At 71.6% G+C, this 110,267-nt stretch carries 113 protein-coding genes (2 of these 113 cut by a window edge); 60 read left to right on the plus strand and 53 right to left on the minus strand.

All coding sequences use genetic code 11. The annotated features are described in order from the left end of the window. Window positions 1-438: the beginning of a peptidoglycan-binding protein gene (locus ACGF3C_RS29650; RefSeq protein WP_393226991.1), read on the minus strand. The gene continues 672 nt to the left of window position 1, outside the view; only the first 438 of its 1,110 coding nucleotides appear in the window; it begins with the start codon at window positions 436-438; its stop codon lies off the left edge, out of view. A gap of 216 nt (window positions 439-654) precedes the next feature. On the opposite strand from ACGF3C_RS29650, the gene ACGF3C_RS29655 reads away from it, so the two are divergent. Both ACGF3C_RS29655 and ACGF3C_RS29660 read left to right on the plus strand, forming a co-directional pair. Beyond that, entirely contained in the window at window positions 655-1,767 is a 1,113-nt protein-coding gene (locus tag ACGF3C_RS29655) for a hypothetical protein (protein WP_357231429.1), read from the plus strand. A 243-nt stretch (window positions 1,768-2,010) separates the two neighbouring features. After that, entirely contained in the window at window positions 2,011-3,336 is a 1,326-nt protein-coding gene (locus tag ACGF3C_RS29660; protein WP_393226993.1) for an MFS transporter, read from the plus strand. A gap of 46 nt (window positions 3,337-3,382) precedes the next feature. Here the strand turns inward: ACGF3C_RS29660 and ACGF3C_RS29665 are convergent, their stop codons facing one another. The 8 genes from ACGF3C_RS29665 to ACGF3C_RS29700 form a co-directional block, all read right to left on the minus strand. After that, window positions 3,383-3,769: a hypothetical protein gene (locus tag ACGF3C_RS29665; RefSeq protein ID WP_357234086.1), complete on the minus strand. Its 387-nt coding sequence runs from the start codon at window positions 3,767-3,769 to the stop codon at window positions 3,383-3,385. 31 nt (window positions 3,770-3,800) lie between these two features. Beyond that, window positions 3,801-3,971 (minus strand): hypothetical protein, encoded by a 171-nt coding sequence (locus tag ACGF3C_RS29670; RefSeq protein WP_393226995.1) that lies wholly within the window; start codon window positions 3,969-3,971, stop codon window positions 3,801-3,803. A 3-nt stretch (window positions 3,972-3,974) separates the two neighbouring features. Continuing rightward, window positions 3,975-4,391 (minus strand): YchJ family metal-binding protein, encoded by a 417-nt coding sequence (locus ACGF3C_RS29675; protein WP_357234092.1) that lies wholly within the window; start codon window positions 4,389-4,391, stop codon window positions 3,975-3,977. Between the two features lie 23 nt (window positions 4,392-4,414). Further along, on the minus strand, window positions 4,415-5,182 hold the full coding sequence (locus tag ACGF3C_RS29680; RefSeq protein WP_393227170.1) for an SGNH/GDSL hydrolase family protein: 768 nt from the start codon (window positions 5,180-5,182) through the stop codon (window positions 4,415-4,417). 47 nt (window positions 5,183-5,229) lie between these two features. Then, complete coding sequence (locus ACGF3C_RS29685; RefSeq protein ID WP_393226997.1) at window positions 5,230-6,330, minus strand: magnesium and cobalt transport protein CorA; 1,101 nt, start codon at window positions 6,328-6,330, stop codon at window positions 5,230-5,232. A gap of 173 nt (window positions 6,331-6,503) precedes the next feature. After that, complete coding sequence (locus ACGF3C_RS29690; protein ID WP_355009077.1) at window positions 6,504-7,115, minus strand: class F sortase; 612 nt, start codon at window positions 7,113-7,115, stop codon at window positions 6,504-6,506. 86 nt (window positions 7,116-7,201) lie between these two features. Further along, window positions 7,202-7,687: a hypothetical protein gene (locus tag ACGF3C_RS29695; RefSeq protein ID WP_091406610.1), complete on the minus strand. Its 486-nt coding sequence runs from the start codon at window positions 7,685-7,687 to the stop codon at window positions 7,202-7,204. A 303-nt stretch (window positions 7,688-7,990) separates the two neighbouring features. After that, window positions 7,991-8,818, minus strand: coding sequence for an ArsR/SmtB family transcription factor (locus ACGF3C_RS29700; RefSeq protein WP_393226999.1), 828 nt, complete (start codon window positions 8,816-8,818; stop codon window positions 7,991-7,993). A gap of 144 nt (window positions 8,819-8,962) precedes the next feature. On the opposite strand from ACGF3C_RS29700, the gene ACGF3C_RS29705 reads away from it, so the two are divergent. Genes ACGF3C_RS29705 through rnhA form a run of 3 tightly spaced genes read left to right on the plus strand, consistent with a single transcriptional unit; the run spans window position 8,963 to window position 12,039 of the window. Beyond that, complete coding sequence (locus ACGF3C_RS29705) at window positions 8,963-10,219, plus strand: MFS transporter (RefSeq protein WP_393227001.1); 1,257 nt, start codon at window positions 8,963-8,965, stop codon at window positions 10,217-10,219. A 55-nt stretch (window positions 10,220-10,274) separates the two neighbouring features. Beyond that, window positions 10,275-11,555, plus strand: coding sequence for a lycopene cyclase family protein (locus tag ACGF3C_RS29710; RefSeq protein ID WP_393227002.1), 1,281 nt, complete (start codon window positions 10,275-10,277; stop codon window positions 11,553-11,555). Between the two features lie 10 nt (window positions 11,556-11,565). Beyond that, the gene (gene rnhA / locus ACGF3C_RS29715; RefSeq protein WP_091406604.1) at window positions 11,566-12,039 is read left to right on the plus strand and encodes a ribonuclease HI; all 474 of its coding nucleotides are present in this window, start codon (window positions 11,566-11,568) and stop codon (window positions 12,037-12,039) included. Between the two features lie 7 nt (window positions 12,040-12,046). On the opposite strand, the gene ACGF3C_RS29720 is transcribed toward rnhA, so the two are convergent. The 3 genes from ACGF3C_RS29720 to ACGF3C_RS29730 all read right to left on the minus strand — a co-directional run bounded on the left by ACGF3C_RS29720 (window position 12,047) and on the right by ACGF3C_RS29730 (window position 14,443). Next, window positions 12,047-12,283: a preprotein translocase YidC gene (locus ACGF3C_RS29720; RefSeq protein ID WP_355009073.1), complete on the minus strand. Its 237-nt coding sequence runs from the start codon at window positions 12,281-12,283 to the stop codon at window positions 12,047-12,049. Window positions 12,284-12,355: 72 nt separating this feature from the next. After that, the gene (locus ACGF3C_RS29725; protein ID WP_393227004.1) at window positions 12,356-13,243 is read right to left on the minus strand and encodes a pentapeptide repeat-containing protein; all 888 of its coding nucleotides are present in this window, start codon (window positions 13,241-13,243) and stop codon (window positions 12,356-12,358) included. Between the two features lie 72 nt (window positions 13,244-13,315). Then, the gene (locus ACGF3C_RS29730) at window positions 13,316-14,443 is read right to left on the minus strand and encodes a DUF5919 domain-containing protein (RefSeq protein ID WP_393227006.1); all 1,128 of its coding nucleotides are present in this window, start codon (window positions 14,441-14,443) and stop codon (window positions 13,316-13,318) included. A 43-nt stretch (window positions 14,444-14,486) separates the two neighbouring features. Between ACGF3C_RS29730 and ACGF3C_RS29735 the strand changes: the two genes are divergently transcribed. Both ACGF3C_RS29735 and ACGF3C_RS29740 read left to right on the plus strand, forming a co-directional pair. Beyond that, complete coding sequence (locus ACGF3C_RS29735) at window positions 14,487-15,095, plus strand: hypothetical protein (RefSeq protein ID WP_357224627.1); 609 nt, start codon at window positions 14,487-14,489, stop codon at window positions 15,093-15,095. Window positions 15,096-15,150: 55 nt separating this feature from the next. After that, complete coding sequence (locus ACGF3C_RS29740; protein WP_393227008.1) at window positions 15,151-15,753, plus strand: MBL fold metallo-hydrolase; 603 nt, start codon at window positions 15,151-15,153, stop codon at window positions 15,751-15,753. Here ACGF3C_RS29740 and ACGF3C_RS29745 read toward each other — a convergent pair. Together ACGF3C_RS29745 and ACGF3C_RS29750 are read right to left on the minus strand one after the other, a co-directional pair. Next, on the minus strand, window positions 15,726-16,466 hold the full coding sequence (locus tag ACGF3C_RS29745) for a B3/4 domain-containing protein (protein WP_393227010.1): 741 nt from the start codon (window positions 16,464-16,466) through the stop codon (window positions 15,726-15,728). The two genes, ACGF3C_RS29740 and ACGF3C_RS29745, sit on opposite strands and share 28 nt — an antisense overlap. A gap of 7 nt (window positions 16,467-16,473) precedes the next feature. After that, window positions 16,474-17,085 (minus strand): LysE family translocator, encoded by a 612-nt coding sequence (locus tag ACGF3C_RS29750; protein WP_357224614.1) that lies wholly within the window; start codon window positions 17,083-17,085, stop codon window positions 16,474-16,476. Window positions 17,086-17,147: 62 nt separating this feature from the next. On the opposite strand from ACGF3C_RS29750, the gene ACGF3C_RS29755 reads away from it, so the two are divergent. Together ACGF3C_RS29755 and ACGF3C_RS29760 are read left to right on the plus strand one after the other, a co-directional pair. Next, window positions 17,148-18,620 carry a PLP-dependent aminotransferase family protein gene (locus ACGF3C_RS29755; RefSeq protein WP_393227012.1) on the plus strand — a complete coding sequence of 491 codons (1,473 nt, stop codon included), beginning with the start codon at window positions 17,148-17,150 and terminating at the stop codon, window positions 18,618-18,620. Window positions 18,621-18,644: 24 nt separating this feature from the next. After that, window positions 18,645-19,355: a helix-turn-helix domain-containing protein gene (locus tag ACGF3C_RS29760; RefSeq protein WP_393227014.1), complete on the plus strand. Its 711-nt coding sequence runs from the start codon at window positions 18,645-18,647 to the stop codon at window positions 19,353-19,355. On the opposite strand, the gene ACGF3C_RS29765 is transcribed toward ACGF3C_RS29760, so the two are convergent. Next, window positions 19,337-19,915, minus strand: coding sequence for a dihydrofolate reductase family protein (locus tag ACGF3C_RS29765; RefSeq protein ID WP_357224605.1), 579 nt, complete (start codon window positions 19,913-19,915; stop codon window positions 19,337-19,339). The two genes, ACGF3C_RS29760 and ACGF3C_RS29765, sit on opposite strands and share 19 nt — an antisense overlap. A 307-nt stretch (window positions 19,916-20,222) precedes the next feature. Between ACGF3C_RS29765 and ACGF3C_RS29770 the strand changes: the two genes are divergently transcribed. After that, window positions 20,223-21,254, plus strand: a complete 1,032-nt coding sequence (locus tag ACGF3C_RS29770; RefSeq protein WP_393227016.1) for a poly(3-hydroxybutyrate) depolymerase — start codon at window positions 20,223-20,225, stop codon at window positions 21,252-21,254. A 27-nt stretch (window positions 21,255-21,281) separates the two neighbouring features. Here ACGF3C_RS29770 and ACGF3C_RS29775 read toward each other — a convergent pair whose 3' ends face one another. The 7 genes from ACGF3C_RS29775 to ACGF3C_RS29805 all read right to left on the minus strand — a co-directional run bounded on the left by ACGF3C_RS29775 (window position 21,282) and on the right by ACGF3C_RS29805 (window position 30,486). Further along, window positions 21,282-22,703, minus strand: a complete 1,422-nt coding sequence (locus ACGF3C_RS29775) for a DUF6297 family protein (protein WP_393227018.1) — start codon at window positions 22,701-22,703, stop codon at window positions 21,282-21,284. Then, a complete protein-coding gene (locus ACGF3C_RS29780; RefSeq protein WP_357224589.1) occupies window positions 22,700-23,317 on the minus strand; it encodes an ABC transporter ATP-binding protein in 618 nt (205 codons plus the stop codon). The genes ACGF3C_RS29775 and ACGF3C_RS29780 overlap by 4 nt, the downstream gene beginning before the upstream one ends. Window positions 23,318-23,363: 46 nt before the next feature. Then, window positions 23,364-25,703 (minus strand): hypothetical protein, encoded by a 2,340-nt coding sequence (locus ACGF3C_RS29785; RefSeq protein WP_393227020.1) that lies wholly within the window; start codon window positions 25,701-25,703, stop codon window positions 23,364-23,366. Window positions 25,704-25,744: 41 nt separating this feature from the next. Further along, entirely contained in the window at window positions 25,745-27,511 is a 1,767-nt protein-coding gene (locus tag ACGF3C_RS29790) for a hypothetical protein (protein ID WP_393227022.1), read from the minus strand. After that, window positions 27,508-28,785, minus strand: coding sequence for an extracellular solute-binding protein (locus ACGF3C_RS29795; RefSeq protein WP_357230556.1), 1,278 nt, complete (start codon window positions 28,783-28,785; stop codon window positions 27,508-27,510). The genes ACGF3C_RS29790 and ACGF3C_RS29795 overlap by 4 nt, the downstream gene beginning before the upstream one ends. Then, window positions 28,782-29,414 (minus strand): ATP-binding cassette domain-containing protein, encoded by a 633-nt coding sequence (locus tag ACGF3C_RS29800; RefSeq protein WP_357230559.1) that lies wholly within the window; start codon window positions 29,412-29,414, stop codon window positions 28,782-28,784. Before ACGF3C_RS29800 ends, ACGF3C_RS29795 begins: the two co-directional genes overlap by 4 nt. A 94-nt stretch (window positions 29,415-29,508) precedes the next feature. Then, window positions 29,509-30,486, minus strand: a complete 978-nt coding sequence (locus ACGF3C_RS29805; RefSeq protein WP_393227025.1) for a helix-turn-helix transcriptional regulator — start codon at window positions 30,484-30,486, stop codon at window positions 29,509-29,511. A 44-nt stretch (window positions 30,487-30,530) separates the two neighbouring features. Between ACGF3C_RS29805 and ACGF3C_RS29810 the strand changes: the two genes are divergently transcribed. Further along, entirely contained in the window at window positions 30,531-31,010 is a 480-nt protein-coding gene (locus tag ACGF3C_RS29810; protein ID WP_357230566.1) for a hypothetical protein, read from the plus strand. Next, window positions 31,010-31,468 carry a hypothetical protein gene (locus ACGF3C_RS29815; RefSeq protein ID WP_355009057.1) on the plus strand — a complete coding sequence of 153 codons (459 nt, stop codon included), beginning with the start codon at window positions 31,010-31,012 and terminating at the stop codon, window positions 31,466-31,468. Before ACGF3C_RS29810 ends, ACGF3C_RS29815 begins: the two co-directional genes overlap by 1 nt. 41 nt (window positions 31,469-31,509) lie before the next feature. On the opposite strand, the gene ACGF3C_RS29820 is transcribed toward ACGF3C_RS29815, so the two are convergent. Continuing rightward, window positions 31,510-32,682 (minus strand): low temperature requirement protein A, encoded by a 1,173-nt coding sequence (locus ACGF3C_RS29820; protein ID WP_393227027.1) that lies wholly within the window; start codon window positions 32,680-32,682, stop codon window positions 31,510-31,512. A gap of 26 nt (window positions 32,683-32,708) precedes the next feature. Beyond that, entirely contained in the window at window positions 32,709-33,128 is a 420-nt protein-coding gene (locus ACGF3C_RS29825) for a hypothetical protein (RefSeq protein WP_393227029.1), read from the minus strand. A 185-nt stretch (window positions 33,129-33,313) separates the two neighbouring features. Here ACGF3C_RS29825 and ACGF3C_RS29830 point away from each other — a divergent pair, with 185 nt between their 5' ends. Beyond that, window positions 33,314-34,402: an S-(hydroxymethyl)mycothiol dehydrogenase gene (locus tag ACGF3C_RS29830; RefSeq protein WP_393227031.1), complete on the plus strand. Its 1,089-nt coding sequence runs from the start codon at window positions 33,314-33,316 to the stop codon at window positions 34,400-34,402. Then, on the plus strand, window positions 34,399-35,028 hold the full coding sequence (locus tag ACGF3C_RS29835; RefSeq protein WP_357206612.1) for an MBL fold metallo-hydrolase: 630 nt from the start codon (window positions 34,399-34,401) through the stop codon (window positions 35,026-35,028). The genes ACGF3C_RS29830 and ACGF3C_RS29835 overlap by 4 nt, the downstream gene beginning before the upstream one ends. Window positions 35,029-35,065: 37 nt before the next feature. On the opposite strand, the gene tsaA is transcribed toward ACGF3C_RS29835, so the two are convergent. Beyond that, window positions 35,066-35,494: a tRNA (N6-threonylcarbamoyladenosine(37)-N6)-methyltransferase TrmO gene (gene tsaA / locus ACGF3C_RS29840; protein ID WP_393227033.1), complete on the minus strand. Its 429-nt coding sequence runs from the start codon at window positions 35,492-35,494 to the stop codon at window positions 35,066-35,068. 57 nt (window positions 35,495-35,551) lie between these two features. Between tsaA and ACGF3C_RS29845 the strand changes: the two genes are divergently transcribed. Then, the gene (locus tag ACGF3C_RS29845) at window positions 35,552-36,022 is read left to right on the plus strand and encodes a VOC family protein (protein ID WP_393227035.1); all 471 of its coding nucleotides are present in this window, start codon (window positions 35,552-35,554) and stop codon (window positions 36,020-36,022) included. A 564-nt stretch (window positions 36,023-36,586) separates the two neighbouring features. Next, window positions 36,587-37,300: a hypothetical protein gene (locus ACGF3C_RS29850; RefSeq protein ID WP_357235206.1), complete on the plus strand. Its 714-nt coding sequence runs from the start codon at window positions 36,587-36,589 to the stop codon at window positions 37,298-37,300. A 66-nt stretch (window positions 37,301-37,366) separates the two neighbouring features. On the opposite strand, the gene ACGF3C_RS29855 is transcribed toward ACGF3C_RS29850, so the two are convergent. Next, window positions 37,367-38,737, minus strand: a complete 1,371-nt coding sequence (locus tag ACGF3C_RS29855) for a hypothetical protein (RefSeq protein ID WP_393227037.1) — start codon at window positions 38,735-38,737, stop codon at window positions 37,367-37,369. A 188-nt stretch (window positions 38,738-38,925) separates the two neighbouring features. On the opposite strand from ACGF3C_RS29855, the gene ACGF3C_RS29860 reads away from it, so the two are divergent. The 5 genes from ACGF3C_RS29860 to ACGF3C_RS29880 all read left to right on the plus strand — a co-directional run bounded on the left by ACGF3C_RS29860 (window position 38,926) and on the right by ACGF3C_RS29880 (window position 43,361). Next, on the plus strand, window positions 38,926-39,240 hold the full coding sequence (locus ACGF3C_RS29860; protein ID WP_210785127.1) for a MazG-like family protein: 315 nt from the start codon (window positions 38,926-38,928) through the stop codon (window positions 39,238-39,240). A 435-nt stretch (window positions 39,241-39,675) separates the two neighbouring features. Further along, window positions 39,676-40,260 (plus strand): hypothetical protein, encoded by a 585-nt coding sequence (locus tag ACGF3C_RS29865; protein WP_393227039.1) that lies wholly within the window; start codon window positions 39,676-39,678, stop codon window positions 40,258-40,260. A 210-nt stretch (window positions 40,261-40,470) separates the two neighbouring features. Further along, window positions 40,471-41,442 carry a hypothetical protein gene (locus ACGF3C_RS29870; protein WP_393227041.1) on the plus strand — a complete coding sequence of 324 codons (972 nt, stop codon included), beginning with the start codon at window positions 40,471-40,473 and terminating at the stop codon, window positions 41,440-41,442. Between the two features lie 112 nt (window positions 41,443-41,554). Next, window positions 41,555-42,529: a pirin family protein gene (locus tag ACGF3C_RS29875; RefSeq protein WP_357233986.1), complete on the plus strand. Its 975-nt coding sequence runs from the start codon at window positions 41,555-41,557 to the stop codon at window positions 42,527-42,529. Window positions 42,530-42,692: 163 nt separating this feature from the next. Next, window positions 42,693-43,361, plus strand: a complete 669-nt coding sequence (locus ACGF3C_RS29880; protein ID WP_393227043.1) for a hypothetical protein — start codon at window positions 42,693-42,695, stop codon at window positions 43,359-43,361. A gap of 271 nt (window positions 43,362-43,632) precedes the next feature. Here ACGF3C_RS29880 and ACGF3C_RS29885 read toward each other — a convergent pair whose 3' ends face one another. Further along, window positions 43,633-44,298, minus strand: coding sequence for a DUF1345 domain-containing protein (locus tag ACGF3C_RS29885; RefSeq protein ID WP_393227045.1), 666 nt, complete (start codon window positions 44,296-44,298; stop codon window positions 43,633-43,635). 42 nt (window positions 44,299-44,340) lie between these two features. After that, a complete protein-coding gene (locus ACGF3C_RS29890) occupies window positions 44,341-44,613 on the minus strand; it encodes a DUF2795 domain-containing protein (protein ID WP_184186396.1) in 273 nt (90 codons plus the stop codon). 155 nt (window positions 44,614-44,768) lie between these two features. Here ACGF3C_RS29890 and ACGF3C_RS29895 point away from each other — a divergent pair, with 155 nt between their 5' ends. The 6 genes from ACGF3C_RS29895 (at window position 44,769) to ACGF3C_RS29920 (ending at window position 48,483) form a co-directional block, all read left to right on the plus strand. Continuing rightward, window positions 44,769-45,179: a DUF2267 domain-containing protein gene (locus tag ACGF3C_RS29895; RefSeq protein WP_393227047.1), complete on the plus strand. Its 411-nt coding sequence runs from the start codon at window positions 44,769-44,771 to the stop codon at window positions 45,177-45,179. 217 nt (window positions 45,180-45,396) lie between these two features. Then, window positions 45,397-46,422, plus strand: a complete 1,026-nt coding sequence (locus ACGF3C_RS29900) for a TerC/Alx family metal homeostasis membrane protein (RefSeq protein WP_393227049.1) — start codon at window positions 45,397-45,399, stop codon at window positions 46,420-46,422. A gap of 75 nt (window positions 46,423-46,497) precedes the next feature. Beyond that, window positions 46,498-47,097 (plus strand): sulfite oxidase-like oxidoreductase, encoded by a 600-nt coding sequence (locus ACGF3C_RS29905; protein ID WP_203124856.1) that lies wholly within the window; start codon window positions 46,498-46,500, stop codon window positions 47,095-47,097. A gap of 7 nt (window positions 47,098-47,104) precedes the next feature. After that, window positions 47,105-47,869: a ferredoxin reductase gene (locus tag ACGF3C_RS29910; RefSeq protein ID WP_357229153.1), complete on the plus strand. Its 765-nt coding sequence runs from the start codon at window positions 47,105-47,107 to the stop codon at window positions 47,867-47,869. Between the two features lie 34 nt (window positions 47,870-47,903). Further along, window positions 47,904-48,197, plus strand: coding sequence for a DUF6510 family protein (locus tag ACGF3C_RS29915; protein WP_355009041.1), 294 nt, complete (start codon window positions 47,904-47,906; stop codon window positions 48,195-48,197). A 55-nt stretch (window positions 48,198-48,252) separates the two neighbouring features. After that, window positions 48,253-48,483, plus strand: a complete 231-nt coding sequence (locus tag ACGF3C_RS29920) for a hypothetical protein (protein WP_393227051.1) — start codon at window positions 48,253-48,255, stop codon at window positions 48,481-48,483. A gap of 87 nt (window positions 48,484-48,570) precedes the next feature. On the opposite strand, the gene ACGF3C_RS29925 is transcribed toward ACGF3C_RS29920, so the two are convergent. Next, complete coding sequence (locus ACGF3C_RS29925) at window positions 48,571-48,978, minus strand: pyridoxamine 5'-phosphate oxidase family protein (RefSeq protein ID WP_357229132.1); 408 nt, start codon at window positions 48,976-48,978, stop codon at window positions 48,571-48,573. Window positions 48,979-49,113: 135 nt separating this feature from the next. Here ACGF3C_RS29925 and ACGF3C_RS29930 point away from each other — a divergent pair, with 135 nt between their 5' ends. The 4 genes from ACGF3C_RS29930 (at window position 49,114) to ACGF3C_RS29945 (ending at window position 54,065) form a co-directional block, all read left to right on the plus strand. Then, window positions 49,114-49,836, plus strand: coding sequence for a VOC family protein (locus tag ACGF3C_RS29930; RefSeq protein WP_357229135.1), 723 nt, complete (start codon window positions 49,114-49,116; stop codon window positions 49,834-49,836). Between the two features lie 60 nt (window positions 49,837-49,896). Continuing rightward, entirely contained in the window at window positions 49,897-50,424 is a 528-nt protein-coding gene (locus ACGF3C_RS29935) for a GNAT family protein (RefSeq protein WP_357229138.1), read from the plus strand. Between the two features lie 106 nt (window positions 50,425-50,530). Continuing rightward, a complete protein-coding gene (locus tag ACGF3C_RS29940) occupies window positions 50,531-52,684 on the plus strand; it encodes a glycogen debranching N-terminal domain-containing protein (RefSeq protein WP_393227054.1) in 2,154 nt (717 codons plus the stop codon). A gap of 79 nt (window positions 52,685-52,763) precedes the next feature. Continuing rightward, window positions 52,764-54,065: an NAD(P)/FAD-dependent oxidoreductase gene (locus ACGF3C_RS29945; RefSeq protein WP_357229144.1), complete on the plus strand. Its 1,302-nt coding sequence runs from the start codon at window positions 52,764-52,766 to the stop codon at window positions 54,063-54,065. A 36-nt stretch (window positions 54,066-54,101) separates the two neighbouring features. On the opposite strand, the gene ACGF3C_RS29950 is transcribed toward ACGF3C_RS29945, so the two are convergent. The 3 genes from ACGF3C_RS29950 to ACGF3C_RS29960 all read right to left on the minus strand — a co-directional run bounded on the left by ACGF3C_RS29950 (window position 54,102) and on the right by ACGF3C_RS29960 (window position 57,130). After that, the gene (locus ACGF3C_RS29950) at window positions 54,102-55,196 is read right to left on the minus strand and encodes an AI-2E family transporter (RefSeq protein WP_357229147.1); all 1,095 of its coding nucleotides are present in this window, start codon (window positions 55,194-55,196) and stop codon (window positions 54,102-54,104) included. 58 nt (window positions 55,197-55,254) lie between these two features. Then, a complete protein-coding gene (locus ACGF3C_RS29955; RefSeq protein WP_393227056.1) occupies window positions 55,255-56,049 on the minus strand; it encodes a spermidine synthase in 795 nt (264 codons plus the stop codon). Window positions 56,050-56,152: 103 nt separating this feature from the next. Next, window positions 56,153-57,130: a DUF2267 domain-containing protein gene (locus ACGF3C_RS29960; protein ID WP_393227058.1), complete on the minus strand. Its 978-nt coding sequence runs from the start codon at window positions 57,128-57,130 to the stop codon at window positions 56,153-56,155. Between the two features lie 200 nt (window positions 57,131-57,330). On the opposite strand from ACGF3C_RS29960, the gene ACGF3C_RS29965 reads away from it, so the two are divergent. Then, entirely contained in the window at window positions 57,331-57,645 is a 315-nt protein-coding gene (locus tag ACGF3C_RS29965; RefSeq protein ID WP_357233583.1) for a hypothetical protein, read from the plus strand. A gap of 72 nt (window positions 57,646-57,717) precedes the next feature. Here ACGF3C_RS29965 and ACGF3C_RS29970 read toward each other — a convergent pair whose 3' ends face one another. After that, complete coding sequence (locus ACGF3C_RS29970) at window positions 57,718-58,056, minus strand: STAS domain-containing protein (protein WP_357233580.1); 339 nt, start codon at window positions 58,054-58,056, stop codon at window positions 57,718-57,720. 210 nt (window positions 58,057-58,266) lie between these two features. On the opposite strand from ACGF3C_RS29970, the gene ACGF3C_RS29975 reads away from it, so the two are divergent. From ACGF3C_RS29975 to ACGF3C_RS29995, 5 genes are all read left to right on the plus strand, one after another. Further along, entirely contained in the window at window positions 58,267-60,024 is a 1,758-nt protein-coding gene (locus ACGF3C_RS29975) for a PP2C family protein-serine/threonine phosphatase (RefSeq protein ID WP_393227060.1), read from the plus strand. After that, the gene (locus ACGF3C_RS29980) at window positions 60,021-61,058 is read left to right on the plus strand and encodes a B12-binding domain-containing protein (protein ID WP_393227062.1); all 1,038 of its coding nucleotides are present in this window, start codon (window positions 60,021-60,023) and stop codon (window positions 61,056-61,058) included. Before ACGF3C_RS29975 ends, ACGF3C_RS29980 begins: the two co-directional genes overlap by 4 nt. A 117-nt stretch (window positions 61,059-61,175) precedes the next feature. Continuing rightward, window positions 61,176-61,523: an STAS domain-containing protein gene (locus tag ACGF3C_RS29985; RefSeq protein WP_393227064.1), complete on the plus strand. Its 348-nt coding sequence runs from the start codon at window positions 61,176-61,178 to the stop codon at window positions 61,521-61,523. An 85-nt stretch (window positions 61,524-61,608) separates the two neighbouring features. Continuing rightward, on the plus strand, window positions 61,609-62,055 hold the full coding sequence (locus tag ACGF3C_RS29990; RefSeq protein ID WP_355009026.1) for a response regulator: 447 nt from the start codon (window positions 61,609-61,611) through the stop codon (window positions 62,053-62,055). A gap of 114 nt (window positions 62,056-62,169) precedes the next feature. Continuing rightward, window positions 62,170-62,691, plus strand: coding sequence for an ATPase (locus tag ACGF3C_RS29995; protein WP_357232779.1), 522 nt, complete (start codon window positions 62,170-62,172; stop codon window positions 62,689-62,691). 24 nt (window positions 62,692-62,715) lie between these two features. Here ACGF3C_RS29995 and ACGF3C_RS30000 read toward each other — a convergent pair whose 3' ends face one another. From ACGF3C_RS30000 to ACGF3C_RS30010, 3 genes are all read right to left on the minus strand, one after another. Next, on the minus strand, window positions 62,716-63,567 hold the full coding sequence (locus tag ACGF3C_RS30000) for a hypothetical protein (RefSeq protein WP_357232777.1): 852 nt from the start codon (window positions 63,565-63,567) through the stop codon (window positions 62,716-62,718). A gap of 470 nt (window positions 63,568-64,037) precedes the next feature. Then, a complete protein-coding gene (locus ACGF3C_RS30005) occupies window positions 64,038-64,463 on the minus strand; it encodes an OsmC family protein (protein WP_124819422.1) in 426 nt (141 codons plus the stop codon). Between the two features lie 94 nt (window positions 64,464-64,557). Then, window positions 64,558-65,505 carry a serine/threonine-protein kinase gene (locus ACGF3C_RS30010; protein WP_393227067.1) on the minus strand — a complete coding sequence of 316 codons (948 nt, stop codon included), beginning with the start codon at window positions 65,503-65,505 and terminating at the stop codon, window positions 64,558-64,560. A 201-nt stretch (window positions 65,506-65,706) separates the two neighbouring features. Between ACGF3C_RS30010 and ACGF3C_RS30015 the strand changes: the two genes are divergently transcribed. From ACGF3C_RS30015 to ACGF3C_RS30035, 5 genes are all read left to right on the plus strand, one after another. Then, a complete protein-coding gene (locus ACGF3C_RS30015) occupies window positions 65,707-65,937 on the plus strand; it encodes a hypothetical protein (RefSeq protein WP_091408172.1) in 231 nt (76 codons plus the stop codon). 119 nt (window positions 65,938-66,056) lie between these two features. Next, entirely contained in the window at window positions 66,057-66,797 is a 741-nt protein-coding gene (locus tag ACGF3C_RS30020; RefSeq protein WP_393227172.1) for a response regulator transcription factor, read from the plus strand. Beyond that, window positions 66,775-68,274: a sensor histidine kinase gene (locus tag ACGF3C_RS30025; protein ID WP_393227069.1), complete on the plus strand. Its 1,500-nt coding sequence runs from the start codon at window positions 66,775-66,777 to the stop codon at window positions 68,272-68,274. Before ACGF3C_RS30020 ends, ACGF3C_RS30025 begins: the two co-directional genes overlap by 23 nt. A 44-nt stretch (window positions 68,275-68,318) precedes the next feature. Further along, window positions 68,319-70,577: an ArnT family glycosyltransferase gene (locus ACGF3C_RS30030; protein ID WP_393227071.1), complete on the plus strand. Its 2,259-nt coding sequence runs from the start codon at window positions 68,319-68,321 to the stop codon at window positions 70,575-70,577. Between the two features lie 2 nt (window positions 70,578-70,579). Continuing rightward, a complete protein-coding gene (locus ACGF3C_RS30035; RefSeq protein WP_393227174.1) occupies window positions 70,580-71,869 on the plus strand; it encodes a glycosyltransferase in 1,290 nt (429 codons plus the stop codon). 11 nt (window positions 71,870-71,880) lie between these two features. Here ACGF3C_RS30035 and ACGF3C_RS30040 read toward each other — a convergent pair whose 3' ends face one another. Continuing rightward, a complete protein-coding gene (locus ACGF3C_RS30040; protein ID WP_393227175.1) occupies window positions 71,881-72,726 on the minus strand; it encodes an arginase family protein in 846 nt (281 codons plus the stop codon). Window positions 72,727-72,926: 200 nt separating this feature from the next. On the opposite strand from ACGF3C_RS30040, the gene ACGF3C_RS30045 reads away from it, so the two are divergent. The 4 genes from ACGF3C_RS30045 to ACGF3C_RS30060 all read left to right on the plus strand — a co-directional run bounded on the left by ACGF3C_RS30045 (window position 72,927) and on the right by ACGF3C_RS30060 (window position 78,084). Continuing rightward, a complete protein-coding gene (locus tag ACGF3C_RS30045; protein WP_165947858.1) occupies window positions 72,927-73,076 on the plus strand; it encodes a hypothetical protein in 150 nt (49 codons plus the stop codon). Between the two features lie 17 nt (window positions 73,077-73,093). Continuing rightward, complete coding sequence (locus tag ACGF3C_RS30050) at window positions 73,094-74,524, plus strand: methyltransferase domain-containing protein (RefSeq protein ID WP_357232923.1); 1,431 nt, start codon at window positions 73,094-73,096, stop codon at window positions 74,522-74,524. Further along, window positions 74,517-76,568, plus strand: a complete 2,052-nt coding sequence (locus ACGF3C_RS30055) for a sulfatase-like hydrolase/transferase (protein WP_393227072.1) — start codon at window positions 74,517-74,519, stop codon at window positions 76,566-76,568. Before ACGF3C_RS30050 ends, ACGF3C_RS30055 begins: the two co-directional genes overlap by 8 nt. Window positions 76,569-76,800: 232 nt before the next feature. Next, window positions 76,801-78,084 carry a citrate synthase gene (locus ACGF3C_RS30060; protein ID WP_355009019.1) on the plus strand — a complete coding sequence of 428 codons (1,284 nt, stop codon included), beginning with the start codon at window positions 76,801-76,803 and terminating at the stop codon, window positions 78,082-78,084. Window positions 78,085-78,501: 417 nt separating this feature from the next. On the opposite strand, the gene ACGF3C_RS30065 is transcribed toward ACGF3C_RS30060, so the two are convergent. Both ACGF3C_RS30065 and ACGF3C_RS30070 read right to left on the minus strand, forming a co-directional pair. Then, a complete protein-coding gene (locus tag ACGF3C_RS30065; protein ID WP_393227074.1) occupies window positions 78,502-79,146 on the minus strand; it encodes a maleylpyruvate isomerase N-terminal domain-containing protein in 645 nt (214 codons plus the stop codon). A gap of 343 nt (window positions 79,147-79,489) precedes the next feature. Further along, the gene (locus ACGF3C_RS30070; RefSeq protein WP_393227076.1) at window positions 79,490-80,953 is read right to left on the minus strand and encodes a glycosyltransferase family 4 protein; all 1,464 of its coding nucleotides are present in this window, start codon (window positions 80,951-80,953) and stop codon (window positions 79,490-79,492) included. Window positions 80,954-81,268: 315 nt separating this feature from the next. On the opposite strand from ACGF3C_RS30070, the gene glgX reads away from it, so the two are divergent. From glgX to treZ, 3 genes are read left to right on the plus strand one after another with little or no spacing between them, the layout of a single operon-like run. Further along, window positions 81,269-83,386 (plus strand): glycogen debranching protein GlgX, encoded by a 2,118-nt coding sequence (glgX, locus tag ACGF3C_RS30075; RefSeq protein WP_393227077.1) that lies wholly within the window; start codon window positions 81,269-81,271, stop codon window positions 83,384-83,386. Window position 83,387: 1 nt separating this feature from the next. Continuing rightward, the gene (gene treY, locus ACGF3C_RS30080; RefSeq protein WP_393227079.1) at window positions 83,388-85,694 is read left to right on the plus strand and encodes a malto-oligosyltrehalose synthase; all 2,307 of its coding nucleotides are present in this window, start codon (window positions 83,388-83,390) and stop codon (window positions 85,692-85,694) included. Next, window positions 85,691-87,415 (plus strand): malto-oligosyltrehalose trehalohydrolase, encoded by a 1,725-nt coding sequence (gene treZ / locus ACGF3C_RS30085; RefSeq protein ID WP_393227081.1) that lies wholly within the window; start codon window positions 85,691-85,693, stop codon window positions 87,413-87,415. The genes treY and treZ overlap by 4 nt, the downstream gene beginning before the upstream one ends. A 208-nt stretch (window positions 87,416-87,623) precedes the next feature. Here treZ and ACGF3C_RS30090 read toward each other — a convergent pair whose 3' ends face one another. Further along, window positions 87,624-89,276 carry an HNH endonuclease family protein gene (locus tag ACGF3C_RS30090; protein WP_393227083.1) on the minus strand — a complete coding sequence of 551 codons (1,653 nt, stop codon included), beginning with the start codon at window positions 89,274-89,276 and terminating at the stop codon, window positions 87,624-87,626. A gap of 237 nt (window positions 89,277-89,513) precedes the next feature. On the opposite strand from ACGF3C_RS30090, the gene ACGF3C_RS30095 reads away from it, so the two are divergent. Together ACGF3C_RS30095 and ACGF3C_RS30100 are read left to right on the plus strand one after the other, a co-directional pair. Further along, window positions 89,514-89,894 carry a hypothetical protein gene (locus ACGF3C_RS30095; RefSeq protein WP_393227085.1) on the plus strand — a complete coding sequence of 127 codons (381 nt, stop codon included), beginning with the start codon at window positions 89,514-89,516 and terminating at the stop codon, window positions 89,892-89,894. A gap of 172 nt (window positions 89,895-90,066) precedes the next feature. Next, the gene (locus tag ACGF3C_RS30100) at window positions 90,067-90,387 is read left to right on the plus strand and encodes a hypothetical protein (RefSeq protein WP_393227086.1); all 321 of its coding nucleotides are present in this window, start codon (window positions 90,067-90,069) and stop codon (window positions 90,385-90,387) included. 88 nt (window positions 90,388-90,475) lie between these two features. On the opposite strand, the gene ACGF3C_RS30105 is transcribed toward ACGF3C_RS30100, so the two are convergent. Next, window positions 90,476-91,714, minus strand: a complete 1,239-nt coding sequence (locus tag ACGF3C_RS30105; RefSeq protein WP_393227088.1) for a DUF6357 family protein — start codon at window positions 91,712-91,714, stop codon at window positions 90,476-90,478. A gap of 4 nt (window positions 91,715-91,718) precedes the next feature. Beyond that, entirely contained in the window at window positions 91,719-92,372 is a 654-nt protein-coding gene (locus tag ACGF3C_RS30110) for a hypothetical protein (protein WP_357231254.1), read from the minus strand. A 140-nt stretch (window positions 92,373-92,512) separates the two neighbouring features. Between ACGF3C_RS30110 and ACGF3C_RS30115 the strand changes: the two genes are divergently transcribed. Then, window positions 92,513-92,860 (plus strand): GlsB/YeaQ/YmgE family stress response membrane protein, encoded by a 348-nt coding sequence (locus ACGF3C_RS30115; RefSeq protein WP_393227090.1) that lies wholly within the window; start codon window positions 92,513-92,515, stop codon window positions 92,858-92,860. A gap of 75 nt (window positions 92,861-92,935) precedes the next feature. Here ACGF3C_RS30115 and ACGF3C_RS30120 read toward each other — a convergent pair whose 3' ends face one another. Continuing rightward, the gene (locus tag ACGF3C_RS30120; protein ID WP_393227092.1) at window positions 92,936-93,679 is read right to left on the minus strand and encodes a TetR/AcrR family transcriptional regulator; all 744 of its coding nucleotides are present in this window, start codon (window positions 93,677-93,679) and stop codon (window positions 92,936-92,938) included. 78 nt (window positions 93,680-93,757) lie between these two features. On the opposite strand from ACGF3C_RS30120, the gene ACGF3C_RS30125 reads away from it, so the two are divergent. Then, complete coding sequence (locus ACGF3C_RS30125; RefSeq protein WP_393227094.1) at window positions 93,758-95,002, plus strand: DUF418 domain-containing protein; 1,245 nt, start codon at window positions 93,758-93,760, stop codon at window positions 95,000-95,002. A gap of 198 nt (window positions 95,003-95,200) precedes the next feature. Here the strand turns inward: ACGF3C_RS30125 and ACGF3C_RS30130 are convergent, their stop codons facing one another. Both ACGF3C_RS30130 and ACGF3C_RS30135 read right to left on the minus strand, forming a co-directional pair. Next, the gene (locus tag ACGF3C_RS30130) at window positions 95,201-95,734 is read right to left on the minus strand and encodes an RICIN domain-containing protein (RefSeq protein ID WP_393227095.1); all 534 of its coding nucleotides are present in this window, start codon (window positions 95,732-95,734) and stop codon (window positions 95,201-95,203) included. Window positions 95,735-95,843: 109 nt separating this feature from the next. Beyond that, window positions 95,844-96,920 (minus strand): glycoside hydrolase family 43 protein, encoded by a 1,077-nt coding sequence (locus tag ACGF3C_RS30135; RefSeq protein ID WP_393227097.1) that lies wholly within the window; start codon window positions 96,918-96,920, stop codon window positions 95,844-95,846. Window positions 96,921-97,054: 134 nt separating this feature from the next. On the opposite strand from ACGF3C_RS30135, the gene ACGF3C_RS30140 reads away from it, so the two are divergent. The 3 genes from ACGF3C_RS30140 (at window position 97,055) to ACGF3C_RS30150 (ending at window position 99,418) form a co-directional block, all read left to right on the plus strand. Then, window positions 97,055-97,387 carry a hypothetical protein gene (locus ACGF3C_RS30140; RefSeq protein WP_393227099.1) on the plus strand — a complete coding sequence of 111 codons (333 nt, stop codon included), beginning with the start codon at window positions 97,055-97,057 and terminating at the stop codon, window positions 97,385-97,387. A gap of 188 nt (window positions 97,388-97,575) precedes the next feature. Beyond that, window positions 97,576-98,160 (plus strand): winged helix-turn-helix domain-containing protein, encoded by a 585-nt coding sequence (locus ACGF3C_RS30145; protein WP_357231233.1) that lies wholly within the window; start codon window positions 97,576-97,578, stop codon window positions 98,158-98,160. A gap of 1 nt (window position 98,161) precedes the next feature. Then, window positions 98,162-99,418, plus strand: coding sequence for an MFS transporter (locus ACGF3C_RS30150; protein ID WP_393227101.1), 1,257 nt, complete (start codon window positions 98,162-98,164; stop codon window positions 99,416-99,418). 106 nt (window positions 99,419-99,524) lie between these two features. Here the strand turns inward: ACGF3C_RS30150 and ACGF3C_RS30155 are convergent, their stop codons facing one another. Continuing rightward, a complete protein-coding gene (locus tag ACGF3C_RS30155; RefSeq protein ID WP_393227103.1) occupies window positions 99,525-100,409 on the minus strand; it encodes a S41 family peptidase in 885 nt (294 codons plus the stop codon). Window positions 100,410-100,465: 56 nt separating this feature from the next. After that, window positions 100,466-101,131, minus strand: a complete 666-nt coding sequence (locus ACGF3C_RS30160; RefSeq protein WP_393227105.1) for a TetR/AcrR family transcriptional regulator — start codon at window positions 101,129-101,131, stop codon at window positions 100,466-100,468. Between the two features lie 101 nt (window positions 101,132-101,232). Between ACGF3C_RS30160 and ACGF3C_RS30165 the strand changes: the two genes are divergently transcribed. Then, window positions 101,233-102,147: an SDR family NAD(P)-dependent oxidoreductase gene (locus ACGF3C_RS30165; RefSeq protein WP_393227107.1), complete on the plus strand. Its 915-nt coding sequence runs from the start codon at window positions 101,233-101,235 to the stop codon at window positions 102,145-102,147. A gap of 58 nt (window positions 102,148-102,205) precedes the next feature. On the opposite strand, the gene ACGF3C_RS30170 is transcribed toward ACGF3C_RS30165, so the two are convergent. The 4 genes from ACGF3C_RS30170 to ACGF3C_RS30185 form a co-directional block, all read right to left on the minus strand. Continuing rightward, window positions 102,206-102,835: a VOC family protein gene (locus ACGF3C_RS30170; protein ID WP_393227109.1), complete on the minus strand. Its 630-nt coding sequence runs from the start codon at window positions 102,833-102,835 to the stop codon at window positions 102,206-102,208. Between the two features lie 39 nt (window positions 102,836-102,874). After that, a complete protein-coding gene (gene bla, locus ACGF3C_RS30175) occupies window positions 102,875-103,798 on the minus strand; it encodes a class A beta-lactamase (RefSeq protein ID WP_393227111.1) in 924 nt (307 codons plus the stop codon). 26 nt (window positions 103,799-103,824) lie between these two features. Beyond that, window positions 103,825-106,440, minus strand: coding sequence for a rifamycin-inactivating phosphotransferase (gene rph / locus ACGF3C_RS30180; protein ID WP_393227113.1), 2,616 nt, complete (start codon window positions 106,438-106,440; stop codon window positions 103,825-103,827). Window positions 106,441-106,623: 183 nt separating this feature from the next. Continuing rightward, entirely contained in the window at window positions 106,624-107,325 is a 702-nt protein-coding gene (locus ACGF3C_RS30185; RefSeq protein ID WP_357227286.1) for a DUF4396 domain-containing protein, read from the minus strand. Window positions 107,326-107,486: 161 nt separating this feature from the next. Between ACGF3C_RS30185 and ACGF3C_RS30190 the strand changes: the two genes are divergently transcribed. The 3 genes from ACGF3C_RS30190 to ACGF3C_RS30200 are packed head-to-tail and all read left to right on the plus strand — an operon-like array spanning window position 107,487 to window position 108,810. Then, window positions 107,487-107,669: a hypothetical protein gene (locus ACGF3C_RS30190; protein ID WP_393227115.1), complete on the plus strand. Its 183-nt coding sequence runs from the start codon at window positions 107,487-107,489 to the stop codon at window positions 107,667-107,669. 20 nt (window positions 107,670-107,689) lie between these two features. After that, on the plus strand, window positions 107,690-108,340 hold the full coding sequence (locus ACGF3C_RS30195; RefSeq protein ID WP_393227117.1) for a TMEM175 family protein: 651 nt from the start codon (window positions 107,690-107,692) through the stop codon (window positions 108,338-108,340). Window positions 108,341-108,354: 14 nt separating this feature from the next. Further along, window positions 108,355-108,810, plus strand: a complete 456-nt coding sequence (locus ACGF3C_RS30200) for a DUF5990 family protein (RefSeq protein ID WP_393227118.1) — start codon at window positions 108,355-108,357, stop codon at window positions 108,808-108,810. Here ACGF3C_RS30200 and ACGF3C_RS30205 read toward each other — a convergent pair. Beyond that, window positions 108,807-109,898 (minus strand): winged helix DNA-binding domain-containing protein, encoded by a 1,092-nt coding sequence (locus ACGF3C_RS30205; RefSeq protein WP_393227120.1) that lies wholly within the window; start codon window positions 109,896-109,898, stop codon window positions 108,807-108,809. The two genes, ACGF3C_RS30200 and ACGF3C_RS30205, sit on opposite strands and share 4 nt — an antisense overlap. Window positions 109,899-109,907: 9 nt before the next feature. After that, window positions 109,908-110,267, minus strand: the final stretch of a protein-coding gene (locus ACGF3C_RS30210) for a DUF418 domain-containing protein (protein WP_393227122.1). Its footprint extends 828 nt past the window's final position; only the last 360 of its 1,188 coding nucleotides appear in the window; its start codon lies beyond the right edge, outside the window — the gene reads right to left on this strand; it ends in the stop codon at window positions 109,908-109,910.

The following is a 110,267-nucleotide window of genomic DNA, read 5'->3' on the forward strand; positions in this document are numbered from 1 at the left end:
GATGGCCCGGCCGTTCTCACCCGGACAGTGCGCCGAGATCATCTGCCGGTCGCCGGCTTCGAGGCGCTCCAGGCTGCCCCGGCGGCCCTCCAGCACGTACCCGCCACGGCTCACTGTGAAGTGCTGGCCGGTGTCCGACCAGCCGTTGCCGTCCATGTGCAGGTCCTGGCAGTTGTGGGCCAGCTTGACGGCCTGCTCACGGGAGTAGTCGGTGACGTTCGGGAACGCCATGTGGTGCACGATGATCTTGTTGGTGGCGATGGCGCTCACCGACAGCGGGTCCTTCGGCGGGCGGGCGGCCCACTCGTCACAACTGATGATCCAGTCCAGGTCGGTGCCCGGCGCGGCCTGCGCCGCGCCCGGGAAGGCGAGTTCGCTCCCGACGACGGCGACCGTGGCGGCGCCGAGACCGGCCCGCAGCAGCGTCCGGCGATCCACTTCTGAATGGTCGACGTGCATTGCATCTCCTCCTGCGGCCGACGGCGGGGGGATGAAAAGTAGCTCCAGTGGCCGCACGCACTGCGGAGAATATTGCCAAAACTCGCCCGCGCGCTAGAGGGCCGACAGGCCTGATGATCACTTGTGTTTCCGCGTGTCGGGTCGGGGGTAGGTCGGGGCGGACCGTTCCGGCTGCCCCACTTAAGGAATGACCAGATGAGTGACAACGTCAGCGACGCGGTGGGCGACGCTCTCCGCTCGGTGATGCTCTTCCTGCCCAAGGCCGTCGCCTTCCTGGCGATCCTGGTGGCCGGATGGCTGATCGCCAAGGCCGTACTGAAGATCGTGGAGAGGGTCCTCGAACGGGTGGGCTTCGACCGCGCCGTCGAACGCGGCGGCATCCGCCGCGCGTTGAGCCGCTCCCGGTACGACGCCAGTGACATCGTCGCGAAGCTCGTCTACTACGCGCTGCTGCTGTTCACCCTTCAGCTCGCCTTCGGCATCTGGGGCCCGAACCCGATCTCCGACCTTCTCGGCGCGGTGATCGCGTGGCTGCCCCGCGCCTTCGTCGCGATCGTCATCGTCGTGGTCGCCGCCGCCATCGCCAACGCGGTCAAGGACATCATCAGCGGCGCCCTCGGCGGCCTGTCGTACGGCCGGGTGCTGGCCACCATCGCCTCGGTGTTCATCCTCGGCCTCGGCGTCATCGCGGCGCTCAACCAGATCGGCGTGGCCACCGCGGTCACCACTCCCGTGCTGATCGCCGTGCTGGCCACGATCGGCGGCATCCTCGTCGTCGGTGTCGGCGGAGGTCTGATCCGTCCGATGCAGAGCCGTTGGGAGTCATGGCTGACCCGCGCCGAGCGGGAGTCGCAGCTGATCGCCGAGCACGCCCAGGCGTACCGGGCCAGTCGCCGCGACGCCGAGGCCGCGCTGGCCCGCCGGTCGGCCACCACCAGCGACGCGGAGGCCACCCAGGTGGTGACGCGGCCCAGCGACGCGGAGGCCACCCAGGTGGTGACGCGGCCCAGCGACCCGGAGGCCACCCAGGTCGTCCACTTCCCGGTCAGCTCCGACGCCACCCAGGTGGTCGACCGCAGCGCCGCCGACGACCCAACCCCGACGACGGCCCGGCCCTCAGCGACCGACGACACGACCCAGGTGGTCAGCGGCTCGGCCGATTCGGACGTCACGCAGGTGGTGGGCACCGGCGTCGACCCCGACACCACCCAGGTGGTCACGGGCGGCACCGATCGCGCGGTGCCCGGGCAGCGCACCAGCGACGACAGCGAGACCACCACCGTCATTCCGCCGGTCGACCGGCGCTGACACCAGCGGTACGGCGGCGGGGCGGGACCGATTCGATCCCGCCCCGCCTCTCGTTGTCCGCCCCGCCCCGCCCCGCCCGGTTCGCGTTGCTCGGCGCGCCGAAAGCGTTGGCCGAGGCCGCGCCGGTTGTCTAGCATCGCGGGCATGACCTGGCGACATTGATCCAGCAGCGTCGGCCGATCCCGTGGGCCACCACGGTCACCGCACGTCCGGTGTCCGTCTCCACTCCCACGGGAAGGCCCCATGACCCTCATCGCTTCGCGCGTGCCCGAGCCGGCGGTCCGTCGGCTGACGGCGACCCTCTACGGGTACGCGTTCCTCAGTGACCTGGTCCTGCTCTACCCCCTGTACGTGGTGTTCTTCGCCGACACCGGGCTGTCGGTGGGGCAGATCGCGTCGCTCTTCGTCATCTGGTCCGCCGCCGGGATCCTGTTCGAGGTGCCCTCCGGCGCCTGGGCCGACGTGCTGTCCCGCCGACTGCTGCTGTGCCTCGCCCCGCTGGTGGCCGCCGCGGGTTTCGCGCTCTGGGTGCTGCTGCCCTCGTACCCGGCCTTCGCTGTCGGCTTCCTGCTCTGGGGCGCTGGTGGCGCACTGGTCTCCGGTGCGCTGGAGGCGTTGGTCTGGACCGAGTTGGACCGGCTCGGCGCTGTCGACCGGTACGCCCGGGTGCTCGGGCGGGCGCGGACGGCCGGTGTGCTCGGGGTGGTGGTCTCCGGAGTGCTCGCCGGCCCGGTGCTCGCCGTCGGCGGTTACCCGGTGGTCGGCGCTGCCAGCGTGCTCGCCTGCCTGCTCGCCACGATCGTCGCCACCCGCTTCCCGGAACACCGCGCGCCCGCCGCGGTCGGCGTTCCGGTCGCCGAGCCGGCGGCGGCCGTCCGGCCGGTGGGTGCCACACCACCCCGGCAGGACGAGCCCGTGAGCCCGGACGACGACGGTGACCTGGGGTGGTGGGACACGCTGCGGGACGGGGTCTCGCAGGTCCGCACCCGTCCGCCGGTACGGGCCGCCGTGCTGCTGGTGGCCGTGGTCGCCGCCGACTGGGGTGCCCTGGACGAGTACACCCCGCTGCTCGCCCTGGACACCGGCGTCGGGGCGCAGGCCGTACCCCTGCTGCTCCTGCTGCTCTGGGCCGGAGTCACAGTCGGTGGGCTGCTCGCCCCGGCGGGGGAGCGGCTGGGCAGCCGAGGGTACGCCGCGTTGTTGGGGCTGGTCGGCGTCGCGCTGGCCGGAGGCGCCCTGTTGCGGCACCCGGCGGGGTTCGTGCTGCTCGCGGTGGCGTTCGCTGCCGCGCAGTTGGCCACCGTGCTGGCCGACGCGCGGCTCCAGGCCCGGATCGTCGGCAGCAGCCGGGCCACCGTCACCTCCCTGGCCGGGATGGCCACGGACGTGCTGATCATCGTGACGTACGCCGCCTATGGCCTGCTCGCCACGGCGGCCGGCAACTCGGTGGCGTTCGCGCTGACCGCCGGGGCGTACCTCGTGGTGGCGCTGGTGCTGCTGACCCGCCGCCGGCACCGGACGACGGTGCCCACCGTCGTGGCCGCGGCTGTGCCGGGCGGCCCGGACTGACCGGGGCCCGGCGGCGGCCTCCGCGGGCCGCCGCCGGGCCGCACGCTCAGCCGGCCATGTGCAGGAACGACCACTGGTGCCCGTCGAGGTCCCGGAAGCCACGCATGTACATCGGCCCGTTGGCAATCCCCGGCCCGAGCGACTCCCCACCGGCGACCACCACCTTGTCGACCAGTTCATCGACCTGCCCCCGGCTCGACGCCGACAGCCCGACGATCACCTCGCGGCTGGTCGCCGTGTCCGCGGCGGCGACACCCGTGTACGCCTCGAAACCCGAGCGGAGGTGCAGCACCAACCGGGTGGTGTCGGAGATGGTGAGCACGGTGCTGTCGCCGTCCGGCTGGGCCTGGTCGCTGGTGAAGCCGATCGCCCGGTAGAACTCGGTCGCGGTGGTCAGGTCGCGCACCGGCAGGTTGATGAATGTCGTGGTCATCGGTGGTCTCCGTCCGTTTCGAGCAACACCTTCAGTACGCCTTCAGCTCCGCGGCCTGCTCGGCTCCGGTCAGCTTCTCGTGCGGGACGTTGACCCGGGCCTTCGACTCGCCGACAGCGTCGATGCCGACGACGATCCTGGTAGGGCCCCGGGCCCAGTCGGCCCGGAAGCTGCGCGGCGCGGTGGCGGTGCGGACGCGCACCCGTCAGGGTTGGTCACCGTCGAGGTAGACCCAGCGGCCGTCCTCGCGGACGAACCGGCTGTGTTCGGTCAACGTGCCGGGCCGGCCCGCGTCCCGGTAGTGGGCGTGGAAGGTCACAGTGCCGGCGGTGTCGAGCAGGCCGCCCCGCTCGGTCTCCACGATCTCCAGTCGGGTCCACCGCTGCCCCGGGTCAAGCTCCAGGGAGGCGGGCCGGGTCGAGGAGTGCCAGCTGCGCAGCAGGTAACCCGAGTCGCCGAGGGCGAAGGCGCTGAACCGGGAGCGCATCAACGCCTCGGCCGTCGCCGGGGCGTCGCCGCCGTGCGCCGGCGCGCAGCAGTCCGTGTACGCCCGGCCGGAACCGCACGGGCACGCCCGTCCCGTTGTCGCGTTCGCCCGCCGACGTCCCGCACCCTTACCCACGTCGCCATCCTGCCGCACCCGACCTAGTCGAGCGGCACCGGCAGCGGCACCGGCCGCTTGGCCACCCGGTCGTCGCCCGACGACTGGCCCCGCAGGTGCCGGGCCAGCCAGGGCAGCAGGTGCCGACGGGTCCAGGCCAGCTCGGCGCCGAACACCTCGCCGCGGCGCCGCCGGGGTGCCGGCGGCAACGGCTGCGTCCAGGAGTCGTCGAACCCGGGCAGACCCGCCGTGTACGCCAGTGCGGCGGCGATGCGCTCGTGCCCGGCGCTGTTGGCGTGCAGCCGGTCGTCGCTCCACAGCCGGGGATCGGAGGAGACCGGGTGGGCGCCCAGGTCGAGGAGGGTGGCGCCGGTCCGTGCGGTGGCGGCCCGCAGCGCCTCGTTGAGCGCCAGCATGCGACCACGCAGCGGCCGGGCCAACGGCATCACGGGCGCCGGATCCGGCATCGTGAAGGTCAGCACCGTGGCTCCCTGCTCGACCAGTGCCTGCTGCATCGCCGCCACATCCCCGGCGACCTGGTCCGCGTCGAAGGAGGGGCGCAGCACATCGTTCATGCCGGCGACCACGGTGGCCAGGTCGGGGGCCAGGTCGAGGGCGGGCTGGAGCTGCTCGGCGCGGATCAACGCGGTGGTCCGGCCCCGGATGGCCAGGTTCGCGTATTCCAGACCGCCCTGGGCGCGAGCCACCGCCAGGGCGAACCGGTCGGCCCAGCCCCGGTAGCCACCGATGCCGTCCGGGTCGTCGAGCCCTTCGGTGGTGCTGTCGCCGATCGCCACGTACCGCTGCCACATCACCCGCGCGAGGTTAGACCTCGGTCAGCTCGGGCGGACCACCGACCTCACAGCCAGCCGGAGCGGCGGAACAGCCGGTACAGGAACAGGGCCGCCGCCGCCATCAGGGTGAGGGCCCCGGCGTAGCCGTAGCGCCAGGCCAGCTCGGGCATGTGGTCGAAGTTCATGCCGTAGATGCCGGCGATGCCGGTCTGGGTGGCCGCGATGGCCGCCCAGGCGGCGATCTTGCGCATGTCGTTGTTCTGCTCGACGGCGAGCTGCGCCAGCCGCGACTGGACGATCGAGGTGAGCAGGTCGTCGTACGCGGCCACCCGGTCCACAGCCCGGCTCAGCCGGCCGTCGACGTCGACGAACCAGCGGTGCAGGGCGCGCGGCGGGCCGTCGGGTTCGAGCAGCGTACGCATCGGCCCCTGCAACGGCAGGACCGCGCGCTTGAACTCCACCACCTCCCGTTTGAGCTGGTAGATGTGCTGGATGTCGGCGGCGCGGTCGCGGGCGAACACCGCCTCCTCGACCCGCTCCAGGTCCCGTTCCACGTGGCCGGCCACCTCCAGGTAGGAGTCGACCATGCGGGCGCAGACCGCGTACGCCACCGCCCACGGGCCGGCGGCCAGCAGCGCGGGGCGGCGCTCGATGTCGGCGCGAACGCTGCGCAGCGCCCCGGCGGCACCGTGCCGCACCGTGATGGCGAAGCGGTCACCGAGCAGCACCATGACGTCCCCGGTGTCGATCACCTCGGAGGTCTCGGTCAGCTCGTCGTGCTCCACATACCCGGCGGTGCGCAGGACCAGCAGCGTGACCGGCCCGTGGCGCTGCACTGTGGGTCGGTGCCCGTCGGCGAGCGCCTGTTCGACTGTCAGTTCGTCGAGGCCGAAGGTCTGGCCGACTGCGGCGAGCACCGCCGGGCCGGGATCATGCAGTCCCAGCCACACGAAGGCGTCGCGGCCGTGCCGCGCCCGGGCGTACGCGTCGGCGTAGTGCGGTTGACCGGGTTCCCGGCGGCCCTTGACGTAGACGGCGCAGTCGACCACGGCGTCCGGGTTGGACCGGCGGAGGTTGGGGGAGTCGCCCTCGACCCGCCCGAGCAGTCGACGGGCCAGGGCGCGTACGCCTCGACCGGTCCGGTCCCGTACCGGTCGCTGATCCACCGCGTGCCTCCCCGTCGCCGGCGTACCGTCCCGATCAGGGGATGGTGCCACCGCATTCTGCCGACGAGGGTCCGGCTCCCGACAGCGGGGAGGCGGCGTGGGCGGCTCGGGCCGGCGGTCGAGGTTCCGGCGGTGCGGGTAACGCCGGTTGCGGCGGTGCGGGTGGCCCCGGTTCAGGCGGTGCGGGTGGCGAAGACGACGACGTTGTCGACGTAGTTGCCGGTCGCCGCGTCGAACCGGCCGCCGCAGGTGATCAGGCGCAGCCCGGCGGCGTCCGCCGGGCCGTAGACCAGGGCGGTGGGGAAGTGCTCCTTCGGGTACGCCCGGACGTCGTCCACTGTGAAGGTGGCGACCCGTGCGTCGGCGCGGGTGACCTGCACCTGCTGCCCGGCGCGGAGCCGACCGAGATCGAAGAAGACCGCCGGGCCGGACGGCGCGTCGACGTGTCCGACCAGGACAGCGTTGCCGGTCTCACCGGGGCTGACCCCGTACCGGTACCAGCCGGCGAGGGTGGGCCGGTCCAGTGGCGGCACCTCCAGCACCCCGGCGGCGTCGGCGCCGACGGGGACGATGTCGGCGCGTACGTCGATGGCGGGGATCTGCACCCGGACCGGCGCGGCGGGTGGCAGCGGAGCCAGGTCCGGTGCGGGGTGGGTGCGGGTCGGCGCGTCGGCCGACGGTTGTGGTGGCCGCGCCGGGTCGGCGGTGAGGCCGACGGTGATCAGCCCGAGCCCGGTCACGCCGAGCAGGGCCACCACTGCCGGTAGGGTCCGCCGCCACCGCACGTGTGCACCTCCGTACCGGATTGTCGGGGTGCCCGCGCCGGTGTCACCGGCGCGGGCACCCGTCTCAGGGATGGAACGGTCGCCGATCAGGCGACAGTGGACACCGGACGGCGCCGGCGGATCAGGATCACCGCGCCGGCGAGGGCGGTGCCGAGCAGCGTGCCGCCGGCGGCGAGAGCGCCGGTGTCACGGTTGTCGCCGCCGGAGCCGGCCGGCGCGCCGCCGATCGGGGTGACGGCGAAGGTGGCGGTGCCGGCCGAGCTGCCGTCGCCGCAGGTCGCCGCCACCGTGTACGTGCCCAGGGTGAATCCGGCGGTGAAGAGTTCGGCGCTCAGCCCGCCGCCGGCTGCGGCCGTGGTGGATCGGACGTTCTGGTCGCGGTTGGGGCCGGTGACCCGGAAGAGGGCGTCACCCGACTTCGGGTTGCAGGTCGTCGCGGTGAGCACGACGGTCCCACCGACCGGGGTGGTGGCCGGTGACACAGTGGTGTCGGCCAGTGCGGCGCCTGGCAGCAGGAGCGTGCCGAGGCCCACGCCGAGCGCCGCCGAGCAGAGTGCTGTTGAGACCTTCATACGCGTCTTCCCTCACTTTTCGTCCGCTGACTGCGTGGGACGTCGTTCGGGTGGCCAACTCCGTGACTAGCACCGGTGTGCCCAACACTAGGTGGGTTGGGTCCTCGATCAGGTGAAAATGAGAAATCCTCGTTGCCGTCACGTGTCCACCCGAAGGCGGGGAGAGCTGCCGAAAGGCCCTGACGGCCCGACCGGCACCGGTGCTCCGATCGATGTCCATCCGGTCGGGCTGTCGTCGCTGGGCCGATGGCGAGGTATTGCCGGAGACGGCGGAAATGCACCGCCGGGCGGTGCGCCCTCGGGTCAGCCGGCCGGGCTCGGGTCAGGCATCGGCTCGCCGGTCTCCAGCAGGGTCTTGAGGCTGGCCAGCAGCTCCGGCCAGCCGCCGCTGCCGTCGAGTTGGCCGCTGATCGCTCGGTGCATCTCGCTGTCGGGGGAGAAGTCGTCATGGATGACGGTCAGCCGGACGGTCGACCCGCTGTGCGGCTCGATCTCGAAGGTCACCTTCGAGCGGCGCTCACCGAGCCGCGCGGCCAGCTCCTCGTCGGACCAGCCGAAGTGCTCGGCGTGCTCGGGTTGGAAGCCGTGCCAACCGTAGGAGAGACGACGGTACGGCTCGGCGACGAGCACTCGCTGGCCGAGGTCGCGCGGCTCGACGTCCGGTGCGTCCTGCCACAGCACGGGTGACCCGACCTGCCAGTCCGAGACCAGCGCGACTCCACCCCAGTAGCGACGGGTGAACGCCGGTTCGGTGAGCGCGGACCACAGTCGCTGGGCGGTGGTGGTCACGTAGGTGGTGTAGACGAAGGTCGGGCTCTCCATGGGTTGTCGCTCCAATGCGGTGGTCAGGTCGGCCAGCGTGGCGGCGCGTTCGCGGTCGTAGCGGCTGAGCCACCGGTCGGCGATGGCGTTGATCGGGGCGGCGTTGAGGTAGTGCAGCTTTTCCCGGCCGCGCCGCACGGTCGTGACGAGATTGGCCGCCTCCAGCACCGACAGGTGCTTGCTGACGGCCTGTCGGGTGCCGGCCAGCCCGTCGCACAGCTCCCGCAGGGTCTGGCCGTTGCGCTCGTTGAGCCGGTCCAGCAGTCGACGCCTGCTGGGGTCGGCCAGCGCCCGGAACGCGTCGTCCATCGACCCTCCCACAACAGGCAATCATTCGGTTGCCTGTCAAGTTAGGCAACCAACGGGTTGCCTGTCAACCTGGCCGCGGGCGGGCTTCTGCCGGAGGGATAAATCCCCGTGCCGCCCGGAGAGACGCTGGTAGGTTCGCTCGCCGTGACACGGAACGTGGGAGCTGGCCTGGGACCGGTGTTCGCCAAACTCTGGGCGGCGAGCACCCTCTCGGCCCTGGCCACCGTCGCAGCGCCGCTGTTCGTCGCGTCGCGCACCGACGACCCGCTCGTGGTCGCCGGAGCGTCCGCCGTGGCGTGGCTGCCGTGGCTGCTCTTCGCCCTGCCCGGCGGGGTGCTGGTGGACCGGATGGACCGGCGCCGCCTGATGATCGTCATCGACCTGGTCCGGGTGGTCGCGCTCGCCGTTCTGGCCACGGCGATCCTCAGCGGCAAGGGCGGGGTGGTGCTCCTGTTCGCGGTGCTGTTCCTGGTCAACACCGGTGAGATCGTGTTCCGCGCGGCGAGCCAGGCCATGGTTCCGGTAGTGGTGCCGCGGCACCGACTAGAGCGCGCCAACGGATGGCTCAGCGGCGGCGCCACTCTCATGCACAGCATGCTCGCCGGCCCGCTCGGCGGCTTCCTGTTCGCGCTCTCGGCGGGCAGCCCGTTCCTGGTCAACGCGGTCACGTACGCCCTCAGCGCCGTACTGGTGGCGCTGATCGGCGGGGACTTCCGGGCCGCCGTCGGCGACACTCACGCACGCCGTACCCGCTCGATGGGCGGCGAGATCGTCGAAGGCCTGCGCTGGCTGGCCAACCAGCGGCTGCTGCGCACGATGGCACTGCTGATCGGTCTGCTCAACGTGACCCTCACCGCCGCGCTCGCGGTGCTGGTGCTGCTCGCCGGCGAGCGGCTGGGCCTCGGATCCGTCGGCTACGGCCTGCTCTTCACCTGCATGGCCACCGGTGGGGTGCTCGGCGCCCTCCTCGGCGACCGGATCATCGCCCGGATCAGCGCCACCTGGACGATCCGGATCGGCCTGCTCGTCGAGGCGGGGCTGCACCTGGCGTTGGCCGCGTCCCGCAGCACCATCGTGGTCGGGTTCGCGCTGTTCGCCTTCGGCGTGCACGGCGGGCTGTGGAACATCGTGTCGAACTCACTGCGCCAGCGCCTCACCCCAGCGAACCTGCAGGGTCGGGTGGCCAGCACGAACCTTTTCGTGGCGGCGGGCGGCAACTGCGTGGGCGCACTGCTGGGCGGGCTGCTGGCCGCCCGATTCGGCATCACAGCGCCGTACTGGGTCGGGTTGGTGGTGGCGATCGGCGTCTCCGCCGCCACCTGGCGGGTCTTCAACCGCGCCGCCGTCGCGCGCGCCTATGCCGACCCGCCCCCGGTCGAGTCGCCCGCGCCGGTGGCCTGAGCGCCGTGGCGGCCCATCGGGTGGTGGCGCGCGTCGGTGTGGCAGCGTGGTGCGGGTGACCGACTCCGCGCCGCTCGACGTCGACCTCGCGCTGCTCGGTGGCGGCGGCGCCGCGTCGTTGCTGCTCGCCGCACTGGACCGCCACGGCGTCCGGGATCTGCGGGTCGCCATCGTCGACCCGGTGCGCCGACGCGGTCAGGACCGTACCTGGGCGTTCTGGGGTCACCCCGACGGCGACCTGGACCCGCTGCTCAGCGCGAGCTGGCAGCAGGTCGAGGTGGCGACGGCGGCGCGACGCCGCGTCCTGGACCTCACCCCGCTGCGGTACGCCATGCTCCGCTCCGGCCCGGTCTACGACCGGGCTGCCGACGCCGAGCGTCGCCTCGACGCCATTCGGATCGTCGCGCCCGCCGAGACAGTGCATGACGACGGCAACCGGGTGCTGGTGGGCACCGGCGACGGGCGCGGCGTACGGGCCGGCTGGGTCCTCGACTCCCGCCCCCGCCCGCCGGCACGAGCGGGGCGAACCACCTGGTTGCAGCACTTCCGGGGGTGGTGGCTGGAGGCTGACCGGCCGGTCTTCGACCCGACCCGTGCGGTGCTGATGGACTTCCGTACCCCGCAGCCGCCCCGGGGCGTCTCCTTCGGGTATGTGCTGCCGGTGAGCGACCGCTACGCCCTGGTCGAGTACACCGAGTTCTCGCCGGACCTGCTCACCGACGCCGGGTACGACGCGGCGCTGGCCGGCTACCGGGATCTGCTCGGACTGGACCCGACCGGGCTGCGGGTGCGCGAGGTGGAGAACGGGGTGATCCCGATGACCGACGCGCCGTTCCCCGCCCGGCCCACCCCCCGCGTGGTCCGACTCGGCACGGCCGGTGGCGCGACCCGCCCCTCCACCGGCTTCACCTTCTCCGCCATGTACCGCCAGGCCGACCAGGTGGCCCGCGCCCTCGCCGCGGGCGGCGCGCCGGTGCCCCAGCCGGCGTACCCGCGGCGGCACCGTTGGATGGACGCGGTTGCGCTGCGCGCGCTGGACCGGGGCGGGGTGGGCGGTCCTGATTTCTTCGATCGGCTCTTCGACCGCAACCCGGCCGAGCGGGTGCTGCGCTTCCTCGACGGCCGCACCACTCCGGCCGAGGAAGTCGCCATCATGAATTCGACCCGACTGTTGCCGATGATCGCCGCGACCGCTGGTGATGCCGCAGACCGGGTCCGCGACCGGCTGCGCCCCACCCGGCCGGCGCCGGCCATCCCACCCGCGGTGGTGGGTTCGACGCCGACGGCTCGGCGCGCCGGCCCCCCGAGCGGGGAGGACGACGTCCGCTCCCGGTAGGTTGCCGGGCATGGTGGACGCGGCGGCCGGCAGGGGCGTGCAGATCTGGACCGACGGGGCGTGCAGTGGCAACCCCGGTCCGGGTGGTTGGGGTGCGCTGCTGCGCTACGGCGATCACGAGCGGGAGCTGTGCGGCGGTGAGGCCACGCCCACCACCAACAACCGGATGGAGCTGATGGCGGCCATCCAGGCGTTGGAGAGCCTGAACCGGCCGGTTACCGTGGAGCTGCACACCGACAGCACGTACGTGCGCAACGGCATCACCAGTTGGCTGGCGTCGTGGAAGCGCAACGGTTGGCGGACCGCCGCGAAGCAGCCGGTGAAGAACGCCGACCTGTGGCAGCGGCTGGAAGCGGCCTGCGAACGGCACGAGGTCACCTGGCTGTGGGTCAAGGGGCACAACGGCCACCCGGAGAACGAGCGGGCCGACGGGCTCGCCAACAAGGGCATGACCGAGGCCCGGGGCGCGCTGACCAGCCGCTGATCCCGGGTCAGCGGGCCGCGTCGGGGTGCCCCGGCATGCTGGAACCGCCGCCGCTGCTGCCGGATGAACCACCGGCGACGCCCGAGTTGTCGGGCTCGGTCACGATGTCCGGCCGGACGTCGGTGTCCGCCGGTGCGGGGACCTCGGTGTCCGCCTCGACCTGCACCAGTGGCACCTGGCCGGCTTCGTCCTCACTGTGCTGCGGGTCGCCCGGCAGCTCACCGTCGCGCTTTCGGTAGCCCACGCCGTGCCCCCCGTCGATGCCGTTTCGCGTCGGCGCTGGCTACCCGGCGTCGTCCCGGCCGAAACCTCGCGGTCAGCGACGCCGGCCCCGACGGGCGGGTGCGGGAGACCGGGTGGGCTGACGGACCGGGGTGAGCGGCAGGGACGTCCAGTGCGCCGGCCGGGTGAGCGTCGGTGGCAGGCCCGTGTGGGTGTCACCTCGGGCGGCGTCCAGCTGGGTCTGGTGCAGGAAGAGCGTGCGCCGCAGGTCCGCGCCCCGCAGGTCGGCCCCGCGCAGGTCCGCGCCGGTGACGTCGGCCAGACCGAGGTCCGCTCCGCGCAGGTCGGCGCCGATGAGCAGCGCCCCGCGCAGGTTGGCCCGGCGGAGGTCGACGCGGCGCAGGTCCACCCCGAGCAGGTGCGCGCCCCGCCGGTCGGCGCCGCCGGGGGCGCGGGCCACGTCGCCGGCCCGGGACAGCAGCGGGTTGACCCGGTTCCGTTGGTCGGCGACGTTCACCGCGCGAAGTTGCGCCGGGTCACCCTCGGTGAGCGTCAGCGTCTCGGCGCGGGCGCGTTCCAGTTCGGCGCGCAGATCGGCCGGCGGGCGCAGCGCCACCGCCTCGGTGAGGTACCAGAGCAGTTCGTGTAGCGGTCGCAGCACCGCGAAGGCCTCCGCCATCGCCGGCAACGTCTCCGGCGCGTCCCGCCAGTCCCGCCCGCCGAAGGTCACCTGGGCGACCTGCTGCCCGGCCCCGAAGCAGTCGAACACCGTGCAACCCGGAAAACCACGCTGCCGCAGCTCCGTGTGGATGCCGCAGCGGTGGTCGGGGCGCAGGTTGGGGCAGGGCGAGCCGGCCGGCTTGTCGATGGCGAAGTCCGCCGACGCGGCGAAGGCGGGCACCACGCAGCACAGCCCGAAGCAGCGTCCGCAGTCGGCGCGCAGCTGCGCCGCCCCGGACGGCGGTGCGGTGCGGTGCGGCACGCCGACGGTCCTCCTGGCGATCAGGGTGGAACACCATTGTTTCCTGTGCCGAACCCACGGGTCGGTCGGGGGTCACCGTGCGTGCGTGTCACCGGCCGTCGCGGGGCGGGGGGCCGGGGTACGGGCATCGCCCGGTGGCGGCACGAGCCGGCGGACGTCCCGCTCGCCGTCGTCGTGCCCGTACTTCTGGTCGAAGTGCCGTTTCACGACGGCGACCGGGGTGCGGTCCCCGTCGGCGGGCTCGGCCAGGGCGAACACGCCGGGCGTCGCCCCGGGCGCGCGGGGCGGCAGCACGGCTCGCACCGTCAGCGGCCCGGTCACCCGGAACCCCCGGCAGTCGACGTAGTGCTGCCCGTCCACCGTCACGAACGGCACGCGTACCTCGACCACGTCCGACTCGTCGTGGCGCAGCGTGACCATGACTGACCAGTACCGCTCCAGGTCGAGGGTGGCCTGCTCGTGCTCCCACAGCTCCTCGAACCGGGCGTGCACGAACCCGCCCCACGGGCTGTCCATGTCCACCTCGAGCTGCGGCACGTTGAACGACAACTTCCCGATCGGGAAGAACGAGATCAGCGCACGCCCGTCCCACTGGTAGAGCTGGATCGACGGAGACGCGTCGTAGAGCCGGACCTGAAGGCGGTGGCGCAGCCGCGAGTCGAGCGCGTCGGCGAACGCGGCCAGGTGGCGCAGGTTGGTGCGGATCTGCCGGGGCACGTCCACCCGTTGCCGTTCCAGCTCCTCGGAGCGTTGCTGGGCGGCGGTGCAGTCGGGGTCGAGCAGGAGCAACTGCACCTGGGCGCCGTTGGCGAGCGCCGCTCGCACCGCGCTCAGCGTCTCCTCCCGGTGCCGTTGCTCCAACAGGATCGTCCAGGTGTCCAGGATGCGCACCCGCCGCCCGGAGCGGTGCAGCCGTGTCACGAACGCCTGCTGGTCGAAGCTGAGGTGCTCCTGCACCCGCGCCTTGCGGGCCTCCTCGAACAACGGGTCGAAGATGACGTACGAGATGGCCGCGAGGACCACGCTGGCCCCGAGGTTGAGCAGCAGGTCGCTGAGGAAGCCGGTGCTGCCCCAGGCGGCCAGCAGCATGACGACGGCGATCGCGAAGAGTGCCCCACCGACGACGAAGGCGCGTCGTTGCCGCCCGCCCCGACCAGCCCACCCGAGCATTTCGCCGCTCGGACCCGATCCACCGCTCATAGGCTGACGGTAACGGAGTCGTGCGACCACGGAGGGTGGCGGGGTGGACGAGAGTGAACGCGAGCAGGCGCTTCTCACCGTCCTGACCACCGAGCACTACGCGTTGCAGACGTCCCGCGCCGGCACCATCGCCGAGGCCACCGGCCGCGCCACCATCTTCCTGTCCGTCCTGTCGGCGGCGCTGATCGGCCTCGGCTTCGTCGCCAGCAACGACAGGCTGGTCCGGCCGTACCTGGCCGCGGTGCTGCCGACGCTGGTCATCATCGGGGTGCTGACGTTTCTGCGCCTGGTGGAGACCACCGTGGAGAATTCGTTGGACCTGCTGCGGATCCAGCGCATCCGGGCCTACTACCACCATCAGCTCGCCGGCGAGCACGACTTCTTCGCCGACGCGGTGGGGGCCGACGACTCCATGAGTACGGCCTGGAACCTGGTCGGCACGCGTCCCGGGCGGTGGGAGTTCCTGCTGACCACGGCCGCACTCGTGGGCGCGGTCAACGCCGTCCTGAGCGGGCTCGGCATCGCCCTGGTGGCCTCGACCGTCGGTGCCGGGGGCGGTTCGACGGTCCTGGTCGGGGTGCTGGTCGCGGTGGTGGCGTTCGGTGCGCAGTTCGCCTACATCCTCCGGGCGTCGGCCGCACGGATGCGCTGACGGCCCGCCGGTGCCACTCAGGTCGATCGCCAGCGCGGCGGCGTACGGTCGGCTGATGCGGATCATTCGGTTCACGCACGCCTGCGTGCGCGTCGAGCACGACGGCGGGGTGCTGGTCGTCGACCCGGGGACGTGGAGCGAGCCGCGGGCCCTGGTCGGCGCGGACGCCGTCCTGGTCACCCACGAGCACACCGACCACATTGACGTATTGCGGCTCGCCGGTCTCGGTGTCCCCGTGTACGTGCCGGAGGGTGCCCGACTGCCGGAGGACGCCCCGCTGCCGGTCACCCGGGTCCGTGCGGGCGAGCGGTTCACGGCGGCCGGCATCCCGGTCAGCGCGCACGGCGGTCGGCACGCCGCGATCCACGAGGGGCAGCCCGACTGCCCGAACCTCGGCTACCTGATCGGCAACGAGTTGTACCACCCGGGCGACGCGCTGCACGTGCCGGACGAGCCGGTGCGCACCCTGCTCGTCCCGGCCCAGGGGTCCTGGCTGCGCCTCGACGAGGCGATCCGCTTCGCCGGCGCCGTGGGCGCGGCGGCGGCGTACCCGATCCACGACGCGCAGCTCAACGACCGTGGTCTGGCCAGTGTCGCGGGTTGGTTCGCCGAGACTATCCCCGGCTACCGTCACCTGCTGCCCGGCGACACCGCCTGACCCCGGTCGTCATCCGCCGTCGCGGTGCGGAAACGCGGCGCGGCGGCGGTGAGCACCGCGGCGGTCGTCGGGGCGGACCACACCTCGGTCAGCTCTGTCACGAGGTCGGCGACCAGCCGGGTCACGGCCGGCTCGCCGCCCGGGTGCAGCGCCTCGGCGACGATCAGCACCGACGAGGTGCCCGCCCGCACGGCCGACCAGCCGCTCTGCCGGTTGGTCCACCGTCGGGCGTGGGCCCGCCCGGCGGAGTCGACGAAGGTCACCTCGCCCGGTTCGGGATGCTCGGTGTCGCCCGCGAAGCTCAGGTACGCCTCGTCCCCGTGTGCCGGCCGGACCACCAGGTCGCCGTCGACCCGGTCCAGGTCGAGCGCCGCGACCGGGATGGCGTACGCGGCCGAGACGGCGTTGCAGAGATCGACGAGCGGGTGCACCCGGGGCAGTTCGCCGTCGAGGCGCAGCCGACGCAGCAGCGCCTCGGAGGCGCACCGGTACTTGGTGGGCCGCAGCCCCATCGCCGCGTACGCCCGCCGCCACGCCTGGATCTCCGGGAACCCGCTCTCGGCCCCACCGGCCAACCGCCGCCGCGCCTCGCCGAGATGGGCGGCCGTGCGTGCCGCCACGTCGGCGGTGGCGGTGATCCCAGCAACCTGCACCACACCGGCGACCAGATCGGGGTACGCGTCGCGAAGCCGAGGAGAATGTTCGAACTGCACTGTGCTCCTATCGTTCGGTGAGGGCGAGGGTCACGCCGAGCGCGACGAAGGTGCCGGCGGCGGATCGACGCAGCCAGTCGGTGACCCGGGGGCGGGTCAGCACCCGGTCGCGTACCCGGGCCGCGAAGATGCCGTAGCCGCTGAACACCACCATGGTGAGCAGCATGAACACCGCGCCGCAGCCGAGCATCGCCCGGGTCGAGCCGGGTGCCGTGGTGTCCACGAACTGCGGCAGGAACGCGACGAAGAACATCGTCGGCTTCGGATTGAGCAGGTTGACCAGCACGCCGGAGACGATCACCCGGATCGCCGAGCGGGGTGCGGCGTCGGTGGTCACCGCGAAGGCGTCGCGGTCGCGCGCCATGGACCAGGCCAGGTAGAGCAGGTAGCCGACGCCGAGGTAGCGGACGGTCTCGAACGCCACGGCGCTGGTCTGCATCAGCGCGGCCAGCCCGGTCATCGCGGCCAGCAGGTGCGGCAACGTTCCCAGCGTGCAGGCGAACGCGGCCAGCACCCCGGCCCGCGCGCCCCGCGACAGGCCGGCGGAGAGCGTGAAGATCACCCCGGTGCCGGGGGTGACCACCACGATCAGCGTGGTGATCAGGAACGGGATGGTCACGGTCGTCCTCCGGCGGAGTCGGCAGCTCTGGCTCCTTCTCACTCTGCTGCCACAATGGTCCGATGGGCAGAGCCAAACCGACTGCGTCCGAGAGGTCCATATCGGCCGGCTCCGACTTCCTGCACCTGACCATCACCGACGCGACGCCGGGCGGGCGCGCCGACTGGCTGACCGACCGGCTGCGGCAGGCCATCGCCGAGGGGCGGGTGCCGGTCGGTGACCGGCTGCCTCCGACCCGGGTCCTCGCCGCCGACCTCGGTGTCTCCCGGGGCGTGGTCACCGAGGCGTACCAGCGCCTGACCGAGGAGGGGCACATCGCCGGCCGGGGCCGGGCCGGCACTGTCGTCGTCGCCGCGCCGGCCGCGCCCACACCCACAGCGACCGCCGCGCCAGCACCGGTCACGACCTTCCCGCCGGCACCGGGCACCGACATCTTCGAGGCGTTACGCGCGGCGCACGCGTCAATCGACCTGACGCCCGGCGTACCCGATCTGGCCGCCTTTCCCCGCGCGGACTGGCTGCGTGCCGAACGGAGCGTGCTGCGCCGCCTCGCCGCGGCCGACCTCGGCTACGGAGACCCCTGCGGCGCGCCCGTGCTGCGACAGGCCGTCGCCGCCTGGCTGGGCCGCAACCGTGGCATCAGCGTCGACCCCGCCGAGGTGATCATCGTGGCCGGCGTCTCCCAGGCGCTCGGGCTGCTCGCCCAGGCACTCCAGGCTGCCGGTGTCGCCAGGATCGCCGTCGAGGACCCGGGCTCGCTCGGGGTGCGCCAGCACCTGAACAACTGGCGCATGGACACCCCGCCGATCACTGTCGACGACGCCGGACTGCGGGTCGACGAGTTGACAGCCAGCGGCGTACCGGCGGTGATGCTCACCCCCGCGCACCAGTTCCCGACCGGCGTGGTGCTCGACGGTGACCGCCGCCGCCAGCTCGTCGCCTGGGCGCGGGCCGGCGGTCTGATCATTGAGGACGACTACGACGCCGAGCACCGCTACGACCGTCCTCCGGTGCCGGCGCTGCGGGGTCTGCTGCCCGAACAGGTCTGCTACGCCGGCAGCGTGTCCAAACTGCTCGCCCCCGCGCTGCGGGTCGGCTGGCTGCTCGTGCCGGCGCGGCTGCGCGAGGCCGTGGTGGCCGCCAAGCGCAACGCCGACCTGGGCAACGCCGTGCTACCGCAACTGGTGCTGGCGGAGCTGATGACCTCCGGCGCCTTCGAGCGGCATCTGCGGCTGCTGCGCCGGCGACACATCCGCCGGCGGGACGCAATGATCGCCGCGCTGGCCCGCGCGTTGCCGTCGGCGACCGTGCACGGCGCCGCCGCCGGGCTGCACCTGATGATCACGCTGGACGACACCGTTGTCGACACCGAGTTGGCGGCGGCGACGCTGGCACTCGGGGTGAAGGTGCAACCGCTGTCCTGGCACTGCCAGCGGCCGTACCGGCCCGGCCTCGTGCTCGGCTACGCGGCCCGTACTCCCACCGAGATCGAGGACGGCGTCGCCGCCGTCGCCGCCGCGCTCGGCTCCGATTAGGGCCATCAGGCGTATCCTTCGCCAGTGGGACTGCGCTTCGAGACGCGCGGGTCCGACTCGCCATGGGTCGACACCGTGTGGACCTGCACGAGCGAGCAGGTCACCGCGATGACGTCCGTGGCGGGGGTGCGCTGGGGCCTGGTGTTCTGGGAGCAGGCTGGCCGGGCGTACGCGAGCATCACCGGTCCCGAGACCCGCGCCGGCACGGCGCCGGTGCCGCACGGCGCGACCTTCGCCGGCATCGAGTTCGCCGTGGGCACCTCGTTGCGGGCCGTGCCCACGCCGACGCTGGTCGACGGCGGCATCGAGCTCCCCGACACCACGCGCCGGACGTTCCGGCTGGACGGCACGCGCTGGGAGACGCCCGGCCCCGACGACGCCGAAGCCCTGGTCGACAGCCTCGTCCGGGCCGGGACCGTGGTCCGTGACCCGCTCGTCGCCGAGCTGCTGCGGGGCCACGGTCCGGTCGTCTCGGCGCGTACCGTCGAACGCCGGTTCCGCGCCGCGACCGGGCTGACGCGCGGCGCGGTCCGGCAGATCGAGCGGGCCCGCTCGTCGGCGGAGCTGCTGGCTGGCGGAGACCCGGCCGCCGACGTGGTCGCCAAGCTCGACTACTTCGACGAGCCGCACCTGGCCCGGGCACTGCGCCGCTACCTCGGACGTACCGTTCGGCAGCTACGCGAGGGCACGGGCGGCGCCATCGCCCTCGACCTCGATCAGCGCTTGACGTCGTAGATCAGCTTGAGGATCCCGTTCGGGTAGCTCTCCGACTCCCGCAGCGTCAGCATGTGCTTGTCGCGGTCGGCCCGGCCGAACAGGCTCTTGCCGGCACCCAGCAGCACGGGGAAGACGAGCAGGTTGTACCGGTCGATCAGCCCCTCATCGGACAGCCGCCGGGCCAGCTCCGCGCTGCCGTGGATGAAGATCGCCCCGCCCTCGCCCTGCTTGAGCGCGGCGATGTCCCCGGTCGAGCGCAGGATCGTGGTCGGCCCCCACCCGTCGACGAGCGCGTCGTCGGACAGCGTGCTCGACACCACGTACTTGGGCAGCTCCTTGTAGTCGGCGTGGTCCTCCGAACCGGGCCAGACCCGCGCGAACGCCTCGTAGCTGCGGCGGCCGAACATCAACGCCGTCGTGTCGGCGAGCTCCTCGCCCTTCAGCGACCAGGCCTCCGGGACGAACTCGAGGTCCTTGAACACCCAACCGCCGCTGCGGTGCTCCTCACCCGGCCCGCCGCCGGGCGAGTCGACGACACCGTCGAGCGACATGAAACCGGTGTAGACCAGGTCGCGCATTGTCTTGTCTCCTCAGGCTTGGAAGCGAGCTGCCGGGTCCACGCTAGGTCGCTGTCGCGCCGCTGTCTTGGACGGAAGCGACAGCCGGTCCGAACGCGCCGCCGGACCGGGTGGCGCCGTGATCAGGCTCCGGGACCCCATGATCGCCGCGCTCGCCACCTTCAGCGGTCCTGAGAGCCGGGAGTGGGTGCCGGGGACATTCCAGCGATGGCGGACGTGTCGGTTGCCGTCATATCTGGTGTGGTCTATGTCACGGTAGCTTCGGCGCACGCCGACGCCCCAGTCGGCGCTGCCGAGGAGACCGCCCATGCCCACACCGCTGAAAGCCGCCACCGCCCTCGCGGCCGCGCTCCTGCTGATCCTGACCGCGGCGGCACCCGCCCACGCCGCCAACCCCACCACCGTGCCCCCGGTCTCCGGGTCGCTGAACACCTACAACGTCTCCGGCGTCTATGTTGCCGGCGTCTCCTCCGGTGGCTACATGGCCACCCAACTGCACGTCGCCTACTCGTCCCAGATCAGGGGAGCGGCCGTCTTCGCCGCCGGGCCCTACTACTGCTCCCAGAACACCGTCGCCCAGGCGCTCAACGGCTGCGGCGACAACCGGTATTCGACGAACGTGTCCGCGCTGCAGGCGTACACCCGGACCTGGGCGTCGTACGGCTGGGTCGACCCGGTCGGCAACCTCTCCGGCGATCCGGTGTACGTGTTCCACGGCGGCAACGACACCACTGTCAAGAAGTCCGTCACCGACGACCTGGTCCGGTACTACCAGCACTTCGGGGCCAGCGTGCAGTACGACAGCGGCTCCGCCGCCGGTCACTCCTGGGTCACGCCGTACGGCACGCTCGGGTGCGGGGCGACCGCATCGCCGTACCTCAACGACTGCGGTGCGGACCCACAGAACACGCTGCTGCGCAAGCTGCTCGGCGGGGTGAACGCGCCGAACACCGGAGGGCTCGGCGGCTCCCTCATCCGGTTCAACCAGAACACCTTCGCTGTCAACGGCTGGGCCAACGGGTTGAGCATGGACGCCAACGGCTTCGCCTACGTCCCGTCCGCGTGCGCGGCAGGCCAGTCGTGCCGTCTCCTCGTCGCCCTGCACGGCTGCGCGCAGGGCGTCGGCGCGGTGGGCACGGCGTTCGTCGACCGGGCCAACCTCAACCAGTACGCCGACACCAACAACCTGATCGTCCTGTACCCACAGGCAGGTGCCTCCCTCAGCAACCCGAACGGCTGCTGGGACTGGTGGGGTTACCTCGGCGCGACCAACTTCCCGATCAAGGGCGGCGCGCAGGTCGAAACCATCATGAACATGGTCCGCCGACTGGACGGCTGAGTGCCCCGGGCTGGCCGGGCGAACCGGTCAGCCCAGGAACAGCTGGACGAGGACCAGCACGGCGAGCAGCGCCGGCCCCCGTGACCCCTGACGCATCAGGTCGACCGGGATCATCCCGAACGGCGTGTTGACCGTCGCGCCGCCGTAGTCGATCGGCGGGCGGGTGCCGGCCCGGAACGCGGCGGCCACCACCCCCAGCGCCAGCGTCGGCGCCAGCCAGGCCGGTCCCGGGTCGACGGTCGGCAGGGTCAGCAACCACCACACTCCCGCGCCGACAGCCGGCACCACCACGTGGATCCCGCGCAGCAGGTTGTCGCTGCCACCGAGCGCTCGGCGCAGACCGGGTGAGCGACTGACCGACCGCAGACCGCCGGTCAGCCGATTGGCGGCGAGATAAGCGAACACCACCTGCGCGGCACCGGCCAACCCGGGCAGGGCGAGCGCGGCAGCGTACTGCACCCCGATCAGCGCCGCCCAGATCAGCACGGCGCTCGGGTGGCGGCGCAACCGGCGTACGTCGGCCTGGAGCAGCGCCCACCAGCCGGGGCCGGGCCGGAACCGGCGGCTGCGAACCCGGCCGATCCGGCGCCAGCGGCGGCTCTCCACCAGGCCGGCGAGCAGGCTCGGATCCAGCAGGATCGTGGCGGTGGCGGCGGCGTTGGCGAACTGCGCGCCGGTGGTCAGGGTGGCCCGGTCGACCCGGGGCAGCGCGCGTACCGCCAGGATCACGCCCACGCCGACGAGCGGCACCGCGGCGGCGAACAACGCGACGGTCGGCGTCGTCGCCGGCCGGGACAGTCCGTCGCCGAGGCGACCGACGAGCACCACCAGGGCGGTGATCACGGCCGCCGCCACCATCGGCACCGCCCCGACCACCGTCGGCCAGCGCCGCCCCGACCGACTGCCCTGGGCGACGACGCTGAGCGCCAGCGCGGCCGCGCCCCACCCCGCGCCGGCCGTCGCCGCCCAGCCCAGGGCGGACAGTTCGGTGACCCCACCGAGCGCCGCCACTGCCACTCCGAGCGCAGCGGTGCCGGCCGCCGAGCCCAGTAGCAACAGGACGAAACGGGGCGCCAACCAGGCCCGTCGGTCGATCGGCGCGCTGGTCGCCCAGCTCTGCGTCGCCGGCGTGACCAGCAGCGGGCCGAGCGCGCGCAGACCACGCCAGGCCAGCCCCGCGCCCGCCAGCAGCGCGGCGACCGCCAGCCACCACCGCACGCCCGGCTCGGCCTGACCGACGGTGGGGGAGTCCAGCAGGTCACGGCTGGCGCTGATCGCGAACCAGCCGTACATGCCCACGAACAGGACCATGACGTACGCGTCGCCGAGCACGTCACCGAGGGAGTGGTCGTGGTGCCGGCTGCGTGCCTTGCGCAGGTGCGTTCGCACCTGCCGGGCGGTCGGCACCCCGACCGGCGTGTCGGCGATCGTGGCCGGCGCGGCGGTCACTTGCCGATCTCGATGCGCTCGTCGACCACCGCGTCGATCAGCTCCGGGTCGTGCGAGGCCAACAGCACGGCCGTGCCCGCCGCCCGTTCGCGCAGGAGTCGGTCGGCGAGCCACTGTCGCCCGCGGACGTCGAGCCGCTGCTCGGGCTCGTCCAGGATCAGCACCCGGCGGGGCCGGACGAAACAGGACGCCAGCGCCAGCCGGCGGCGCTGCCCGCTGGACAGCGTCACCGGCAGCTGGTCGCGGGCCGGCTCCAGACCCAGCTCGGCGAGGACCTCCTCGACCGGCTCGGCGTCACCCCCGTGGGCGTACGCGACCAGCTCCAGGTGCTCGACCACCGACAGGTCGGGGAAGAAGTCGATGTCGTCCAGTGCGGCGGCCACCAGCGCCCGCACCTGAGGATCGGTCTCGTCGGCCCGGCGGCCCTGCACCAGCACCTCACCCGCGTCCGGCCGGTCGGCGCCGACGACACACCGCAGCAGGGTCGTCTTGCCGCTGCCGTTCGGGCCCAGCACCACCGCGATCCGGCCCGCCGCGAGCGTGAAGCTCACCTCGTCGAGCACGACCAGGTTGCCGAAGTTGCGACTGAGTCCCCGTACCGAGAGCGCGTCCACGATCACAGAGTCTCCCAGAGCCACGCCACCGACCAACCCGAGCGACCTACGTCACCCGGCTGTCGGCGTCGTTGTCCAGTCGGGCGTCGGCGGCGGCCAGCCCCTGGGCGTCGGCGACCTCCTCGGCCACGGCCGCCGCGTCCGCCCAGTGCCGCCGCGCGTCGGCCTGGTCGCCCAGCGCGGAGCAGGCGTCACCCAGGTAGAGCAGGGTACGCGCCAGCCCGGCTGTCGGCCGGGTCTCCTCGCGCAGCCGACGGCTCTCGGCCAGCAGCTCGTACGCGGTGCGCGCCTGCCCCGGGGTGCTGCTCAGCAGCGTCGCCCCGGCGTTGAGCAGCGCCGTCGCCCGGCTGGTCGGGTCGTTGACCGACTCGTACTCGCGCAGTGCGGCCCGCCACGCCTGGGCGGCGTCCAGGTGCTCGCCGAGCGCCGCGTGCACCAGCACCAGGTTCGTCAGGGCCGCCGCGTACCCGCGCGCGTCACCCACCGACCGGAACGTGTTGGCCGCCCGTACCAGGTGGTGGTGCGCGGTGTCCGGTTCGCCCCGGGCCAGTTGGGCCGCGCCCAGGCCCAGCTCGGTGAGGGCGTGCCCGGCCCGGTCGGCGCCGGAGCGGTGTCGGCGCGACATCTCCAGGTGCTCCACCGCGTCGTCGAGCTGCCCCAGGTCGAGCAGGGCCAGACCGAGGTTCATCCGCGCCTGGGCGTTGCCCCGCCGCCCCCGCTCGTTGACCGCGAGGGTGAGCGCCGCCGCCGCCCCCTGCGGGTCGTGCCGGCGTCGACGCAGCACCCCCAACTCGTTGTGCGCCCACCCGGCGATCTCCGGACGGTCGTCGGCGGTCGGGGTGGCCAGCACGGTGCGGCAGACCTGCTCCCACTCGTCGAGCCGCTCGGCGTACGCCAGCCACCCGCACAGCGCCACCGCCAACCGGAACCACCACCGGCGCACCCGCCGGGGCAGGGTCTCCTTCGCGCCGGCAGGCACCCGCACCACCGCCAGCAGCAGCTCCTGGTGCAGGTCGAACCAGCCGTACGGGTCGTCGTCCAGCGGCAGCGACCACTCCCGGTCGGGTGGGGAGCCGAGCACCGCCAGGTTGGCCGCGTGCCGTTCGGCCCGACGGGCCAGGTGCCGGGTCAGCCGGGCCTGCGCGGCGACCCGGGCCCGGACCTGATCCGCGTCCCGCAGGTGCAGCCGGGCGCTGCCGGCCAGCAGGGGGCGGATCTCGTACCGGTCGCCGGGCGCGCCGACCACGAACGCCGCCGCGGCCAACCGGTCGAGCAGTGCGGTCACCAGCTCGGGGTGCCGTCCGGCCAGCGCGGCGATGCTGGGCCGGTCCACCGGGGCGGGGACCAGCGACATCAGCCGGTACAACCGTCGGGCCTGACGGGGCAACGCCCGGTACGCGATGTCCCGTTCGGTGACCAGGCGGGCCGCCGGTGAGACGGCGAGCCGCTGGTGCGGGGGCGTCTGCACCGCGCGGCGCAGCGCGTCCAGCACGTCGGAGTGCCGCCAGCCGTGCTGAGCGGTGCGGTAACCGAGCGCGCGGACGGTACGCGGTTGCCGCCCGCACAGGTCGACGATCTCGCGTACCGCCGGGTCGGTGCGTGGGTCGGCGCGACGGACCCGGGCGGCGGGCGCGGCCCCACCCGCCGTCGCGAACAGCTCCACCGCCTCGGACGTGCCCGGTTCGGCGATCCAGTGCGCGACCACACCCTCCAGACCGATCAGCGCCGGACCACCGGCGAGCAACAGGCGGCAGGTGCGCGCGGTGGGCGGCAACAGAGGTCGTACCTGGTCGGGACGGTCGACGTTGTCCAGCACCAGCACGATCTTGCGACCGTCGAGCTGACCGCGCAGCGCGTCGGCGGCGGCGGCGAGCGCGTCCGGCCGGCCGGAGGTCGGCGGGGCGGTGCCCAGGATCCGGGCCAGCGCGGTGAGCACCTGCCGGGCCGAGCGGGGTCGGCCGCGCCGCCGCAGGTCCAGGTAGTACTGACCGTCGGGGAACTCCTCCCGGCACTCGTTCGCGGCCTGCACAGCGCACGCGGAGGTGCCCACCGCACGTCGGCCCAGAACCGCCACCGCGTGCTCCCGGGCGAGCAGACCGACAAGGGCGTCGACGTGCTCCTCACGACCGGTGAACTCGGCCGTGTAGGGCAGGTTGGGAGCTCCGGCGGCCGGGGTGGTGAGCACCTCCGTCGGCTCGGGGCCGACCTCCCGGCCGGTCCGGCGGCGGCGCACCTCGTACACCACGTAACCGACGACGCCGCCGGAGGCCAGGACGATGGTCACCGGCCCGAGCACACTGGCCGCCAGCTCGGAGAGGACATTGCCGGCCAGGTTGCTGGCCACGTTGGCGAGGACGCTGCCGACCACGCCGCCGATCGCGATCAACGCCGGCCAGCGTGAGCCGCCGCGCGCACCACCCGGCCCGGTCACCGCACGCCCCCGGAGACGAGCCCGGCGACCAGGTGCCGCCGCGAGAGGACCACCAGCACCACCGGCAGCACGGAGGCGAGCACCGAGCTGGCGGCCAGCGCGCCACTGTTGCTCACGAAACTGCGGGTCTGCTCGGCCAGGAACGGCCCGAGCGGCGAGGACCCCGACGCGCTGAACAGCCGCCCCACCACCAGGTCGTTCCAGACCTGGACGAACTCCAGCACGGACACCGCCACCACCGCCGACAGGTTGTGCCGGGCCAACCGGCGCAGGGTGTGCCACCACCGACGTCCGCCCAACCGGGCGTCGCGGACCTGCTCCACAGGCAGGTCCGCGAACGCGTTGCGCAGCACCAGCACCGCGAACGGCACGCCCAGCGCGATGTGCACCAGGGCCAGGCCCTGGGCCGTACCGGAGGAGAGCACCAGGCCCAGCACCTCGTTGACCGGCCCGGCGATGACCTGGATCGGCACGACGCTGGCCGCCAGCAGCAGCAGCCCGGTGGCCTGCGCGGCCGGCCCGGTCAACCAGGCCAACGGGTACGCGGCCAGCAGCGCCACCACCAGCACCGTGGCGGTCACCGCGGTGGCCAGCAGCAGGGTGAAGCCCAGCGTGCGCCACAGCTCGGTGCCGGTGACCAGGTCGCGGTAGGACTCGCCATTCGGCGGCGCCGACCACCAACCGCGCGCGGCGGCGTCGACCTGCCCGTGGGCCGACGTGGCGACCAGCACCACCAGCGGCACCAGCCAGGCGATCGCGGCACCCGCCGCGAGCAGCCGGAACACCCGTCGGGGCGGGGCGACCGAGGCGGGCTCCGGTGCCGCCTCGACGCGCGGCGGGGGCCAGGCCTGCCGGACGAAGAGCGCGGCCACCATGATTCCGCCGATCACCGCCACCAACCACACCACCCCGAGCGCGGCGCCGTCGCCGGTGGTGGTGGTCCCGGACGTCTGCCAGATCCGCAGCGCCAGCACCGAGGCCTCGTCGCGGACCGAACCGGGCGTCATCACCAGGATGAGGTCGAACGTGCGGCTGGTGCCCACCGCCACCAACGCGAAGACCACAGCGGTCGTCCGCAGCAGCAGTGGCCGCCACTGCGCGTCCCACAGCACATGGCGACGCGTACCGCCGTAGGCGCGGACCGCGTCGGCGAGGCTCGGCGGCACCGCGTCCAGCGCGGAGCGGAAAACCAGCACCGCCAACCCGACCCAGGCCCAGACGAACGCCGACATCAACGCGACGGTGACCATTCCCGGCCCGAGCAACTGCGGGGCGTCCTCGACCGGGCGGCCGGCCAGTCGGGTCGCGACCAGGGTGGCCAGCCCTCGGCTCGGGTCCGGGTCGTACATCAGCCGGAAGGTGACCCCGGTGACGACCAACGGCAACGCCACCGGCACCAGGAGGATCAACCGGACGAGGCCGCCCTCCTGGGAGCGGCGGGACGCGGCGGCGAGCAGATAGCCCAGTGCCGTCACCACCGCGGGCACCAGCAGCGCCCAGAGGACCGTCCGACCGACCACCGCGCCGGTGCCCGGGGCGGCGAGCGCGGTCCGGAAGTGCGCCGCGCCGACCCAGCGACCGTCGGTGGTGACGCTGGCGTGCATGGTCCGCAGCACCGGCCACAGCACCAGCCCGCCGAGCAGCACCGCGGCCGGCAGCAGCAGGGCCGACGTGGCCCCCGCCGCCGGATAGGCCCGACCGCGCCGGGCCGGACCGACGTCGTCGAGGACCGCCAGCTCGCCGAGGACCCGCACCTGGCTCATCGGCCGCCCCCCGCGCTGCGGGCCGCTGCGGCGAGCAGGCCGGTGGCCCGGCGGATCGCCTCGCCGGCGCGGACCCCGTCGGTGACGTCGGCGAAGAAGCCCTGCATGATCCGCCAGATGCCGACCCCGTCCGAGCCGGTGAACGCCCCGCGCAGTTGGTCGGAAAGGTCGAAACGCAGGGTGCCGGGGGCCCGCATCTCCGTGGCGAGTTGCTTGCCGACGCCGTCGGTGTAGCTGCTGATCGAGACGTTGGTGTTGGGCGACAGGTAACCGCCTTCGCGTAGCCACGGCTGGAACGAGTCGGCCCTGGCCAGCCATTCGACCAACTCGACCCCGCCCCGGGCGTCGGCGAACGCCACTGCCGCGTCCCCACCGACGATCAGGGGACCACCGCCTGGCTGGGCGCCCGGGAACCGGAACGTGACAGGTGCCTCCGGGCCGCGCCGGAACGGACGTACGACGTCGGCGGTGAAGTCGGCTCCGAGGAGCATCACCGCCCGTCTGGTGTGCACCACCTGGATCACCGATTCCTCGTACTGGGTGAGCAGGGCACGACGGCCGCCACCGACGAACGCACCCCCGATGCTCCACAGCCCGGCGAGGCGGTCCAGAGCGTCGCGTACCGGCTTGTCCTGCCAGTCGGCGCCCTGTTGGGCGAGGGCGTAGTAGCTCCCGGGTGCCATGTCGGCCAGAACGTTCTCGAACCAGTCGGTGAGCACCCAACCATCCGCGGCGCCGATGGCCAGGGGCGCCGGGCCGCCGTCGCGTCGGGCACGCGCGGCCAGCTCCCTGGTCTGGTGGAGCAGTTCGTCCCAGGTGGTCGGCGGCGCGGGCAGCGCGGAGGGCAGGTGCCAGACCAGCGACTTGTGCGCCGCCTTGACCCAGACGCCGTAACGTTCGCCCTCGGTCATCAGCAGATCGCTCAGCTCGACGCGCACGGCGTAGTCGGTGGACGGGCGCACCGGGCTCAGCCAGCCGCGCTGGGCGTACTCGGTGACCAGGCCGGGGCGCGGCAGGATCGCCACGTCCGGGCTGGTGCCGGCGAGGTGTCGGGCGCGCAGGAACGCGTCGATGTCGTTGCCGGCGCTGATCACCTGCACCGGGGCGGGGTAGCCGGCGACGACCTCGCGGAACCGGTCCAGCTCGCTCGTGCTCCACACCACGGCGACCTGTACCGACCGGGTTCCGCCGGAGCAGCCGGCGGCCAGGGCGGTGGCGCCCGCGGCGGCGGCGCGCAGCAGCGTACGGCGACCCACCCGGGCGGCCGGCGTCATCGGGCCGCCTCGCTCGGCTCGGTGACCAGCTCGTGCCGCACCGGTATCTCGGCCAGGGTGGCCGGGTCGGCGGTGCAGACCAGCACCGCCACCCCGGGGGCGTCCGGCGGCGAGAGGCGAGGCATCAGATCACCGAGGCGGCTGTCGCCCGCCGAACCGGCCGGCAGGTCGACCACCAGCACCTCCGGCAGGCAGGCCGCCGCTCGGGCGAGCGCCACCCGGAACCGCTGGGCGTCGGAGATCTGGTGCGGCAGCAGGGCGAGGGAGAGCGCCAGCTCGAGCCGGTCGACCACTGTGGCCGTCCAGTCGTTGGCCACCTCGTGCACCCGTTCGCGTTTGCGCTGGCCGTACTCGATGTTGCGCCGCACGCTGAGCTGCGGCAGCAGCGCGCCACCGGCGGGCACGTAGCCGATCTGCCGGCGCGGCGGCGGCAGGCTGGTGACGTCCCGGTCGCCGACGAGGACGCGGCCGGTCACCGGCGGGGCCAGCCCGGCCAGCACCCGGGCGACCGCCGTGCCGAACCGGGGCGGCGCCACCAGGGCGGTGAGTGTCCCGGCGGGAACGTCGAGGGTCACCGGCCCGGTGCCGGGGACGGCGACCAGTGCGCGTAGTCGTAACGTGGCCCTCACCTCCGGTGACCATTGATGACCGTCCCAGGGTGGCACACCGTGCCGACAACCGACGCCCCCGACCTCTTTCCACTGTGGAGACGGTCGGGGCTGTTCAGGCGGGGGAGTAGAGCGCGGCGAGCCCGTCCGCCGTGGCGGCCAGCCGTTCGCGCAGCGCCACCGGGGTCAGTACCTCGACGTCAGCACCGAGGCGCAGCAGGTCACCGTGGGCGTGGGTGAGCGACTCGATGGGCAGCACCGCTGTCACCCACCCCCGCGCGTCCGGTGGCCCGGCGCTGCTGTCCATTGCTGTCACCACCGGATCGCTGCCGATCTCACGCAACCGCTCCCGCCCGGCGGGGGAGAGCCGGACGCGGGCCTCGTCGCGGTGCAGTCGGGCCCGGAACTGCACCACGTGCGCCCGCCACCAGGACGGCAGGTCGAAGTCGTCCGGGCGGTCGAACTCCTGCGCCAGCGGGGTCAACGCGAGGATCTGGTTGACCCGGTAGGTCGCCGGCGCGCCCCGGCCGGGCTGGTCGGCCACCACATACCAACGGCCGCCCTTGAGGACCAGGCCGTACGGCTCCAGGACACGGGTCACCTCGCCGTTCCAGCCGCGGTAGCGCACCTCGACGCGGTGCTGCCGCCAGACCGCCTCGGCCGTGCGAGCCAGCTCGGGGGAGGCGTCGCCGTCGGCGTACCACCCGGGAGTGTCCAGGTGGAAGCGTTGTTGCAGTCGGGTCGCCCGGTCGCGCAGCGGCGCGGGGAGCGCGGCGTGCAGCTTGAGTTGCAGCGCCGCCACCACGTCGCCGTAGCCCAACTCGTCGGCGGGGCCGGGCAGGCCGGCGAGGAACAGCCGGTCGGCCTCCTCGGCGGTCAGCCCGGTCAGTCGCGTCCGCCAGCCGTCGACCAGTTGGTAGCCGCCGGCGTGCCCGGCCTCGCCGTAGAGCGGGATGCCGGCGGCGTGCAGCGACTCGACGTCCCGGTAGATGGTGCGGGGGGAGACGGCCAACCGCTCGGCGAGCTGCGCGGCGGTCAACCGCCCGTGCGACTGGAGCAGCAGCAGGACGGAGAGAAGTCGAGAGGCTCGCACTTCACTGACACTAGTTGTCAGGGGACCCGTCCTACCGTCCCGACATGGCATTCCGCGACAAGGAACTACGAACGCCCGGGCCAGTGCTGATCGGCGGCCGGCAACTCAAGCGCTACCACATGGACCAGTCGGAGCGGCCGATCGAACCCGAGGTGGAGAAGGCCGCGTACGACCTGCTGCCCGACCTGCTGGCCGACGTCGTCGACGACGGCACCCCGGCCGCCGGGTGGGTGGTGCTGCACCGGGGCGCGGACACCGGCGCCTATCTGCTGGCGTACACCTGGGTGTGGGACAACGCGCTGGAGATCCGTGTCGCCGCGGCCGGGCAGCCGGCGCTGGACTGTCCTGACGACGACCCGGCACACTTCGTCCACCTACGCCGCCCGGCGGTGGGCTGCGTCTGGGAGTTGGCGGTACTGGAACACGAGCGGGCCGCCTGGGTCCGGCACATGCTGCTGCCGGAGAGTCCGAATCTGACCGATTATCTGCGTGACACGCGAGCGGAAGGGCCGGTGGGCCGCTGATGGGCGACTTCGACTTCTTTGTGGGCACCTGGAACGTCGTCAACCGGCGGCTGCGCAAGCGGCTGGTCGGATCCGACGAGTGGGAGGAGTTCCCCGGGGTGTCGGTGGCGCACGGCTTCTTCGCCGGCGGCGGTCACTTCGACGAGATCACGTTCCCGACCAAGGGATCCGCCGGCGCCACGATCCGGGTCTTCGATCCGGCCCGGCAGGAGTGGTCGATCTACTGGACGAGCAGCGACACCGGGGTGCTGGGGCTGCCGCCGATGGTGGGCCGCTTCGTCGACGGGGTCGGCCACTTCTACGCCGACGACCAGCACGAGGGGCGTCCGGTCCGGTGCCGGTTCATCTGGTCGGGCATCAGCGCGACCACCGCCCGGTGGGAGCAGGCGTTCTCGGTCGACGGCGAACAGACCTGGGAGACCAACTGGATCATGGAGTTCACCCGAGCATCGGACTAGTGGTCTCGCGCTGACGTCCGGTGGGTGATTCGTGAGCGGCGTCAGGTCACCGGCGTGCTCGGGCCCACGTCGCGGCGGCGCAACAGGATGGTCATCGCCACGAGGGCGACCAGCAGCGCCGCCATCGCGTACACCGGGGTCGGACCGAGCGGTGCGAGCAGTGCCAGCAGCGCGACGACCGGGAAGGCGACGACCACCGCGCCGTGCTGCTGCCGACGCACGTGCAGCATCCAGACCGTGAGCAGGAAGACGGCGATCGGGACGGCCACCGCGTACCCGGCGACCCTTCCCGAGATGTGCGAGAGGTGCCGCTCGTGGTCCACCGACACGCTCAGACCCGCGCCGACTGCGGCTACCGCCGCGAAGATCAGGTAGTGGCCGTAGCCCCAGACCAGCGTGTACGGCATGCGGTCGGGCGCGTCGATGGGCCGGTCGAAGTAGAGCCACCACAGGGCGAACACGATCACGGCGGCCGCCGCCGCCAGCGACCAGAGGTGACGGTCGCCGGCGTCAACTCCGGTCTGGATGGCCACCGACGTGGCCAGCACCACGTCACCGAGCACGATCAGGGTGAACAGCCCGTAGCGTTCGGTGATGTGTCGCGGATGCCAGGGGGTCATGCCCGGGCGCTCGGCCACCGCCGGCACCAGCAGGTCGGCCACGACCAGCAGCAGCAACGCCGCGGTCCCCCACCCCTGCGGCAGGGCCAGTCGGAGCAGCCAGCCGATCTGGACGACGGTGACGCCGATCGCGTACCGCCGGGCCGCTGGGCGGTGCGCCGGGTCACCGGCGGCGGCCCGGCACCACTGCACGACGAGCGCGATCCGCATCACCACGTAGCCGTACGTGATGACGCTGAAATCGCCGTCGTTGAACGCGCGAGGCACACCGGCCGCGATGATCAACGCGCCGGCGATCTGCACCAGCGTCGCGATCCGGTAGAGATCGTCGTCAGTGTCGTAGGCCGAGGCGAACCAGGTGAAGTTCATCCACGACCACCAGATCGCGAAGAAGACCATCAGGTACCTGGTCAGCGCGTGGCCGAGCTGATCCTCGGAGACGGCGTGGTGCAGGTTGGCGGCGGCCTGCGACACCGCCACCACGAAACACAGATCGAAGAAGAGCTCCAGCGGCGTGGCCGAGCGGTGCGGCTCGTCGCGACGACGTGGCCGCATCGGCCGGTAGAACGGCCGCACCGACCGGGGCTGGGTCACCGAAACTCCTCAGACCACCCGTCGGGTCAGCCGCGCCGACGGCCGTGGGTCAGCCCCTCCAACACCAGGGTCAGCCCCGCGCCGATCAGCCAGACGTCCTTGGCCAGCCCCGCGCCCTGCTGGGTCGGGCGGATGCTGCCGGGTTCGCGCATCCCCGGCGTCTTCAGGTAGAGCTGCACCAGGCCCGCGCCGAACGCGGTCAGGCCGAGCCCGGCCAGGGGCGCCGGGACGAACGGCGCGATCAGCGCGGCCCCCAGGGCGATCTCCGAGTACGACAGCAGCTTGGCGAATCGCGCTGGCTCGAACTGGCCGAGCTGGGGCATGGCGGCGACCGCCATGCCGTGCAGACCCTCCGCGGCGGTCCCCTCCAGAGTGCGCTTGCCCAGACCCGAGTTGAGGAAGTACGCGCCGATGCTGACCCGTAGCGGCAGGTGCGCGAATTTCATTGTCACTCCCGTTGGCCGTGGTCGAATGCGGCCCGCGTACCCCGCACCGCCCGCGATAACCCGACGGGCCGGCTGGGCTGGCCGTGGTGGTCGCGGTAGGTTCGCCAGGGGCCCACCGCCGAGCCCGTGGCACACCCGCCCACCCCGGCGCGCGGCCCCGCCGCAGACCACCAGCAGGAGGCGAAGTGAGCCAGGAAGTCCGGGGAGTCATCTCCCGCAGCAAGGGCGCGCCGGTCGAGGTCGCCACCATCGTGGTGCCCGATCCCGGGCCCGGTGAGGCGATCGTCCGGATCCAGTCGTGCGGGGTCTGCCACACCGATCTGCACTACCGCGAGGGTGGCATCAACGACGACTACCCGTTCCTGCTCGGTCACGAGGCGGCGGGCATCGTGGAGCAGGTCGGCGAGGGCGTCACCGATGTCGCCCCGGGTGACTTCGTGGTGCTCAACTGGCGGGCGGTCTGCGGCGTGTGCCGCGCCTGCCGTCGCGGGCGGCCCTGGTACTGCTTCAACACCCACAACGCCACCCAGCGGATGACGCTCACTGACGGCACCGAACTCGCCCCGGCTCTCGGCATCGGGGCGTTCGCCGAGAAGACCCTGGTGCACGCCGGGCAGTGCACCAAGGTCGACCCCGCGGCCCGACCCGCCGCCGTGGGCCTGCTGGGTTGCGGGGTGATGGCCGGGCTGGGTGCGGCGATGAACACCGGAAACGTCACCAGGGGCGACTCGGTCGCGGTGATCGGCTGCGGCGGCGTCGGGGACGCGGCGGTCGCCGGTGCGGTCCTCGCCGGCGCCACCACGATCGTCGCTGTCGACACCGACAGCCGCAAGCTCGACTGGGCCCGCACGTTCGGTGCCACGCACACAGTGAACGCGTCCGAGACCGACCCGGTCGAGGCGATCCGTGCCGCCACCGGTGGCTTCGGCGCCGACGTGGTGATCGACGCGGTGGGCCGACCGGAGACGTGGAAGCAGGCGTTCTACGCCCGCGACCTGGCCGGCACCGTGGTGCTGGTCGGCGTACCGACCCCGCAGATGCAGATCGAGCTGCCGCTGCTGGACGTCTTCGGACGTGGTGGCGCGCTCAAGTCCAGTTGGTACGGCGACTGCCTGCCCAGCCGGGACTTCCCGATGCTCACCGAGCTGTACCTGCAGGGCCGGCTCGACCTGGACGCGTTCGTCACCGAGGAGATCACGCTCGACCAGGTCGAGAACGCCTTCGACCGGATGCACCACGGCGACGTGCTCCGCTCGGTGGTGGTGTTCCCGTGACCGCCCGCGTCGACCACGCGGTCACCTCGGGCACGTTCTCCCTCGACGGGCAGACCTTCGACGTGGACAACAACGTCTGGGTGATCGGTGACGACCGCGAGTGCGTCGTCCTGGACGCGCCCCACGACGTGGCGGCGATCCTCGCCCTGGTGGGCGACCGGCAGGTCCGGGCGATCCTGGCCACCCACGCCCACGACGATCACGTACGGGTGGCGCCCGAGCTGGCCGAGGCCACCGGCGCGCCGGTGCTGCTGCACGCCGCCGACCGGGTCCTCTGGGACATGGTCCACCCGCACCTGCCGCCCAACGGCGAAGTGCACGACGGGCAGAGCATCGAGGTGGGCGGCACCACGCTGCGGGTGCTGCACACCCCCGGGCACAGCCCCGGGGCGTGCAGCTTCCACGCGCCGGAGTTGGGCGCGGTGTTCACCGGCGACACGCTCTTCGCCGGTGGGCCCGGCGCGACGGGCCGCTCGTACAGCGACTTCGACACCATCGTCCGGTCGATCCGCACCCGTCTGCTGACCCTTCCCGCGGAGACGGTCGTGCACACCGGCCACGGCGACGACACGACGATCGGCGCGGAGGCACCGCACCTGCAGGAGTGGCTGGACCGCGGCCACTGAGCCCAGCTCATCGGCCTGCTGGGCGCGGTCGACGGGCTCAGCGCTCGTCGGCCGCGCCCAGCACCGGTTTGACGTCCAGGATCGGGGTGCCGTCGAGGGCCTCCAGGTCGGCCACCTCGACGCGTAGCCCGTCCACCGTCAGGACCCGCACCCGGTGCAGCCCGATCGGGTTGGGCCGGTGCGGTGATCGGGTGCTGAACACCCCGGTCTCCGGACGTTTCGCGTCGTCGCGTGGATGCACCGCGAGCACGTCGCGCCGGGCACGGTCCAGCCAGGTCAGCACCAGCAGCTCCGTGCCGACCCGCAGGTCACGCACGGCCCGCTCGACCTGTGGGTCGAAGACCAGCCACGCCGTCGACGCGCCCTCGTCGCCCTGCCGCGGCGCGCTCGCCGCGTCGGTCAGCGATGAGGCGACCCGGCCGACCGGGTGCAGCAGGTAGGTGCCGTCACTCACTGCCTGGACCATCGACGCTCCCTCCTGGACGTTCCAACCTAACCCGGCCGCGACGCTAGGATCCCGCTCATGGCCGCCGACTCGCCCGTCCCCGCCGTCCGTCAGTTGCGCCTCGTGGTGGAGGCCACCGACCACGAGGCCGCCGTCGCGTTCTTTCGCGACGCGCTGGGCCTGCCGGAGGAGGCGGCGTTCAGCGGCGAGGGGGATGCGCGGGTGGTGATCCTGGACGCCGGCCGCGCCACGCTGGAGATCGCCAACCCCGCGCAGAAACGCCTGATCGACGAGGTTGAGGTGGGCCGGCAGGTCGCGCCGCGCATCCGGGTGGCCTTCGAGGTGGACGACACGAAGGCGACGACCGCCCGGCTGGTGGCCGCCGGGGCGGGCGAGATCGCGCCGCCGACGCGTACGCCGTGGCAGTCACTCAACTCCCGCCTCGACGCGCCCGCCGGGCTTCAGATCACCATCTTCCAGGAGCTCCTCGGAGCGAACGAGGATGTCGGGAGGCGGGATGCGGGGCCCGCGGGCGACGGCGACAACTGACTCCGGCGGCGGGCGGACCGCGGTCCTGATCCGATCGGGACCCTCCAGCACCCCACCGCCACGGCGCCCTCTCGTCCGCTAGGGCGAGCCGCACGGCTGCCCGACCCACCGCGCTGGGCCTGGGCGCTCACCCACGGTAGCGAAACACCGCCAGCTGCCTGCCTCCCCAACACCCCGCACGGACCTTTGCTCTGCTTACCTATCTGCACCACGTCCCGTGAGGTGCGCATACGCCCTTTCCGCCAGCTATCGCCATCCGTCCCGGTGGTCACGAAACGTGGCCGGTGCGTATAGGTAAGCAGAGCAAAGGCTGACGTTCGCACATCGCCCTCGCGCTCCGAGACCCTGTGTCACGCCCGTCCGGCGTGGCGTCGGCAGGGCCCCGGTGTCCGACTCTGCGTGTGACCAGGGCCGCAGCCCAGCGAGGTTCGGGCAATTCCGGAATGCCCGACACGTGAACCCGGTTGTGTCCCCCGTACCGCCGGAGCCCAAACCCTTTTCCGCGGTCATCTCCCGAGGAGTGTTCACCCCGGAGCGCTCCGCACGATCGAAAGGGCAACCATCGTGAAGGTCGACTTCACTCGATGGCTCCCCGCCATCGCTAAGGACTCGTACCGCAAGACCGCGCTGAGCGTGGCGGGTGTGGCTGCTCTCGGTGGTCTGGCCCTCGCGCCGACCGCGGTCGCCGCACCGGTCACCTCCGGACCGCACCAGGGCGCCGTCGCCGCCATCGACCGTGCCACCGGAAAGGCCGCCACCACGGTCCGCCAGGACGACCAGCCCGTCGAGTCGGGCCTCACCACCGGCTCCGCCACCGGCAAGCCGCCGGCCGGCAAGCCGAGCCGAGCGCAGCTGATCCCGCACGGCATCGAGGGCGCACAGTCGCGCGTACCGCTCGACGACGCGCAGTTGGCCAACGCCCGGGCCATCGTCGACGCCGCCAAGAAGACCGGCGTCGGTGACCGGGGCGCGGTGATCGGCGTCGCCACCTCGTTGCAGGAGTCGAAGCTGTACAACCTCGGCCACCTCGGCGCGTACAACGACCACGATTCGCAGGGCCTGTTCCAGCAGCGTCCGTCGTCCGGTTGGGGCACGCCCGACCAGATCACCGACCCGGAGTACGCCGCCACGGCGTTCTTCACCGCACTCAAGAACGTCGGCGGCTGGCAGGACCTGCCGCTGACCGCCGCCGCGCAGACCGTGCAGGTCTCCGCCTTCCCCTACGCGTACGCGCAGTGGGAGGAGCAGGCGGCGGACATCGTCCAGCAGATGTGGTGACACCCGCACACGAGGCCGGCCGGCTCCCTTCGACGGGAGCCGGCCGGTTCTGTGTGTCCGGGTACCTCAGCAGGCCGGGTAGAGGCGGCGGGTGCCGACCCCGGCCGTGTACGCGTCCCGGTCGCTGAACCGGCAGCCGTAGTCGGGTCGGGCCACCACCGCCGGGTCGGTCACGGTGTCGCCGGCCGGGCGCTTGCCGGTGCGTACCCAGGACAGCAGGTCGTCCCAGGCGGCGCCGGCTTCCGCCGGGGTGAACTCGCAGTGCTGCGTCGCCCGGATAGCCCGCTGAACCACCAGCCTGCTGCGACCGTTGCGCGCCACGTCGGTGGCGTACGCCTGCTCCATGCTGAACGGTACGAACAGGTCACCGAGACCGTGCAGGCTGAGTACCGGCGCGGTCGGGCGGCCGGCGATGCGCGGCACCTCGGTCAGCGTCGGCAGCAGCCGCTGTCGCAGGTTCTCCGGGGCGACCCGCTGCACCGTCGCGTTGATGTTCACCGGGCTGTTCGGGGTGTAGCGGGTGAGCAGGTTGGTGGACAGCTGGCCGGGCCGCTGGGCGGGGGAGTTGCCGCTCCCGGTGGGCACGCTGATCGAGAAGAGGAAGTCCTTCCAGACCGCGAACGCCGCGTCGGCGCCGGGACGCGGCCCGCCGGAGCGGTTCACCGTGATCGCCCGCAGCTGCTTGCCCCGGTCCGTTGTGGTGTCCGGCCCGGTGGGGGTCAGCCCGGCCAGACCGAGCGCCACCTGTATGCGGGGCACCGCGTTGGTCAGATAGTCGGCCGGCGTGGGATACGCCGGCACCCCGGAAAGTGCCTGCGCGACCAGGTTGTAGTCCAGGTAGAAGTCGAGCAGCGTCTGATCACCGAGCACACCGCACATCGGCAACGCGCCGTCGTAGAAGCCGGGGTACTGCTCCAGTGAACGACCGATGACGTAACCACCCATCGACACCCCGGCGACGTAGGTGTGCTGCGGTCGGCGGACCGTCCGCCCGAAGTGGTCGGCGAGATCCTTCGTCCCCAGCACCCCGGAGCGGATGTCGAAGCCGTTCCGGTCGTACGAGGACGACGCCCACGCATACCCCTGCTCCAGCACGCGCTGGCGCAGCCCGAAGGCCGGCGGTTCCGGCGAGAGTACGGTGCTCTGGCCGCGGTAGCCGTGCGCCCACAACACCAGGTCGCCGTTCCACCGGGCGGGGACCTCGATGATGTACCCGGCGTGGCGGTGCACGCCCTGGTGTACCGTCGTCGGACGACCGCCCACCACCAGCGGCGCCAACGGCGGATTCTCGATGGTGTAGCCGGGCAGTGGCTCGCCGCCCCTCGCGTCGCGACCGGTGGCGCTGGCCGGCGCCGCACCGGCCAAACCGACCGCGAGGGTCAGCGTCGCGGCGGCGGCGAGCAGACGGCGGAGGTTACGAACGGGTGTGGACAGCATCGATGCTCCCCATCGGGCGGTTGTCGCCCGGGGGCGACCAGCGGGACGGTTGCCTACCGGTCGGTAGCGTCCTGAACCTAGAACCGCCGTCGACCAGTGTCAATGGGTTCGCTGATCCGCCGGTCAACACGACGATCCAGCCCCACCCGGTCGTTCAGGCCGGTGGGCCGATCGGGTTGACTGTCGCCGTGGACGAGTCGATCTGGGAGGCGGCCAGAGCGTCACGCGGCTGGCTGGACGCGGCGAACGGCACCGGGCAGACCGAACTGACCTGCCGCATCCTCAAGCTCACCGAGGAGGCGGGGGAGGCTTCGGCTGCCTGGATCGGGTTGCTCGGGCAGAATCCGCGTAAGGGTGTCACCCACACCCGCGAGGACGTCGCGGCGGAGTTGGCCGACGTCGCCTTCACCGCGCTGGTGGCCATCGAAAGCCTCGGGCTGGACGCGCAGACGGCTCTGGACGCCTGCGCCGCAAAGGTGCGCTCCCGCCTGACGGGCCAATAACCGCCCTGACGTCCGGGATGCCCCGACTTCCGTGAGCCCGAGTGGATCACGTGGTTGCCGGGTGCTCCGACGCTGCAACCCAGTGCCGTATGGGCGTTGTGTCCGTTTCTGGGGTGTGGCCGGGTGCACTCGCGGGCCGGAATCATGGCCGGGCCGGGGTCGTTACACACTCTGACGATCGCAGCACCACCGACCCGCCGCCCGGCCCTCGCGGGCTGGTCACGCAGGTCGGAATGACCCCGGCCCCCCGGTCGTTACACATGGACCCGGCGACACGAGCCCCCGCTCGGCAGGTCGCCGGCCCCGACGCCCGACCGGGCGTCACCCCCTCAGACTTTTCCCTCTGTTTGTTCAGCGCCGGACGAGGTGCTCACATCCGCAACCGCCGTTCCCCTTTGGCGGTGCGGGTGTCCTACCCCCGAAGGAGCTACCCCCATGAACACGATCATGCGTAAGAGCGTCCTGTCTGTTGCTGGTCTCGCGTTCGCCGGCGGTGTCTTCGCCGGCCCCGTCGCCCACGTGGCCAACCCCGTCGACGCCAAGCCCGTCGCGGTTGCGGTGCAGGCCGACAAGCCCGACACCAGCAAGCTGATTCCGCACGGCACCCAGGGCGACCAGTCCCGGATCACCCTCAACGACGAGCAGACCGCCAACGTGAAGGCGATCATCGCCGCCACGAAGAAGGCTGGTCTGCCGGAGCGGGCCGCGGTCATCTCGATCGCGACGAGCCTGCAGGAGTCCAAGCTGGAGAACCTCGGCCACCTCGGCGACATGAATGACCACGACTCGTTGGGCCTGTTCCAGCAGCGCCCGTCCAGTGGTTGGGGTACGCCGGAGCAGATCACCGACCCCGAGTACTCCACCACCGCGTTCCTCAAGGGCCTCAAGCAGGTTGACGGGTGGCAGGACATGGCGCTGACCGAGGCGGCGCAGACGGTGCAGGTGTCGGCCTACCCGGACGCCTACGCCCAGTGGGAGCAGCAGGCCGCCGACCTCGTCGGCCAGCACTGGAACAGCTGACCCGCGTCACGGCACACAGCACGACAGCATCAGCCGCTGGCCGGCACCCGCAACCCGGGGTGCCGGCCAGCGGCCTTTCTGCTGCCGCCAGCCGGACGACGTCGTCTGGTCGGTGGAGGCGACGTAGCGGAGTGACGTGATCGGCGCCGAGTGATCCGATCGGCCGAAGGGTACGTACCCCTGAACGGGGACCGGCGGAGGGACACAGGCATGGCCGCAGTGGGGCACGGCGCGGATCGCGAACCGGAGTCGGAGCCGGAACCGTCCGGTGAGGCAGCACCGCGACGGTGGTCCATCGGGGCTCGACTGTTGGTGGCTGCTGCCGCCGTCGTCCTGCTCCTGGGCGCGACAGCGGTGGCCGTGATCGTTGCCGATCCCGACCACCTCGGCATGACCTACGCCGGCCGCCCCGACGGCACTCGCCCCGACGGCACACGCCCCGGTGACGGCGGCCGCCCGGGAGGCGTCGCCGACCCGGACGCGCCTGAAGGTCGCCGCGGTGGTGCGGGTGCCGCGGCCGAGCAACTGTTGACAGCGCCCCTGGCCGGTCGGCAGAAGGGCACCTTCGTGCTCGCGGATGGGCTGTCCTCGTTCGAGCTGCGGGTGGCCAAGTTGGGCGACGACCTGTACCGGATCAGTGCCCCGGCCGGCTCGGGTGTGGCGGGCCGACCGGCGGTGCGGGGGGAGACCGTGCGGCTCGACCTCGTGGAGTCCGGTACGCGCGGGCCACGGGCGGTGCGGGTGTTGCTCAACGAGCGGGTCGCCTGGCGTGTCCACCTCGTTGGCGGGGTGAGCAGTCAGGTGTTGGACCTGACCCGGGCCCGTCTGCTGGGTGTGGAAATCGCCGGAGGCTCCAGCCGTACCGAGATTCTCCTGCCACCGATCACCGCCGACGGTTCCGGTAACCCGACCGGCCCGCGTTCAGACCAGCCCGGCAGCATCCTGACCGTACGACTTACCGGTGGGACCAGCCAGCTCGACGTCCGGGTCCCGGGGGAGACTCCGGTACGGGTTCGGGCGGGAGCCGGCGCGGGCTCGGTGGTGGTACGCGGCGACCGCTGGGACGGGGTGGCCGCGGGCTCGGTGCTGGGTACGCCGGGTTGGGACCGGTCGCCGGAGCGCCTGTACCTGGACCTGGTCGCCGGTGCCAACAGCGTGCTGGTCTCCTCCAGCAACCGGTGAACCAAGGCCCGGGCCAGCGCACGCCGGGCCAGCCAACCACGGGCTGGTGAACCCCGCCCGGCCTGGCTGGAAGCGCCGCGGTCGCGAACAGGCGTGCGCGTACAGTCGGGCGGTGGAGCGTACTGAATCAATGCTGGCGCAGACCCGACCGCCTGGCGTGGCCGACGTCGATCCCGGCAGTGTGTTGTTGCCCGGCCACGACGTGCCGTTGGGCCGGTACACCACTGTGCGGCGGCTGCTTCCGCAGCGCGCGCGCCGGATGGTCGGCGCATGGTGTTTCGTGGATCATTTCGGCCCGGACGATGTGGCGCAGCGGCCCGGTATGGAGGTGCCGCCGCACCCGCACACCGGGCTGCAGACGGTGACCTGGCTGCTCGACGGCGAGATTCTGCACCGGGACAGCCTCGGCAACGTGCAGCCGATCGTGCCCGGCCAACTGAATGTGATGACCTCCGGGAACGGTATCGCCCACTCGGAGCGCTCGCCGGCCACGCATCCGCCGGTGATGCACGGTGTGCAGCTCTGGGTGGCTCTGCCGGACCCGGCACGGGCCGGAGCGGCCGACTTCGCGCACCACGGCGACCTGCCGCGCTGGCGCGACGGCGATCTGGACGGCACAGTGCTGGTCGGCGAGTTCGCCGGGGAGCGGTCCCCGGCGGTGGTGCACACCCCGTTGGTGGGGGTGCAGCTGGAGTTGGGCGGTGAGGCGCCGGCGACGATGGCGTTGCGGCCCGATTTCGAGTACGCCGTACTGGCGATGTCCGGGTCCGCGGAGGCGGCCGGGGTCGGGTTCGAGCCGGGGGCGCTGCTGTATCTGGGCTCGGGCCGCCGGGAGCTGACGGTGCGGGGCGGGGCCGGGGCCCGGTTGCTGCTGCTGGGCGGTACGCCGTTCGAGGAGCCGTTGGTGATGTGGTGGAACTTCGTGGGTCGGTCCCACGAGGAGATCGCCGCCGCCCGGGAGGACTGGATGGCCGGTGACGGGCGCTTCGGTGTGGTCGCCGACGACTCGGCGCCGCCGCTGCCGGCGCCCGCCCTGCCCACGACCCGCCTGAAGGCCCGCGACCGCACGGGTGGCCTGCACGGCTGACGCCCCCGCATCTCGTCGATCTTGCAGTTTCGGTCCCCGGAATGTGGGACTCTGCGGGTTTTGTCGCGACAGAAACTGCAAGATCGCCGGGCCGGGCCGGGCCGGGCCGGGCCGGGGCAGGGTAGGGCGGTGTGACCTCCCGGTGGCGCGGGTAGGCGCTGGGATGGCGACCAGTTTGATCACTCCGATGGCGGATCGTAAACGTCTGGCGCGCCGACTCGCCGGGGGCGGGCGGGGCTTCGCCGAGCAGTACGGGTTCCGGGTCACGAACAACCCGGCGAGCCTGTTCCAGGTGCTGTACCTGTCGGTGCTGCTGGCCCGTCGTGGTGACTTCCGGCGGGCGTTGGACGGGGCGCGGGCGTTGCGCGACGAGGGGTGGGACAGCGCGGCCCGGCTGGCGCGTTCCCTGCACGAGGACCGGGTCCGGGTGCTGCGCGCCAGCGGCCAGCGCGGGGACGTGGACGCGCTGGCCGCCGTGCTGGGTGACCTGGCTAGGACGGTGACCGAGTGGTACCGGGGTGATCTGCGCCGGCTGCGGGCGGTGGCGCGCCACGACCCGGTCCGGGAGCGGGCGCTGCTGACCGAGCTTCCGGGCGTGGACGACCAGGTCGTCGTCCTGTTTCTTCGCGAGGCGCAGGCGTTGTGGCGGGAGGTGGCCCCGGTCGCCGACCGGCGGGCGCTGACTGCCGCGCGTCGGCTCGGGCTGGGCAGGTCGGCGGACGACCTGGCCGGTCTGGCCACTGGCGAGTCCGAGCAGTTGGCCTGGCTGGTGGGGGCGTTGGCCCGGGTGGACCTGGAGCATCGCTACGCGGAGGTGACCGGTCGGCCGTGACGTGCCCTGGCCCACACTTCCCCAAATTCTGACCAAACGGAGGATGTTCTGCCGTATGGTTGGACCCGGCAGTGCTGGCCGCTCGGTTCGGGTGAGCCTCCACCGCCTGGTGACCGCGACCGGTTCGGATGCGGTTCACCGCCTGGGCAGGCTTGCGTGGCGCCCTGGGTCGCGGTTCGTGACCAGGGGCGCCCGCCTGTCCCGGCCCTTCGGTCGGCCCCGCCCCGTGTCGCGCTCCGGGGGACTGCGCGGCTCGGAGCGTGACCAGCTGTCATCCCGCCAGACCCGCCAGCAGGTTCACCGTCACGGCGATGATGAACGCGCCGAACAGGTACGACACCATCGAGTGGCGCAGCACCGTACGACGCATCTCGTTGCTGGTCAGGTTGGTGTCGGAGATCTGGAACGTCGTCCCGATGGTGAACGCGACGTACGCGAAGTCGGAGTAGCACGGCGGCTCGGTCTGGTTGAAGTTCACCCCGCCGTCCGGGCCGGTGTAGTAGATCCGGGCGTACCGGGCGGCGAACACGGTGTGAACCACGAACCAGGAGAGCACCACGCTGAGCACGCCCAGGCCGCTGTGCAGCTCCCGGGTCGTCCCGGGGGGCGCGCTCTGCGCGCTCGCCACGACCAATCCGACGGCCAGCAGGCTGGCCAGGCAGGCGACGAGCAGCAGGGCGTCCCGGATCGCCCGGTTCGGGTCCTCGTGGACGGCCAGCTGGGCGGTCCGCAGGGCGTCCATCGGCCAAATTTTGTGCCAGACCAGCACGAGCCAGCTCAGCGCGCCCACGTCCCAGCCGGCCAGCGCGGCGAGCGGCAGGGGAAGCAGCAGCGCGAAGACGCAGCCGGCGACGACGCCGGCCACCGCCACGACGGCGAGCTGCTTCGCAGCCGGGAAACGCACGTCCGTTGGCCGGTCGGGGCCGGTCTGGGTCATTCGGGACGCTCCCGGGTCGGGGTGGTGGGCGTCACTGCCGGATCAGATGCCGCGCAGGTGCTGCGAGACCCGGTTGTGCTTCTTGTCCCGGGCCTGCTCGGCCCGCTGGGCGGGGCCGACCTCGGGCGCAGCCTCGATCCCGGCCGACCGGGCCACCTCGGTCCCGTTGGCGTAGTCGACCGGCGGCAGGGCGCGCAGCGCCTTCAGCACGTCCGGCGGGGCACCCTCCCGTTCGGCCTCGCGGACCACGTCGTTCTTCTCGGCCGGGTAGTCCAGGCTCGACAGGTACTGCAGGACGTCGGCGTAGCTCGCCATGGCGTGGGCTCCCTCGGGCATCGATGTGGTGACGACCGGCGGCGGTTACCCGCCCGCCGGCCGGTCACGCCCGCCCGGGGCAGGAAACCCGGTGCCGTTTCTCCTCGGCCGCCGCGGGTACCCGCAGGCGCCGATGCGAGCCAAGGGAGTACGCGATGAACTACGACACCTTCATCGACCAGGTTTCCCAGCGCACCGCGACGTCGTCCGAGCGGGCGGTCGAGCTGACCCGGGCCGTGTTGGAGACGTTCGCCGAGCGGTTGACCGGCGGTGAGGTCCTTGATCTGGCCGCCCAGTTGCCCCAACCGCTGCAACTCGTGCTCAAACCGAGCCCGAGCACCGAGCAGGCGGACCGGTTCGGCGCGGCGGAGTTCGTCGCCCGGGTCGCGTTGCGCGCCGGTGTGCGGGAGCCCGCCGCCGAGGACGCCAGCCGGGCGGTCTTCACCACCCTTCGCGAGGCGATCACCGGCGGTGAGTTCGACGACGTGGTGACCCAGCTGCCACGTGACTACCGGGGCCTGGTCGAGCAGGCGATGGCCCCGGGTGCGACGTTGCGCCGGGGCTGACAGCGCTCGTACCGGGCACACACAGCGGTTTACCAGGGCAACCATCGATGTCCCGCTTGGCGTGGCGATTCCGCCTGGCCTAACCTTGTCGTGCGAGGGGAGTACTTCCCACGAACCATTCCGGTCAGTACGGCGCGCCCGGCGTGCCTCGGGTGGTTGCCCACCAGGTGGTGGGTGAAGGAGACCTCGAACATGACGGTGTTCGAGGAGACCCAACATGAGTCAAGTGTCGTATCTGTCCGCCGCCAGCGACCTGTCGTCGGTGGGCACGCCCACGCTGTGGGCGGTCACCATCATCGGGGTCCTCCTGCTGTTGGTGCTGGACTTCCTGGTCACCCGCCGCCCGCACGAGGTGTCCATGCGGGAGGCCATCGGCTGGTCGGCCTTCTACATAGCGCTGCCGCTGGCGTTCGGCGGCTGGCTCTGGTGGCGATTCGGCTCCCAGCAGGGCGTTGAATACCTGACCGGCTACCTGGTGGAAAAGTCGCTCTCGGTCGACAACCTCTTCGTCTTCATGTTGCTGTTGGCGGCGTTCGCGGTGCCGGCGGTGCTCGCCCAGCGGGTGCTGCTCTACGGCATCGCCGGTGCGCTGGTGCTGCGGGCCGTCTTCATCGCCCTCGGGGCGGCGGCGTTGCAGACCCTCGACTTCGCCTTCCTGCTCTTCGCGATCATCCTCATCGCCACCGCGGTGAAGCTGCTGCGTGACGCCATCTCCGGGCATCAGCAGGAAGTCGACATCAACAAGATGCGGTCGGTGAAGCTGCTGCGCAAGGTCATGCCGGTGGTCGACGACTACCACGGCACCAGGATGACCGTCCGGCAGGGCGCGAAGCGGGCACTCACGCCGTTCGCCCTGGTGGTGGTCGCGGTGCTGGCCACCGACATCGTCTTCGCTGTCGACTCGGTGCCGGCGGTCTACGGCATCACCGAGGACCCGTACCTGGTGTTCGCCACCAACGCGTTCGCCCTGCTCGGCCTGCGGGCGCTCTACTTCGTCCTGCACGCGGCGCTGAGCCGGCTGGTGCACCTCAGCTACGGTCTGGCCATCATCCTGGCGTTCATCGGCCTCAAGCTGGGTCTGCACTGGGCGCACGGCATCTGGGACAGCGTGCCGCAGATCCCCACCCTGGCCTCGCTCGGCGTGATCATCGGTGTGCTGGTGGTGGTCACGGTGACCAGCCTGCGCGCCACCCGCGGTGGCGACCTGCCCGAGGACCGCACTGTCGTCGCGGAGCGGCACTGACCGCGCCGCGCCGGCTGACGACGGGGTACGCGGGAAAGCTCCCGCCCCCACCGGCGCGGGTGGTACGACTGTGCAATGGGAATCGTGTCACCGGGCTTTCAGGGTCGGCCCCGAACGCAGGAGCCGGCCCTGCCACCCGGTCAGTATCTGACCGAGGACTTTCCGGTGCTCTCGGCCGGCCCGACGCCCCGGGTGTCACTGGACACCTGGGAGTTTGTCATCTCCGCCGAGAACGGCAGCGACCACCGGTGGTCGTGGCAGGAGCTGATGGCCCTGCCGCAGGAGACTCCGATGGTGGACATCCACTGCGTCACCCGCTGGTCCAAGCTCGGCACCAACTGGCAGGGCGTCTCACTGGACACCCTGCTCGCCGACGTCGACACGGGAGCGCACTTCGCGCTGGCGCACTCCTACGGCGGGTACACCACCAACCTGCCGCTCGACGACCTGCGGGGCGGCCAGGCCTGGGTGGTGCACACCTTCGACGGCGCTCCGCTGCCCGCTGAGCACGGCGGGCCCGCGCGACTGCTGGTGCCGCACCTGTACTTCTGGAAGTCCGCCAAGTGGGTGCGCGGCCTCCGACTCAAGACGATGGACGAGCCAGGGTTCTGGGAGACCGCCGGGTACCACGACTACGGCGACCCGTGGCGCGAACAGCGGTACCAGGGTGACTGAGCGCGCCGTGGCGACGAGCACCCAGCGCCGGACGCCCAACCGTTGGCAGGTCGGCCGGCTGGTGGAGCGCCGGGTGGAGACACCGACCGCGCAGACCCTGGTGCTGGAGGTGCCGGACTGGCCGGGGCACCTGGCCGGGCAGCACGTCGACCTGCGGCTCACCGCCCCGGACGGCTACCAGGCGGCACGGTCGTACTCGATCGCCGGGCCGGCCGTGGACGGGCCGGGAGGACCGCGCATCGAGGTGACAGTGCAGCGGGTGCACGACGGCGAGGTGTCGCCGTACCTCATCGATGTCTTTGGAAACGGCGACCCGATCGAGGTCCGCGGACCGCTCGGCGGCTGGTTCATCTGGCGGCCCGAGGAGACCGCGCCGGTGCAGCTCGTCGCCGGCGGCTCCGGCGTCGTGCCGCTGATGGCGATGATCCGGGCGCGGCGGGCGGTGGGCAGCAAGGCGCCGTTCCGGCTGATCTACTCGGTGCGCACCCCCGGCGACGTGATCTACGCCGACGAGCTGCGCCGCCGGATCCGCGACGACTTCGGCCTCGACGTCGCGTACGTCTACACCCGGGAGGCGCCCGAGGGCTGGCGCGGCGAGCCGCACCGGATCGGGCTGGCCGACGTCAACACGCACGGGTGGCCACCGGACCTGGAACCACTCACCTACGTCTGCGGCCCGACCGCGTTCGTGGAGACCGTGGCCGACCTGCTGGTGGGGCTGGGTCACCCGTCGCGTCGGGTCAAGACCGAACGGTTCGGCCCCACCGGCTGACCACCGCTCACTCACGCAGTGTCGAGGAGATTCGATGACCGAGATGTCGTACCTGGACGGCAACATGCTCGACGGCCCGATGCGTGAGCTGTTCACCGTCGACCTGAGCAGCGCGATGGGCCGCTGTGAGAACTGCGGGACGACCGGTTCGATGGCCAGCCTGCACGTCTACTCGAACGCCCCGGGCCTCGTCGCCCGTTGCCCCTCCTGCGAGGAGGTGATGGTGCGCCTGGTGCGCGGGCCGGACCGGGCCTGGCTGGACATGCGCGGCACCACCTTCCTCCAGGTGCCGATGCCGATGGAACAGACGTTCCCCGGCCCGCTCTGACGGAACGCTCGCCCGGCTGACGTTCTACTTCACGCTCCTGACGCTGTGGGATCCGTTGGCGGCACTGCTGTTGGCCGCTCGCCGGGTGCAGGGGCTCGTGCTGGGCTGCGCGGTGCTGGTGACGGACGCGGCCGCGAACGGGTACGCCAACTACGTGCTGGACCCGGCGTTCGGTGTCACCCCGGGCCGGATCGGGCAGGCCGTCATCACCGCCCTCGCCGTCGGTCTCGTCGCGCTCAGTCCCTGGCTGGCGCCGTGGTTCGCGCGACGAGGGGCCCTTCAGTGACGGAGGAGGTCGTAGGCCCGGGCGACGTCGTCGGCCCACGGCGAGTCGTCAGCTCGTTCTCCACCAGCTGATTCTCTCATCGACGACTCACTGGGCGGTGCCCGCGAGCAGCCACCGCCGGACGGGGATCTCCAGGAGCGCCCGCTCACCGTCCGGGCTGACCTGCCGGCCGACGTCCCAGCCGTCGTACTTGCGCGCGAACGCCTCGACGACCGTTCCCGGGAATCCACTCCGGTGCACGTGGACGGCGCCCTCCGCCACCACCGGAGCGTTGCCGCTCTCCAGAGCCAGGGACACCCGTGGGTCGGCCAGGACATTGCGGGCCTTGACGCTGCGGCTCTCGCAACCGACCCAGAACGTCGCGGAGAGGTAGACGAACCAGACCGGCGTGAGGTGCGGGGACCCGTCGCGTCGCACCGTGCACAGCCAGATGTTCAGCTCCCGTGACAGTCGCTCCTCGACGTCGGCCGAAGGGGGCGAGGGGCTTCGGTTCATCCGGCAAGTGGATCACAAGCCTGCCCGTGCCGGCGGTGGCCGTCGAATACTCGGGTGCGGCTGGCCCGGCTCGTCCCTAGGCTTTGCGCCCCAAGGACCGTATGGCATCCGGTCAGATCGGAGATGACCCGCGCGATGACGGCTCACCTGTTCGCGATCACCTGTGACGCAGCCCAGCCCGTACACCTCGGTCGGTTCTGGTCCGGGCTTCTTGGTCGGGACATGGTGGAGGATCCGCGCGACGGCGTCCTGGTCCTGCCGGGGGCCGACCCCGAGCTCCGGCTGCGCTTCGTGCCGTCTGACCAGCCGAAGGTCGTCCAGAACCGGATGCACTTCGATCTGACCAGCAGTTCGCTGGAGGACCAGCGGCAGACGGTGGCCCGTGCGTTGGAGTTGGGCGCGCGGCACGCCGACATCGGGCAGGGCCCGGAGATCGATCATGTGGTGCTCGCCGATCCCGAGGGCAACGAGTTCGACGTCATCGAGCCGGGCAACAACTTCCTCGACGGCTGCGGCTTCGTCGGTGCGCTGGCCTGCGACGGTTCGCAGAAGGTCGGCTACTTCTGGAGCGCGGCGCTGGGCTGGCCGCTGGTCTGGGACCAGGACGAGGAAACGGCGATCCAGTCGCCGCACGGTGGCACGAAAATTACGTGGGGTGGCCCGCCACCGATGCCGAACGGCGGTCGGGATCGGGTGCGTTTCGACCTCGCGCCGGGTGTTGGCGTCGACTGGCAGGTCGAAGTCGACCGTCTGCTCTCGCTCGGGGCGACCCGGGTCGACGCCGACCAGGATGGGACAGGCCGGCTGGTGCTGGCTGACCCCGATGGTCAGGAGTTCAGCCTGCGGACGTCCCGCTAGCCCCGGTAAGCGCCGCGATCATTGGACAACAGCGGCGCCGGTCGGTCAGAGTGGTCCGCCGTGAGATACCTGCGTACCGGTGGTCCCGCCGCGATCCGGCGACCCCGGCCCACCGACTCGGACGAGTTCGTCGCCGCCGCGCTGCGCAGTCGGGACCTGCACCATCCCTGGTTGGCCGCGCCGGCCAGCCCGGAGGAGTACGAGCTCTATCTGCGCCGGATCCGTCGCCGCGACAGCGCCGGATACCTGATCTGCGACCGGGCCAGCGGCGAGATCGCCGGCTACGTGAACATCAGCGGGATCGTGCTCGGCGCGCTGCGCGGTGGCTACCTGGGGTATGCGGCGTTCCTGCCGTACAGCGGGACCGGCCACGCCTCGGCGGGCGTCGCCCTGGTGATCGACCACGCGTTCACCTCGGCCGGGTTGCACCGGCTGGAGGCGAACATCCAACCGGGCAACGAGCCGTCGCGGCGGGTGGCCCGCAAGCTGGGTTTCCGGTTGGAGGGTTTCTCCCCGGACTACCTGTTCATCGACGGCGCCTGGCGCGACCACGAGCGCTGGGCGATCACCGCACCAACCCCCGCCTGACCGGTCGGCCCGGCGGCGCCGGACCGACGAGTCAGAGAGTCAGCATCGGGCCTTTCACCCGGACCGGGTGATGACGCTCCGTGTCCTGCTTCCTACGGTGGGTGTCATGGCTGCCGTTCGCGCGACCCCTGCCAACCCCATGCCCGGTCTGTCGATCGCCAATTCGGACAGTGGCGATCAGCGGGCGATCCCGCCGGAACTGGGACCCGACTCTCTCGCGGTGCTCAGCGGGCCCACCTTCCTGTACTCCAACGCCCAGGGGGACGTGCCGCCGGGCAGCATCGGTGGGCTCGTGCACCTGGACACCCGGCTGCTCAGCGGTTGGACATTGACCATCGACGGCAGTGAGTTGCTGGTGTTGCGCTCCGAGACCATCGAGCACTACTCCGCGCAGTACACGCTCACCAACCCCGACCTGCCGGGGCTGCCGCCGAACAGCCTGGCCGTCCGGCGGCTGCGCTACGTCGGCGACGGCCTGCACGAGCGCCTGGAACTGGTCTCGTTCCGGTTGGAGCCGGTCCGGTTTGAGCTGCGGCTGGCCGTCGACGCCGACTTCGCCGACCTGTTCGAGGTCAAGTCCAGGGTCCGGGACCGCTTCGCGGAGATCAGCCGGGACCATGCCGCCGACGGTTCCGAACTGTGCTTCTCCTACCAGAGCGGTGACTTCTGCGCCCAGACCCGGGTGTGCTGCGCGACGCCAGCCGACCGCGTCGAGGGCGACGACCTGGTCTGGGAGCTTGACCTGAGCCCCCGCGAGACCTGGAAGGTGGACCTGCACGTGCCGCTGCCGGACGGCATGGGGGTGGTCGAGCCGGTCCGGGGTGACATCGCCGACGTCTTCCACGGTCGCGCCGACGATCCGCTGCGCCGGTGGACCGAGAACCGCGCGGTGTTGCGCAGCGACAGCACGTCGCTGGAGCGCACCGTACGCCAGTCCCGTGACGACCTGTCGGCGCTGCGGCTCGACCTGGAGGTCAAGGGCCAGCGCATCATGTTGCCCGGTGCCGGACTGCCCTGGTTCCTCACCGTCTTCGGACGGGACACCTTGATCAGCGCCTACCAGACGTTGGTCGCCGGGCCCACCCTGGCGAAGGGCGCGCTGCTCGCGCTGGCCCGGCTTCAGGGCGAAGCCTGCGACGACTTCACCGACGAGGAGCCCGGCAAGATCCTGCACGAGGTACGCAGCGGCGAGCTGACCCGCTCCGGCGAGAAGCCGTACGGGCCCTACTACGGCACCGCCGACGCCACCCAGCTCTGGCTGATCCTGCTCTCCGAGTACTGGCGGTGGACCGGCGACGACTTGACCGTCCAGCAACTGCGCGACAACGCGCTGGCCGCGTGGCGCTGGATCGACGAGTACGGCGACCGGGACGGCGACGGCTACGTCGAGTACGCCACCCGCTCGTACGAGGGGCTGGGCAACCAGTGCTGGCGGGACTCCCCGGACGGGGTGTGCTTCGCCGACGGCCGAATCCCCGTGCTCCCGCTGGCCACCAGCGATCTCCAGGGCTACACCTACGACGCCAAGCTGCGGCTGGCTGAGTTGTTCGACGGGCCGTTGGACGACCCCGCGTCGGCGCACCGGCTGCGCGAGCAGGCCAAAGCCCTGTACGAGAGGTTCAACAAGGACTTCTGGATCGAGGAACGGGGCGGCTACTACGCGGTCGCCCTGGACGGCGACAAGAACCGCGTCGACTCCAAGACCTCGAACATGGGTCACCTGCTGTGGAGCGGAATCGTGCCACCGGAGCGGGCCGACGCGGTGGTGCGACAACTCATGTCACCGGACATGTTCTCCGGTTGGGGCATTCGCACCCTGTCCCGGGAGGAACGGCCCTACAACGCCCTCGGCTACCACCTCGGCACGGTCTGGCCGCACGACAACTCGATCGCCGCGCTCGGCCTGGCCCGGTACGGCTACCGGGCCGAGTCGAACCGGATCAGCCTGGCGATGATCGAGGCCGCCGAGCAGTTCGGTTACCGGTTGCCGGAGGCGCTCAGCGGTTTCGACCGGGAGCGGCTGCTGTTCGCCGTCCCGTACCCGACCGCGTGCAGCCCGCAGGCGTGGGCGGCCGGCACGCCGCTGGCCCTGATCCGCGCCATGCTCGGCATCAATCCGGTCGAGGGCCGGCTGGTCCTCGATCCGGACATCCCAGAGGAACTGGGCCGGATCGCCGCCGAGCGGGTCCGGGCGTTCGGCCAACAGTGGGAGGTCGAGGCGATCGGTCGCAGCGGCCACATCCGGCTCCAGCCGAGCTGAGCGCGGCTGGCGAGGAGACGGCTGAGCGCGGCTGGCAGGCCGGACGTTTGTCGCGGGCTTCGACGGGAAACGGCCCGCAATGACGAAACCTCGTGTGGTGATCGTGGGGGCCGGGTTCGCCGGTTACCACGCGGCGAAGACGTTGAGCCGGATCGCCCGGGACCGGGCCGAGATCGTGGTGCTGAACTCCACCGACTACTTCCTCTACCTGCCGCTGCTGCCCGAGGTGGCGGCCGGGGTGGTCGAACCCAGACGGATCGCCGTGCCGCTGACCGGGACGCTCAAGGGCGTACGGGTGGTGATCGGCGAGGCGGACCACGTGGACCTGCAGAACCGCTGGGTCGGCTTCACCCAGGCCGAGGGGGAGAAGAACCGGCTGGCGTACGACCGGCTGGTGCTCGCCGTGGGCAGCGTCAACAAGCTGCTGCCCATCCCCGGGGTGACCGAGTACGCGCACGGTTTCCGCGGCCTGCCCGAGGCCGTCTACCTGCATGATCACATCGTCCGGCAGGTCGAACTGGCCGAGCAGGCCGAGGACCCGGCCGAGCAGCAGGCCCGCTCCACGTTCGTGGTGGTAGGAGCGGGTTACACCGGCACCGAGGTCGCGGCGCACGGGCAGCTGTTCACCGACGCGTTGCACGCGCAACGGCCCCGGCTCACCGTCCGGCCCCGCTGGATGCTGCTCGACGTGGCGTCCCGGGTGCTGCCGGAGTTGGACAAGCGGATGTCGGACACCTCGCACAAGGTGCTCAACCGGCGTGGGGTGGACGTGCGGATGGGCACCTCGGTCGCCGAGGCGACCTGCGACGGGGTGAAGCTCACCGACGGTGAGTACGTGCCGACCTGCACCCTGGTGTGGTGTGTGGGGGTGCGCCCCGACCCGTTCGTCAACGAGCTGGGCCTGCGGACCGACCGGGGTCGGCTGGTCACCGACGAGTTCCTCAACGTCCCCGGCTATCCGGAGGTGTACGCCATCGGCGACGCCGCCGCGGTGCCCGACCTGGTCAACCCGGGCAAGGTCTGCGGGATGACCGCTCAGCACGCGCAGCGGCAGGGCAAGCGTGCGGCGCACAACATCGCCGCGTCGTACGGTTTCGGCCGCCGCAAGCCGTACAAGCACCACGACCTCGGCTGGGTCGTCGACCTGGGTGGCAAGGACGCGGCGGCGAACCCGTTGCAGGTCAACCTGGGCGGTCTGCCGGCCAAGGCGGTCACCCGGGCGTACCACCTGATGGCGATGCCGGGAAACCGCACGCGGGTCAGCGCGGACTGGGCGTTGGACGCCGCGTTGACCCGGTCCGCGGTCCAGTTGGGGCTGGTGCCGGCGAACGCGGTGCCATTGGAGAGCACGTCTCCGGAGGTGGCGTCCCGGTCCCGCTGAGCGGGCAGGTGGCGGCGCCGGCCGTACCCGGAATGGTCAGTCGGTGGAGCCGGCCGGTCGCGCGGACCGCGCGGCCGGACCGGCGGGCGGGGCGGGCCGCAGCCGGCGCGGGCCGTACTCGCGCAGCAGGGTCTGGACGATGCCGGCGGCGGGGATGGCCAGCAGCGCGCCGAGCAGACCGGCCAGCTCCGCCGCGAGCAGCAGACTGACGAGCACCGTCAACGGGTTGAGCCGGACCGCGCGGGACAGGATGAGTGGCTGGAGCAGGTGGTTCTCCAGCTGCTGGTAGACCACGAAGAAGACCAGCACCACCACCCCGGCGGTGGGGGAGTGCAGGAAACCGGCACCGGCCGCGATCACCGCGCCGAGGGTCGCCCCGACCAGCGGTATCAGGTCGGCCACCGCCACCAGGAGGGCGATCACGGCCGCGAAGGGCACCCCGGTGAGGGTCAGCACCGCATAGGTCAACGCCCCGCAGATCACGCTGATCAGCAGATTCCCGGTGAGGTAGCCGGTGACGGTGCGCGACACCTCCCGGCCCACCCGGCGCAGCCGCTCGCCCTGACCGTCCCCGGCCGCCGCGAGCAGGCCGCTGGTTATCCGCGGCGCCTCCAACACCATGAGGTACGCCAGCACGATGACCGTGACCAGCCCGGCGACCGACTCGACGACGCCGCGCAGCACACCGACAGCGGGTTGGCGCAGGCGGCCGCCGAGGTCGCGCAGCTGCCCCGAGTGCTCACTGACGTAGCGCCGCGCCCCGGTGCGCTCCAGTAGCTGCCCCACCGGGCCCCGCCCGGCGCGGGCCTCCCGCAGCAGCTCGGGTGCCCGGTCGGCGAAGCGGCCCAACTCCCCGAACAGCGGCACCAGGATGAGCGCGGCCAGGATCGCCAGCAGGACGAACGCGGCGAGGAACACCAGCAGTGTGGCCAGCGCCCGACGCCGGACGAAGCGGCGTTGCAGCCGGTCGACGAGGGGCTTGAGCGCGACGGCGAAGAACGCGGCGACCACCGCCCAGACCAGCACCCGCCGGGTCGCGTACACGAACCCCAGCGCGAGCGCGGTCGCCAGCACCAGACCGATCACGATCAGAGTTCGGCGGCCGGTCACCCGATCGTCGACGTTGCTCATCCGGCGGGCCTTCCCCGCCCAGGCCGTCGGAAACCCGGCAATGGGGGCACAACGGCGATCAGTGGTGCGAGTTGTCGTCCGCGTCGGTGACGGGGTGGGCGCCGGCGGCGAACGTGTCGAGCGCGCCGGCGTGCAGCAGCCCACCGGGCACCGGGTCGCGCAGGGCGGCCACCGCCAGCCGGGCCACCGGCAGCCCGCCGGGGCGGGAGGTCGCGGCCAGCACCAGGTTGCCGTACCTGCGGCCGCGTAACATCCGCCGGTCGCCGACCACGCACACGTCGGCGAAGACCGCCCGCAAGGTGGCCACCTGCACCCGGGTGCCGACCAGCGGAGGCAGATCGGTGACGTTGACCAGGTACAACCCGTCGGGGCGCAGGGCGCGGGCGACCTCGGCGGCGAACTCGACGGTGCGCACGTGCCGGGGCATCCGGGCCGCCCGGTAGATGTCGGCGATCACCAGGTCGTGGCGGCCGTCCGGGGTGCCGGTCAGGGCGTCCCGTGCGTCGGCGACCTGGACCCGCACCTCCGGCGGCAGCGGCGGCAACTCCCGGGCCACCAGCTCGACCACCGCCGCGTCCCGCTCGACGACCCGTTGCGGGGAGCCGGGCCGGGTGGCGGCCAGCCAGCGGGGCAACGTCAACGCGCCGCCGCCCAGGTGCAGGACGTTCAGCGGTACGCCGGCCGGGGCCGCCACCTCCACGGCCGAGGCGATCCGCCGGACGTACTCGAAGTGCAGGTGCCGGGGATCCTCGACATCCACGTACGACTGCTCGACCCCGGCGGACAGCAGTGTCCGCCCGGTCCGGCGGACCGGATCGGCGACGAGTTCCAGCCGGTCGGCGGCGCGGTTCATGCCCGGCACGCTAGCCGAGCCCACCGTGCACCTGGCACGGCGGACGGGCCGGCGGAGCGGGGTCGCCCCCGCTCCGCCGGCCCGACGGTGTCGTGGTGGCCGGTCAGCCGCCGGCCATCCCGGCCCCCACCTCGTCGATCGCGTCGTCGATCTGGCGGGCGAGGTCCACGTCGAGCGCGGTGACCCCGTTGGCCTGGTTGGTTCGCACTGTCAACACGGCGGCGGTGTCGCCCGGACGTCCGATGCTCGGGCCGCGGCCGTTGTCCTGGCGAAGCCGGTCGAGCCGGGCGAGAACCCGGTCCAGGTTGTCGGGCGGCAGCGCGACCACCCGGTAGAGGCCCTGGCTGTCGCCGGACCAGTAGGGCAGGTCGTCAAGCGCCGCGCTGATCTCGTCGGCGTCCAGGGTGGGTGTGGTGGTGGAGGCGCCCACCAGGCCGCCGCCGGCCTCCGGCGGGTTCAGCAGGTCGCGCAACCCGTCGGGTACGTGCAACGACTCGACCAGGTCGCCGTCCTGCTCGGCGAGCGCGGCGATCGTCGCCTCCGCCTGGTAACGGGCCTGCTCCGGGGTGTTGCCGCTGATCCGGCCCACCTCGGCCAGGAAGCCGGGCAGGTCCTGGTGCCGCTCGATGCCGTCTACCGGCAGCACGTCGTGCAGCGACGCCGGCACCGCGGCGAGCAGCCGCTGCCGCTCGGCGGCCTCCAGGGCGAACGCGAGGACCAGAACTGTCGCCTCGGTGCCCACCTTGGCGGTCTTGAAGTCGACCCCGGCGCGACGCCGAACCTCGTCGACCAGGTCGTGGTAGCCCATGCTGTTCACACCGGCCGCGCCGCTCGGCGGGGACGGCTGCGGTCGCGGGTTGTCGGCGGTACCGACCGGCGGCGGTGCCGGCCCCCCGCGCGTGGTGTCCGACTTGCGCGGTCCGGCCGCTGGTGGGCCCGCCCGCTTACCCGCGTCGAGGCTCGTGAGCTGCTTGGACGCGCTCAGGCTGGCGCCGATCTCGCTGGGCTGGCGATTCTGTTCCCGGGCCTGCCGGGCCAGGGCCCGGCGCCTCTGGTTGTCGCCCTCCATCTGCTTGCGCATGGTGGCATCCCTTCCGCTGGGGATCGTGGCTGCGCCAGTCGCCTTCCCGCCGTCCCCGAGAAGGAAACGGAGGCCGCCGGCCGGGTCGGACCAACCTGCGCCACGCTTCATCCGGCGGGGGTGAGGGGTGCTCACCCGCACGGCCCGCACGATCGGCTCAGGACCGGAGTTCTTCCGAGGTACGCGGAAGGAAGGTCGTCATGAAGGAAGTTGTCGAGATCGTCCCCGCTCGACCCGGCTGGTACGCCCGCTGGCAACTCACACCCGAGGTCACCAGGTGTTACCCGGTGAGCCTGTGGGCGCTGGTGGAGGAGGCCGACGGAACGGGCCGCGAGGTGATCGGGATGGACTGCATCGGTCAGTGGCCCGGCGCGGACGACAACGAGGCGGGTGGGCAGTTCGTCCGCTACCTGTACCAGACGCCCGATTCGGGGGAGCCCGAGGACGTCGACCCGGCCCCGATCGGCGAGCTGCGTGAGGACGGCCCCCGGCTCCAGCCGATGACGGCACCCTAGACATTCCTCCGGCCCCCGACCCCAGGTCCCAGGGTCGGGGGCCACCCCGTCCGGTGCGGGGTGGCCGGAGGCTCAGCCGGTGGCGCGCACCTCGTCGTCGGCGTACGCCTCGGCCAGCAACTCGGTCAGGCCCGTGCGGTCCAGCATCCGCTGAAGCTGAGGGCTGACCCCGGTCAGTCGGATCGCCCCGGCGGCGCGGTGCACCACCAGCAACGCGCTGAGCCCTGAGGAATCGCAGAGGGTCACCCCGGTCAGGTCGACCAGAACCGGAGCGTCGTCGCCGCCGCGCAGCCCGGCCGCCGCGGCGATCAGCTCCGGTGCGCTGTCGTAGTCGAGTTCGCCGGCCAGCCGGAGTCGGACGCTCCCGGCGCCGAGCCGGATTGTCTCGATGGTCAACAGCTGGTCGGGCATCCCGCCATTCTCCTTGTCGAGCCACAAAACGCAAAGCGGGAGCGGTGACGCGCCCCCGTGTTCCTCGTCCGACGCCCGCCGTGGCGGTGCCGGCCACCGACCGTGAGATGCCGCTTTCCGGGTTCCGGCGTAGGGTGACGGGAAAGTTTTGACCGTAGACGCCGGTTCCGGCACGGGTTCGGTGAACGACAAAGGAGTGAGGCTCAGCTGGTGACTGCTTCCGACGTCAGGGACTGGGACCCGGGCGACGGACGGCTCTCCACGCCGAGCACGACACGACCCTCGGCGTGGTCCGCCGACGTTCGCCGCCCCACCGCGGCCCTACCGCCGCTGGCACCCGACCGAGGGCAGGCCACGCCCGACTGGTTGGAAGTCGTCGAGCACTTCCGGGAAGGGCTGGTCGTCTGCGACGCCGATGGCGTCGTGCGGCACGTCAGCCCGGTGGCTGAGCGGTTGCTGCCCGAGGTGACTCCCGGCGAGCTGCTCGGCGCGGCCGGTGTGCCCGGGTTGAGTGACGGTGTCCCCGGGGGCTTCACTCATCGCGGGCGCCGGCTCACCGCGCGCCAGGTGCCGCTCTCCGGTGACCGCTGCTGCTGGTACGTCGAGGACGTCACCGACAGCGTCAGCCGCGCCGACGCGCTGCTCGCCGAACGGGCTCGCTCGGCGTTCCTGGCCGTGGTCGGCGACAAGCTGGGCAACCCACTGCACCCGGACCGGGCTGCCGCCGCTGTCGTCCGACTCGCCGTGCCGACCCTGGCCGAGGTGGCGGTGCTGGTCCTCGCCCCGAAGGCCGGGCGCGCCCGCTGGTGGCGGGCCTCACGCACCGACGACGAGGTGCCGACTGTGGACAGCGGCGTACTGGCCGGCGGCGAGCTGCCGACCGCCATCGCCGACGGGTTGACCGGGGCAGAGCCGCACGCGGTGGACTGGTTGGTCGAGCAGGCGGTCGACGCCGGTTGGCTGCCGGGGCTGGCCGGCACCGACAGCGCCGCCCGGGTCGTTCCGCTGCCGGGCCGCGACGCGCCGGTCGGTGTGCTGCTGGTGGCCCGTCGCGCCAGCCGCTGGTACGACGAGGACGACGTGGAGCTGGTCCGCGCGTTCGCGGCCCGCGCGGGCGCGGCGTTGACCACCGCGCTGCTCTACCGCGACCAGGCCGAGGTGGCCGACACCCTCCAGGCCAGCCTCCTGCCGGTCGAGCCGGTCGAGGCGACCGGTGTGCAGTGGGGCACCGCGTACCGGCCCGCGCAGTCGGGACTGCGCATCGGCGGCGACTTCTACGGCTCGCACCGGCTCCCCGACGGGGGTTCGGTGTTCTTCCTCGGCGACGTGTCGGGCAAGGGCGTCGAAGCCGCCGTCTTCACCGGCCAGCTGCGCCAGTGTCTGCAGGCGCTGCACCGGTTGGAGTCGCACCCGGCGCGGTTGCTGCGGCTGCTCAACGACGCGTTGCTGGAGACGACCCAGGCGCACGGTGAGGGCCGCTTCGCCACCATCGTGCTCGGCGTGGCCCGCCCGGAGCGCGACGGCGGCCTCACCCTCACCATGGCCGGCGGCGGGCATCTGCCACCACTGGTGCTGCGCGCCACCGGTGAGGTGGAGACGGTGCCGTTGCGCGGCATGCTGATCGGGGTGGTGCCCGACCCCCGCGTCGGCGAGGTGACGGTGCGGCTGGCGCCGGGCGAGACCTGCCTGCTCTACAGCGACGGGGTGACCGAGGCGCGGGGCGGCCGGCGCGGGGACGAGCAGTTCGGCCCGGAGCGGCTGATCAGCGCGCTGACCGGTTGCCATCGGATGCCCGCCCCGGCCCTCGCCGAACGGGTCGAGCAGATCACCTGCGACTGGCTGGCACAGGGCGACCACGACGACATCGCCGTGCTGGCGCTGCGGGCGGCCGGCCTGGGCGGGCGCGGGGCACGGCACCTGCACTCGGTGCCCGCCGGTGTCGACCACACGAGGGAGCCTGACGCGTGACCGCCGCCACGGCCAGCAATGACCTCGGCGAGGCGTACTCCGGATATCTGGAGCATCTCGCGGACGCCGACGAGTACGCCGCGACCGACCTGGCGATCGGTCTGCTCGACGCGGGCGTCCCAGCGGAGCGGGTGCTGCTCGACCTGGTCGCGCCCGCGCAGTCCGAGGTGGGTGAGCGGTGGGCCCGCAACGAGTGGAGCGTCGCCCAGGAGCACGCGGCCACCCACATCAGCGAGCAGGTGGTGGCGGCGGTTTCCGCGCACGCGAGACCGCAGCCGATCAACGGCCGGGTCGTGGTCGCCTGCATGGACGGCGAGTGGCACGCGTTGCCGCCCCGGCTGGTGGCCGAGGTGCTGCGGTTACGCGGGTGGCAGGTGACCTTCCTGGGCGCCAGCGTCCCCGCGGCGCACCTCGTGTCGTACCTGCACCGCCACGACGCGCACGCGGTCGCGTTGGCGTGCGCGCTGCCAATGCGCCTGCCGTACGCCCACCGCATGATCGAGGCCTGCCGCCGCTCGGACGTCCCGGTGGTGGTGGGCGGGCGTGGGTTCGGCACGGACGGCCGGTGGGCGCGCCGGCTCGGGGTGGCCTGGGCACCGGACGCGCCCTCGGCGGCCGAGCTGATCGCCGACGAGCGGGCGCTGCGCGCGGCGCCGCCGGCGCGGCTGGCCCACCTGGCCGACGACGAGTACGCCAGCCTGGTGCGCCGTCGCGGTGAGCTGATCGACAGCGCGTTGGCGGAACTGCGGGAGCGGGTGCCGGCGGCACGGGCGTACACCGCCGCGCAGCTCGACTCGACAGTGAGCGACCTGGGCCACTTGGTGGATTTCCTGGCCGCGGCGGTCTACGTCGACGACTCCTCCCTGTTCACGGAGTTCGTGGAGTGGCTGTCGGGGATTCTGGAAAGTCGTGGGGTGCCCGCCGGGACGGTTGCTTTGCCGCTGGAGCACTACGCCGTCGCGTTGCGGGACTTTCCCCGGGCGGCGCGGGCGCTGGCGTTGGGATGCGCGGCGCTGCCCGGCACCGCCCGCTGACCGACCCGTCGGCGGCATCCGGATCGATCACCGCGCTCGGCGGCGGACGGGTCAGCTCTGCGTATACTTGCCGGACTGCAAACGTCCCACCCTCGTGGTGGAGCGAGGGGGAGAACGGTGACGTTCAGCGTCAACTACGTCGAGCGCGACGGGGGTGGCGCCTGCCTGCGGCTCGTGGGCGAGCTGGACCTGAGCACCGCCCCCGAGCTGACCGCCGCGATCGAGCGGCTCACGGCGGCGGGCGAGACCCGGGTGCTGCTCGACCTGACCGACCTCACGTTCTGCGACTCCACCGGGATGGCCGTGTTCGTCCGGGGCGACAACCAGGCGGCGGCCGACGGGGGGTGGCTGCGGCTCACCGGTGCCAACGGGCGGGTCGAGCGGGTGCTGCGGGTGACCGGCCTCGCCGACGTGTTGCGGTACGAACCGGAGTCGGTCGACCCCGCGTCCCGCAGTGCTTCCTGATGGGCTAGATTTCCCCGCCAGCATTTCCCCCGCCAACGCGGTGACCGTCAGGGTCCCGTCCCCGTCGACTCCGAGGCAGGTAGTGATGGGCGCAGACAGCCCGCAGCCGGTACGCATCCTGGTGGTCGACGACGACCCGGGTGATGTGCTGATGATCGAGGAGGCGCTGGCGGACTCCGACGTCGACAAGATCATCGACGTGGTGAGTGACGGCGAGGAGGCGATGGAGTTTCTCCGCGCCGAGGGCCGGCACGAAGATGCCCGCCGACCCGACGTGATCCTGCTGGATCTGAACATGCCGCGCATGGACGGTCGTCAGGTGCTCGGGGCGGTCAAGCAGGACGAGGATCTGCGGACCATCCCGATCGTCGTGCTGACCACCTCCAACGCCGACACCGACATCGTCGGCAGCTACACGTTGCAGGCCAACGCGTACGTCACCAAGCCGATCGACCTGGACGACTTCAACGACGTGGTCCGCCGCATCGACGAGTTCTTCGGTCGGGTCGTCGTGCTGCCCAAGCGGGTCTGAGCCTCGCGCCACCTGCGCGCATGCTGAACATTTTCCCCGAACCCCCTCGGCGCGAGCGGTCGCGGCCGAGGATCCAGGTGGGGAAGTAACAGCAGCTGCCTGGGGGGCGACAGTATGAGGTTCTCCGTCGTTGAGACCGGTTACGACCAGCGACAGGTGGATTACTGCCTGGACGAGTTGGGGGTTCGGTTGTCCCGGCTCGCGGCGCGGGCCGAGGGCGCAGCCGGGGCGGCCGGGGAATGGGACGAGATTCGTCAGGAGGCAGCCGCGCTCGGCGGCCTCCTGCGACGACTCGACCTGGGCGACGCCGCTGCCACCCGGCCCGCCGGTGACGCGGTGCGGCGCGAGGCAGCCGAGGTGCTGGCCCAGGCCCGCGCCGAGCTGGACGAGGCCCGCGACGAGGCACGGCGGGTGCGGGAGCGGGCGTACGCGGAGGCCGTGCAGGCCCGACGCGACTTCGAGGCGGCGCTGGACGCTCGCCGACGGCGCGAGGTTCGGGTGGACGAGATCCTCAGCCAGGTGACCGTCGAGCAGGTGCCCGCCGACACCCCCACCGCAGCCGCCGGGGTGCCGGGCAGCCGGGTCGGGGTCGGCGGCGTGGACGAGGGTGCGCAGCCTCCGCCGGGCCGTCGCTGAGACACGCGGGCGTGGGAGCCCGGCTCAGGCGGTGAGCGCCGCCGCGACGGTGGTCGCCCGATCCTCGTGCTGGGCGTACGCGTCCGGGTAGGCGGAGATCTGCACGGCCTGGGCGGCTGCCGTGACGCTCATGTCCTGCCAGCCGGGGATCTCGTTGAGCGCGCTGTAGAAGGCCCGCGCGGCGTAGGACGGGCGCATCAGTTGGGCAACCGTGCCCCAGCCGCTGCTGGGCCGCTGCTGGAACAGCCCGACCGAGTCGTGGTCAGACCCGCTGCCCTGGTTCGGGTACTCCGCCGACTCCGGCAGGACGTCGCTGGCCAGGTTGTAGAGGTTGCTCTCCTGCATGGCGGTGGACAGTGCCACCACCAGGGCGCGGCGCGGCATCTTCATCTCCAGGCCGACGTCCACGATGATCTTCGCGTTGTCCATCTGCGCCTGGTCGAGGCCGGCGACCGGCCGGGGGCGGCGGGGTTTGACCGGCTTCTTGGGCGCCTTGCGGACGGCGGTGGGGGTGGGGGTGGGCTTCGCCGTCGGGCTGGGGGGCAGGACCCGGGCGGGGGCGGCGTCGCGGTCCAGCGACCGGGAGGCGCGTTCGTCGGCGATGGCGGCGCGGTCGGCCACCGCCTCGGCGAGCGGCTCGACCGTACGCGGGGTGTCGTCGTTGCCTCGCGCGGTGGCGACCGCGACGAGGCTGAGGCAGCAGGTGACGCCGGTGGCCAGCGCCACCCGCACCGGGGTCGAGCCCAGCAGGGCCCGCCGCGGCGCTTCGGCAGCGCGGTGACGGCCGATCGTCCGTTCGGTTGAGGCGGCGTCGTCCGAAGGGGTGGTCGGGCGCGCGTCGGTCAGCTTCTGGGCGGAGGGGTCGTCGGGGTGCACCTGACGAGGCTAAAGAGCTGAATGCGCGATGCCACCAGCCCGTACGGTGGCATGCGCCACAATTTGCCCCGATCATGCCGACTTCAATGGGCAAAGCGGGAGCAGAGTCGACCAACCTCGCGACGTACGCCAGACGGTTATTCCCGACTTGCCGGGTGAATCCGCTCGCCGAGCCCCTCCGCAGGCCGCATCTGCAGCCCCCATCAGGGGTCAGCCAAACAGCCGAGGCGCACCTCCACCAACCGGCCCCCACCGACCCGCCCGCCCGCACCGCCCCAGGCTCCGTGCCCTGCTCGCCGATCTTGCACTTGCTGTCGCGGCATAAGGGGCATACCCCTCATTTCGGCGACCGAAAGTGCAAGATCGACGCGATGGGGCGCGCGCGTGCGCAAGAACGGCGCGGTGGGGCGACCGAAGGTGCAGGGTCGGCGCGGTGGGCGTGCGGGGTGGCGGGCAGGCTGGGGCCTGGGTCAGTGGCGGCCGTTCTCGGCTGGGGTGACGGTCAGGCGGTGGCGACTGGCGTCGCTGCTGGAGAACGGCCAGAGCCGGTCGGCGTACTCGACCAGGTCGGCCAGTTGATCCCGGCTCAGCCCGGCTGAGGAGATCTCCGCGTGGACGTCGGCCCGGTACCGGCCGTCGTTGTCCCGCCCCAGCTTCGCCTCCGCCCGGACCTGCACGGTGTGCGCCTCGTCGGTGATCTCCCCGGCCACCTCCACCGCCGCGTGATGCAGGCAGGAGGCGAAGGCCGCGGCCAGCAACTGTTCCGGGGTCAGCCCGGTGCAGTGCGGCGCCAGCGGTGAGGCCAGCGCGGTGGAGAGCCCGCCATCGTCGGTGCGTACGTGACCGCCCTCGGCGGTCGCTGTGGCCTCACGCAGCCAGGAACTCTGATCCGGCATCGCGTTTCTCCCGTCGCTCACCAGGCCGGCTACCCCTTCGCCGCCCGGCGAAACGCCACGGGGTCGCGCCGTCAAACGCCACGGGGTCGCGCCGTCAGCGCCCGGCGGGCAGGTTCGGCTCGTCCACCAGCACCACCGCCTCGGTGGCCTCCGCGGCGGCCCGTTCGGTCCACGGCGACGTCGGGGCCGGCCGGCGGGTCGTCGGGATCGTCATCGGCACGTACACCCGGGCGTCCACTGCCTCGGCCAGCAGCAGCGCGGCGACCAGGCTGGTCGGACGCTGCTCGGGGTCCTCGGCGAGGCAGGAGTGGCACAGCTCGGCGACCTCCGGGGGGAGCCCGGCGATGTCGGGCAGCGGCTCCGGTGGCTGACAGCGGCGTGCGAGAAGCAACTCGCTGGAGGTCGTCGCGCGGTAGGGCAGGCGGGCCGTCAGGCTGTAGTAGAGCAGCACGCCGAGGGCGTACATGTCGGCGGCGGGGGTGGCGGGCGCCTCGTCCAGCTGTTCGGGCGCCAGGTACGCCGGGGTGCCGAGCACCATGCCGGTCGGCATCGGGTCGGGTTCTCCGGCGGCGATGGCGATGCCGAAGTCGAGCACCTTCACCCCGGCCGGCGTGAGGATGACGTTGGCGGGCTTGACGTCCCGGTGCACGATGCCCTCGGCATGCGCGGCGGCCAGCGCGGCGGCGACCTCCGCGCAGACCCGCACCGCGATCTGCCAGTCCAGCGGCCCGGCGCGCAGGTGCACGGCGAGCGTCTCACCCTCGGCCAACTCCATGACGATGTAGGGCACCGGTCGGCCCGGCCACGTCGTGGAGGTGCCGAAGTCGTGCACGCTGGCCACGTTGGGGTGTTCCAGCCGGGCCGCCGACCGGGCCTCGGCCCGGATCCGGTCCACCGGGCCGTCCCGATCGTCGCGGCCGGGAGAGATGAGCTTCACCGCGACCGGCCGGTCCAGCACCTGGTCGTAGGCCCGCCACACCTCGGACATCCCGCCCACACCGATGCGCTGCTCGAGCCGGTACCGCTCGTCCAGCATCCGCATCGACCGCTCCTCGTCCTCGCCCGGCCGACGGCCGGGTTGCTCCGATCGCGGTACCCGCCCTCCGAACTGGGCAAACCGAGCCCGGTCCGGGGCACGTGGGCCCCGCGCACCTCGCTGCGCCGGAGCGGTCGGTGCGGTAGCTTGCGAGCCAGAGCCGGTGTCACCGATTGTGCCGGCACGGTCACCCGAGGGGGCGCCGCGATGAGCGAGGTCACCGTACGCTTCGTCGGCGGGCCCGCGGACGGCCTGGTCCGGCTGCTGCCGGCCGGTTCGGACGGCGCCCCACCCCAGCGTTGGATCATGCGGCACCCGGACGGCACTGGGCCGGTGCAGCCCGGCCCCGACCACCTCTACGAACGCGACCGGCCCGACGAGGCCGGCGGCTGGAGCATGCGGTTCGTGCGCACCGACGCGTACGGGGTGTCCGAGTGACCACGAGGCGGGGCTGACCGATGGTGTCGGCGGCGTCGCGTCGGCCCGCCCGCACAGCCCGCGCACAGCTTCCGCAGGGGCGCGGCACAGGCGTGGCGGCCACCATGGGGCCCATGGTCATGAACGGGCAGGCCGCGCCGAGCCGGATCGAGCTGCGTCGCCCCGACGGGGAACCCGTCCGGGTGCTGGTGGTCGACGACGAACCCACGCTCACCGACCTGCTGTCGATGGCCCTGCGCTACGAGGGCTGGCAGGTCCGCACCGCCGGCAACGGCATGGCGGCGTTGAGCACCGCCCGACAGTTCCAGCCGGATGCCGTGGTGCTCGACGTGATGCTGCCCGACCTGGACGGCTTCCAGGTGCTGCGCCGGCTGCGCGAGCACGCCCCCACCGTGCCGGTGCTCTTCCTGACCGCCCGCGACGCGGTCGAGGAACGCATCGCCGGGTTGACCGTCGGCGGCGACGACTACGTCACCAAACCGTTCAGCCTGGAGGAGGTCATCGCCCGGCTGCGTGCGCTGCTGCGCCGCTCCGGGCTGGCGATCGCCGCGCAGGAGGAGGCGGTGCTGACCGTGGGTGACCTCAGCCTCGACGAGGACAGCCACGAGGTCCGCCGGGCCGGCCAGCTCGTCACTCTCACCGCTACCGAGTTCGAGCTGCTGCGTTTCCTGATGCGCAACCCGCGCCGGGTGCTCAGCAAGGCGCAGATCCTCGACCGGGTGTGGAACTATGACTTCGGGGGCCAGGCCAACGTGGTGGAGCTGTACATCTCGTACCTGCGCAAGAAGATCGACGCCGGCCGGGCACCGATGATCCATACGCTGCGCGGTGCGGGTTATGTCCTCCGACCCGCCGAGTAGGCGCCGCCCACTGCGCGCCACCCGTGGCTGGCTGGCCGGGCGCTCCCTGCGTACCCGACTGGTGTTTGCCCTGCTCGCGCTTCTCGCGTTGGTGAGCGTCGCGATCGGGGGCCTGACCACTGTGGCGCTGCGGCACTTCCTGATCGACCGGCTGGACGCCCAGTTGGCCCCCGCGACGGCCATGCGGGGCGACCGTCCGGGACGGCCGGCCTTCCCCGGTGACGGACCGGGCATCCCACCCGGGCTGCCGTCCGGCGTGGTGGTCGCCGAGATCACCGACGGTCGCGTGACGAGCGCCCGCACCCTGACCAAGAGCGTCTCCAACGCGTTCCCCGACCCGCAGCCCGTCCAGGTGGGGGAGGTCGCCGTACTGGCCGACCTACCGGTCGACGCCAGACCGCGCACCGTCGACCTCGGCGACCGCGGTGACTACCGGGCCGTGGCCCGCCAGTACTGGGGAGGCCAGGTACGCGTCGTCGCGATCCCCCTCTCCGGCGTCCAGGAGACCATCTGGGCACTTGTCGCCGCGCAGGCCGGGGTGGCCGCGGTCGGGCTGCTCCTCGCCGGTGTGGCGGGCGCGCTCATCGTGCGGGCGACCCTGCGACCGCTCCACCGGGTGGCCGCCACCGCCACCCGCGTCACCGAACTGCCCCTGGACCGTGGGGAGGTGGCGCTCGCCGTCCGGGTGCCAACCGCCGACACCGACGGCCGCACCGAGGTCGGCCAGGTAGGGGCGGCGCTGAACCGGATGCTGGGCCACGTCGCCGACGCGCTCTCCGCCCGGCAGGCCAGCGAGACCCGGGTACGCCAGTTCGTCGCCGACGCCAGCCACGAACTGCGGACGCCTCTCGCGGCGATCCGCGGCTACGCCGAGGTGGCCCGCCGTGGCCGCGACGAGGTTCCCCCCGACGTGGCGCACGCGCTGCGCCGGGTGGAGTCGGAGAGCACCCGGATGACCAGCCTCGTCGACGATCTGCTGCTGCTGGCCCGCCTCGACACCGGCCGGCCGCTCGCTGTCGAACCGGTGGACCTGACCGCCCTGCTGGTGGACGCGGTCAGTGACGCGCACGTCGCCGGCCCCGAGCACCGCTGGCAGCTCGAACTGCCCGACGTGGCGATCCGGGTGCCCGGCGACGCCGCCCGGCTGCACCAGGTGGTGGCGAACCTGCTCACCAACGCCCGGGTGCACACCCCGCCCGGCAGCACTGTCACCACCACCCTTGCCGTCGACGCCGCCAGCGCCGTGCTCACCGTCGCCGACGACGGGCCGGGCGTGCCGGTGGAGCTGCAACCGGAGATGTTCGAGCGCTTCGCCCGGGGCGACAGCTCCCGGTCCCGCGCGCACGGCAGCACCGGCCTCGGCCTGGCCATCGTCGCGGCGGTGGTGGAGGCCCACCACGGCACGGTCGAGGTGCAGAGCCGTCCGGGTCGGACAGTGTTCACCGTCCGGCTGCCGAATCCCACAGCTGACGCATAGTCTGCGCACGGGGTCGCGCCAGCCTGGCCGCCGAGGCTGGCCGCATGGACAGAACAGAGACCCTGCCGACGGCACCCGCCGCACCCGAGCCGCCGACGGCCGCCCGCCCCGACGAGCACTCGCCGCCGACGCGCCGCCCGCCGGCCTGGGCCCGGCCCGCGCTGGTGATCCTGCTGCTCGCCACCGGCCTGCTCTACCTGTGGGGGCTGGGCGCGTCGGGCTGGGCGAACTCGTTCTACGCGGCGGCCGTGCAGGCCGGCTCGGTGAGCTGGAAGGCGTTCCTCTACGGCTCGTCGGACGCCGCCAACTCCATCACCGTCGACAAGACACCCGCATCGCTGTGGCTGATGGCCCTGTCCGTACGGATCTTCGGGCTGAACAGCTGGGCGATGCTCGTGCCGCAGGCGCTCTGCGGGGTCGCCTCGGTGGGCGTGCTTTACGCGACAGTGAAGCGCTGGTACGGGCCGGCCGCCGGTCTGATCGCGGGCGCGGTCCTCGCGGTCACCCCGGTGGCGACGCTCATGTTCCGGTTCAACAACCCCGACGCGCTGCTGGTCCTGCTGCTGGTCGCCGGGGCGTACGCCACAGTGCGCGCGCTGGAGACGGCGAGCACCCGGTGGATCGTGCTTGTCGGTGTGCTCGTCGGCTTCGGCTTCCTCACCAAGATGTTGCAGGCGTTCCTTGTGGTGCCGGTCTTCGCCGGCGTCTACCTGCTGGCCGCGCCGACCGGGCTGTGGCGGCGGGTCCGGCAGCTGCTGCTGGCGGGGCTGGCGGTGGTGGTCGCCGCCGGCTGGTGGGTGGCGCTCGTCGAGTTGGTGCCGGCGAGCGCCCGCCCGTACATCGGCGGCTCGCAGGGCAACAGCATCCTCGAGTTGACCCTCGGCTACAACGGCCTCGGCCGGATCACCGGCGAGGAGGTCGGCAGCGTCGGCGGCGGTGGCCCCCGGCCGGGCGGCGGTGGTGGCCCGTTCTCCGGGCAGAACGGCGTGCTGCGGATGTTCGGTGGCGAGATCGGCGGTCAGGTCTCCTGGCTGCTGCCGGCCGCGCTGATCCTGCTGGTCGCCGGTCTGCTACTGGCCGGGCGGGCGGCCCGCACCGACCGCACCCGGGCCGGGCTGCTGCTCTGGGGCGGTTGGCTGCTGGTCACCGGTTTGATCTTCAGCATCATGTCCGGGATCTTCCACGCCTACTACACGGTGGCGCTCGCACCGGCGATCGGCGCGCTCGTCGGCATCGGTGTGACGCTGCTCTGGCGGCACCGCCGACTGCAGCCCGCGCCTGGCGGCACGCGCTGGCAGCGGTGGACTCCGCTGGCCGCCGCGGCGACGCTCGCCGGCACCCTCGCGGTAACCGTCTGGTGGGCATGGGTGCTGCTCGGCCGCAGCCCCGACTGGTACCCGTGGCTGCGGACGACCGTGCTCGTCGCCGGTCTGGTCGGCGCGGTGCTGCTCCTGCTCGTCACCCGGCTGCCCCGCCGCCTGGTGCCGGTGGTGCTGGGCCTGGGCGCGGCGGCGGCCCTCGCCGGCCCGGTGGCGTACGCGGTGCAGACCGCCGCGACCCCCCATACCGGGTCGATCCCGAGCGCCGGCCCGTTCGTGGCGGGCGGATTCGGCCGGGGCGGCTTCCCCGGCGGGCGACCGCCCGGCGGCATGGAACTGTCGGCCGGCGGCCAACTCCCCGGCGGCGGCCAGTTCCCGGGCGGCGGTCAGTTCCCGGGCGGCCTCCCGGGCGGCGGTCAGCTCCCCGGCGGTGGCCAGAACGGCGGCGGGCAGAACGGTGGCGGGCAGGACGGCGGCGGGCAGGACGGCGGCCGCAACGGCGGTCAGGGGCCCGGCTTCCCGGGCGGTGGTCGTGACGGCGCACCCGGTTTCCCGGGCGGCCAGGGCCCCGGCGCCACCGGCGGGCAGGGACGCTCGGCCGGTGGGGGCATGGGCGGGTTGCTCGACGCCCGTGAGCCGAGCGCCGCACTGCGCGAGCTGCTGGAGCGCGACAGCGCGGACTACACGTGGGTGGCCGCGACCATCGGCTCGAACAACGCGTCCGGTTACCAGCTCGCCACCGGTGAACCGGTGATGGCGATCGGCGGGTTCAACGGCAGTGACCCGTCACCGACGCTGGCGCAGTTTCAGCGCTACGTGGCCGACGGAAAGGTCCACTACTTCGTCGGTGGCGGTGGCTTCCGGGCCAACGGCGGCAGCGCGGCCTCCCAGGAGATCGCCGCCTGGGTCGCGGAGACGTTCACGGCGCAGACCGTCGACGGGGTCACCCTCTACGACCTCAGCGCCCCTGCGGGGGCGTCGTGACGGTGCTTGGCGGACCACGGCCCGCCATCCAGGCCCGACCCACCGCCGCCGTGCTGGACGTGGTTATCCCGGTCCACAACGAGGAGGTCGACCTCGGGCCGTGCGTACGACGACTGCACGCCCACCTGAGCGCACACTTCCCGTACCCGTTCCAGATCACTGTCGCCGACAACGCGAGCGTCGACGACACCCTGAAGGTGGCCGACGGCCTGGCCGGTGAACTGCCCGGCGTCGAGGTGCTGCACCTGGACGCCAAGGGGCGGGGGCGGGCGCTGTCGGCCGCCTGGTCGGCGTCGTCAGCACCGGTGCTGGCGTACATGGACGTGGACCTCTCGACCGACCTGGCGGCGCTGTTGCCACTTGTCGCGCCGCTCATCTCCGGCCACTCCGACCTGGCGATCGGCACCCGGCTGGCGCGTACCTCCCGGGTGGTGCGTGGCACCAAACGGGAGGTGATCTCCCGGGCTTACAACCTGCTGCTGCGCGGTGCGTTGGCGGCGCGGTTCTCCGACGCGCAGTGCGGGTTCAAGGCGATCCGGGCCGACGTGGCCACGGAACTGCTGCCGGTGGTGCGCGACACCGGCTGGTTCTTCGACACGGAGCTGCTGGTGCTGGCCCAGCGGGCGGGGCTGCGCATCCACGAGGTGCCGGTGGACTGGGTCGACGACCCGGACAGCCGCGTGGACATCGTCGCCACCGCCCTGGCCGACCTGCGCGGCGTGGGTCGGCTGGGCCGGGCGCTGCTGACCGGGACGCTGCCTCTGGCCGACCTGCGCGCGCAGCTCGGCCGGGCACCGCTGACCGCGCCACGTGCCCAGCCGCTGGCCGGGCCGGGTGGGACGCCACTGACCGGGCCGGGTGCCCAGCCCGGCCGGGCGCTGCCAGGACCGGTGCCGGTCGGGCTGCCCCGGCAGCTGGTCCGGTTCGCGGCGGTCGGGGCGGCGAGCACGCTCGCGTACCTGTTGCTGTTCCTGGCTACCCGGAGCGTGCTCGGCGCGCAACCGGCGAACCTCCTGGCGTTGTTGCTGACCGCGGTGGCGAACACGGCAGCGAACCGGCGGCTGACGTTCGGCATCAGCGGACGCCGGCACGCAGCCCGGCATCACGCGCAGGGGTTGCTCGCCTTCGCGCTCGGTCTGGCGTTGACAAGTGGCGCGCTGGCGGTGCTGCACCTCGTCTCTGCCGTACCGGCCCGGCCGGTCGAACTGGCCGTGCTGGTGGCCGCGAACCTGGCCGCCACAGTGCTGCGCTTCGTGCTGCTGCGCCTCGGCATGCACCACCGCCGTACCTGATTCACCGGCGGTCAGTCGACTAGCATCTCGGTGAGGACCTCGACGACGCGTCGGGTGTGCCGCCCGTCGGGGTCCTCATCGGTGTTCAGGTCGGTCACGCTCATCCCGAGCAGCCGGTCGGCGCGGGCCAACGGCGTGACCAGCGCGATCAGATCCGCCCAGCGCGGGCCGTCCGGTTCGGGGTAGGTCACCGCGGGCAGGTCTCGCGGGTCCACCACGTCCAGGTCGAGGTGCAGCCAGGCCGGCCCGTCGCCGTCGGCGGCCAGGCTCGCGCCGACCGTCGCCGCGCCCCGGCGCAGCAGCTCGGCGGCGTTGATCTGGTGGATCGCCGGGTCGATCCGGGCCGCCTCGACCCGGCTGCTCTCGTCGGTGGCGGGGCGGTGCCCGAGCAGGTGGACGCGGCCGGGCTCGATCAGCGCGCCGCCGGGGCCGACGGCGACCGGGCCGTGACCGGTGACCACCGAGAGGTCCATGTCGGCGGCCTCACCGCTCGGCGAGGTCGTGCCGTCGAGGAAGTCCGGGTGGGCGTCGACGAACCACAGGTCGGTCGCCGGGGGTAGGGCCCGGCAGATGCCGGGCAGGATCGCGCAGTCGCCGCCGAGCACCAGTGGTCGGTGGCCGTCAGCGATCAGCGCGCCGATCCGCGCGGCGATGGCGCCACCGGCCCGGACCAGGCCCGCCGCGCCGATCACCCCGCTGACCGGGTCGGGGTTCGGGTCGCGCAACCGCGCCTCGTCGATCTGCCCGTCGTCGTCGGCGGCCAGGGCCTCGCGCAGGCCGGCGCGGCGCAGCGCGGCCGGAGCCCTCTCCTCGCCGCGCCCGCCTCCGGAGGAGCCCAGCGGCGCGTCCACGATCATCCACGGCACGTCCGCAGCGTACCGGCGTGGCCGGCCGTCCCGGCCGCATTCTGTGGTGCGGCTGGGAGTACGCCGATGTGCCCGCGACGGCGAGGACGAGCGGCGTACGGTGAGGGACAAGTCCGGCTTTCTGGGTCAAAAGCCTCATCGGTGTACGCCCTGGACGCCGGTGTCGAGGCGGCGAGGGCAAGGAGCGATCGGTGGAACATCTGGCCTACCTGGACGCGGGGTCCGGCAGCCTGATCGTGCAGGCGGTCGTCGGTGGGGTGGCGGGCGCCGCGGTCGCCGCGAAACTCTACTGGCGACGGCTGGTCGACCGGTTCCGCCGGCAACCCACCGACCAGCGCTGAGCGGACCTGCTCCGACGATGGCGATCTCACCCACCGAGGTACGGCCCGAGCCGGCCTCCTTCCGCGACCCCGCCAACCGGGTCTTCCACGTCGGCGACGAGGTGCTGCGCGGGCTGGATCCCCAGGCCGCCGAGCACTGGCGGGCACTGACCGGCAGCACGTTCTTCCCGGCGCTCGTCGCCGCCCGCAAGGTCTGCGCCACCGAGGACGCACCGCCCACCCTGGTGCAGGCCGCTGGCGGAACACCGTGGGCGGCTGTGCTGCGCCACGAGCGCATCCCGTTCGTCTCCCACCCGTACGAGTGGTCGTTCAGCATGCTGCGCGACGCGGCCCTGCTGCACCTGGAGATCCTGACCGCCGCGCTCGGCGAGGGTTTCACCACCAAGGACGGCTCGGCCTACAACCTCCAGTGGCGCGGCGCCGAACCCGTCTTCATCGACATCGGCTCCTTCGAACCGGTCCGCGACGGCGAACCGTGGGCCGGCTACCGGCAGTTCTGCCAGACAGTGCTCTACCCGCTGCTGCTCACCGCCCACCTGGGCGTCGACTTCCAACCGTGGCTGCGCGCGCGGGTCGACGGCATCGAGGCCGACGAGCTACGGCCGCTGTTCAACGGGACCCGCCGGCTGCGCCCCGGCGTGCTGACCCACCTGCACCTGCACGGGGCCATGCAGCACCGCAACGCCGCTGCCAGCACCACCGAGGTACGCGACCAACTGCGGGCCGCCGGCTTCTCCCGGGAGCTGCTGCTCGCCACCGTCCGCGGCATCGAGAAACTGGTCCGCAAGCTGGACCGCCGCCCGCCCGAGAGCCACTGGTCGGACTACCAACGCACCTGCGGCTACTCGGCCCGCGACCGGGTGGCGAAGGAGCAGTTCGTGGCCGTCGCGGTGGCCGCCGGCACCCGCCCCCGGCTGGTGCTCGACCTCGGCGCCAACGACGGCCGCTACTCCCGGCTGGCCGCCGGGCACGCCGACTACGTGGTCGCCGTCGAGCAGGACCCCACCGTCGTCGACGAGCTGTACCGACAGCTGCGCTCCGAGGGGCAGCGCCGCATCCTGCCGCTGGTGCTGGATCTGGCCGACCCCTCGCCCGGCGGCGGCTGGCGGGGCGTCGAGCGGGCCGGCTTCGCCGAGCGGGCGTCCGCCGACGTGGTGCTCGCCCTGGCCGTGGTGCACCACCTGGCGATCGGGCGCAACGTGCCGCTGCCGGAGGTCATCGACTGGCTGGCCGGGCTGACCGCGCCGGGCGGCGCGGTGGTGGTGGAGTTCGTCCACCCGGAGGACCCGATGGCGACCCGGCTGCTGGCCAACAAGCCCGCCGGTCTCTTCCCGGACTACCGACGCGACACCTTCGAGGCGCTGCTCGCCGCCCGGGGACGGATCACCGACCGGCTGGAACTGCCCTCGGGCACCCGCACGCTCTACCGAACGGTGATCGGTGGCTGAACCGGTCGCCGCCGCCCCGTCGACAGCGGACGACCCGCCGCCGGCCGCCGCGCGGTGGGACCGGGGCTGGCGCGCTGAACGGGGGCGGCTGCTGGAGATCGTCGCGCTGGTCGGTCTCGTGGTCACCCAACCGCTGCTGGACGTGCTCGGCCGCAGCCCCGACTTCTTCCTCTTCCACCGCGCCGACCCGACCCAGATCCTGCTGCTGCTCGCCCTAGTGACGGTGCTGCCCACGGCCGCTGTCGCGGTGCTCGGCGCGCTCAGCCGACTGGCCGGCCGGACCGCCCGCGCCGTCACCCACACCGGGCTGGTCGGGCTGCTGGTCGCCGCCCTCGCCGTGCAGGTGGGCCGACACGTCACGCCACTTCGGGGCGTACCCCTGCTGCTGGTGGCCGTGCTGGCCGGAGCCGCCGGCGCCGCCGCGCACCGGCGGTGGCGGGCGCCGGGCCGGGTGCTGCGACTGGCCGCCGCCGGCCCGGTGGCCTTCGTGGCACTCTTCCTGCTCGCCTCGCCGACCTCGGCGGTGGTCCTGCCGCGCGGCGACGGCGGCGCGGCCGGCACCGCGCAGGGCTCGGCCGTGCACCCGCCGGTGGTCATGCTGATCCTCGACGAGCTGCCACTGGTCAGCCTGCTCGGCGCGGACGGGAAGATCGACGCCGGGCGGTACCCGCACTTCGCCGAGCTGGCCGGCGGCTCCACCTGGTACCGCAACTCGACAGGGGTCAGCGGGTGGACGCCCAACGCGCTGCCGGCGATGCTCACCGGGCGCTACCCGGCCAAGCCGGTCGCCCCGCACTACTCGCAGTACCCGGACAACATCTTCACCGCCTTCGGCGGCCTGTACGACATCCGCGCCGAGGAGAGCATCACCAGGCTCTGCCCACCCAGTCGCTGCGAGCAGCCGGTAACCCCGGAGCAGGGGCTCGGGGTGCTGGTCCGGGAGACCGGCAAGCTGCTCGGCCGGGTCGCCGGGCCCACGGAGAGCGCTGTCGACCCGGAAGACTCCTACCGCGAGCAGACCCGCGCCGAGGCCGGCCTGGACGCCGCCGAACCGGTGCCGGCCGACCCGAAGTTCCGCTGGGACAGCCTGGACGACAACCAACCGGCCCGGTTCACCAGCTTCCTGGCCGGGCTGAAGCCGACCACCCGGCCCACTCTGCACTTCCTGCACCTGCTGATGCCCCACTCACCGTGGGCGTACCTGCCGTCCGGGGCGCGCTACGACGCCCCCGAGGACCTGCCCAACGACGGCGCCGGCTGGGTAGACCTGGCCCGGGCGCGGCACCTCGCCCAGCTCGGCTATACCGACCGGCTGATCGGCGAGACGCTGCGGACGCTGCGCGCCAACGGCCTCTACGACCAGGCCCTCGTCGTGGTGACCGCCGACCACGGGGTCAGCTTCCACCCCGGCGCGCAGGGCCGCGGCATGGACGCCATCAAGGCCGCTGCCGGCGAGGTCGCCTGGGTGCCGACGTTCGTCAAGGAACCCCGGCAACAGACCGGCCGGGTGGACGACCGCAACTGGGAACACGTCGACCTGCTGCCGACCGTGGCCGACGAGGCCGGCATCCGGCTGCCCTGGCCTGTCGACGGCCGCTCCGCCCGGCAGGCCCCCCGCACCGACGGTACGAAGCACTTCTACGACCGCCCCGGTGAACCGGTCACCTTCCCCGGTGGCGTGCCCGCCCCACCGCCCCTGCCGACGCCCCACCCTCTGGTCGGCACCGAGGTACGCGCCGGCCCCGCCGCCGGCAGCGCCCGGGTCGCCGACCTGGCGGCGTTCACCGCCACCGACCCGGACACCGGCACCCTCCCGGCACTGGTCTGGGGCGACGTCCCGGACCGGATCCCGGACGGCACCCTCCTCGCCGTCGCCGTCAACGGCCGCATCGGGGCCGTCGTCCCGGTGGTGCCGCCCGACCCCGGCGGACGCCGGTTCGCCGCGCTGCTCGCCGACGACAAGCTGTTCCACGCCGGCACCAATCAGCTCGACGTCTTCCAGGTCGCGACGGACGGTACGCTGCGACGCCTCACCCTCTCCTGACCTGGCTTCCGGGTCCGTCCGGCCTGATGTCCGGGGTTGATCCGGCCCGGGCTTCCGGGTTCGGGCCGGTCCGGTCCCGTCTGGCGGGATACCGGGTTTCCCGGCCGCCCGGTCGGGAATCGGGTGACGCATACCTCACCGCCGAACCACGGCGGGCGTTGTCCCCCGAGCCGCAATTACGGTAGAAGCGAAGGCAATTCAACGTAGATCTGCCGGCGAAGCGAGGAACCACATGACGGAAGTCAAGCTCGATCACCCCGGTGGGCAGCTGTCGATGCCGGTGCATCCTGCGGTCGAGGGCCCCGCCGGTGTCGGGGTGAGCAAGCTGCTGAAGGAAACCGGGATGACGACGTACGACCCCGGTTTCGTCAACACCGCCGCTGCCTCATCCGCGATCACCTACATCGACGGCGACGCGGGCATCCTGCGTTACCGGGGATACCCGATCGAGCAGCTGGCCGAGAAGTCCTCCTTCCTGGAGGTCTCCTACCTGCTCATCTACGGTGAGCTGCCGACCGAGCAGCAGCTGACCGAGTTCACCGAGTGGATTCGGCGGCACTCGCTGCTGCACGAGGAGATGCGTCGCTTCTTCGACGGCTTCCCCCGGGACGCCCACCCGATGGCGGTGCTCTCGTCCGCGGTGAGCGCCCTGTCCACCTTCTACCAGGACAGCCTGGACCCGTTCGACTCCGAGCACGTGGAGATCTCCACGGTCCGGTTGATGGCGAAGGTCCCCACCATCGCCTCGTACGCGTACAAGAAGTCCATCGGTCAGCCGCTGCTGTACCCGGACAACTCGCTGGGGTACGTGGACAACCTGCTGCGGATGACGTTCGGCGTGCCGGCGGAGCCGTACGAGGTCGACCCGGTGATGTCGAAGGTGCTGGACATGCTGTTCGTCCTGCACGCCGACCACGAGCAGAACTGCTCCACGTCGACCGTCCGCCTGGTCGGCTCCAGCAACGCCAACCTGTTCGCCTCGGTCTCGGCCGGCGTGAACGCGCTCTTCGGCCCCCTGCACGGTGGCGCCAACCAGGCGGTGCTGGAGATGCTCCAGCAGATCCACGCCGGTGACGGCGACGTCCGGTCCTTCGTCCGCAAGGTCAAGGACAAGCAGGACGGCGTCAAGCTGATGGGCTTCGGCCACCGGGTCTACAAGAACTACGACCCGCGGGCGGCGATCGTCAAGAAGGCCGCGCAGGACGTGCTGGGCCGGATGGCCAAGCCCGACCCGCTGCTGGACATCGCCATGGAGCTGGAGGAGATCGCCCTCGCCGACGACTTCTTCGTCTCCCGTCGGCTCTACCCGAACGTGGACTTCTACACCGGCCTGATCTACAAGGCCATGGGTTTCCCGACCAAGATGTTCACGGTGCTCTTCGCGCTCGGCCGGCTCCCCGGCTGGATCGCCCAGTGGCGCGAGATGATCAACGACCCGGAGACCAAGATCGGCCGTCCGCGGCAGGTCTACGTCGGCTCCGCCGAGCGGGACTACGTCCCCTTCAACGAGCGCTGACCCGTTCCTCGCTTCACCAGCAGGCCGTCGACCCCACCGGGTCGGCGGCCTGCCGCGTTTCCGCGCTGGGCTGCCCCGTCCCGTCCCGTCCCGTCCCGTCCCGTCCCGTCCCGGCATGATCGACTCGGGTTCCTGCAAGGCGCGGTGTCCCTCGTGCTGAGATGCCCCGATTTGCAGGAAGCCGAGTCGATCATGCGCGGTGGCGCCGGGGCAGGCCCCGACCGCCAGGCACCGGCAGCGGGCGGACCGCTGGTCACCGGGCGACCCAGGCACCGGGCGGACCCGGTCACGGGGCGGACGTGGTCACGGGGCGGACCCGGTCACCGGGCGGACCCGGTCACCGAGCGGCGTGGTCACGGGGCGGACCCGGTCACCGGGCGGACCTGGGTGGTGGGTGATCGGCGACGGGCCGGGCGGTCAGAAGGCGGAGATGTCCTGGGCCCGCTCGGTGCGGCTGAGTGCGCTGATCAGCGCGGACTGGCCACGGCGGCGGACGGCCAGGCGGACCAGCAGGTCGCGCACGGGCTCGAAGACGTCCGCCGGGAACTCCGGCGTGGGTACGCCGATGCTCACCGCCAGGTCGTCGGAGTGGACCACGATCTCCAACTGGCGGGTGAGCAGGAAGTCGCCGCGCCGCAGCGACCAGCCCTGCCACGGCATCGGCACGACCTCGCGGGCGGCACCCCGGGAGAGCAGGTCCCCCACCTCCGTCAGCGCCTGGGCGGAACGGGCGTGCAGGTCGGCCGGCCCACGCTCGGCGTCGGCCTCATCGGGGCCGGAGGCGACCGTGTCCTTGTCCGGGGAGCCCTCGGAGACCCACGCGGCCCGCTCGTAGTGCTTGTCGGCGGACCCCAGGGTGGGCAGGTCGGTCGGCATCGGCAGCAGCTCCGCCGCGCGTACCGCCTGCCGTCCGAGGTGACACGCCAGGCCACCCACGGACAGGTGCGGCAACGCGCTCGGGCTGGACCACTGCTCGGACACCTCGGGGCGTCGGATCAGGTCCAGGGCGATCGAGGCGGCGACCGGAAAGCTGGCATCCAGGGCGTCGGCAGGGCGAGACATCCGCACATTCTGACAGTCCCCACCGCCCAGCGCCGAGCACGCGACCCGGCGCCGAGTGTGTGGCCCGGCACTGAGCGCGCGGCCCGGCACTGAGCGCGCGGCCCGGCACTGAGCGCGCGGCCCGGCACTGAGCGCGCGGCCCGGCACAGTGAGCACGCGCCCCAGCGGCCCGGCCAGCTGCGCGCCCAATACCGCCTGATCGACTCGCGTTACAGGAAGTCGGGGTGTTCCCGGCACTGGGACACCCCGACTTCCAGAAAGCCGAGTCGATCAACAGGCCGAGCCGGGCCGAGCCGGGCCGAGCCGAGCCGGGCCGAGCCCAGGCCGAGCCGGGACAGCAGGGTCAGCGCAGGCCGGCGGCGGCGAGCAGGTTGCCCTCGGGGAGTGCCGGGAGGGCGCGCCCCTGCGACATCCGCTGCTCGGCGCGCTCGGCGGTGAACGCGGCGTCGTGGTGGATGGCGGCGGCGTAGCTGGCGGCGGTGCGCTGGGCGATCGCGGCCCAGCCGTACTGGTCGCGGACCGTCCGGCGGGCGTTGCGGGCCATGACGCGGGAGCGGTCGGGGTCCGACAGGAGCGCGTCCACGGCGTCGGTGAGGCTGTCCGGGTCGTGCGGGCGGAAGGTCATTCCGGTGACGCCCGGCTCGACGATCTCGCCGAGGCCACCGGTGGCGGCGACGGCCAGGGGAGCGCCGGCCGCGGCGCCTTCCAGGGCCACCATGCCGAACGGCTCGTAGATGCTCGGCACGGCGAAGCAGTCGGACGCGGCCATCAGCGCCGGCAGGTCGGTGCCGCCCAGGAAGCCCGGCATGGTGACCATGCCGCCCAGGCCGCGGCGGTGCACCTCGGCCTCCAACTCGGCCCGGTACGGGCCGTCGCCGGCGATCACGGCACGCAGGCCGGGGTGCCGCTCGCGCAGTCGGGGGAGCGCCGCGATCAGGTGCTGGACGCCCTTCTCGTACACGAGGCGGCCGGCGAAGGTGACGAGCGGGCCGTCCCCGGCGAAGCGGGCGCGGGCGGCGGCCACGGCACGGGCGGGCACCTGCCAGCGGTGCGGCTCCACGCCGTTGGCGACCACGTCGACCCGTCCGGCCGGTACGCCGAACAGCGCGTTGACCTCGTCACGCATGTACCCGGAGCAGACGATCACCCGGTTGGACTCGCTGCTGAGCCACTGCTCGACGCCGTGGATGGTGCGGTTCATCTCCTCCGGGAGCCAGCCCTGGTGCCGGCCCGCCTCGGTGGCGTGAATGGTGCTGACCAGCGGGATGTCCAGGTGGTCGCGCAACGTCATCGCGGTGTGGGCGACGAGCCAGTCGTGGGCGTGGATGACGTCGTAGGCGCCGGCCTGGGTGGCGCGCAGGGCGGTGCGGGTGAGGGTGTGGTTGAAGGCCATGGTCCAGGCCAGGAGGGAGCTGGTGGCGAGGGGGAAGGTGACGGGGTCTTCGGGGGCGCGCAGGATGCGGACGCCGTCGGCGTACTCCTCCAGGGGTGCGCCTTCGCTGTGGCGGGTGACGACGGTGACTTCGTGGCCGGCGGCGGCGAGGGCGACGGAGAGAGCGTGCACGTGTCGGCCGAGGCCGCCGACGAGCACCGGCGGGTACTCCCAGGACAGCATGAGGATGCGACGGGTCTGCGGGGGCACCCCGGGGCCGGGCTGCGCCGGCACGACAGCGCCGGGCTGCGCGGACAGGCCGGACGGCGCGGGAAGACCTGGCTGGGTCGGGAGCTGGGGCCGGGAGGTCAGGGTGGGCCGGTGGGCCCGGTCCTTGGTGGCAGCGAGCTGCTCGTCGACCCGCAGGGTCGTCACATCAATCTCCGTCCGTGCATGGTGGTGCGCGCCGGCGTCGGTGGCGGCGGAGCGAGAGGTGTAAGGGGTGGCCGAGGGCCTGGCGGGCACGCGCGAACGCTTGTCCCCGATCAAGGAAAGTCCATCCGGCCCGAGAACGCACCTCGAAAAGGGTCATCGTGACGGAGGACACCTGAGTGGTGTTGCCCGCTCAGACGGGTGGTTTCCGGGCAGCGCCTGGAAGGATGGATTGGCGCGCCCGGGCCGGGGGCACTACCTGCATGCGCGCGGGCGGTCTCGGCCGGTGCGCACATCACCATGGGTTGAAGGAGCGACATGCAGGTCTGGCCGGGCGAGCGGTATCCCCTGGGCGCCACCTACGACGGGATGGGCACCAACTTCGCCATCTTCTCCGAGGTGGCCGAGCGGATCGAGCTGTGCCTCTTCGACGAGTGGGACACCGGCGCGGAGCGCCGCGTCGAGCTGCGCGAGGTGGACGCGTACGTGTGGCACGCGTACCTGCCGGGCATCGAGCCGGGGCAGCGCTACGGCTACCGGGTGTACGGCCCGTACGACCCGGCGAACGGGCTGCGCTGCAACCCGCACAAGCTGCTGATCGACCCGTACGCCAAGGCCATCGACGGTGACGTCCAGTGGGACCCGGCGGTCTACGACTACGACATGGACTCCCCGGAGCGGATGAACGAGACCGACTCGGCGCCGTTCATGCCGAAGTCGGTGGTGGTCAACCCGTACTTCGACTGGGGCAACGACAAGCCGCCGCGCACCCCTTACCACCACTCGGTGATCTACGAGGCCCACGTCCGTGGGCTGACCATGCGGCACCCGGACATCCCGGAGGAGCTGCGTGGCACGTACGCGGGCATCGCCTCCCCGCCGATGATCGACTACCTGACCCGGCTCGGGGTGACGGCGATCGAGCTGATGCCGGTGCACCAGTTCATCCACGACCACCGGTTGAACGACCTGGGGCTGCGCAACTACTGGGGTTACAACACCATCGGCTTCTTCGCCCCGCACCACGGCTACTCCGCGCTGGGCCGGACCGGCCAGCAGGTGCAGGAGTTCCGGGGCATGGTCAAGGCGTTGCACGCGGCCGGCATCGAGGTCATCCTCGACGTGGTCTACAACCACACCGCCGAGGGCAACCACCTCGGGCCGACGTTGAGCTTCAAGGGCGTGGACGCGCCGAGCTACTACCGGCTCAGCGAGGAGGACCGGCGCTACTTCGTCGACTACACCGGCACCGGCAACAGCCTCAACGTGCGCAGCCCGCACTCCCTGCAACTGATCATGGATTCGCTGCGCTACTGGGTGACCGAGATGCACGTCGACGGCTTCCGGTTCGACCTTGCCGCCACCCTGGCCCGCGAGTTCTACGAGGTGGACCGGCTCTCCACCTTCTTCGAGGTGGTGCAGCAGGACCCGGTGGTCAGCCAGGTGAAGCTGATCGCCGAACCGTGGGACGTCGGCCCCGGCGGCTACCAGGTGGGCAACTTCCCGCCACTGTGGACGGAGTGGAACGGCAAGTACCGCGACACCGTCCGGGACTTCTGGCGCGGTGAGCCGGCCACCCTCGCCGAGTTCGCGTCCCGCATCTCCGGCTCCGCCGACCTCTACCAGGACGACGGCCGCCGACCGTTCCACAGCATCAACTTCGTCACCGTGCACGACGGGTTCACCCTCAACGACCTGGTGTCGTACAACGACAAGCACAACGAGGCCAACGGCGAGGACAACCGGGACGGCGAGAGCCACAACCGCTCCTGGAACTGCGGGGTCGAGGGCGACACCGACGACGAGGCGGTCCTCGCCCTGCGGGCCAAGCAGCGGCGCAACTTCCTGGCCACACTGATGCTGTCGCAGGGCGTGCCGATGATCGGCCACGGCGACGAGCTGGGCCGCACCCAACACGGCAACAACAACGTCTACTGCCAGGACAGCGAGCTGGCCTGGGTCGACTGGGACAACGTCGACGAGCAGTTGCTGGAGTTCGTGCAGACGCTCACCGCGTTCCGCAAACGTCACCAGGTGTTCCGGCGTCGCCGCTTCTTCACCGGCCTGCCGGTGAACGGGCGCGGCATCGACGAGCCGCTGCCCGACCTGGCCTGGCACACCCCGGACGGGCGGGAGATGACCGGCGAGGACTGGGGCAACGACTTCGGCCGTTCGGTGGCGCTCTTCGTCAACGGTGAGGGCATCCGCGAGCGCGGCCAGTACGGCCAGAAACACCACGACGCGTCGTTCCTGCTGTGCTTCAACGCCCACGACGCGCCACTGGACTTCACCATGCCCGGCAGTGAGTACGGCCAGAAGTGGGAACGGGTGATCAGCACCGCCGAACCCGAGCCGGACGACGCCACGGTGATCAGCGCGGGCGGCACCATCCGGGTGCCGGACCGGTCCCTCGTCGTGCTGGAGAGGATGATCTGACATGCCGGCCACCCCTCCCAAGGCCACCTACCGGATCCAGGTTCGCCCCGGCTTCGACCTCGACGCCACCGCCTCGATCGTCGACTACCTGGATGACCTCGGCGTCAGCCACCTCTACAGCGCCCCGCTGCTGACCGCGACCCCCGGTTCGCAGCACGGCTACGACGTGGTCGACCACCGGGCGGTCAGCCCGGAGCTGGGCGGGGAGGCCGCCCGGCAGCGGCTGCTGGCCGCCCTGCGTGACAGAGGGCTCGGCCTGGTCGTCGACATCGTGCCCAACCACGCCGGGGTCGCCGTCCCGGCCGCCAACCCGGCCTGGTGGGACGTGCTGCGCCGGGGGCGCGACTCGTCGTACGCCGACTGGTTCGACATCGACTGGGACCGGGGCCGGCTGCTGCTGCCGGCGCTGGCCGACGACCCGGCCGCCCTGGACGACCTCAAGCTTGTCGACGGGGAGCTGCGCTACCACGAACACCGCTTCCCGGTCGCCGACGGCACCGGCGACGGCACCGCCCGGGAGGTCCACGACCGGCAGCACTACGAGCTGATCTCCTGGCGGCGCGGTGACGCCGAGCTGACGTACCGCCGGTTCTTCGCCATCGCGGGCCTGGCGGGCCTGCGCGTGGAGGACCCGGCGGTCTTCGCCGCCACCCACGAGCTGGTCCTGCGCTGGGCATCCGCCGGGGAGGTCGACGGCATCCGCGTCGACCACCCCGACGGCCTGCGCGACCCGGCCGGCTACCTGGCCCGCCTGCGGGAGGCCGCGCCGGACGCCTGGCTCGTGGTGGAGAAGATCCTGGAGTACGGCGAGGAGTTGCCGGACTGGCCGGTGGACGGCACCACCGGCTACGACGCCCTGGCCATGGCCGGTGGGCTCTTCATCGACATCGACGCCGAGGGCGACTTCACAGTGCTGGACACTCACGTGACCGGCCGGCACACCTCCTGGGAGGACCTGACCCACGCCACCAAACTGGCCGCCGCCACCCGGCTGCTCGCCGCCGAGCTGACCCGGCTGGCCGCACTCGCCCCCGAGGTGCCGACCGAGCAGGCCCGCGCGGCGCTCGCCGAGCTGGCCGCCGCGTTCGCCGTCTACCGCGGCTACCCGCCGCACGGCGCCCGGCTGCTCGCCGCCGCCCGCTCCGAGGCCGGCCGCCGCCGCCCCGACCTGGCCGGCGCCCTCGACGCGGTCACCCGCCGTCTGCGCAACCCCGACGACGAGCTGGGCATGCGGTTCCCGCAGCTCACCGGCGCGGTGATGGCCAAGGGCGTGGAGGACACCGCCTTCTACCGGTGGACCCGGTTCGTGGCGCTCAACGAGGTCGGTGACAGCCCGGTCCGCTTCGGCGTGCCACCCGCGGAGTTCCACCGCTTCGCCACCGCCCAGCAGGTCCGCTGGCCGGCCAGCATGACCACCCTCTCCACCCACGACACCAAACGGGGTGAGGACGTCCGCGCCCGCCTCGCCGTGCTCAGCGAACTGCCGGGCCGCTGGGCGGAGCAGGTCAAGAGCTGGATGGAGTACGCGCCGCTGCCCGACCCGGCGTTCGCCCACCTGCTCTGGCAGACCGCCGTGGGCGCGTGGCCGATCGAACGCGAGCGGCTGCACGCGTACGTCGAGAAGGCCGCCCGGGAGGCCGGGGCCTCGACCAGTTGGGCGGAACCGGACCCGGCCTTCGAGCAGGCGCTGCACGACGTCGTCGACAGGATGTACGACGACCCGAGCCTGCACGACGAGCTGACCGAACTCGCCGCCGCGATCACCCCGGCCGGCTGGTCCAACTCGCTGGGGCAGAAGCTCATCCAACTCACCATGCCCGGTGTGCCGGACACCTACCAGGGCACCGAGCTGTGGGACAACTCCCTCGTCGACCCCGACAACCGCCGCCCTGTCGACTTCGACGTACGCCGAGAAATGCTGGCACGCATCGACGGCGGCTGGCGTCCCCCGGTCGACACCGACGGAGCGGCGAAGCTGCTCGTCGTGTCGCGGACCCTGCGGTTGCGCCGCGCGCACCCGGAGCTGTTCACCACCTACCGGCCGCTCCCGGCGCAGGGGCCGGTGAGCCGGCACGCGGTGGCGTTCGACCGAGGCGGCGTGATCGCCGTGGCGACCCGACTGCCGCTCCGGTTGGCACGTGTCGGCGGGTGGTGTGACACAGCCCTGTCACTTCCCGTTCACGAGATGAAGGACCTGTTCACCGGGCGGGTCTACAGTGGCGGAGAGACGCCGCTGGACACCCTCCTGGCCGATTACCCCGTCGCTCTGCTGGCTCCTCCCACCGCTGCCGAGGAGGCCGTTTCATGACCGAATTCTCCGTCTGGGCACCGGACGCCACCCGGGTGCGGCTGCGCCTGGCCGGCGACACCGACCACGAGATGCACACCGCCGCCGACGGCTGGTGGCAGGTCGACGTGCCCGACGCCGGCCCCGACTACTCCTTTCTGCTGAACGACGACGAAACCCCACTGCCCGACCCCCGGTCCCCGTGGCAACCTGCGGGAGTGCACGGGCCGAGCCGCCGCTACGACCACGCTGCCTACGCGTGGTCCGACAGCGCGTGGACGGGCCGGCAGCTGCCCGGCAGCATCCTCTACGAGCTGCACATCGGCACCTTCACCCCGGAGGGCACCTTCGACGCGGCCATCGACCGCCTCGACCACCTCGTCTCCCTGGGCGTCGACCTGATCGAGCTGCTCCCGATCAATGCCTTCAACGGCGAACACAACTGGGGGTACGACGGCGTCTGCTGGTACGCCCCCCACGAGCCCTACGGCGGCCCCGACGGCCTGAAACGGTTCGTCGACGCCGCACACGCTCGCGGGTTGGGGGTGATCCTCGACGTTGTCTACAACCATTTCGGGCCCTCCGGGGCCTACGCGCCGCAGTTCGGTCCGTACCTCGCCGAGCAGAGCAACAGTTGGGGCCGCTCGGTCAACCTGGACGGCCCGCACTCCGACGAGGTGCGCCGCTACATCATCGACAGCGTGCTCATGTGGCTGCGCGACTACCACGTCGACGGCCTACGCCTGGACGCCGTCCACGCGCTGCCGGACACCCGGGCGATCCCGCTGCTCGAAGAGCTGGCCATCGAGGTCGAGTCGCTGTCGACGCACCTGGGACGACCGCTGTCGCTGATCGCCGAATCCGACCTCAACGACCCCCGGCTGATCACCCCTCGGGAGGCGGGTGGCTTCGGGCTGCACGCCCAGTGGAACGACGACGCGCACCACGCGCTGCACACGTTGCTGACGGGGGAGCGGCAGGGTTACTACGGGGACTTCGGCTCCCTGGAGACGCTGTCGGATGTGCTGACGGGCGGGTTCTTCCACGCGGGGACCTGGTCGAGCTTCCGGAACCGGCACCACGGGCGGCCTCTGGATTCGCGGGTGCCGGGGCATCGGCTGGTGGCCTACTTGCAGAACCACGACCAGATCGGGAACCGGGCTACCGGGGATCGGATCTCTGCCTCGTTGTCGCCTTCGCTGCTCCGTGTTGGGGCTACGTTGCTGCTGACCGCGCCGTTCACTCCCATGCTGTTCATGGGGGAGGAGTGGGCTGCCTCGACGCCGTGGCAGTTCTTCACCTCGCACCCGGAGCCGGAGTTGGCCACCGCGGTGCGGAACGGGCGGCGGCGGGAGTTCGCGTCGCACGGGTGGCCGGAAGGGGACGTGCCCGACCCGCAGGACCCGGAGACGTTCGTACGGTCCCGGTTGGACTGGGCCGAGCTGGACAAGCCCGAGCATGCCTCGATGCTGTCGTTCTACCAGCGGTTGATTGCCCTGCGGCGCTCGACTTCGGACCTGTCGGATCCTCGGATGCACGAGGTGTCTGTGCAGCACGGAGACCAGTTCCTGGTGATGCGGCGGGGGGACACGCTTGTGGTGGCGAACTTTGCTGGGCGGGGGCAGGGAGTGTCGCTGCCTGGGGTGGCCCGGCGGGTACTGCTGGCTACGGGGGAGGGCGTCACGGTGATGCGGGACCGGATCCAGCTGCCAGCGGAGACAGCGGCGATCGTGGCGCTCTGAGCGCGCGTGACAGGCAGGGTTCACTCGCGTTGAGCGATGAGCCGAAATCGGGCTGTCGCTATAGTGCAAGTGGAGCTGTATCAGGCGGAGTCTTTCCCCCAATCAGCGCTCCATTGTCGGCCCGCCAGCCACTATCCAAAGTATAGTGGCTGGTCGGCCAACAATTCGCTACGTTCTTCTAGGCTGCTCGGCTGGACTGGCGCGTCAATCACGCCAATTGTGATATTTCCTTCGAATGAGCCGACTCTTTGTAGCCTGTGTTGCAATAGGGGTGAGTCAGCTGCCCGTTCTCCGGTGAGCCATTCCCCCCGTCCTGCTTCCTGAGGCGGTGATCAAAGGATACGGAATTGCGGGGCAGGCGCGCTCCACAGATTGCGCATCTCGTTTCACGTTCGAGTAGCTCATTAAGCATAAGCAGGTTCTTGGTCTCTTGTGAGAAATTCCGCCCGTGTAGGCGGTCATCGGCCGTAATTTCTCTCAAGGACTTAAGGGTAGGCTCCCCCTTCAGGCGCTCGAGAATTGCTTGCTCGCTGCAATCATCCTTCAATGCTTCGAAAGCTGTCCGAAGCATCTTGACTACGTGAGGGGCTGCCCTGCTAAAGCTGCCGTAGTTTCGCACAATTTGATTGAAGAAATGGCGGTACTTAATCAGAAACTCTTCAAACTCTGCTCTAACGGTAGTGAACTTCGCAATCGACTGAGTCTTTTCGAGGTCGAGAACGAATTCGACTGCCGCTAGGAAGGCTGCAGGTTGAAACTTGCCTGTGGCGCCATAAAAATATACCGCTGGGTGCAGGCCTAGGGAACCTGGCCCGTTGCCTGATATTCGCCCGGCAACCCTCCGTACAGCGCGCATGAAGCGGATTGTCTCTGAGCCGTCGGCATCGTCCGTGAGGTGGCTCGGACCGGGGGCTGTGACTCTAGACTTGGTGGTCTTCGAGTCACTCTCTCGCCACATATCGGGCGTCAGCTTATTGACAAAATTGACCAGCTCAAAGACCATTTTGAGACTGTCGGAGGAGTAGCCCCGTCCAGCCACTGGTAGGTCGGCGGTCTTGATCGATGTCTCAACATTAGGCTTAAAGATCAGATCGTAAACCTCTTTGCCTAATTGTTCAATGGTGTTCTTGGTGTCTTCATCGAAGTCTGACCAGTATTTGTGCCCCGTGCCTGCTCGAATGAATGCGCGAGCAGCGAGGGCATTGGGCTTTCGGCGAGCCTTGATCAGGTCCAGCTCTGTCTGGTCGATCGGAGTTGCTTGCTGATTGATCCTAAAGAAAGAATTTTCTGCCTTCTCCGCGCCACCAGAGACCCATTGGAGATCCATCGCTAGAATGCTTAGGTTTCTGGCGAGGCGGAGGCGGTCCTTGACTGCCGTGTCCGGGTTGCGGAGCGCGAGTAGTAGGTCACTGTATGAACCGACGCTCTGGCTGATTAGATTACGGGTCGCCTCTGCCGCGCGCTTCTGATCCGGCGGGATATTGTTTTCAAAAAATCGCATCGACGTGTGGCTGTCGCCGTAATCGTCGTGAACCCAAGCGGTCAGTGCGCTCAGGCGATGAGCGCCGTCGATAATAAAGATATTCCCACTCTTTGGCGATCGCCACAAGATAAGTGCCGGTATTAGGTCGCCGTCAAGGAAGCTCCTAACCAGGTCTGCTACCTTTTGGGGTGTCCAGTTCGCTGTTTCGCGTTGGAAATCCGGCTTTCGGAGTACATGGTAAATTAGGCCGTCAATGCCGAGGTCAGTGATTCTCATCGTCTGGCCAAGTTTGGATTGCTCCATCATTGGCTCTTCGGAATCAACTTCGAAATCCTCCCGGGGCACGAGGGCGTCCAAATTGACGTACTGCTGCGGCATTTCACCTACCAAATTTGCAGTTGCCCGACCTTGGGCTTGGGCGAGGCGTTCTGGTCACGGATGGTACCGCGAGCGCTAGATCGACTACATGACGTGGCCGTAGGAAGAAGCGGTCTGTGCGTCGTTCCTGAGGACAAAAAAATTGCATATAATAGTATTTAGTCTTAAGGCGGCCTCAAGTAGGCGCGGAGTACGTCGATGACGGAGAACTATCTGTAGCCATCGCCGCCGTAAGGGATGGCCCACATCCGAGTCGCGCTCGCCCGCTACAACATCCCGCAGGCTCCACCGCAGACGGACGAGCTGAGAAGGCAGATCGGGCACGCCTGGCTGACCTACCAGCACGCGCACTACGGGCAGTTGGTGCGGGTGGTACCCGGTCCGCTGGACGCCGTCCAGGGCGCGCAGTCACCGGAGCTGCTGGTGCACCTACCGGATCACCCCGTCGCTGCTGGGAAGCTCGGCCAGGCCGACCTGGCCTGGCTGGCCGCCGACCGCGCGATGTCCGCCGCCGGCGACGACCCGGTCCTCCCGGCAATGGCAGCCATCTCGGTAGCCAGGCGCTCCGCGCCTCCAACCGCGACCCCTCGCCCTAACAGCGGCTTAAGCTGCGGCTAACCCGCACCATCTCCACCCCGGCGCGCCCGCGTGATCATGAGGTTGGCGGGTCTTCGGGCGATCAAGTCGCCCGTCAACCTCATGATCAACGAAGCTAGGGTGAGTCCGCGCGGTCGCGGCAGGCGGGGGAGTGGGCGGTGGGCGGGACGTTGCCGCAGGGATCGCCGCCACCATGAGGGGGTACGACGATACGCGCCGCACCAGCTTCGGGCCGGTCGCCGTCGAGCTGGCCCGGGTCTCGTGTCGGCGCAACGGGGGGGGGCGGTTGCCGGCCGAGTATCGGGGTGCGTACCTGGTCGACGTCGCGCGGGCGTACCTGCAACTGGGTGACGTTCGCGGGGCGGCGAGGGCGCTTGTCGACGCGGACAGTGTCGCGCCGGCTGAGGTTCGGTGCCGGCCGTTGGCGCGTACCGTCATCGCCGATGTCGCCCGCGCGCAGCCGGCGCCGGCCGGCGTGGCGCGACTGGCGACGCTTGTCGGCCTCACCCGCTGACGGCCGCCGGCACCGGCCCTCGCGCCCGGACCCTGCGCCGACGAGCTGGCAGCATGGCATCGTGACGCACCTCGCCAGGGGCGTGGGACTACAGGGCTTTGCGCTGACGACGCGCGCGCTCGAATTCGGCGGCATCCGACATCCAGGGACTGTGCTGGTCGAGTGCGCCGCAGCCGCCGCGGACGAACAGGCTCACCAGGTGCCGGTACCCGGCCATCCCGTCGACCAGGCTGTACTCGACCCGGTACTCCGGGTCCGACCCGGCTTCACCCTGTCGCACCGTCGTGATCCGGGCGATGCAGTCCGCGTAGAACTGCAGCTGGATCCCCTCGCCCATCTCCTCGTCCTCAATGGTGAACACCTCGTTGTCCCCGGCCGAGCGGTCGGCGACGAACTCCCAGAATTCGGCGGACGCGCTGCGAGGGCCGTCCCGTAGCCACTTCTTCTCGCCGCCCTTGTCGTCGGTGAAGGTCAGGGCCGCCTTCGTCACACTCGCACCAGATTCGTCGTCTTCCGGCGGCGTGCTCTTGGCGCGGTCCGCGGCCTCCGAGCACATCAGGAAGCTCACCGTCCGCACCGCGTCATCGACGAGCCCGGGGTACGCGCGGCGCACGGCCGCGTCGACGGTCGCCTCCATCCTCTTCCAGTCGCGCTTGTCAGTGGCCCGGTGTCCCCGCCGTGGGTCGAGGCCGATCCGCATTCCGGCGCACGCCTGCTCGGCGGTGGCGATCACCTGAATGACCTGGGGCAGCAGCGCGGGGTCGACGGCATCGGGGTTCCGCCGTGGAATTGTCGCGCCGTGCAGGTGCTGGCCCGTGTAGCGCAGGATCTGCGCGTCGAGTGGCCCGAGGACCGCTCCCCGCTCGGCGCGGCGGCGGTCCGCGTGATGCTCCTGGGCGCGCTTCTCGTTCGCCGCCTCCGTCGCCGTGCGCATCGCCTCGCAGACCTGACCGTGCTCCAGGAGACGGATGGTGGCGCCGTGGGCGACGAGTCGGCTCTGGTCCCACGGGATGCGCCGAAAAAGCGCGTCGACGTCTGCGGGCGGGGAGAGCAGGATCGGGTCCAGGAGTGCGACGGCAGCATTCTCGTCGAGCTGGCCCCGGGTCCCGGCGGCCTCGCACAGCGGTAGGACCGCACTCCACAGCAGCAGGTGTCGGGCCAGGTCTTCCCGGATCACGGCGAAGTGAGCTTCGGAGATCGGGATCGTGAACGTGCGGGGCTCGTGGTTGGCGTCGGCTCCGGCGCCGAGCATCAGCTTCAGCTCGCCGTCCTCGCGGATGACGGTCGGGATCCAGCCGCTGCTCCGTGTGAAAACGATGTCTCTCATCGCGTCACGACCACTGTTCAGATTGGGCGTCGAGGCGTGGGTCGGAGCGCACCCAGACCTCGCCCCCGGCAGCCCCGGCCGGGGCGTCGACCCGTTCGAGACCGAGGAACTCGATCAACCGGAGCAATTCGGCTCGGTCGGCCCGATCATCGTCGATGTCCTGCGAGTCGAAGAAGATGTAGTAGCTGTCGGTCGGGTCGACGTAGCCGGAATCCGCCCAGATCCGGCCCACTTCGTCGATCGCCGCTGCCTCCGTCGTGATCGTGGCGGCGCGTGCGGCACCGCGCGCCTCCGGTGACGCGTCGAGGTCGGAGAGGTCGGCAAGCCACTGGCCGAAGTGGTCGAGGCCGGCATATCCGTTCTCGAAGAACAGCATCGCGCTCGGCAGGTAGCGGTTGGGCCTGTCGACCCGGAGGTGTTCCGACCGAGGATGGTCCGCCTCCGTGATCCGGGAGATCACCCCCAGGCTGGGCATGAGCACCAGGCGCTGCCTCGCCGGCTCGTCAGTGATGGTGTACGTGTCGGACTCTCGGCCCCGGAAGAACGCGGAGAACGCCACGTACGCCTCCTGCGGGTCGCCCACCGAGACGTGTTGATCGTCGCCGTCACCGCCAGCGAAGACGAACTGCTTCGGGCCGGGCTTGTAGGGGCGGGCCATGAGTTTCCTTCGTTCAGGGGTGAAAGCTCCGCCAGAGTAGTGGGTCAGGGTGACATGCCTGCGGCCCTGATCGGGGCGGGGTTTCCGGCAACGTGAGATCCGGGCATGTATCTCGGCACTGCTGGAGGGGAGAAACAGCAATGCTGGTAAGTGATTATCTCGGCGCGGTGCTCATCGGCGCCCTCGTCGGCCTGCTCGGACGACTCATCCTGCCGGGGAGGCAGCGGATCGGCATCTTCGCCACGTTCGTCATCGGCGTCGGCTCGGCGGTGCTGGGCACGGTGGTCGCCCGGGCGCTCAACATCGACAACGGGGCCAACGTGCAGGTGTGGGTGCTGCGCTGGGACTGGGTCGTGCTCGCGATCCAGGTCGGCCTCGCGATCATCGCCGTGGCGTTGGCGAACATGCTCACCTTCACCCGCCTGGCCGGCGGTGATGACACCCCCCGGCGCCGGACCCGTCGCAGCAAGGCCAAGCGGGAATCCTGATCGGCGGCAGCGTCAGTCGGCCGTACGGCGGCCAGCGGCGCGACGAGGCTGTGGACAGCGGCGAGCTGTCGACGCTCAGCGGGTGCGCCGCGCGATTGCCGCCTCGACGCCGTCGAGGATCAGGTTGAGGCCGAAGGCGAAGTCCTGCTCCTCTGGATCCTCGCCCGGTTCGCTCTCGAACGCGCCCGCCGCGAACAGTGGCGCGGCCTCGGGGAAGCGCTCCGGGTGGACGAGCGTGGCGAGGGCGAGGCCGTAGTTCTGCTCGACGTCCGACTGGCTGAGCCCGGTGCCGCTGCGGCCCGCCGCCATCTGCCGGCTCTGCAGGATCGCGTTGCGCACATAACCGCTGACGACGACGAGGATGCCTGCCTTCGTCCTTGGATCCAGACCACTGTCGTGCAGGACCCGCAGGAACGCGTCCATCCAGCCGATGGCGTTGGGCCCTCGGGGCGGGCCCGCGATCGGAACCTCCACGAGCCACGGGTGCTCGGCGTACCGGGTCCGGATCGCCGCTGCCCAGCGATGCACGCCGTCACGCCAGCCGTCCACGTCCAACCTGGGGGCGGACCCGGTGGCGTGGTCGGTCATCAGTTCGACGAGTTCCTCCTTCGAGCCCACGTGCCGATACAGCGACATCTTGGTGAAGCCGAGAGTCTGCGCGACCTTCTGCAGGGTCACCCCGTCCAGGCCCTCGTGGTCCGCCAGGTTAACCGCGGCACCGACGACCCGCTCGACGTCGAGTTCGGCGGGCCGGCCGCGGCGTGCGGACGTCGACAGTCGCCAGAGACGCGCCAGGTCGGCGGGCACGTCGTCGGCCATTGACGGCGCATTGTGTCCCATGGATAGTATCTCCCGTATATTAAATGCTGTCGTCGGGCCGGACGGAAGAAGAAGCATATGGACGTGTCAGCGGGCGCGTTGGGCGCCACGGCGAGCCGGTCGAGCGCCGGGCAGCGCCTCCACGACCTCGACGCGCTGCGGGGCTTCGCGCTGCTCGGGATCTTCGTCGTGAACATCACCTTCATGGCCTCCGGTTACCCGGGCAACCTGATCACGGACCCGGCGTTCTCGTCGGTCTTCGACGACGCGACGCGGTTCCTGTCCGCGGTGTTCGTCGACATGAAGTTCTACATCCTCTTCTCGTTCCTGTTCGGATACAGCTTCACGCTGCAGATGGAGGCGGCTGGGCGCGCGGGGGCCGCGTTCGGGCCGCGGATGCTGCGCCGGATCGCCGGCCTCTTCATCCTCGGCGCCCTGCACACCGCGCTCCTGTACGGCGGCGACATCCTGACGACCTACGCGGTGGTCTGCCTGATCCTGCTCGGGATGCGCCGGGTCCGCGACCGGACGGCGGTGCGCGTCGCAAGCGTGCTCTACGGGATCGTGCTGCTGAGCCTCCTGGCCAGCGGCCTCCTCGCGAACTCCTCCGCGTTCCTGCCGACCCGAGCCGAGGCACTGGCCAACGCCGAGAAGGCGACGGCCGCGATGCTCGGCGGATGGGGTGACGTCATTGGCCACCACCTCTCCGGGCTTCCCTTCCTGGTGCTCCAGTCCGCGACGTTCCAGGGGCCGACGGCGCTGGCGATGTTCCTGCTCGGCATGGTCGCCGGCCGACGGCGACTCCTCGCCGGCGTCACCGGTCACGAGCCGGTGCTGCGGCGGATCCAGTGGGTCGGCTTCCCCGTGGGGATCGCGGGCGGTCTGGTGTACGCGCTCGGCGGCGGCAACGGCCAGCCGCTGGCCGTGGGCGTGAGCGCGGCGACCGCGCCGCTGCTGACGGCTGCGTACGTGGCCACGCTGCTGCGGATGATGCACAGCCCGCGGTTCGGGTTCGTGCGGTCGGCCCTGGCACCGGCGGGGCGGATCGCACTCACCAACTACCTGGGGCAATCGCTGCTCGGGCTGCTCATCTTCAGCGGGATCGGGCTTGGCCTGGCCGGGAGCGTGTCGCCGGTGGGGACGACCGGGCTCGCACTCCTGATCTACGCGGTGCAGCTCGCGGTGAGCGCGTGGTGGCTGCGCCACTACCGGTACGGGCCGGCCGAGTGGGCGCTACGACGGGTGACGAACGGAAAGACGGCAGAGACCGATGTGATCTCCGGCCGCGATCGTGGCTCGGCGGCCTCAGCGGGCCGCCACTGAAATGCGGCGATGGGCAGGCTCCTCGCGCCGACACCCGCGCGCCGCCCACGATCCACTCGCCTTCACGGAAGTCGGGGTGTCCCGACTCCGGGGACACCCCGACTTCACGGAACCCGAGTCGATCTTTCGGCACACCGGCCGGAAACGCGGAACCGCGGCGGGACCCGGAGAGGTCCCGCCGCGGATGAAGAGCGTCGCTTACCAGAGGCCCCAGGTGAAGGCCTGGTTCTCCGACGTCGTGTAGCAGGTGAACTGCATCATGTCGGCACCGTTCAACCTCGAGTTGGCCTCCACCGCCATGCACTTGCCGGTGCCCCGGTTCTTGAGCTGGTAGTAGTCAGCGCTCCCGGAGGTGAAGAGCTTGATCGGTAGCCACTGGTCGTTGAGGCGGGCGTCGCCGCACACCTGCGTGGCGATCTTCGCCCGTTCGGTGGTCACCGCGCCGCGGACGGCCATGCACCTGCCGCCGTTGTTGAAGGAGATGCGGTAGTAGCCCGAGCTGGTCGTGGTGAAGGTCCAGTTGCGGTTCGGCCCGCCCTCGCACAGGTGCTGGTCGACCACGACGTTGAGCGCCGACGAGAAGGCCTCCGGCGACAGGCAGTAGTCGTTCGTGAAGGGCTGGATCACCCAAGGGCCGGAGGAGGCGGCCGCCGCCGGGCTGCCGGTGCCGACCAGCATCGCCGTGATCATGGTGAGCACCGCCATGAGGCCGGTCATCGCCTTGCGCTTCATCTAAAGCCTTTCGTCGTCCACAGTGGAGGGAGCCAAGGCTAGACGGTCACCATCGATGCACGCCAATCGGGACGGGACGGTCGGCGAAGGGCCGGGTCGTACGTCCGGATCACTCGAAGAACTTGATGCTGAACCCGGTGTCGGCCGTTGGGCCGGGCACGTTGGCGCGGCGGTAGGTGGTGTTGCCCCACCAGCAGAAGGTGCCGGTGTACCAGTAGCGGTTCGCCCAGGAGTACGCGGTGCCCTTGGGCACCCCGTGGTACATCAGCGGGAACCTCGGCCCGGCGGGTGGGCTCGTCGCGATGTCGCCGTTGAGCAGCACGAAGCTGTGGTGGCCAGGCCCGTTCACGTGCAGGGTGGGGTCCCAGCCGGCCATCATGGTGGCCCGGTTCGAGCCGAACAGGCACCCGTTCGACTTGTACCAGTCCCACACGTACGTCGGGTCGCCGCCGGCGCGCAGCCGAAGGTCGGCGAGGCAGTACTGGTCGCTCCAACTGCCGTTGGCCGAGTAGACGATGTGCAGCTGCCCGTTGGGGTCCCGGATCGCCTCGGGGGACTCGTTGATGAACGGGTTGCCGACGACGCGCTCCCAGCTTTCGCGAGGCTGGGAGATGACGTACCGACCGCCGGACGGGGTGAGCGGGTCGCTCATCCGGCTGAGGTAGATGTTCTGCTCGACGTTGGTGTCCCCGGCCCAACCGGACCAGACGAACCACCGCTGCCCGTTGAAGGTGAACAGGCTGCCGTCGATGGCCCACCTGCCGTCGGGCAGTGCGAGCTGCCGTTCGGCCGTGTAGCCGCTGGCCGGCGACGCCGAGTGGATCGCGTACATCCGGTGGGCGGCCCCGCGCCCGGCCGAGAAGTAGATGTAGTAGCGCCCGCCATCGGTGACGATCTCCGGGGCCCAGACCTCACCGAGGTTTCGGCTGTCCGTCCAGACCTGCCGCGCGGATGCGGCGGCCAGCGCGTCGGGGGAGGCCGCCTGCCGCACGGCGATCCCGCCGTTGAGCGACTGGACGGAGATGTAGGTGCCACCGACGCGGATCACGCTCGGGTCGGCAGCGCGCAGGCCGGTCTGCCCGGCCACCGCCGGCGCGACGCCGACCAGGGACAGGCCGGCGGCGAGCACAACGGCCAGCAGAATGGAGAGAAATCGCGGAAGGACTCGGCTATCGACGTTCACCATCGGGACACCTCTCCTCGAACGGAGCTGGCGATAACAATCGACACCCATAGATTAGGGCAGAAGGGGCGCTGCCGCAGTGTGCCCCGCGAGCCGGCTCGGCGCTCGCGGGCGAGGGTGCGCTAGCGTCTGGCCCCATGGAACCCGTGGACGTGGTCCTGGCCGTCGTGTGCGCCGCGGCCAACCTGGCCATGGCCACCGTGCTGCTCGTCAGAAGCCGCGGGGGCGTGGCCGCGCCCCGGATCTTCGGCCGCCAGCAGCCCCTGCCACGCCTGCGGGCCGCGATGCATGCCTGTCTGGGGCTGGGACTGGGCGTCGGCATGCTCGTCAAGGACGCCTTCCCGCCGGATTCCACCGGCGACGCCGTGGTGTTCCACATGGTGAGGATCTTGCTGGTGGCTGGCTTGGTCACCGCCCTGCTGAGCGCCTTCCGGTACCCGCGATCCCTCTCTGACAAGGCCGCCAGCTAGAAGGCGCTCCTCGCCACGCCGGCCAGCGACGCTACCGTCCTGCTGCTCGACTGCCAGTTTCCGCAGGTGCACAACGTCATCACCGAGGTGCATCGCGACGCGTCGCGGTACCTCTATACGAAAGACTTGTTGCGAAAGAGGACTGGCAGGAGGTATAACCGAAAGGAGTCTTTCGTTAAGGGGTGCTGATGGAGCCGAACGAGCCGGAGCGCCGGGTGCGCGTGCAGGACGCGACCAAGCTGCGCGCGCTCGCGCATCCGCTGCGCCTGCGGCTGCTGCGCTACCTGCTGGCCGCCGGCCCGAGAACCGCCGCGCAGTGCGCCGAGGCCCTGGACGACACCGGCGCGAACTGCAGCTACCACCTGCGTCAACTGGCCCGGCACGGCCTCATCGAGCGGGCCAACGCCGACGGGGCCAATCAGCGTGACCGACCGTGGCGCGCCGCCGCGACCGGGTTCGAATTTCTGCCGGATCCCGATGACGCCGAGGGCCGGCAGATCAACGACGCGCTTACCGCCCTGGGGGTCGACGAGGTGTTCCGGTCGTTGCAGCGCTACCAGCAGCAACAGCACAAGCTGACCGACGAGTGGCAGGAGAGCGCCACCTTCCACAACTACACGCTCGCGCTCACCCCGGAGGAGCTGCGGCACCTCACGCTGACCCTGGACGCCGTCATCCGGCCGTATTTGCGCCCGTTGCGCACCGCGCCCCCCAGCGGCGCCCGGCCGGTCAGTCTCAACCTGCAGGCGTACCCCACGCCCGAGTTGATCTGAGATGGTGGCGTTGCTGCGACACCGCGGCTTCGCCCTCGTCTGGGTTGCCGGGCTCTTCTCCAGCGTGGCGAGCTGGCTGCTGCTCACCGGGCTGCCGATCTACGTGTTCGGGGTGACCGGCTCGGCGCTCACCACCTCCGCCGTCTTCCTCGTCGAGCTGCTGTGCGGGATCACTGTGGGATCGTTCGCCGGTGCTCTCGCCGATCGTTTCGACAAGTTCCGGTTGATGAGCTGCGTCGCCGTGCTGCAGGCAGCGGTGGTGATCCCGCTGCTCGGTCAACCCGGCCACCATCTATGGATCATCTCGCTGGTAGCCGGCGCGCAGGCGGTGCTGACCCTGACGTTCGACTCCGCCCGCAACGCCGCGCTGCCACGCCTCGTCGAGCCCGCGCACCTGGTGCGCGCCAACAGCGTGGTGGCGCTCAACATCAGCGTCGGACGTCTCGTCGGAGGTTCGCTGGGTGGGTTCGCCATCACGCGCGACGGCACCCGCTACCTGGCCGTCGGTGCAGCCGTGGCCTTCGTGATCACGGCAGCGCTGATCGCCGCCGCCCGCCGGGCCGCCCACCACACCACCGCGGATCCGGCGACGCCGGACCGTACGTCATCGTTCCTCACCGCGTGGCGACACGGCCTCACGGCGATGCTGCGCAACCGCGCCGTGCGGGTGACGATCGTGAGTGTGGCGTTGGGCGGCATCGCGCAGGGCCTGTTCGTGGTGCTCTTCGTGGTCTTCGTCAGCCGCGCCCTGCACGCCGACGGCACCCTGACCGGTGTGCTGCGCGGCGTCCAGGCGATCGGTGGGGTCGCGGGTGGGCTCATCGTCGGCATGCTTGGCGCCCGGTTCAGCCCTCGTCTGCTGATGAGCCTCGGGGCGACCACCTTCGCACTGATCAGCCTTGTCATCTGGAACGGGCCGGCGGTCACCCGCCAACCGGAGTGGTACATCGGGTTGTTCATCCTGGTCGGCGCGCCGGGCATCGCGTACGCCAGCGGGGCTTTCGCGCAGATCCAACAGAGCGTGCCCGACACCGAGTTGGGCCGGGCCTTCGGCGTCTACTACGCGATCTACAACGCGTCGCAGGGGCTGGGCATGGCCGCCGCCGGCCTGCTTGGTGACGTGCTCAGCGTCGTACTCGTGCTCAACGTGCAGGCTCTGCTGTACCTGGCCTCCGGTGCGGTCGCCTACGTGGGCCTACGGTTCGCACGGCAGCAACGCGCGGCAGTACGGCGGCGCGCCACAGTGGACATTGGTTAGCCGCCCGTCGCCGGCTTCGATGACACGCCAGGCAGTCCGGTCTCAACCATGAGCGTGGGGCTCGGGTCGACCCGCGCCCCACGGTTCGCGCGAACGGCAGCCGCGCCTATGCGTCTGCGATGGCCTTGAGCGCGGTGTCGAGTGCCTGGTCCGCCGGGACGGGAACGTCGGGGACCACTCCGACGCCCTCCCAGTTGGTGCCGGTGACGCTGTTGATGGTGCGGGCGGTCGGCACGGTCACGAGGATGTGTTCGGTGACCGGGTGGCGGGCTGTGGGATGCGCGCCGCCGCGTGTCGTCTCACCGACGACGACGGCCCGGCCGTGCGCCTGAAGGGTGTACGCCACGTCCTCGCCCCCGGAGAACGTCGTCGCGCTGGTCAGCACGTACACCGGGCGGTCGGCGTAGCGCGGCGCGGGAAGGTGCGCGGTCGTCCAGAATTGGCGCGTCGCGCCGGTGGACCGCTCGTAGAAGTCGTTGAGGTGCACCTGGTCGTCGCGGAAGAAGTAGCTGCACCACATCGCGGCTCCCTCCGGTGTTCCGCCGGAACAGGCGCGCAGGTCCAGGATGAGCGCGGAGCTGAGGGCGACCAGTTGCATGGCCGCGCCGATCGCGGCAGCGCCCTCGTCGGCGTACGCGATGCGCCGCACGTCGATGAATCCGACGTTGCCGTCCAGGTGCTCGACTCTACGGATGCCCTGGTTCTCCGCCCTGAGCAGCGCGAGGAACGCCGCCCGCCCGCCGTCCTCGTCCGCTGGATCGAGCGACTGCGGCTGGTCCGACCACAGCAGCCGCAGATGCTTGTCCGGGCACACCTGCTGAAGGTGTGCGGTGACCGTCTCGCAGAGCGCCGGCCCGTCCAGGCCGTCGTACTCGCCCGCCGTGAGACGACACCGGATCGCGGCGTCGATGTCGGCGACCTTCTCGGGGAAGACGTAGCCCGCCCCGATCCGATCCAGGGCCTGTCCGACTACCTCTTCGTGTGAGTGCACGGCTGGGAACGCTAGACCGCGAACAGCGTCATGGCCAGCGAATTCCGCGCAGCGGCTCAGGAGCGCGGCAGCATGCCCACGAGCGACGTGATGATGGCGATCCGCAGGGCTGTCCGTAGGTCGACGTGGTGGACCGCGAGCGCCGGCTCGGACTCGTAGACGGCGAGCAGGCTCGGCGGCGGCGAGGTGTAGGCGGACAGCGCGCCGGCCATGATCAGAGCGTTCAGGCAGAACAGTTCGGCGTTGTCGCCGGTCTCGGGCAGGTGCCGCCGGACGAGGCCGGCCATCACCGCCAGCCTGCCCAGTGCGGCCCGCTTGTGCCGGCGGGCCACCTCGACCGAGACGTTGTGTTCGAGCACCCCGCCCTGCGCGCCGAACAGATCGCAGAGCACCGTCTGGGCGGCGAGCGATCGGCTGAGCACGTCGGCCGTCTGCTCCACCCGTTCCATCGCCGGCCGGCTCACGTCGACACCGTTGGCCAGCTCCTGCTCCAGCTCGGCCAGCCAGGTCGCCGTCCGGTCGTCCAGCAGGTCGAGCAGGATCGCCTCGCGGGACTCGAAATAGCGCAGCACCGCCGTCTTGGCCAGGCCGACCCGCCGGCTCAGCTCGTTCAGGGTCACCTCGGCCACCGGCATCTCGTCGAGCATCGCCGAGGTCGTCTCCAGGATGGCCCGGCGTCGGACCTCACGCTGCTCCTCGCTGCGCGCCCGCTGGAACGTCATGACACCAACCCTAGCTTAGGTACCGGTGGTCCCTTGACAGCGTACCGGCGGTACCTTACCGTTCAGGCATAACTTACCGGCGGTACTTTAAGGGGCTTGACATGAAGTGGACCGAGCAGCAGATTCCGCGCCAGGACGGCCGGGTGGCCGTGGTCACCGGCGCCAACACCGGGCTGGGCTTCGAGACCGCCCGGCGGCTCGCCGAGCGCGGGGCGTCGGTCGTGCTGGCCGTGCGCGACACAGGCAAGGGCAAATCGGCCGCCGCCCGCATCAACGGCGATGTCTCCGTACGGGAACTGGACCTGACCTCGCTGGAGTCGGTGCGCGCCGCCGCGGCCGGCCTGCGCGCCACCCACCCGCGGATCGACCTGCTGATCAACAACGCCGGCGTGATGTACACCCCGAAGCAGAGCACCCGCGACGGCTTCGAGATGCAGTTCGGCACCAACCACCTGGGCCACTTCGCGTTCACCGGCTTGGTGCTCGACCTGCTGCTGCCCGTGCCCGGCTCGCGAGTGGTCACGGTCAGCAGCGTCGGCCACCGCATCCGCGCCGCCATCCACTTCGACGACCTTCAGTTCGAGCGTTCCTACAGCCGGGTCGGCGCCTACGGCCAGTCGAAGCTCGCCAACCTGATGTTCACCTACGAGTTGCAGCGCCGGCTCACCGCGCACGGCACCACCGTCGCGGTGGCCGCACACCCCGGCGTCTCCAACACCGAACTGGTCCGCAACGCCCCGGCGGCCGTCCGCCGACCGATCACCTGGCTCGCCCCGGTGATCACCCAGCCCGCGACGGCCGGCGCACTGCCCACCCTGCGGGCCGCCACCGACCCGTCCGTCCTCGGCGGGCAGTACTACGGCCCCGACGGCCTCGGCGAGGCGCGCGGCTACCCGAGGCTTGTCACTTCCAGCCCCGACTCCTACGACGTGAGCGTGCAGCAGCGCCTCTGGGATGTCTCGGAAGACCTCACCGGCGTACGGTTCCCGCTGGGCCGGGCAGCCGTCGCGGCGTGACCGCGCCAAAGGGTGGGCGCGTGGCCCGGGCGACCGCCCGCGCGTAGTTCGGGTCCTGTTAGTCGCGGCCGACCCAGGTAGCGACGCACGCCTCGTTGCCCTCGGCGTCGGCCAGGACCCACCACATGGGCGCGTGCGCGTCGGACACCAGGCGGCCGCCGGCGGCCAGGGCAGCGGCGATGCGAGCCTCCGCCTGATCGTGCGGGACAGCTATGTCGAGGTGCATGCGGTTGCGGTGTGGGCGCGCCTCGGCCATGTGCTGCAACCCGAAGCCCGGGCCGCGCCGTAACGGATCGAACAGGTGGTCGTCGCCGATCTGGCGGTAGCCGAGCAGCGCCCGCCAGAACGGCAGAACGTCCGCGCTGGCGAGTGCGTCGAGGGTGATGTTGACGAGTTGGACGGCGGTCGGATCGGCGCGGATGTCCAGCTCCTTGGCAGCGGCCGAGATCCGCCGCGCCAACGCGATGTCGCGCCGAGCCAGGCTCACCGTCACGCCGGTGCCGCGCAGGTCGACGCTGAGGTACTGCTGCTGGGTTTCGTCGGTGAGCCGGCCGATCTCATCGACGAGCGCGATGCCCTCGGCCAGCGATTCGGTCGGGAAGTAGGCCGAGACCAGGTGGTAGAGGGAGCGCCAGTCCTCGACCCCGTCGGCCGCGTGGAAATGCGCGGCCCTGATCTGCGCAGTCATGTCGGCGAACCTAACATCGGCGGTGTTGCCTCCTGGTGGTCACAGCTGGGCGACGACCACCCGGGTGGCCTGGGCGATGAGCGCGTCGTCGGGGGTGGCGTCCTTCGTGTCGCGACTGGACAGCACCGCCAGCACGATCGGGGCCCGGTCGGGCGGCCAGATCACCGCTATGTCGTTGCGGGTGCCGTACCCGCCGGTCCCGGTCTTGTCCCCGACCACCCAGCCGGCCGGCACCCCGGCGCGGACCAGCGCCGTGCCGGTGGTGTTGCCCCGCAGCCAGCCGCGCAGCACGTCGCGGTCCGCCGGTTCCACAGCAACCCCCACTGTGTACGCCCGCAGGTCGCCGGCCAGGGCCCGCGCGGTGCTGGTGTCCCGCTTGTCGCCAGGTGTTCCCTCGTTCAGCGCGGTCTCGTAGCGGGCCGCCTCGGTGACCGTGTCGCCGAGCGCGCGCAGCTTCGCCTCGAACCCCGCCGGCCCGCCGAGGTGGCGCAGCAGCAGGTTGCCGGCCGTGTTGTCGCTGTAGCGCACGGCGGCGTCGGCCAGAGCGCGCAGGCTCATGCCCTCGCCGACGTGCTCCTCCGTGACGGGGGAGTGCGCCACCAGGTCCCGCGCCGGATACCGCACCACCCGGTCCAACTGGGCGTCGGTGGTGCCGTCGAGCACCTGGGCGGCAGCGAGGGCCTTCCACGTCGAGGCGTACGCGAACCGCTCGTCGGCGCGGTACTCCACGGTGCGACCGGTGCCCGTGTCGACGGCGTAGATCCCCAGCCGCGCCCCGAACTGCTCCTCCAGCCGACGGAACTCCTGATCGGCGGCCGGCGACGGTGCGAGCGTCACCTCCGGGCTCGGCGTCGTCCGCGCCTCGGTGGAGTCGCGGTTGTCGCCGCCGCTGCACCCCGCCAACGACATCACTGTCACCGCCGTGGCCACCACTGCGGCCAGACGCCGGACCGGGAACGTCATGTCATTCCTCCTGCGGGTGCCGTCGGTCAGGGCAGGATCTCGACGTACCCGTCACTGCCGTGCACGCGGATCCGCTGCCCGTCGCGAATCAGCCGGGTCGCGTCGAGGACGCTGACGACAGCCGGCAGGCCATACTCCCTCGCGATCACCGCGCCGTGCGTCATCAACCCGCCCACCTCCGTGACCAGGCCGGCGATGCCGACGAACAGCGGCGTCCAGCTCGGGTCCGTGTGGGCCGTGACGAGGATGTCACCCGCTTCGAGGTCGGCCTGCGCCATGTCCAGGATGACGCGGGCACGTCCCTCGACAGTCCCGGCGGACACCGGCACACCGGCCAGGGCGCCGGCCGGCAGGTCGTCGCGTCGGTACGCGCCGGTGATGACCTCGCCGTCGGAGGTCAGCACCCGGGGCGGAGTGAGCGCCTGGTGCGCCCGGAACTCGTCGCGACGCTGCCGGATCAGTGCGGCGTCCACCCGGTGTGTGCGGACCACCTCGTGGAACTCCTGGAACGTGAGGTAGAAGACGTCCTCCTGCTCGGCGAGCACCCCGGCGTGCACCAGCCGCTCGGCCTCCGCCAGCAGTGCCTGTTTGTACAGGAAGTAGCGGCTGACGATGTCGTACTTCGGGTACTCCCGATAGCCGATGAAGGCCCGCACCCGGTCGATCATTCGCGCGGTCTCGTCGGCCTTCTGCTGCCCGTCCGGCAGCGCCCGCAGGCGCGTCAACACCTCTTGCGCCTGCTGCCGCGCCCGCTGTTGGCCCTGCTCGAAGCGCCGCCGGGCCGCGCCCGGCTCGAAGAGCTTGACGTTGTCGAGGAGTACGGGCACGAGCGTGGCGGGGCGTTCGCTCCACCGTGGCCTGGTGATGTCGATCTCGCCGACGCAGCGCATTCCGTACCGATCGAGGTACGCCTCGATGGCGGCGCGCGCCTCGGCTCCGCCCGTGACCTTCGGCAGCTCGTCGAGGAAGTCGTCGTGCGCGGCGTCCTGAAGGAACGCCACCACCTCCGGATACGGACGGATCACGTCGGCGACGTCGAGCAGCGCCAGCCCCATCTCCGACGTGACGTTGCCGGGGGCGGAGAGGGTGAGGGTGTCCGCGGCGTTCTTCTCGCCCAGCCACTCGTGCAGCCGGTCGTTGAGCCACCAGGTGGCCTCCATGCCCGCCATGATCGCCTGCATGTTCAACGGATCACTGAGGACCCGCTTGTGCTCCTGGAACGCCTCATGCAGGAAGTCGAACAGCGCCGTACCGGTCACCGTCGCGATGTCGCGTCGTAGGGCGGCGATGGACGCCTCGCTGCGCTCGATCAGCTCGGTCACGATCGCCGGGTCGGCCTCGCCCGAGGTGGACGGGCCACCGGTCGTCGGCCCACCCGGACCGGCCTGGTCCGGCAGCGTCGCAACGAAGTCCCGGCGGTCGAGCAGGGTCTCCAACGCGTCGCGCATCAGCGGATCGTCGCGCCCCGCCATTTTCAGAAAGCCGGCGCGGCTGGTGGGGGAGGCCAACAGCCGGGTGGCGTCGACGAACAACCTCCCGCCGGCCGCCAACATCCGGGCCATGGCGGTCAGCTGCCACATGGAGAGCCCCAACGGCCGCATGGCGTCGGTCATCATCTGTTGGTGACCGACCGAAAGGTAGACGTGGTTCTCCTGGTCATCGGCCGCCGGGACGGGGAACAGCGTCGTGATCGGCCGGCTCTGCACGATCTGGAAGTCGTCGTCGACCAGGCACCATTCGATGTCCTGCGGGCGGCCGAAATACGCCTCGATCCGTCGCCCGAGCCGCACCAGCCGCAGCGCCTGAGCCTGCGTCAGCGCCGGCTGCTCCTGCCGCCGCGGGTCGATCTCCACTTCCCGCGTCCCGCCGCCAGGCAGCGCGGCGACGGCACGCGCCTTCGCGGCGACCGTGCTGGCGACCACCTCACCGTCGCGCACAGTGAAGACGTCCGGGTTCACCAGACCGGACACCAGGGCCTCGCCGAGGCCGAAGCTGGCGTCGACTGTCGCGACCTTCCGGTCGCCCGTCACCGGGTCCGCCGTGAACAGGATGCCGGAGGCATCCGGAAGAACCATCCGCTGTACGACGACAGCCATCTGAACAGTGCGGTGGTCGATGCCGTTGCGCAGGCGGTAGATGACGGCCCGGTCGGTGAACAGTGACGCCCAGCACCGGCTGACGTGCCGCAGGACCGCCTCCGGCCCCACCACGTTCAGGTAGGTGTCCTGCTGGCCGGCGAAGGACGCGGTGGGCGTGTCCTCCGCCGTCGCGCTGGACCGTACTGCGTAGGCGGCCTGCTCGCCGAACCGGGCGAGCGCGCCGGTGATCGCGGCGGCCAGGCCGTCCGGAACCGGTGTCTCTTCGACGCTGCGGCGGATCTCCGCGCTGAGCGTTCTGATCGTCTCCCGGTCGTCCGGGCTCAACCGCGACAGCTGATCGAGCCGATCGTCGATCGACGGCGTCTGCGCCATGACCTTCCGGAAGGCCGCCGTCGTCACGCAGAACCCCGCCGGCACCCGGATGCCGTCGATCCGGGACAGCGCGCCCAGGTGCGCGGCCTTGCCGCCGACCATCGACACCTGCGTCTCGTCGACCTCTCGAAGATCCAACAGTGGTGCCCGGTCGCTGCGGTCCCCGTCCATCGACAACACACCCACGTCGCGCCCCCGTTACCTCGTTTGTGCTGGTCCGGCCGCCGATTCTGCGCCACGACCGGGGTCTTGCCGCAAGCCCCCAGGTGCGGTATACGTTAGAAGTGGCAGGGAGAGTCATCTCCTTGCCGTTTGTTTTTGGCGGGGCGGCCGATCGGGCGATCGGGCCCCCGCTCAGTCGTAGGGAAGTCGGCGCTGCTCGATTTTCAGCCCTCGGCCGAGCTGCCAGGAGGCGGTGGGCCAGGCCGCGATGAAGCCAGCTATCAGCCCGAGCTGACCGGCGAACCAGAACGTGGCGCTGTCGGGTCGCAGGGGTGGCTCCGGCAGGACCACCCGATGGGCGAGCGTCAGCCACGCGAACAGCGCCACCTCGAACGCGGTGATGGTCAGCAGCTCGATCCTGCCGACGTTCGACAGCGCGTGCCAGACCTTTCCGAGGCTGCGCCCCGGCCCGGCGAAATACCGGAAGAGCACGGCGATCGTCACCGCCATCAGGTAGTCGCCGGCGTAGTCGACCCACAGCGGGTCCTCGGCCGGGTCGAATCTCACGGCGTACAGGGCGATCTCGGCGACGATGAACCCGAGAGCGCAGTGCGCGCCACAGCGGGACACGTGGGTCACGACGATGCCCCGCCGGGGCCGTCGCGGTTGCTCCTCCTGCCGCCGTCGAGAGAACGCCTCGGGCCTGCCCCAGTTCCAGTAGAGGCGGACGGCGGCCGGGCCGATGTAGAGGACGGTCACCAGCCAGACGATCTCCATGACCCGGACCGGCTGACGGTGCCCGCGCAGATAGGTGTCGGCCACCACGACCGCGAAGCTGACGACGCCGACCGCGAGCGAAGCCCAGGAGAGCGCCACGAGCCAGGTTGGTTGCATCCCCGCCCCTTCCGCCAGCCGGGCGAGTCTTTCATGTCGTACTCGTCCGGATTGGTGAATCGGGCGTTCCCGCCGGTGTCACAGGTCGGTGTCCGCCCCCCACCAAAGATCTCCGCGCTGGCACACTCTCGGTCACGGTCGACTGGTATACGCGGGCCGAAATGGACGGCGACGTCGTCCGGGTCTCGTCACCGCACGTCAACGAATTGCTGTCGGCGAACTTCTGGTGGTTGCGGGGCAACGATCCCGGCCACGGGGACAGCTTCGACCGCACGCGCCTTCGCCAGTTGGCCGAGACCTACCTGTGCAGGACGGCCGCCAGCGCTGCCCGTCCCGAAAGCTGACGTATTGCATAATTCTGTACATGCCTCCCAAAAGGGAAACTTCACGGCTCACCCGTAGCCCGGGCCGGTTGCTGGCCTTCAGCGACGGTGTCTTCGCGATCGCCGTGACGCTCCTCGTGCTGGAGATCCAACCGCCCGACGACTTCGAGCGCCTCGTTCAGGGGCTCGGTGCGCTGTGGCCGTCGTACCTGGCCTACGCGTTGAGCTTCCTGCTCATCGGGCAGGTGTGGGTGAATCACCACGTCATGTTCGACCGCGTCCGGCACGTCGACCGAGGGGTCCTGTTCCTCAACACGTTGCTCCTGATGGTCATCGCGTTCCTGCCGTTCTCCACGTCACTGCTCGCGGACGCGTTGCGCGCGGAGCAGGGCCTGCGCGCGTCGGTCGTCGTCTACGGCGGCACACTGTGGACGGCAGCGGCTCTCTTCAACATCGTGTGGGCGCACCTTCGGCGGGCCAGACTGCTGGACCCCGGCCTCGGTCCCATCGGTGCGCGGGCCATCGGTCGCCGGTTCGCGCTCGCGCTGGTCTGGATCGGCTCCGGCATCCTCGTCGGCGCGTTCGTGCCGATCGCCGGCGTCGCCATCATCGCCGGGTTCCTGCCCGCCTACTACCTGCCCATCCGCGGCGAGTACGGCGAGGACGAAACCGCCGGGCAACCGGCCGACTAACTAGAGTCGGTGCCATGCGGATCCGGATCGACGGCAGCGATCTCCCAGGTCAGCGTCCCGGTGCGGAGGCCGACGCGCTGCGGCGGGGCAACGTACACGTCGGGGTTCAGCGCAAGGCCGAGGTGGTCGATCAGGTCCCGGCCGACGCGGCCAGCGCCACCTGGTCCTTCGAGGTGTCCAGCCGTGAGGTCGACGCTGCGCTCGACGTCGGTGGCCCCTGGGTGCACGGCCGCCCCGGGGCGCGGTTTCTCTATCTGAGCTGGGGCGCGGTGACCCCTGACGGCTTCGCCATGTTCCGACGAGCGAAGTTGATGTTCACCGACGTGCCGACCGAGCTGCTGCGCGCCGCCCACGAGGGCAACGGGACGCTGGTCGGCCGGGTCGGGTTGACCGACGTCGCCGGTGAGCCCGTCTGCGCTCGGGTGCACCCGCCCGCCATCTCGTGGACGGTGGAGTGGGTAGCCGTCTAGCTGCCGAAGTCGACGCCGCTGAGGGAGACGGAGCGGTACGCGGCGAGGCGTTCGGCCTGCGCGGTGACGGCCTTACGCGTGGCGTCCGACAGTCGCTGCCACGGCCGGACGGCGACGGTGAACGTCCTGCCGGACTTGCGGGGCCGCCAGGTGCCCACCAGCTCGCCGTCGACCAGGACGGCACCGGGGCGACCCAACACCGGCCACAGCTCCTTGGCGTGGGTGGCGTCCGGCACCAGCGTCGCCCGGTCCTTGGCCTGGAGGAACAGGTCGAACGGGCCGAGCAGTCGGGTGACAGTGCCGTCGGCGGATTCCAGCGCCTCCTCGTCGGTGGCCAGCAGTGAGCGCACCTCGCGGTCGACCGTCACCTCGATCACGTCGTCGGGCCAGTGCGCCTTCACGTCCTTCACGGGGGAGTCGAGGTAGTCGGCGACCTGTTTCGGGGTGGCCGGACCGAGCAGGCGAAGATAGGCGCGGATGAGGTCGAAGCGGTCACCCGCCGTGGCTGCCTTCCTGAACCCGGTGATGCGCCGCAGGACCGGGGGTGAGGTGTCGAGCTGCAGCTCCACTCCGGCCCGCACGGCGGCGAGCCGGAACGGCATCTCGTAGAGGTGCGTGGCGTCGCACGGCCGGCAGAACCGCAGATAGGGCTCGGGCAGCATGGTGGCCAGGCGGCCGGAGACGTCCCCCTTGACCGTGGGCGTGCTGACGATGGCACGCATCCGGTCGGCGATCTTGTCGAGGGCCGCGAGGGTGTCGATGCCGGCGGCCCTCAACGGTTTCGCGGCGTCGTAGATGCGCTTGCCCGCGTCGGCCTCGGAGAAGGGTTCGACCGCCGCCGCCACCTTCGCAACGTCGGCCCGGCGGTAGAGGTGGGGAGCGCCCCGCACCGTCCACAGCAGGACCAGGTCGGTGTCGGACAATGCAATCACGTCGACCCCGCGTACCGCCAGCGCCCACCGCGCGCCGTCCGGACCGGTGTTCTGCACCCCGAGGTCCAGGACGGCGGTGTCGGCGATTGTGCCCTCGTCGCGGTCGAGCTGCTGGGCCCGAACCCGGAAGTTCATCACCTGGTGCCGATCGACCATGTCAGCACCCTAGTTGGGGCGGCACGCCCGGTGGGTCCAGGCGCGCAGCGCCCATTCGACGGGGCCGTACCGGAACCGCCGTAGCCACCACGCGCTGACCACCAGTTGCCCCGCGAAGATCACCAGTGCGATCAGCAGTGTCTGTGCCGTCGAGGTGCGGCCGACCAGGCCCCACCCGAGGCCGGTGAAGACGAGCACGCACACCAGCGACTGGGCCAGGTAGTTGGTCAGGGCCATCCGCCCGGCGGGCGCGAACGCGTCCGCGAGGCGCGGCCGCCGCGTGAACAGGCGCAGCAGGGTCGCGGCGTAGGCGGCGGCCAGGAACGGCGCGGTGACGATGCTGACCATCAGTCCGGTCAGGTTCGCGGT

Origin of the sequence: Micromonospora sp. NPDC047762, from assembly GCF_043204655.1 — a bacterium.
In the GTDB taxonomy this organism is placed as follows: Bacteria; Actinomycetota; Actinomycetes; order Mycobacteriales; family Micromonosporaceae; genus Micromonospora.

What these genes read in the sequence shown, in the direction of transcription:
- bla (WP_393227111.1), bottom strand. Translation starts at nt 103,798, where the DNA reads ATGACGTTCCCGGTCCGGCGTCTGGCCGCAGTGGTGGCCACGGCGGTG.
- ACGF3C_RS29895 (WP_393227047.1), top strand. Translation starts at nt 44,769, where the DNA reads ATGAACTACGACACCTTCATCGACCAGGTTTCCCAGCGCACCGCGACG.
- glgX (WP_393227077.1), top strand. Translation starts at nt 81,269, where the DNA reads ATGCAGGTCTGGCCGGGCGAGCGGTATCCCCTGGGCGCCACCTACGAC.
- ACGF3C_RS30120 (WP_393227092.1), bottom strand. Translation starts at nt 93,679, where the DNA reads ATGGCCGACGACGTGCCCGCCGACCTGGCGCGTCTCTGGCGACTGTCG.
- ACGF3C_RS30115 (WP_393227090.1), top strand. Translation starts at nt 92,513, where the DNA reads ATGCTGGTAAGTGATTATCTCGGCGCGGTGCTCATCGGCGCCCTCGTC.
- ACGF3C_RS29855 (WP_393227037.1), bottom strand. Translation starts at nt 38,737, where the DNA reads ATGCTGTCCACACCCGTTCGTAACCTCCGCCGTCTGCTCGCCGCCGCC.
- ACGF3C_RS30095 (WP_393227085.1), top strand. Translation starts at nt 89,514, where the DNA reads ATGGCCCACATCCGAGTCGCGCTCGCCCGCTACAACATCCCGCAGGCT.
- ACGF3C_RS30185 (WP_357227286.1), bottom strand. Translation starts at nt 107,325, where the DNA reads ATGCAACCAACCTGGCTCGTGGCGCTCTCCTGGGCTTCGCTCGCGGTC.
- ACGF3C_RS29700 (WP_393226999.1), bottom strand. Translation starts at nt 8,818, where the DNA reads ATGGACGACGCGTTCCGGGCGCTGGCCGACCCCAGCAGGCGTCGACTG.
- ACGF3C_RS29995 (WP_357232779.1), top strand. Translation starts at nt 62,170, where the DNA reads ATGAGGTTCTCCGTCGTTGAGACCGGTTACGACCAGCGACAGGTGGAT.
- ACGF3C_RS30125 (WP_393227094.1), top strand. Translation starts at nt 93,758, where the DNA reads ATGGACGTGTCAGCGGGCGCGTTGGGCGCCACGGCGAGCCGGTCGAGC.
- ACGF3C_RS30105 (WP_393227088.1), bottom strand. Translation starts at nt 91,714, where the DNA reads ATGAGAGACATCGTTTTCACACGGAGCAGCGGCTGGATCCCGACCGTC.
- ACGF3C_RS30010 (WP_393227067.1), bottom strand. Translation starts at nt 65,505, where the DNA reads ATGCGGATGCTGGACGAGCGGTACCGGCTCGAGCAGCGCATCGGTGTG.
- ACGF3C_RS29815 (WP_355009057.1), top strand. Translation starts at nt 31,010, where the DNA reads ATGGGCGACTTCGACTTCTTTGTGGGCACCTGGAACGTCGTCAACCGG.
- ACGF3C_RS29930 (WP_357229135.1), top strand. Translation starts at nt 49,114, where the DNA reads ATGACGGCTCACCTGTTCGCGATCACCTGTGACGCAGCCCAGCCCGTA.
- treZ (WP_393227081.1), top strand. Translation starts at nt 85,691, where the DNA reads ATGACCGAATTCTCCGTCTGGGCACCGGACGCCACCCGGGTGCGGCTG.
- ACGF3C_RS30065 (WP_393227074.1), bottom strand. Translation starts at nt 79,146, where the DNA reads ATGTCTCGCCCTGCCGACGCCCTGGATGCCAGCTTTCCGGTCGCCGCC.
- ACGF3C_RS30165 (WP_393227107.1), top strand. Translation starts at nt 101,233, where the DNA reads ATGAAGTGGACCGAGCAGCAGATTCCGCGCCAGGACGGCCGGGTGGCC.
- ACGF3C_RS30190 (WP_393227115.1), top strand. Translation starts at nt 107,487, where the DNA reads ATGGACGGCGACGTCGTCCGGGTCTCGTCACCGCACGTCAACGAATTG.
- ACGF3C_RS29870 (WP_393227041.1), top strand. Translation starts at nt 40,471, where the DNA reads ATGGCCGCAGTGGGGCACGGCGCGGATCGCGAACCGGAGTCGGAGCCG.
- ACGF3C_RS29660 (WP_393226993.1), top strand. Translation starts at nt 2,011, where the DNA reads ATGACCCTCATCGCTTCGCGCGTGCCCGAGCCGGCGGTCCGTCGGCTG.
- ACGF3C_RS30040 (WP_393227175.1), bottom strand. Translation starts at nt 72,726, where the DNA reads ATGATCGTGGACGCGCCGCTGGGCTCCTCCGGAGGCGGGCGCGGCGAG.
- ACGF3C_RS30005 (WP_124819422.1), bottom strand. Translation starts at nt 64,463, where the DNA reads ATGCCGGATCAGAGTTCCTGGCTGCGTGAGGCCACAGCGACCGCCGAG.
- ACGF3C_RS29885 (WP_393227045.1), bottom strand. Translation starts at nt 44,298, where the DNA reads ATGACCCAGACCGGCCCCGACCGGCCAACGGACGTGCGTTTCCCGGCT.
- ACGF3C_RS30060 (WP_355009019.1), top strand. Translation starts at nt 76,801, where the DNA reads ATGACGGAAGTCAAGCTCGATCACCCCGGTGGGCAGCTGTCGATGCCG.
- ACGF3C_RS29665 (WP_357234086.1), bottom strand. Translation starts at nt 3,769, where the DNA reads ATGACCACGACATTCATCAACCTGCCGGTGCGCGACCTGACCACCGCG.
- ACGF3C_RS30170 (WP_393227109.1), bottom strand. Translation starts at nt 102,835, where the DNA reads ATGACTGCGCAGATCAGGGCCGCGCATTTCCACGCGGCCGACGGGGTC.
- ACGF3C_RS29990 (WP_355009026.1), top strand. Translation starts at nt 61,609, where the DNA reads ATGGGCGCAGACAGCCCGCAGCCGGTACGCATCCTGGTGGTCGACGAC.
- ACGF3C_RS29825 (WP_393227029.1), bottom strand. Translation starts at nt 33,128, where the DNA reads ATGAAATTCGCGCACCTGCCGCTACGGGTCAGCATCGGCGCGTACTTC.
- ACGF3C_RS29945 (WP_357229144.1), top strand. Translation starts at nt 52,764, where the DNA reads ATGACGAAACCTCGTGTGGTGATCGTGGGGGCCGGGTTCGCCGGTTAC.
- ACGF3C_RS30200 (WP_393227118.1), top strand. Translation starts at nt 108,355, where the DNA reads ATGCGGATCCGGATCGACGGCAGCGATCTCCCAGGTCAGCGTCCCGGT.
- ACGF3C_RS29755 (WP_393227012.1), top strand. Translation starts at nt 17,148, where the DNA reads ATGGGCAGAGCCAAACCGACTGCGTCCGAGAGGTCCATATCGGCCGGC.
- ACGF3C_RS30130 (WP_393227095.1), bottom strand. Translation starts at nt 95,734, where the DNA reads ATGAAGCGCAAGGCGATGACCGGCCTCATGGCGGTGCTCACCATGATC.
- ACGF3C_RS29655 (WP_357231429.1), top strand. Translation starts at nt 655, where the DNA reads ATGAGTGACAACGTCAGCGACGCGGTGGGCGACGCTCTCCGCTCGGTG.
- tsaA (WP_393227033.1), bottom strand. Translation starts at nt 35,494, where the DNA reads ATGGTCCAGGCAGTGAGTGACGGCACCTACCTGCTGCACCCGGTCGGC.
- ACGF3C_RS30015 (WP_091408172.1), top strand. Translation starts at nt 65,707, where the DNA reads ATGAGCGAGGTCACCGTACGCTTCGTCGGCGGGCCCGCGGACGGCCTG.
- ACGF3C_RS29730 (WP_393227006.1), bottom strand. Translation starts at nt 14,443, where the DNA reads ATGAGCGGTGGATCGGGTCCGAGCGGCGAAATGCTCGGGTGGGCTGGT.
- ACGF3C_RS30195 (WP_393227117.1), top strand. Translation starts at nt 107,690, where the DNA reads ATGCCTCCCAAAAGGGAAACTTCACGGCTCACCCGTAGCCCGGGCCGG.
- ACGF3C_RS29765 (WP_357224605.1), bottom strand. Translation starts at nt 19,915, where the DNA reads ATGCGCGACCTGGTCTACACCGGTTTCATGTCGCTCGACGGTGTCGTC.
- ACGF3C_RS30100 (WP_393227086.1), top strand. Translation starts at nt 90,067, where the DNA reads ATGAGGGGGTACGACGATACGCGCCGCACCAGCTTCGGGCCGGTCGCC.
- ACGF3C_RS29890 (WP_184186396.1), bottom strand. Translation starts at nt 44,613, where the DNA reads ATGGCGAGCTACGCCGACGTCCTGCAGTACCTGTCGAGCCTGGACTAC.
- ACGF3C_RS29795 (WP_357230556.1), bottom strand. Translation starts at nt 28,785, where the DNA reads ATGACGCCGGCCGCCCGGGTGGGTCGCCGTACGCTGCTGCGCGCCGCC.
- ACGF3C_RS29960 (WP_393227058.1), bottom strand. Translation starts at nt 57,130, where the DNA reads ATGCGCAAGCAGATGGAGGGCGACAACCAGAGGCGCCGGGCCCTGGCC.
- ACGF3C_RS29970 (WP_357233580.1), bottom strand. Translation starts at nt 58,056, where the DNA reads ATGCCCGACCAGCTGTTGACCATCGAGACAATCCGGCTCGGCGCCGGG.
- ACGF3C_RS29845 (WP_393227035.1), top strand. Translation starts at nt 35,552, where the DNA reads ATGGCCGCCGACTCGCCCGTCCCCGCCGTCCGTCAGTTGCGCCTCGTG.
- ACGF3C_RS29695 (WP_091406610.1), bottom strand. Translation starts at nt 7,687, where the DNA reads ATGAAGGTCTCAACAGCACTCTGCTCGGCGGCGCTCGGCGTGGGCCTC.
- ACGF3C_RS29770 (WP_393227016.1), top strand. Translation starts at nt 20,223, where the DNA reads ATGCCCACACCGCTGAAAGCCGCCACCGCCCTCGCGGCCGCGCTCCTG.
- ACGF3C_RS30135 (WP_393227097.1), bottom strand. Translation starts at nt 96,920, where the DNA reads ATGGTGAACGTCGATAGCCGAGTCCTTCCGCGATTTCTCTCCATTCTG.
- ACGF3C_RS30140 (WP_393227099.1), top strand. Translation starts at nt 97,055, where the DNA reads ATGGAACCCGTGGACGTGGTCCTGGCCGTCGTGTGCGCCGCGGCCAAC.
- ACGF3C_RS29965 (WP_357233583.1), top strand. Translation starts at nt 57,331, where the DNA reads ATGAAGGAAGTTGTCGAGATCGTCCCCGCTCGACCCGGCTGGTACGCC.
- ACGF3C_RS30150 (WP_393227101.1), top strand. Translation starts at nt 98,162, where the DNA reads ATGGTGGCGTTGCTGCGACACCGCGGCTTCGCCCTCGTCTGGGTTGCC.
- ACGF3C_RS30090 (WP_393227083.1), bottom strand. Translation starts at nt 89,276, where the DNA reads ATGCCGCAGCAGTACGTCAATTTGGACGCCCTCGTGCCCCGGGAGGAT.
- ACGF3C_RS29900 (WP_393227049.1), top strand. Translation starts at nt 45,397, where the DNA reads ATGAGTCAAGTGTCGTATCTGTCCGCCGCCAGCGACCTGTCGTCGGTG.
- ACGF3C_RS30025 (WP_393227069.1), top strand. Translation starts at nt 66,775, where the DNA reads ATGTCCTCCGACCCGCCGAGTAGGCGCCGCCCACTGCGCGCCACCCGT.
- ACGF3C_RS29740 (WP_393227008.1), top strand. Translation starts at nt 15,151, where the DNA reads ATGCGGATCATTCGGTTCACGCACGCCTGCGTGCGCGTCGAGCACGAC.
- ACGF3C_RS30205 (WP_393227120.1), bottom strand. Translation starts at nt 109,898, where the DNA reads ATGGTCGATCGGCACCAGGTGATGAACTTCCGGGTTCGGGCCCAGCAG.
- ACGF3C_RS29940 (WP_393227054.1), top strand. Translation starts at nt 50,531, where the DNA reads ATGGCTGCCGTTCGCGCGACCCCTGCCAACCCCATGCCCGGTCTGTCG.
- rnhA (WP_091406604.1), top strand. Translation starts at nt 11,566, where the DNA reads ATGGTGGACGCGGCGGCCGGCAGGGGCGTGCAGATCTGGACCGACGGG.
- ACGF3C_RS29905 (WP_203124856.1), top strand. Translation starts at nt 46,498, where the DNA reads ATGGGAATCGTGTCACCGGGCTTTCAGGGTCGGCCCCGAACGCAGGAG.
- ACGF3C_RS30020 (WP_393227172.1), top strand. Translation starts at nt 66,057, where the DNA reads ATGAACGGGCAGGCCGCGCCGAGCCGGATCGAGCTGCGTCGCCCCGAC.
- ACGF3C_RS29865 (WP_393227039.1), top strand. Translation starts at nt 39,676, where the DNA reads ATGAACACGATCATGCGTAAGAGCGTCCTGTCTGTTGCTGGTCTCGCG.
- ACGF3C_RS30110 (WP_357231254.1), bottom strand. Translation starts at nt 92,372, where the DNA reads ATGGCCCGCCCCTACAAGCCCGGCCCGAAGCAGTTCGTCTTCGCTGGC.
- ACGF3C_RS29680 (WP_393227170.1), bottom strand. Translation starts at nt 5,182, where the DNA reads ATGTGGCAGCGGTACGTGGCGATCGGCGACAGCACCACCGAAGGGCTC.
- ACGF3C_RS29880 (WP_393227043.1), top strand. Translation starts at nt 42,693, where the DNA reads ATGGCGACCAGTTTGATCACTCCGATGGCGGATCGTAAACGTCTGGCG.
- ACGF3C_RS30145 (WP_357231233.1), top strand. Translation starts at nt 97,576, where the DNA reads ATGGAGCCGAACGAGCCGGAGCGCCGGGTGCGCGTGCAGGACGCGACC.
- ACGF3C_RS29790 (WP_393227022.1), bottom strand. Translation starts at nt 27,511, where the DNA reads ATGAGCCAGGTGCGGGTCCTCGGCGAGCTGGCGGTCCTCGACGACGTC.
- ACGF3C_RS30030 (WP_393227071.1), top strand. Translation starts at nt 68,319, where the DNA reads ATGGACAGAACAGAGACCCTGCCGACGGCACCCGCCGCACCCGAGCCG.
- rph (WP_393227113.1), bottom strand. Translation starts at nt 106,440, where the DNA reads ATGGACGGGGACCGCAGCGACCGGGCACCACTGTTGGATCTTCGAGAG.
- ACGF3C_RS29810 (WP_357230566.1), top strand. Translation starts at nt 30,531, where the DNA reads ATGGCATTCCGCGACAAGGAACTACGAACGCCCGGGCCAGTGCTGATC.
- ACGF3C_RS29925 (WP_357229132.1), bottom strand. Translation starts at nt 48,978, where the DNA reads ATGAACCGAAGCCCCTCGCCCCCTTCGGCCGACGTCGAGGAGCGACTG.
- ACGF3C_RS29955 (WP_393227056.1), bottom strand. Translation starts at nt 56,049, where the DNA reads ATGAACCGCGCCGCCGACCGGCTGGAACTCGTCGCCGATCCGGTCCGC.
- ACGF3C_RS30160 (WP_393227105.1), bottom strand. Translation starts at nt 101,131, where the DNA reads ATGACGTTCCAGCGGGCGCGCAGCGAGGAGCAGCGTGAGGTCCGACGC.
- ACGF3C_RS29915 (WP_355009041.1), top strand. Translation starts at nt 47,904, where the DNA reads ATGACCGAGATGTCGTACCTGGACGGCAACATGCTCGACGGCCCGATG.
- ACGF3C_RS29950 (WP_357229147.1), bottom strand. Translation starts at nt 55,196, where the DNA reads ATGAGCAACGTCGACGATCGGGTGACCGGCCGCCGAACTCTGATCGTG.
- treY (WP_393227079.1), top strand. Translation starts at nt 83,388, where the DNA reads ATGCCGGCCACCCCTCCCAAGGCCACCTACCGGATCCAGGTTCGCCCC.
- ACGF3C_RS30050 (WP_357232923.1), top strand. Translation starts at nt 73,094, where the DNA reads ATGGCGATCTCACCCACCGAGGTACGGCCCGAGCCGGCCTCCTTCCGC.